Origin of the sequence: Xanthomonas fragariae, from assembly GCF_017603965.1 — a bacterium.
Lineage (GTDB): Bacteria > Pseudomonadota > Gammaproteobacteria > Xanthomonadales > Xanthomonadaceae > Xanthomonas > Xanthomonas fragariae_A.
The window spans coordinates 2,241,128-2,355,912 of the sequence record NZ_CP071955.1; the positions used below are offsets into that span (position 1 = coordinate 2,241,128).

Annotated in this window: 99 protein-coding genes, 3 tRNA genes, 2 other RNA genes, 12 pseudogenes and 3 other annotated features (2 of these 119 running past the window's edge); of the genes and pseudogenes, 35 read left to right on the plus strand and 81 right to left on the minus strand. The window is 60.5% G+C overall.

Annotated elements, in window-relative coordinates; all coding sequences use genetic code 11:
• Positions 1-36, plus strand: the final stretch of a protein-coding gene (gene recN, locus J5I97_RS10535; RefSeq protein WP_208586431.1) for a DNA repair protein RecN. 1,629 nt of this gene lie to the left of the window's left edge; 36 of the gene's 1,665 nt are visible here — the last part of the coding sequence; its start codon lies beyond the left edge, outside the window; the stop codon is at positions 34-36.
• Between the two features lie 330 nt (positions 37-366).
• Here the strand turns inward: recN and fur are convergent, their stop codons facing one another.
• Positions 367-777, minus strand: a complete 411-nt coding sequence (fur, locus tag J5I97_RS10540) for a ferric iron uptake transcriptional regulator (RefSeq protein WP_002804358.1) — start codon at positions 775-777, stop codon at positions 367-369.
• 104 nt (positions 778-881) lie between these two features.
• Here fur and J5I97_RS10545 point away from each other — a divergent pair, with 104 nt between their 5' ends.
• Entirely contained in the window at positions 882-1,277 is a 396-nt protein-coding gene (locus J5I97_RS10545; protein WP_002804351.1) for an outer membrane protein assembly factor BamE, read from the plus strand.
• Positions 1,278-1,617: 340 nt separating this feature from the next.
• On the opposite strand, the gene J5I97_RS10550 is transcribed toward J5I97_RS10545, so the two are convergent.
• A complete protein-coding gene (locus tag J5I97_RS10550; RefSeq protein ID WP_208586432.1) occupies positions 1,618-1,899 on the minus strand; it encodes an RnfH family protein in 282 nt (93 codons plus the stop codon).
• Positions 1,900-1,913: 14 nt separating this feature from the next.
• Positions 1,914-2,345: a type II toxin-antitoxin system RatA family toxin gene (locus tag J5I97_RS10555; RefSeq protein ID WP_208586433.1), complete on the minus strand. Its 432-nt coding sequence runs from the start codon at positions 2,343-2,345 to the stop codon at positions 1,914-1,916.
• 60 nt (positions 2,346-2,405) lie between these two features.
• Here J5I97_RS10555 and smpB point away from each other — a divergent pair, with 60 nt between their 5' ends.
• The gene (gene smpB / locus J5I97_RS10560) at positions 2,406-2,909 is read left to right on the plus strand and encodes an SsrA-binding protein SmpB (protein ID WP_208586435.1); all 504 of its coding nucleotides are present in this window, start codon (positions 2,406-2,408) and stop codon (positions 2,907-2,909) included.
• Between the two features lie 129 nt (positions 2,910-3,038).
• Here smpB and J5I97_RS10565 read toward each other — a convergent pair whose 3' ends face one another.
• Complete coding sequence (locus J5I97_RS10565; protein ID WP_208586438.1) at positions 3,039-5,486, minus strand: S8 family serine peptidase; 2,448 nt, start codon at positions 5,484-5,486, stop codon at positions 3,039-3,041.
• Between the two features lie 135 nt (positions 5,487-5,621).
• On the opposite strand from J5I97_RS10565, the gene ssrA reads away from it, so the two are divergent.
• Positions 5,622-6,018: a transfer-messenger RNA gene (ssrA, locus tag J5I97_RS10570) on the plus strand.
• Positions 6,019-6,125: 107 nt separating this feature from the next.
• Positions 6,126-6,320: pseudogene (locus tag J5I97_RS20555) on the plus strand (integrase); the annotation flags it as partial.
• 38 nt (positions 6,321-6,358) lie between these two features.
• Here J5I97_RS20555 and J5I97_RS10575 read toward each other — a convergent pair.
• The 38 genes and pseudogenes from J5I97_RS10575 to uvrB all read right to left on the minus strand — a co-directional run bounded on the left by J5I97_RS10575 (position 6,359) and on the right by uvrB (position 47,494).
• Positions 6,359-8,235, minus strand: a pseudogene (locus J5I97_RS10575) (hypothetical protein).
• 117 nt (positions 8,236-8,352) lie between these two features.
• On the minus strand, positions 8,353-9,696 hold the full coding sequence (locus J5I97_RS20375) for a peptidoglycan-binding domain-containing protein (RefSeq protein WP_345776677.1): 1,344 nt from the start codon (positions 9,694-9,696) through the stop codon (positions 8,353-8,355).
• A 31-nt stretch (positions 9,697-9,727) separates the two neighbouring features.
• Positions 9,728-10,306, minus strand: coding sequence for a lysozyme inhibitor LprI family protein (locus tag J5I97_RS10585; RefSeq protein WP_208586440.1), 579 nt, complete (start codon positions 10,304-10,306; stop codon positions 9,728-9,730).
• A 78-nt stretch (positions 10,307-10,384) separates the two neighbouring features.
• Positions 10,385-10,870, minus strand: coding sequence for a DUF4189 domain-containing protein (locus J5I97_RS10590; RefSeq protein ID WP_345776701.1), 486 nt, complete (start codon positions 10,868-10,870; stop codon positions 10,385-10,387).
• Between the two features lie 10 nt (positions 10,871-10,880).
• Entirely contained in the window at positions 10,881-11,948 is a 1,068-nt protein-coding gene (locus tag J5I97_RS10595) for a type IV secretion system protein (protein ID WP_208586441.1), read from the minus strand.
• 103 nt (positions 11,949-12,051) lie between these two features.
• Positions 12,052-12,777 (minus strand): hypothetical protein, encoded by a 726-nt coding sequence (locus tag J5I97_RS10600; protein WP_371885918.1) that lies wholly within the window; start codon positions 12,775-12,777, stop codon positions 12,052-12,054.
• 67 nt (positions 12,778-12,844) lie between these two features.
• Positions 12,845-15,100: pseudogene (locus J5I97_RS10605) on the minus strand (VirB4 family type IV secretion/conjugal transfer ATPase); the annotation flags it as partial.
• Positions 15,101-15,140: 40 nt separating this feature from the next.
• A protein-coding gene (locus J5I97_RS10610) for an IS3 family transposase (protein WP_208586298.1) occupies positions 15,141-16,354 on the minus strand; the annotation gives its coding sequence in 2 pieces (ribosomal slippage) (positions 15,141-16,072 and positions 16,072-16,354; 1,215 coding nt in all).
• Positions 15,963-16,079: a sequence feature (AL1L pseudoknot), on the minus strand. Its footprint overlaps the gene before it by 117 nt.
• 313 nt (positions 16,355-16,667) lie before the next feature.
• On the minus strand, positions 16,668-17,933 hold the full coding sequence (locus tag J5I97_RS20380; RefSeq protein ID WP_345776678.1) for a peptidoglycan-binding protein: 1,266 nt from the start codon (positions 17,931-17,933) through the stop codon (positions 16,668-16,670).
• A 112-nt stretch (positions 17,934-18,045) separates the two neighbouring features.
• Positions 18,046-18,834, minus strand: a complete 789-nt coding sequence (locus tag J5I97_RS10620) for an FG-GAP repeat protein (protein ID WP_238135509.1) — start codon at positions 18,832-18,834, stop codon at positions 18,046-18,048.
• 125 nt (positions 18,835-18,959) lie between these two features.
• Positions 18,960-20,173, minus strand: a protein-coding gene (locus J5I97_RS10625; RefSeq protein ID WP_208586298.1) for an IS3 family transposase whose coding sequence is annotated in 2 segments (ribosomal slippage) — positions 18,960-19,891 and positions 19,891-20,173 — 1,215 coding nt in all. Because the reading frame shifts where the segments join, the coding sequence is not laid out codon by codon here.
• Positions 19,782-19,898 (minus strand) — a sequence feature (AL1L pseudoknot). (Overlaps the previous gene by 117 nt.)
• Before the next feature lie 84 nt (positions 20,174-20,257).
• Positions 20,258-20,755, minus strand: a complete 498-nt coding sequence (locus tag J5I97_RS10630) for a DUF4189 domain-containing protein (RefSeq protein WP_208586445.1) — start codon at positions 20,753-20,755, stop codon at positions 20,258-20,260.
• 22 nt (positions 20,756-20,777) lie between these two features.
• On the minus strand, positions 20,778-21,869 hold the full coding sequence (locus tag J5I97_RS10635; protein WP_208586447.1) for a type IV secretion system protein: 1,092 nt from the start codon (positions 21,867-21,869) through the stop codon (positions 20,778-20,780).
• 103 nt (positions 21,870-21,972) lie between these two features.
• The gene (locus J5I97_RS10640; RefSeq protein ID WP_371885918.1) at positions 21,973-22,698 is read right to left on the minus strand and encodes a hypothetical protein; all 726 of its coding nucleotides are present in this window, start codon (positions 22,696-22,698) and stop codon (positions 21,973-21,975) included.
• A 67-nt stretch (positions 22,699-22,765) separates the two neighbouring features.
• Positions 22,766-23,749 (minus strand): annotated as a pseudogene (locus J5I97_RS10645) (VirB4 family type IV secretion/conjugal transfer ATPase); the annotation flags it as partial.
• Positions 23,750-23,825: 76 nt separating this feature from the next.
• On the minus strand, positions 23,826-25,187 hold the full coding sequence (locus tag J5I97_RS19970) for an XVIPCD domain-containing protein (RefSeq protein WP_238135510.1): 1,362 nt from the start codon (positions 25,185-25,187) through the stop codon (positions 23,826-23,828).
• The gene (locus J5I97_RS10655; RefSeq protein WP_208586449.1) at positions 25,188-25,784 is read right to left on the minus strand and encodes a hypothetical protein; all 597 of its coding nucleotides are present in this window, start codon (positions 25,782-25,784) and stop codon (positions 25,188-25,190) included.
• 52 nt (positions 25,785-25,836) lie between these two features.
• Positions 25,837-26,328: a DUF4189 domain-containing protein gene (locus J5I97_RS10660; RefSeq protein ID WP_208586451.1), complete on the minus strand. Its 492-nt coding sequence runs from the start codon at positions 26,326-26,328 to the stop codon at positions 25,837-25,839.
• 21 nt (positions 26,329-26,349) lie between these two features.
• Positions 26,350-27,420 carry a type IV secretion system protein gene (locus tag J5I97_RS10665; protein WP_208586453.1) on the minus strand — a complete coding sequence of 357 codons (1,071 nt, stop codon included), beginning with the start codon at positions 27,418-27,420 and terminating at the stop codon, positions 26,350-26,352.
• 103 nt (positions 27,421-27,523) lie between these two features.
• Positions 27,524-28,249, minus strand: a complete 726-nt coding sequence (locus tag J5I97_RS10670; RefSeq protein WP_371885918.1) for a hypothetical protein — start codon at positions 28,247-28,249, stop codon at positions 27,524-27,526.
• A 67-nt stretch (positions 28,250-28,316) separates the two neighbouring features.
• Positions 28,317-30,716 (minus strand): VirB4 family type IV secretion/conjugal transfer ATPase, encoded by a 2,400-nt coding sequence (locus J5I97_RS10675; RefSeq protein WP_208591689.1) that lies wholly within the window; start codon positions 30,714-30,716, stop codon positions 28,317-28,319.
• 117 nt (positions 30,717-30,833) lie between these two features.
• The gene (locus tag J5I97_RS20385) at positions 30,834-32,138 is read right to left on the minus strand and encodes an XVIPCD domain-containing protein (protein ID WP_208586455.1); all 1,305 of its coding nucleotides are present in this window, start codon (positions 32,136-32,138) and stop codon (positions 30,834-30,836) included.
• Between the two features lie 110 nt (positions 32,139-32,248).
• Complete coding sequence (locus tag J5I97_RS10685; protein WP_208591691.1) at positions 32,249-32,875, minus strand: XAC2610-related protein; 627 nt, start codon at positions 32,873-32,875, stop codon at positions 32,249-32,251.
• Positions 32,876-33,278: 403 nt separating this feature from the next.
• Positions 33,279-33,767 carry a DUF4189 domain-containing protein gene (locus tag J5I97_RS10690; protein WP_208586457.1) on the minus strand — a complete coding sequence of 163 codons (489 nt, stop codon included), beginning with the start codon at positions 33,765-33,767 and terminating at the stop codon, positions 33,279-33,281.
• Between the two features lie 31 nt (positions 33,768-33,798).
• Positions 33,799-34,866 (minus strand): type IV secretion system protein, encoded by a 1,068-nt coding sequence (locus J5I97_RS10695; RefSeq protein ID WP_208586459.1) that lies wholly within the window; start codon positions 34,864-34,866, stop codon positions 33,799-33,801.
• 103 nt (positions 34,867-34,969) lie between these two features.
• Complete coding sequence (locus J5I97_RS10700; RefSeq protein ID WP_371885918.1) at positions 34,970-35,695, minus strand: hypothetical protein; 726 nt, start codon at positions 35,693-35,695, stop codon at positions 34,970-34,972.
• Between the two features lie 67 nt (positions 35,696-35,762).
• Positions 35,763-38,216, minus strand: a complete 2,454-nt coding sequence (locus J5I97_RS10705) for a VirB4 family type IV secretion/conjugal transfer ATPase (protein ID WP_208586461.1) — start codon at positions 38,214-38,216, stop codon at positions 35,763-35,765.
• Between the two features lie 100 nt (positions 38,217-38,316).
• Positions 38,317-38,628: a type IV secretion system protein VirB3 gene (locus J5I97_RS10710; protein WP_208586463.1), complete on the minus strand. Its 312-nt coding sequence runs from the start codon at positions 38,626-38,628 to the stop codon at positions 38,317-38,319.
• Positions 38,621-39,025: a TrbC/VirB2 family protein gene (locus tag J5I97_RS10715; protein ID WP_208586464.1), complete on the minus strand. Its 405-nt coding sequence runs from the start codon at positions 39,023-39,025 to the stop codon at positions 38,621-38,623. The genes J5I97_RS10710 and J5I97_RS10715 overlap by 8 nt, the downstream gene beginning before the upstream one ends.
• Before the next feature lie 268 nt (positions 39,026-39,293).
• Positions 39,294-39,902: pseudogene (locus tag J5I97_RS10720) on the minus strand (lytic transglycosylase domain-containing protein); the annotation flags it as partial.
• 57 nt (positions 39,903-39,959) lie between these two features.
• Positions 39,960-41,000: a P-type DNA transfer ATPase VirB11 gene (virB11, locus tag J5I97_RS10725; RefSeq protein ID WP_208591695.1), complete on the minus strand. Its 1,041-nt coding sequence runs from the start codon at positions 40,998-41,000 to the stop codon at positions 39,960-39,962.
• 14 nt (positions 41,001-41,014) lie between these two features.
• On the minus strand, positions 41,015-42,196 hold the full coding sequence (locus J5I97_RS10730) for a TrbI/VirB10 family protein (protein WP_345776679.1): 1,182 nt from the start codon (positions 42,194-42,196) through the stop codon (positions 41,015-41,017).
• Positions 42,193-42,960 carry a TrbG/VirB9 family P-type conjugative transfer protein gene (locus tag J5I97_RS10735; protein WP_208586466.1) on the minus strand — a complete coding sequence of 256 codons (768 nt, stop codon included), beginning with the start codon at positions 42,958-42,960 and terminating at the stop codon, positions 42,193-42,195. The genes J5I97_RS10730 and J5I97_RS10735 overlap by 4 nt, the downstream gene beginning before the upstream one ends.
• Positions 42,957-43,967 carry a virB8 family protein gene (locus J5I97_RS10740; protein WP_208586467.1) on the minus strand — a complete coding sequence of 337 codons (1,011 nt, stop codon included), beginning with the start codon at positions 43,965-43,967 and terminating at the stop codon, positions 42,957-42,959. The genes J5I97_RS10735 and J5I97_RS10740 overlap by 4 nt, the downstream gene beginning before the upstream one ends.
• Before the next feature lie 126 nt (positions 43,968-44,093).
• Positions 44,094-44,504 carry a TcpQ domain-containing protein gene (locus tag J5I97_RS10745; RefSeq protein ID WP_208591699.1) on the minus strand — a complete coding sequence of 137 codons (411 nt, stop codon included), beginning with the start codon at positions 44,502-44,504 and terminating at the stop codon, positions 44,094-44,096.
• Between the two features lie 322 nt (positions 44,505-44,826).
• Positions 44,827-45,181 (minus strand): annotated as a pseudogene (locus J5I97_RS10750) (type IV secretory system conjugative DNA transfer family protein); the annotation flags it as partial.
• A 121-nt stretch (positions 45,182-45,302) separates the two neighbouring features.
• A tRNA-Val gene (locus tag J5I97_RS10755) sits at positions 45,303-45,377 on the minus strand.
• Between the two features lie 95 nt (positions 45,378-45,472).
• Positions 45,473-47,494: an excinuclease ABC subunit UvrB gene (gene uvrB / locus J5I97_RS10760; protein ID WP_208586469.1), complete on the minus strand. Its 2,022-nt coding sequence runs from the start codon at positions 47,492-47,494 to the stop codon at positions 45,473-45,475.
• A 153-nt stretch (positions 47,495-47,647) separates the two neighbouring features.
• On the opposite strand from uvrB, the gene J5I97_RS10765 reads away from it, so the two are divergent.
• The gene (locus tag J5I97_RS10765) at positions 47,648-48,181 is read left to right on the plus strand and encodes a GspH/FimT family protein (protein WP_208586471.1); all 534 of its coding nucleotides are present in this window, start codon (positions 47,648-47,650) and stop codon (positions 48,179-48,181) included.
• A 58-nt stretch (positions 48,182-48,239) separates the two neighbouring features.
• Positions 48,240-48,316 (plus strand) — tRNA-Asn (locus J5I97_RS10770).
• Positions 48,317-48,580: 264 nt separating this feature from the next.
• Here J5I97_RS10770 and J5I97_RS10775 read toward each other — a convergent pair.
• Positions 48,581-48,656, minus strand: a non-coding RNA gene (locus J5I97_RS10775) — sX9 sRNA.
• A gap of 118 nt (positions 48,657-48,774) precedes the next feature.
• Here J5I97_RS10775 and J5I97_RS10780 point away from each other — a divergent pair.
• Positions 48,775-48,933: pseudogene (locus tag J5I97_RS10780) on the plus strand (cytochrome ubiquinol oxidase subunit I); the annotation flags it as partial.
• 38 nt (positions 48,934-48,971) lie between these two features.
• Here the strand turns inward: J5I97_RS10780 and J5I97_RS10785 are convergent.
• Positions 48,972-50,185 (minus strand): IS3 family transposase gene (locus tag J5I97_RS10785; RefSeq protein WP_208586473.1). Its coding sequence is split into 2 segments (ribosomal slippage): positions 48,972-49,903 and positions 49,903-50,185, totalling 1,215 coding nucleotides; the frame shifts between segments, so codons are not numbered across the junction.
• Positions 49,794-49,910, minus strand: a sequence feature (AL1L pseudoknot). It overlaps the preceding gene by 117 nt.
• Before the next feature lie 205 nt (positions 50,186-50,390).
• Here J5I97_RS10785 and J5I97_RS10790 point away from each other — a divergent pair.
• The 4 genes and pseudogenes from J5I97_RS10790 to J5I97_RS10800 all read left to right on the plus strand — a co-directional run bounded on the left by J5I97_RS10790 (position 50,391) and on the right by J5I97_RS10800 (position 51,853).
• Positions 50,391-51,196, plus strand: a protein-coding gene (locus tag J5I97_RS10790; protein WP_208586475.1) for an IS5 family transposase whose coding sequence is annotated in 2 segments (ribosomal slippage) — positions 50,391-50,721 and positions 50,721-51,196 — 807 coding nt in all. Because the reading frame shifts where the segments join, the coding sequence is not laid out codon by codon here.
• A gap of 9 nt (positions 51,197-51,205) precedes the next feature.
• Positions 51,206-51,352 (plus strand): annotated as a pseudogene (locus J5I97_RS20560) (cytochrome ubiquinol oxidase subunit I); the annotation flags it as partial.
• 84 nt (positions 51,353-51,436) lie between these two features.
• Positions 51,437-51,601, plus strand: coding sequence for a hypothetical protein (locus tag J5I97_RS10795; RefSeq protein WP_208586477.1), 165 nt, complete (start codon positions 51,437-51,439; stop codon positions 51,599-51,601).
• Positions 51,602-51,776: 175 nt separating this feature from the next.
• A tRNA-Pro gene (locus tag J5I97_RS10800) sits at positions 51,777-51,853 on the plus strand.
• A 1,087-nt stretch (positions 51,854-52,940) separates the two neighbouring features.
• Here the strand turns inward: J5I97_RS10800 and J5I97_RS10805 are convergent.
• The 14 genes and pseudogenes from J5I97_RS10805 to J5I97_RS10870 form a co-directional block, all read right to left on the minus strand.
• A pseudogene (locus tag J5I97_RS10805) lies at positions 52,941-53,254 on the minus strand (hypothetical protein); the annotation flags it as partial.
• 7 nt (positions 53,255-53,261) lie between these two features.
• Positions 53,262-53,477 (minus strand): annotated as a pseudogene (locus tag J5I97_RS10810) (transposase); the annotation flags it as partial.
• 107 nt (positions 53,478-53,584) lie between these two features.
• The gene (locus J5I97_RS10815; protein ID WP_208586479.1) at positions 53,585-54,829 is read right to left on the minus strand and encodes a glutamate-5-semialdehyde dehydrogenase; all 1,245 of its coding nucleotides are present in this window, start codon (positions 54,827-54,829) and stop codon (positions 53,585-53,587) included.
• Between the two features lie 162 nt (positions 54,830-54,991).
• Complete coding sequence (gene proB / locus J5I97_RS10820; protein WP_208586481.1) at positions 54,992-56,146, minus strand: glutamate 5-kinase; 1,155 nt, start codon at positions 56,144-56,146, stop codon at positions 54,992-54,994.
• A gap of 13 nt (positions 56,147-56,159) precedes the next feature.
• A complete protein-coding gene (locus J5I97_RS10825) occupies positions 56,160-56,420 on the minus strand; it encodes a YciI family protein (RefSeq protein ID WP_208586483.1) in 261 nt (86 codons plus the stop codon).
• Complete coding sequence (locus J5I97_RS10830) at positions 56,420-56,785, minus strand: cupin domain-containing protein (protein ID WP_208586484.1); 366 nt, start codon at positions 56,783-56,785, stop codon at positions 56,420-56,422. The genes J5I97_RS10825 and J5I97_RS10830 overlap by 1 nt, the downstream gene beginning before the upstream one ends.
• Positions 56,785-58,080 carry an argininosuccinate lyase gene (locus J5I97_RS10835; protein ID WP_208586485.1) on the minus strand — a complete coding sequence of 432 codons (1,296 nt, stop codon included), beginning with the start codon at positions 58,078-58,080 and terminating at the stop codon, positions 56,785-56,787. The genes J5I97_RS10830 and J5I97_RS10835 overlap by 1 nt, the downstream gene beginning before the upstream one ends.
• An 81-nt stretch (positions 58,081-58,161) precedes the next feature.
• A complete protein-coding gene (gene argC, locus J5I97_RS10840) occupies positions 58,162-59,112 on the minus strand; it encodes an N-acetyl-gamma-glutamyl-phosphate reductase (RefSeq protein WP_208586486.1) in 951 nt (316 codons plus the stop codon).
• Positions 59,109-59,720, minus strand: coding sequence for a GNAT family N-acetyltransferase (locus J5I97_RS10845; RefSeq protein WP_208586487.1), 612 nt, complete (start codon positions 59,718-59,720; stop codon positions 59,109-59,111). Before J5I97_RS10845 ends, argC begins: the two co-directional genes overlap by 4 nt.
• On the minus strand, positions 59,717-61,069 hold the full coding sequence (locus J5I97_RS10850; RefSeq protein WP_208586488.1) for an acetylglutamate kinase: 1,353 nt from the start codon (positions 61,067-61,069) through the stop codon (positions 59,717-59,719). The genes J5I97_RS10845 and J5I97_RS10850 overlap by 4 nt, the downstream gene beginning before the upstream one ends.
• A gap of 48 nt (positions 61,070-61,117) precedes the next feature.
• Positions 61,118-62,233, minus strand: coding sequence for an acetylornithine deacetylase (locus J5I97_RS10855; protein WP_208586489.1), 1,116 nt, complete (start codon positions 62,231-62,233; stop codon positions 61,118-61,120).
• Positions 62,234-62,342: 109 nt separating this feature from the next.
• Complete coding sequence (locus tag J5I97_RS10860; RefSeq protein ID WP_208586490.1) at positions 62,343-63,584, minus strand: argininosuccinate synthase; 1,242 nt, start codon at positions 63,582-63,584, stop codon at positions 62,343-62,345.
• Between the two features lie 63 nt (positions 63,585-63,647).
• The gene (locus J5I97_RS10865; protein WP_208586492.1) at positions 63,648-64,673 is read right to left on the minus strand and encodes an N-acetylornithine carbamoyltransferase; all 1,026 of its coding nucleotides are present in this window, start codon (positions 64,671-64,673) and stop codon (positions 63,648-63,650) included.
• Positions 64,674-64,984: 311 nt separating this feature from the next.
• On the minus strand, positions 64,985-65,479 hold the full coding sequence (locus J5I97_RS10870) for a hypothetical protein (RefSeq protein WP_208591701.1): 495 nt from the start codon (positions 65,477-65,479) through the stop codon (positions 64,985-64,987).
• A gap of 177 nt (positions 65,480-65,656) precedes the next feature.
• Here J5I97_RS10870 and cysS point away from each other — a divergent pair, with 177 nt between their 5' ends.
• The 4 genes and pseudogenes from cysS (at position 65,657) to J5I97_RS10890 (ending at position 70,318) form a co-directional block, all read left to right on the plus strand.
• The gene (gene cysS / locus J5I97_RS10875) at positions 65,657-67,072 is read left to right on the plus strand and encodes a cysteine--tRNA ligase (RefSeq protein WP_208586493.1); all 1,416 of its coding nucleotides are present in this window, start codon (positions 65,657-65,659) and stop codon (positions 67,070-67,072) included.
• A gap of 251 nt (positions 67,073-67,323) precedes the next feature.
• Positions 67,324-67,761 (plus strand): SufE family protein, encoded by a 438-nt coding sequence (locus tag J5I97_RS10880; protein ID WP_208586494.1) that lies wholly within the window; start codon positions 67,324-67,326, stop codon positions 67,759-67,761.
• Between the two features lie 8 nt (positions 67,762-67,769).
• A complete protein-coding gene (locus J5I97_RS10885) occupies positions 67,770-69,005 on the plus strand; it encodes an MFS transporter (RefSeq protein WP_208586495.1) in 1,236 nt (411 codons plus the stop codon).
• Between the two features lie 132 nt (positions 69,006-69,137).
• Positions 69,138-70,318, plus strand: a pseudogene (locus J5I97_RS10890) (IS4 family transposase).
• 62 nt (positions 70,319-70,380) lie between these two features.
• Here the strand turns inward: J5I97_RS10890 and dksA are convergent.
• Positions 70,381-71,424, minus strand: a complete 1,044-nt coding sequence (gene dksA, locus J5I97_RS10895; protein ID WP_208591703.1) for an RNA polymerase-binding protein DksA — start codon at positions 71,422-71,424, stop codon at positions 70,381-70,383.
• Positions 71,425-71,515: 91 nt separating this feature from the next.
• On the opposite strand from dksA, the pseudogene yidD reads away from it, so the two are divergent.
• The 3 genes and pseudogenes from yidD (at position 71,516) to J5I97_RS10910 (ending at position 73,995) form a co-directional block, all read left to right on the plus strand.
• Positions 71,516-71,810, plus strand: a pseudogene (gene yidD / locus J5I97_RS10900) (membrane protein insertion efficiency factor YidD).
• Positions 71,807-73,156, plus strand: a complete 1,350-nt coding sequence (locus J5I97_RS10905; protein WP_208586496.1) for a dihydroorotase — start codon at positions 71,807-71,809, stop codon at positions 73,154-73,156. The pseudogene yidD and the gene J5I97_RS10905 overlap by 4 nt, the downstream one beginning before the upstream one ends.
• A complete protein-coding gene (locus J5I97_RS10910; protein WP_208586497.1) occupies positions 73,156-73,995 on the plus strand; it encodes a M23 family metallopeptidase in 840 nt (279 codons plus the stop codon). Before J5I97_RS10905 ends, J5I97_RS10910 begins: the two co-directional genes overlap by 1 nt.
• Before the next feature lie 344 nt (positions 73,996-74,339).
• On the opposite strand, the gene J5I97_RS10915 is transcribed toward J5I97_RS10910, so the two are convergent.
• Positions 74,340-74,843 (minus strand): pyridoxamine 5'-phosphate oxidase family protein, encoded by a 504-nt coding sequence (locus tag J5I97_RS10915; protein ID WP_208586498.1) that lies wholly within the window; start codon positions 74,841-74,843, stop codon positions 74,340-74,342.
• A gap of 169 nt (positions 74,844-75,012) precedes the next feature.
• Between J5I97_RS10915 and J5I97_RS10920 the strand changes: the two genes are divergently transcribed.
• The gene (locus J5I97_RS10920) at positions 75,013-75,387 is read left to right on the plus strand and encodes a hypothetical protein (protein WP_208586500.1); all 375 of its coding nucleotides are present in this window, start codon (positions 75,013-75,015) and stop codon (positions 75,385-75,387) included.
• A 183-nt stretch (positions 75,388-75,570) separates the two neighbouring features.
• Complete coding sequence (locus tag J5I97_RS10925; protein ID WP_208586502.1) at positions 75,571-77,241, plus strand: glycoside hydrolase family 28 protein; 1,671 nt, start codon at positions 75,571-75,573, stop codon at positions 77,239-77,241.
• 200 nt (positions 77,242-77,441) lie between these two features.
• Here J5I97_RS10925 and J5I97_RS10930 read toward each other — a convergent pair whose 3' ends face one another.
• From J5I97_RS10930 to efp, 6 genes are all read right to left on the minus strand, one after another.
• Positions 77,442-78,131 (minus strand): phytoene/squalene synthase family protein, encoded by a 690-nt coding sequence (locus J5I97_RS10930; protein WP_208586504.1) that lies wholly within the window; start codon positions 78,129-78,131, stop codon positions 77,442-77,444.
• 27 nt (positions 78,132-78,158) lie between these two features.
• Positions 78,159-78,884, minus strand: coding sequence for a phosphoglycolate phosphatase (locus tag J5I97_RS10935; protein WP_208586506.1), 726 nt, complete (start codon positions 78,882-78,884; stop codon positions 78,159-78,161).
• A 55-nt stretch (positions 78,885-78,939) separates the two neighbouring features.
• Positions 78,940-79,659, minus strand: coding sequence for a bifunctional 2-polyprenyl-6-hydroxyphenol methylase/3-demethylubiquinol 3-O-methyltransferase UbiG (ubiG, locus tag J5I97_RS10940; RefSeq protein ID WP_208586507.1), 720 nt, complete (start codon positions 79,657-79,659; stop codon positions 78,940-78,942).
• 29 nt (positions 79,660-79,688) lie between these two features.
• Positions 79,689-81,026, minus strand: a complete 1,338-nt coding sequence (locus tag J5I97_RS10945) for a TRZ/ATZ family hydrolase (RefSeq protein WP_208586508.1) — start codon at positions 81,024-81,026, stop codon at positions 79,689-79,691.
• A 70-nt stretch (positions 81,027-81,096) separates the two neighbouring features.
• Positions 81,097-81,441: a hypothetical protein gene (locus J5I97_RS10950; RefSeq protein ID WP_208586509.1), complete on the minus strand. Its 345-nt coding sequence runs from the start codon at positions 81,439-81,441 to the stop codon at positions 81,097-81,099.
• A gap of 160 nt (positions 81,442-81,601) precedes the next feature.
• Entirely contained in the window at positions 81,602-82,168 is a 567-nt protein-coding gene (efp, locus tag J5I97_RS10955; RefSeq protein WP_208586510.1) for an elongation factor P, read from the minus strand.
• Positions 82,169-82,271: 103 nt separating this feature from the next.
• Here efp and epmB point away from each other — a divergent pair, with 103 nt between their 5' ends.
• Positions 82,272-83,300, plus strand: a complete 1,029-nt coding sequence (gene epmB / locus J5I97_RS10960) for an EF-P beta-lysylation protein EpmB (protein ID WP_208586511.1) — start codon at positions 82,272-82,274, stop codon at positions 83,298-83,300.
• Between the two features lie 200 nt (positions 83,301-83,500).
• On the opposite strand, the gene J5I97_RS10965 is transcribed toward epmB, so the two are convergent.
• Entirely contained in the window at positions 83,501-84,268 is a 768-nt protein-coding gene (locus tag J5I97_RS10965) for an RNA methyltransferase (RefSeq protein ID WP_208586512.1), read from the minus strand.
• Between the two features lie 117 nt (positions 84,269-84,385).
• Between J5I97_RS10965 and J5I97_RS10970 the strand changes: the two genes are divergently transcribed.
• Positions 84,386-85,219 carry an inositol monophosphatase family protein gene (locus J5I97_RS10970; protein WP_208586513.1) on the plus strand — a complete coding sequence of 278 codons (834 nt, stop codon included), beginning with the start codon at positions 84,386-84,388 and terminating at the stop codon, positions 85,217-85,219.
• A gap of 279 nt (positions 85,220-85,498) precedes the next feature.
• Here J5I97_RS10970 and J5I97_RS10975 read toward each other — a convergent pair whose 3' ends face one another.
• Positions 85,499-86,110, minus strand: a complete 612-nt coding sequence (locus J5I97_RS10975; RefSeq protein ID WP_208586515.1) for a superoxide dismutase — start codon at positions 86,108-86,110, stop codon at positions 85,499-85,501.
• Between the two features lie 257 nt (positions 86,111-86,367).
• Between J5I97_RS10975 and J5I97_RS10980 the strand changes: the two genes are divergently transcribed.
• Together J5I97_RS10980 and J5I97_RS10985 are read left to right on the plus strand one after the other, a co-directional pair.
• On the plus strand, positions 86,368-86,808 hold the full coding sequence (locus J5I97_RS10980) for a ribonuclease domain-containing protein (protein ID WP_208586517.1): 441 nt from the start codon (positions 86,368-86,370) through the stop codon (positions 86,806-86,808).
• Positions 86,805-87,230, plus strand: coding sequence for a barstar family protein (locus J5I97_RS10985; protein WP_208586519.1), 426 nt, complete (start codon positions 86,805-86,807; stop codon positions 87,228-87,230). Before J5I97_RS10980 ends, J5I97_RS10985 begins: the two co-directional genes overlap by 4 nt.
• Positions 87,231-87,425: 195 nt before the next feature.
• Here the strand turns inward: J5I97_RS10985 and J5I97_RS10990 are convergent, their stop codons facing one another.
• Positions 87,426-89,318, minus strand: a complete 1,893-nt coding sequence (locus tag J5I97_RS10990; RefSeq protein ID WP_208586521.1) for an ATP-binding cassette domain-containing protein — start codon at positions 89,316-89,318, stop codon at positions 87,426-87,428.
• 115 nt (positions 89,319-89,433) lie between these two features.
• On the opposite strand from J5I97_RS10990, the gene dbpA reads away from it, so the two are divergent.
• Entirely contained in the window at positions 89,434-90,810 is a 1,377-nt protein-coding gene (gene dbpA, locus J5I97_RS10995) for an ATP-dependent RNA helicase DbpA (protein ID WP_208586522.1), read from the plus strand.
• 105 nt (positions 90,811-90,915) lie between these two features.
• Here the strand turns inward: dbpA and J5I97_RS11000 are convergent, their stop codons facing one another.
• A complete protein-coding gene (locus tag J5I97_RS11000; RefSeq protein ID WP_208586523.1) occupies positions 90,916-91,476 on the minus strand; it encodes an adenine phosphoribosyltransferase in 561 nt (186 codons plus the stop codon).
• Positions 91,477-91,570: 94 nt separating this feature from the next.
• Positions 91,571-93,127: a protein adenylyltransferase SelO gene (locus J5I97_RS11005; RefSeq protein WP_208586524.1), complete on the minus strand. Its 1,557-nt coding sequence runs from the start codon at positions 93,125-93,127 to the stop codon at positions 91,571-91,573.
• A gap of 300 nt (positions 93,128-93,427) precedes the next feature.
• On the opposite strand from J5I97_RS11005, the gene J5I97_RS11010 reads away from it, so the two are divergent.
• Positions 93,428-94,294, plus strand: a complete 867-nt coding sequence (locus J5I97_RS11010) for an alpha/beta hydrolase (protein WP_208586525.1) — start codon at positions 93,428-93,430, stop codon at positions 94,292-94,294.
• Between the two features lie 74 nt (positions 94,295-94,368).
• Here the strand turns inward: J5I97_RS11010 and J5I97_RS11015 are convergent, their stop codons facing one another.
• A complete protein-coding gene (locus tag J5I97_RS11015) occupies positions 94,369-95,067 on the minus strand; it encodes a glutathione S-transferase (RefSeq protein ID WP_208586526.1) in 699 nt (232 codons plus the stop codon).
• 201 nt (positions 95,068-95,268) lie between these two features.
• Positions 95,269-95,490 carry a cold-shock protein gene (locus tag J5I97_RS11020; RefSeq protein ID WP_208591705.1) on the minus strand — a complete coding sequence of 74 codons (222 nt, stop codon included), beginning with the start codon at positions 95,488-95,490 and terminating at the stop codon, positions 95,269-95,271.
• A gap of 450 nt (positions 95,491-95,940) precedes the next feature.
• Here J5I97_RS11020 and J5I97_RS11025 point away from each other — a divergent pair, with 450 nt between their 5' ends.
• The 3 genes from J5I97_RS11025 (at position 95,941) to J5I97_RS11035 (ending at position 99,852) form a co-directional block, all read left to right on the plus strand.
• On the plus strand, positions 95,941-96,489 hold the full coding sequence (locus J5I97_RS11025) for a YaeQ family protein (RefSeq protein WP_208586527.1): 549 nt from the start codon (positions 95,941-95,943) through the stop codon (positions 96,487-96,489).
• Positions 96,486-97,667, plus strand: coding sequence for an NAD(P)/FAD-dependent oxidoreductase (locus tag J5I97_RS11030; RefSeq protein ID WP_208586528.1), 1,182 nt, complete (start codon positions 96,486-96,488; stop codon positions 97,665-97,667). The genes J5I97_RS11025 and J5I97_RS11030 overlap by 4 nt, the downstream gene beginning before the upstream one ends.
• Positions 97,668-97,782: 115 nt before the next feature.
• Positions 97,783-99,852, plus strand: coding sequence for an EAL domain-containing protein (locus J5I97_RS11035; RefSeq protein WP_208586530.1), 2,070 nt, complete (start codon positions 97,783-97,785; stop codon positions 99,850-99,852).
• Positions 99,853-99,956: 104 nt separating this feature from the next.
• On the opposite strand, the gene htpX is transcribed toward J5I97_RS11035, so the two are convergent.
• The gene (gene htpX / locus J5I97_RS11040) at positions 99,957-100,835 is read right to left on the minus strand and encodes a protease HtpX (protein ID WP_208586532.1); all 879 of its coding nucleotides are present in this window, start codon (positions 100,833-100,835) and stop codon (positions 99,957-99,959) included.
• 97 nt (positions 100,836-100,932) lie between these two features.
• Between htpX and gluQRS the strand changes: the two genes are divergently transcribed.
• The 3 genes from gluQRS to phaR all read left to right on the plus strand — a co-directional run bounded on the left by gluQRS (position 100,933) and on the right by phaR (position 103,398).
• Positions 100,933-101,832: a tRNA glutamyl-Q(34) synthetase GluQRS gene (gene gluQRS / locus J5I97_RS11045; protein ID WP_208586534.1), complete on the plus strand. Its 900-nt coding sequence runs from the start codon at positions 100,933-100,935 to the stop codon at positions 101,830-101,832.
• 87 nt (positions 101,833-101,919) lie between these two features.
• On the plus strand, positions 101,920-102,660 hold the full coding sequence (locus J5I97_RS11050; RefSeq protein ID WP_208586535.1) for a beta-ketoacyl-ACP reductase: 741 nt from the start codon (positions 101,920-101,922) through the stop codon (positions 102,658-102,660).
• Positions 102,661-102,819: 159 nt separating this feature from the next.
• Positions 102,820-103,398: a polyhydroxyalkanoate synthesis repressor PhaR gene (gene phaR / locus J5I97_RS11055; RefSeq protein WP_208586537.1), complete on the plus strand. Its 579-nt coding sequence runs from the start codon at positions 102,820-102,822 to the stop codon at positions 103,396-103,398.
• A 50-nt stretch (positions 103,399-103,448) separates the two neighbouring features.
• On the opposite strand, the gene J5I97_RS11060 is transcribed toward phaR, so the two are convergent.
• From J5I97_RS11060 to J5I97_RS11085, 6 genes are all read right to left on the minus strand, one after another.
• Entirely contained in the window at positions 103,449-104,414 is a 966-nt protein-coding gene (locus tag J5I97_RS11060) for a TraB/GumN family protein (RefSeq protein WP_208591707.1), read from the minus strand.
• Positions 104,415-104,442: 28 nt separating this feature from the next.
• Positions 104,443-105,378 (minus strand): DUF1684 domain-containing protein, encoded by a 936-nt coding sequence (locus tag J5I97_RS11065; RefSeq protein WP_208586539.1) that lies wholly within the window; start codon positions 105,376-105,378, stop codon positions 104,443-104,445.
• Positions 105,378-107,240, minus strand: a complete 1,863-nt coding sequence (gene mutL, locus J5I97_RS11070; RefSeq protein WP_208586541.1) for a DNA mismatch repair endonuclease MutL — start codon at positions 107,238-107,240, stop codon at positions 105,378-105,380. The genes J5I97_RS11065 and mutL overlap by 1 nt, the downstream gene beginning before the upstream one ends.
• Positions 107,241-107,378: 138 nt before the next feature.
• Positions 107,379-109,079: an N-acetylmuramoyl-L-alanine amidase gene (locus J5I97_RS11075; protein WP_208586543.1), complete on the minus strand. Its 1,701-nt coding sequence runs from the start codon at positions 109,077-109,079 to the stop codon at positions 107,379-107,381.
• 70 nt (positions 109,080-109,149) lie between these two features.
• A complete protein-coding gene (gene tsaE / locus J5I97_RS11080; RefSeq protein ID WP_208586545.1) occupies positions 109,150-109,650 on the minus strand; it encodes a tRNA (adenosine(37)-N6)-threonylcarbamoyltransferase complex ATPase subunit type 1 TsaE in 501 nt (166 codons plus the stop codon).
• A complete protein-coding gene (locus tag J5I97_RS11085; RefSeq protein WP_208586547.1) occupies positions 109,647-111,134 on the minus strand; it encodes an NAD(P)H-hydrate dehydratase in 1,488 nt (495 codons plus the stop codon). The genes tsaE and J5I97_RS11085 overlap by 4 nt, the downstream gene beginning before the upstream one ends.
• Before the next feature lie 24 nt (positions 111,135-111,158).
• Here J5I97_RS11085 and queG point away from each other — a divergent pair, with 24 nt between their 5' ends.
• Both queG and xseA read left to right on the plus strand, forming a co-directional pair.
• Positions 111,159-112,226 carry a tRNA epoxyqueuosine(34) reductase QueG gene (gene queG / locus J5I97_RS11090; RefSeq protein WP_208586549.1) on the plus strand — a complete coding sequence of 356 codons (1,068 nt, stop codon included), beginning with the start codon at positions 111,159-111,161 and terminating at the stop codon, positions 112,224-112,226.
• Positions 112,227-112,284: 58 nt separating this feature from the next.
• Complete coding sequence (xseA, locus tag J5I97_RS11095; protein ID WP_208586551.1) at positions 112,285-113,622, plus strand: exodeoxyribonuclease VII large subunit; 1,338 nt, start codon at positions 112,285-112,287, stop codon at positions 113,620-113,622.
• A gap of 279 nt (positions 113,623-113,901) precedes the next feature.
• Here the strand turns inward: xseA and J5I97_RS11100 are convergent, their stop codons facing one another.
• On the minus strand, positions 113,902-114,785 hold the end of the coding sequence (locus J5I97_RS11100; RefSeq protein ID WP_371885847.1) for a formylglycine-generating enzyme family protein. The gene runs 928 nt beyond the window's last position; only the last 884 of its 1,812 coding nucleotides appear in the window; its start codon lies beyond the right edge, outside the window; it ends in the stop codon at positions 113,902-113,904.

A 114,785-nucleotide genomic window follows, 5' to 3' on the forward strand; every position in this document is an offset into this window, starting at 1 on the left:
CGCGCCGCAGCACGCAAGCTATTGCAGAGCATTTGATCGGCAAGATTTGTCGGCCAGGGTCGGTGTTCCGGCGCCCGGCTGGCCTTGCTGGCTCAGGTGGCCGGATGGCCTGACCAGATACTGAGCCGTGGCCTGATTTGCGCGTGAGGCGGCTTGCAAATTGCGGCACCAAAGGCGCGGTATCGTGGGCGACGCTAGGACAACTCGTTAGTGGAACGCGCTAACTGCTAACGGCCAATTGCCAAGCCGATGACAGCAGTGCAACAACGGCACGGGCGCTGCCGCCGGCGTAGATACAAGCGACTTCTCAAACGCACAAGGCAACCGAAGCCGCCTTGTCGTCGTCGCAGTCGCTGCGAGTTGCCTTTAGCGTGGACGCTTCTTGCGCACGTACAGCACCAGCGAATGCTCTTCCAGCTCATAGCCGTGCTTGGCCGCGATCTGACGCTGCAGCGCCTCGATCTCTTCACTCTCGAACTCGATGACGTGACCAGTATCCACATCGACCATATGGTCGTGATGGCCGCCGCGATCCAGCTCGTATACAGCCTGGCCGCCTTCGAAATTGTGCTTCAGCACCAGGCCGGCGGCCTCGAACTGAGTCAGCACCCGGTAGACCGTGGCCAGACCGATCTCGTCGCCGTGATCGAGTAGCTGGCGATAGATGTCTTCTGCGCTGAGGTGGTGGTGATTGCTCTTTTGCTCGAGCAGTTCCAGGATCCGCATACGCGGATGAGTGACCTTGAGCCCGACTTTGCGCAGGTCGTGGGTTTCCATACGTTCTCCGTTCATTGGCGATTTAGCGCCAGCTGCCTTCAAACGGGTCGCGGCGACCGGCGGGAGTGTATCATCGACGTGATTTCCTCAGCACTTACTCCCCGATGCGCAATCTCCTGCTGGTCGCCGCCGTTGCTCTCTCCACCGCTGGCTGCGGCATCATCTACAAGCAGCCGATCTACCAGGGTAATCTGATCAAACAGAACGCCGTGGAGCAACTGCAGGTAGGCCAGAGCAAGCAGCAGGTCAGCGCGTTGCTGGGTACCCCCTCGATCCCCGATCCGTTCCATGCGCAGCGTTGGGACTATACCTCGACCCAGCGCGTGGACCGTCTGGCGCACACCGAGGTCAAGAACTTCACCGTGTTCTTCGAGAACGAGCAGGTGGCGCGCTGGGAAGGCGATTATTTCCCTTCCCAGGACGAGCAGTTGGCCAAATCGGCGCCCAAGCAGTTCGGCCGCAATCTGACACGCGACAAAAAGAAGCAGCGCGGCCGTTGATGCATGAGGGTTGATGCATGAGGTCAGTCGCCTGCGATCACCTGACTGTTGCTGAGGCCTGATCTATAGACCAGTGCTTTTGCTTACGCCAAGTGTGCTGGTGGGTCAGGCTTTCACGTTGATAATATTGTTGAGCAAATGCGCGTGCGATTGTCTCCGCTCCGCGACAGCTTGGATGTGCATGATCCGTCCGTGCACGACCTGCGCAAGACTGCACTTGCTCTCCGCGAACAGCGCCTTGCTTGTTGCTTGAGCCCGCTAGAAAACGGAAGTTTTTTAGAGCCGCTGCTGAAAGAGTCCGCTCATTGACGTGCACCAATGCTGCAACTACCCAAGATCGCTAAACGTCGCGGCGGGCTTTCTTACCGGGCCCGGGCCCAGCACGTCGGCGACGGGCCTCTTTTGGATCCAGCAATAGCGGCCTGAGCAACTCGACCCGGTCTCCTTCGCGTAACACCTGCTCTGGTCCAGCGACCAAGCCGTAGATGGCGTGCGCTGCAGGCGCCTGCTCAATCGCCAAGCCAGACGCTGCAACGGCCTCGGCAACCGTGGCGCCTTTGGGCAGATCGAGCAGCATCGAATGACAACGATCCGGCCAGGCCAGCACAACTTCAACGCGCATGACTCAGGCGCGCCCTAGACGTCGCCGCGATCGGCGACCCGCACAAAATCGTTGACCATGCGATCCGCCAAACCTTGGAAACCCAGTGCGAGCGCCGGTCCCAACAGCCGCGAGCTGGTCTCCACCTCCATCGTCAGACTGACCTTGCAGGCATTCTCGCCCAACGACTGAAATTCCCACAGCCCTTCGAGGCGCTTGAACGGGCCGTCGCGCAGATGCATGACGATGCGCCCGGGGCGCTCCAAGATGTTCTCGGTGGTGAACCAAGTGCGGAACGACCCCAGCCCAAGATCCAGGCGCGCCACGATATGCGCCTGGTCCTGTTCGAGCACATGGGCAGCGTCGCACCAGCCGAAGCGGCGCGGATAGGCGGCGACATCATTGACCAGATCGAACATGCGGGAGGTACTGTGTTCGACCAGGGCGCTGCGACGGATGGTAGGCATTCTCTAACTTGTGAAAGACAGAAGATCGTTTGACGACACCGAATCGGCGACAATAGCGCTATGAGCAAGAAACCATCCAAGGATAAAGCAAACGGCGCGACCGCCACCAAAACGATCGCGCTGAACAAGCGTGCGCGTCACGAATACCACCTAGAAGAGCGCTATGAAGCCGGCCTGGCCCTGCAGGGCTGGGAAGTCAAGGCGATCCGCGCTGGCCGCGCTAATATCGTCGACGGCTACGCGTACGTGCGGTCTGGCGAGATTTTCCTGATCGGTGCGCAGATCACCCCGCTGATCCAGGCCTCCTCGCACACGATTCCCGAAGAGCGACGCACCCGCAAACTGCTGCTGCACCGTAGGGAAATCGACAAGGTGCTGAGCAGCGTCGCACGCGACGGCTACACCCTAGTGCCCACCGCGCTGTACTGGAGCAACAATAAGGTCAAGCTGGAAATCGCCCTGGCCAAGGGCAAGCAGAATCACGACAAGCGCGACGCCGCCAAAGACCGCGACTGGCAGCGCGACAAGCAGCGCGTGATGCGCCGGCATAATCGCGATGCATGAATCGGGAATGGGGAATCGCAAGAAGCGGGCTCGTTGCCTCGTGCTTAGCTTATGTTGGTGCCGGAGCACGAACTGGCTCCGCGCATGGCACCGTGCTTTTACGATTCCCGATCCCCTACTGCCGATTCCTCACGTCTTTTCAAGCATCCGCATCAAATTCGGCAGCCCCCTGCCCTGCACATAGCGATCGCGCTCCAGGTCGATACTGGTTTCCAGAAGCAGTTGCTTGACCCGATCCGGGAAACCAATGAACTCGCGGCGTGCCGACAAAAAGCCGGCCAGTACGCCGGAGACGTGCGGCGCGGCCATGCTGGTGCCACTCATCTCCACCATCAGGCTGGCCGGATCTTTTGGGTCGAAGCCGTAATAGGCCGACAGGATCTTCTCGCCTGGCGCGACCACATCAGGCTTGCCACGGCCATCGGCTGTCGGCCCGCGCGACGAAAAATACGACACGCCGTAGTTGTGCGGACTGCTCTTGTGCACAGAGCCGACCACGATGGCATCTTCCAGATTGCCCGGGTCGCTGATCGAGAGGTCCATATTCACCGGATACGCATCGCCATCGTTGCGCATCAACCAGGCAAGGCCTTCGTTGCCTGCGGCGACGACCACCAACACGCCCTGCCGCCACAGCCGCCGCAATTCGTTGCATAACGGCGTAAAGCCGCAGCCATAACTCTCCGGGTCGAAGTAGCCGCCCAGGCTAAGATTCACGCCATGGATGATCAACTCGCTGGCGCGCTCGTTGATCGCGGCCACTTGCTGCACCGCCTTGATCATCCACGAATCGCGGCCGTTTCCTGCATCGTTGAGCACTTTAAAGCCGTACAACTGGGTATCTGGCGCCATGCCGGCAAACTCCAGCGGGCTGCCGGGATTGCCCTGTGCATCAGGAATCACGGCACGACATTGGCCGGCAATGATTCCGGCGATATGCGTGCCATGCCCATGTCGATCGAGCTTGGCAAACGCATCGCCATCCGCACGCGTAAGCCGCTTGGCCGCGCCACGCCGCGTGCAATCCCATTGCGCCACCACGTTGTCGCGCTCGCCCTTGACGAAAAAGTGCGGATGGTCGGCCGCGATGCCGGTATCCAGCACCGCCCAACCGATCTGCTGCCCGCGCGCGTGATACGCGGTGCGTGCGGCATCGGCATGCAACACGTTGCCGGAGGCGTGGATCAGCGCGCGTTTGCCAGCATCGCGCCACACGCGCCGGAACCCCAATGCGCGATAGCGATCCTGCAGCGATTCAATCTCGAAGCGCGTCAGCCGCACCGACACGAAGCGCTGCAAGCTGTCTTCCAGTTCGATCGCTTCATCCAACGCATCGCCACTCAGGCCGGTGCTACGTGCTGCGGTATCGCGTAACTCCGACAACAGCAGCACGCGAACGCCGGCCGGGTCGTTGCCCGGCAACTGCCGATCCAGCTCGATCAACACCTCATGCCGATACTCTGGACCGTGCGCTTCGAGCTGCTCGCTGAGATCCTTGATCAACACCACATTGGAGACTGGCTGATCGAAGCCGACACCAACCGCCTCGCGCACTGCGGCACGCACCTGCGGAATCGTTAGATAACCCGAACCCGAATGCGCGTTGTACGGCCAATCCGGATTCAGACGTGCGCCGGGCAGATTCTCGAAGCGCCCCCTGGCATTGGCAATGTCGTCTGTGAGATCCGAATCCAGCGCGATTGGGTCGCGCGTTTCGGCCACATTGAACCAGCGCTGCACACAGTCGGGAAACGGCAGTTTGCGCGTACCGGTCCAGCGCTTGAACATGCTGCGCATCTGCGGCAAGCCCAGTGGCGAGCCCAGGGTAACGAACAAGGCGACCTCGCAGTCCGCGGCCTGTAGTTGGCGCAGCACGTCGTAGGCGATCATCGAACCCTGGCTGTGTGCGACCACCACGAATGGCCCGCCGCCCGAGCGCAACCGTTGTGCCAGGCTTTCGCGCATCAGCGCCGCGCGCTCCGGCACGAAGAACAGGTCGTGCACGTCTTGCAGCAACGCAGCGGAAATCAGCCGCAGCAGCACCCGGTTGATCGCATCGATGGATCCTTTGGCCTGCACGCTGCGGAGGGCAAGCGCGCCATCCAATTCATCCAGCAGCCGATGCAGATCCGCACGTTCCTGTTCGTTCTGCGCCAACGCATCGGCCAGCAGATGCAGATCCTGCTCGCCCGGCACTAACCCAAGCGTACTCAAGGTTCGTTGCACGCTTTGGTTGAGCGCAGGCCCGACGTCGCGCGCATCGCAGTTGCCGGGCTCGGCGACCGGATAACGCTCGCGATTGACCCAATACGCCAGCCGCGTACGCTCGCCCATCGGCCGCCCGAACAGCGCTTGGTCCCATTGGCAGCGCAGAACCTCAGCTGGCGGCTTGTTGCCGATGCCGTGGATGTAGATCACAGTGCGCGCCCGGCCCTGCACGCGGGTCAACGCGGGCGCCTGCGCACCCGGCTGCGGCAGATGCTTCGCACGCTGACGCACCGGTTTTTCAGCGCTTGCTGCTGACTTGCGCGGCGCAGCGCGCGCAGGCCGTGGACGGGGGGGCTTGCCTATCGCCATCGCTTCGCTCCTTCATTTATAGATTGTGCCGCCCGGCACGGCACTGAAGCCACTGTAAGCGCTGCGTATCTCGCCACTTGTGACAGGGCGCGCCGTTCCCTACACTGGCAATGTCAGCGTTTTGATGCTTTCCCCGGGGGTGCACTGGTCTCGACGGGGGTCGCGAAGTCGCTTGGCGCATGCCGAGGGGGCAGCTTTCCTCGTTAATCCAGCAGCAAACTTTTAGTTGCCAACGATGACAACTACGGTTCGGACTTCGCTATCGCTGCTTAATCAGCTTTAGTTGTAGTTCTACAGCCGCCTAAGGCGAACCCCCGAACCTACTTGTGCCCGTGCTCGTAGGTGTAGGGTCATTATCACGGAACCATCGGTAGTGGCTGCCTGTCAGCTACCGGTTAGATAAAGCAGGCTGGTCTCCGGGTGCGCTTTGCCAGCCGTGCTGCTTGGAGATGAGATCTAACGGAGGGCTAAGCATGTAGTGCTGGGGATGGAGTGCTTCCGGACGGCGGTTCGATTCCGCCCACCTCCACCATCTGATCGCGGAAAAGAGCAGTAAGTGCTTGATTCTGCGAAGGTTAGGCCCGGGGTTTGATGTTCAGTTTGAGCCTGCGTTAGGTATCAAACGAGGTATCAAACCCCGTGCCGAAGCCTTATTTTCTGCGCCGCCCTGCTGGGCTGTATGTGCGCTTCTTCGTCCCGACCGACCTGCAAGCCCTCATCGGCTCGCGCTACCTTGTCCGTCCGGTGCACTTGTCCCTTGGTGATGCTGCCCGTCTGGCCGTGGCACGAACTGCTGTGGCACTCTCGGAAGCATTCGATCGAATGCGGCGGGGGCAAGCAGCATGAAGGACGATTGTCGATCGATGCGGGCATTACGCATCTTCCACCTCCTTGTCCTTGGCCGAGGCGCGCTTGCCCGAGCCCTTGCGGTTGGCATAGAACGCCTCCAGCCACTGCTCCGGGGTCAGCTGCTCCACGCTCACCCCCAGCTGACCAGCCTGGCGCGCCAGCACCTGATGCAGAATCTCGATGTTGTCGGTCGACGACGAAATCACCGACAGCGCATCGTCCATGCCGCGCAGGTTGAGCTGGCACACCGCCGAGGCGTGGCCCTGCTTGACCAGAAAGCAGCGCGAGCGCTCGTCCAGCGACGCCACCACCCGATACTCGGCATCGGTCAGCTTGAGCCCTTCCATATAGTCGCTGCGGCTGGCGCTGGGATTGGGCAGCAGGATCATCGTGGCCGTCTGCTCGATCAGCGCCGCGGCGATGTCGCTGGCAAGCGCATCCTCCGGGCTTTGCGTGGCGAAGATGCCCAGACCGTTTTGCTTACGGATGGTCTTCTGCTTGTTCTTGGCAAAGTCCTTCAAGCCGCCCTTGCCGTCCAGGATCTTCCAGAATTCGTCCATCACATAGATCAGCGGACGCCCGTCGATCAGCGCTTCCAGCCGGTGCAGCAGATAATTGATCACCGGCACCCGCACTTCGGCGTTGTCGATCACATCGGTGTAGTCGAAACCGATGATCGAGGCGTTGTGCAGATCGATCGTGTCCACCGGGTTGTCGAACACCCAGCCCAGCGAGTTGCCGGCGGTCCAGCGACGCAGCCGCGCATACAGCCCGTCGTCGCCCATGTTGGGCAGGCTCTTGCGGAAGTTGCTCATGCTGCGCAAGTGCATCGGCGTGTCCAGCATGCCCTCCACTGCGCGGTAGATGTCTTCTTCTTCGCGAGCGCTGTACTCGGCCTTGCCGCCCAGCACCTTGATCAGCTCAGCCAGGAACTGCGCATTGGCATCGTTGCGCTCGCACTGGAACGGGTTGAAGCCGGTCGGCGCGCCATTTTCCAGCGCCAGATAATTGCCGCCGCAGGCGCGTACGAAGATCTCCGCGCCACGGTCCTTGTCGAAAAAGAAGATCGTCGGAACCGGGTCGAACTTCTGCACCTGGCTCAACAGAAAGTTGATCAGCGCGGTCTTGCCGGTACCGGACTTGCCGATCACCATCGTGTTGCCGATCGCCTTCTCGCCCAACGAATTCTCCGCCGGGTGCGTGGCGTGGAAGTTGAAGTAATACGGTTGACCATTGGTGGTCTGCAGCGTGGTGACGCACTCCCCCCACGGATTGTTGTGCTGCTTGCCCTGCGCGAAATTGTGCAGCGGCGACAGCCCCAAAAAGTTGAGCGAACTGAGGTTGGCGATGCGCGTCCGGAAGCGCCAGTTGCCCGGCAGCTGCGCATAGAACGAGGAGGCGATCGCCAGGTCTTCCTTGGAGGACACGAAACCGGCGTTGGACAGCTCCGCACGCGTGGTCGCGATCTGCCGGGCCAGTTTGTCCTGGCTGTCGGCATACACCGCCAGCGTGAAGTGATACTCGCCCAGCACGAAGTTGCCCGACGCCACATCGTCCATTGCCAGGTCCAGGTCGCGGATCTGGCTGGAGGACTTGTCGCCCGAGGAAATCATCATGCCTTTGGTGCGCTCCAGCACCTTCAGCGCGTCGTGGCGACCGACCGGGCTGAAGGAATGGGTGACCACATACTCGAAGTCCAGGTATTTCAGACCATTGAGAATGCCTGGATCACCTCAAACGCCACGTTGGCGAAATCCGGCGCTCGCAGGGTCTGCAACAGTCGGTTGAACGTGTTATGCCGCTGCTCAAGTTCGAGCTCATCGCGTCCGACGAAGGGCAGGCCCGCCAGATGCCAGATCAGCAGATAGTCGCCATCAGTCGTTTTGAGGACGGACGGCAGAAGTGGAGCGAATTCGAATCCACTCTATTACTGCCAGGAACAAAGCGCCAAAAGCACGATGGCCCTGGCAGATGCCAAGGCCATCGGTTGGGCGTTACGACTTGGCGTAACGACGTTCTACAACGTTCGGCCGCGCGTACCGGGGTCTGGCGTCTGCGGCTGTGTCTGCGCTTGCTGCCCCTGCCGCTGATTTTCCTCGACCACTTGTCGGCTGCTGTGCTCTAACGACTGAGTCTGCGCTTGATCGCGATCTACGAACACACGGCGCATCATCAGGTCGGTCATTTCGCCCTGCACTGCAAAAAACCTATCGCCGTTCTTGCCGAGCACCACGTGGTCGATGCGCTCTAGACCAACCACCTTGGCTTCACACACCAGCTGTCCAGCCGTTTGCTGGAGCTCTTGCCGGTTGGAGAAACCGCAACGTTCGCCCAGTGCTTCCAACTTGCTGACCGCGTCGTTGTACATCGCAGTGTCTGGATGACGCGGATCGGACAGCAAAAGCATGCCGGCCGGTGCAGGCACAGTTGGAGCGGCGGTCTGCTCGACGTGTTTGGCCGTGTGCTGCGACAGCGCTTGGCCTAAAGCAGCCTGCGTCTGTCGTCCCACTACACCATCCACATGCAGACCGTGCTCGCGCTGGAATTGCTCCACGGCGTGCTTGGTGTTGGCACCGAAGTCGCCATCGGCTTGCAACGGCCTACCGTCGCGGCCTGTGGCACCGAGTTGGGCTAGCTGGCTTTGCAGTTGCTTGATTGACTGGCTGCGCTCGCTGTGGTCCAGCTTGTGGTCGTGCGACGAGAGACTGGACCGGTGTCGAGATGCTGCGGACTGAATCGGCAGTCGCCCCTCAGCAAGCTCCATCAGGTCATGCTTTTCATTTAGAGCACGATCACGTAGATGCTGCCATGAGCCAGGAGACTTCTTAAAAAGCGCCTCTGTGTGCGAATACTTGTAATCTTGAACAGCCTCGACTATCTGCTTGTCAGACAGATCAGACAGCCGGTAATTTTCACCAAATTTTTCCAACAATCCTTTTTGAAATATCCCTGGTGTCAAATTCCGAAACTGGACAGAAGTACTCCAAAGCGCGTCCTGTACCGCAGGCCCTCGATCACTCAAATCCATCCCAACTGCAGCAAGACGTGTGACCTGCTTTTCGTAATGAGTCTCGCGGATAAATTCATGCTGATCTTGCGCGAATGCGGGATCGTTATGGGCAAGCGACTTCCACTTTTCATCAAATGCTTCAGTCTTGGGGACTAAGCCAAAAAACTGAGGTCCATAGCGAGACTGATCCAAATATTCCTGCAATGTTCCCTGCGAAGTGGACAATTGATAGGTCCCATAGGAAACACCTCCATGGTCATTTTTTCCCGTTGAGATAGTACCGGCACCTCGACCACTGCTTTCGTAGCGAGATGAAGTCATTCCAATACACCAACCTGTCACCTCTGCCATTGATCAAATCCTTCCTTTAAATAATATCCACTTAGAAATCTGACTGGCGCTCCAACTCATCGGCGCGTCTGGCTGTGGCATTAAGCTTGCAACTACTTTCTTCGATGTCCTCGGCTTGCCCGCCACCAAGCTCACCGTTCAAATTACAAAAAGTAGTTCGTTTCTTAATCCAATCACGCTCTTTTTTCCGCAGATCTTCTTTTTCTTGAGCACTAAGACGTGTTAAAAGAACACGATACACGTGATTTAAACGAGTATCCTGATACTCATATTCTTCCTCATTACAGTCAAGGATATTTGGCGTAGCGCCCCCAGATCGCTTTATGCACGACCCATAAGATTCACGCAACTTGGTAGGGCTACCGAAATCTGCTCGCTCAGAATCATCAGGGCCATTTAAAGCACGATTCAATTCATTGTCGTATTGCTGCGCAAGCTGCTTTTTTCTAGAATCTTCTACAGAATCCGCACTTTCTAGTGACTCTTTGACGTTCTTAGACGACTGTAAAGCTGATTTTGGCAAAGAACTAAAATAACTACCTTTTTCAACAGATACGTTCGGCGGCGACTGTACCTCTGCTTGGCAACCAACATTTCCAAGAATAGCCATTATAGTCGGAATAAAAATGCAGAATCGCATACTATCAAGTCCCTCCCTAACCACACAACGAAATATTTCAAAAATAATTCAAAAATTCTCGAATATTGGATTTGAGCATTCGGTAAATAAGACACTACAGCTAGAACCAGAAGCCTCCTCACATTCTCTAACAGCGAGAACTGGTGCATTTTCTTTGGGACCAGTCACAGTCGCGGAATTACCTGAACTTGCTCTAGCAACAGAAATGCATTGATTGTAAAAAAAATGTTTTGCCACACATTTCCCAGCATCATACTCTTCGCACCTTAAAACCGACTCAGCGGCAGCGTCTTGCTTGGATATTTTACCGGACGCAAGCCCTATATCTCCCGCGCTATTTGCTGCGAGCGCACCCCATGTCTTGATCCACTTACCTATAGGTCGCGGGGGAGCCGCATCGCCCCTGGAAGTGCCAGAATCTGGTCCACATTGAGGGCTGCCAGGAGCCACCCCTACAGGACAAGCGGTTTGCGCCTGAATATTAAAACACCACGAGACTCCAATAAGCATTATAAATAAAGGGAATTTCCCCATTAATTTAAATTTAAACACTTGCCTTCCCCATGCGCCCCGAGCTCTCAGCAGAATCTTGTGCGCCGCTATTAAAACGTCCGGTCAAATTATTATTTTTTTCCACTGATTTTGTTTCCGCATTCTGAGCCGGCACCGGCACCGCCTGCGACCGCCCACCACTACCATCCTGGCTCGCTCGATCCAACTGCCCCAGTGCCGAGTACGCCGTGAACTGGCCCAGCGTGCCCTGGAAGAAAGATGCCGCCATCGGCGGTGCGGTGATGATCAACGTCGTCAGTACCAAGCCTAATCCTCCTTGTTGCAGCGCCATGCTGCTGATGCCTTCGCCGGTAAAACCATTCAGTGCCCACTTCGCTACGAACGCCGCCCCCACCGCACCGACCACCTTCGTCGCCAGGCCCACCGTGAAGGTCAGCACCGACAACGAGAACATCGTGCCGATTCCATACAACAACCACTTGCTGAACAGCGACCGCGTGGCCTGGAATAGCAGACACAGGATGAATAATGGCCCAAACCCCACCACCAGCGCCATCGCTATCTTGTTCAGCAGCAGCATCGAGCCCGCCACCACGCCAGGCCCCGCCATGCCGATGCCGGTAAACCAGCGCGCACGCTCCTTGGCGCTATCGCTTTCGGCATCGCCGCCGGTCTTGATCTGGTCAAGACCCGACATCGCCACCTGCATCAGCATCAGGTTCTTGTCGATCGCCTCGTACGGGCTGTCGGAGTCGCCGGTCACCGTCTGGGTGATCGCCTCGCTGATGCCATCGGTCAGGGTCCAGTACAGCTGCGGTGAACCCTGGGCCATGCTGGTCGACAAACCAATGATCAGCGACGCCCGCAGCGCCGTCACCACCAGCCCCATCGCCGCTTCGCGCGACTGGCCCGTCACGATCCGATACCCCTGGATCAGAATCCACAGCGTCAGCAGCGTCAGCGCCATCACCCCCACCCATGCGGTCGTGCGCTGCAACAATTCCCACTGGAAAATCGCGATCTCGTCGCGCAGGTAATCGTTGATCAGGCGGAAAAACTGGTAATTGCCGATATTCGTCAGGAAATCACTGAGATTCATAAGTCACTACATCCACTAACTAAAGACGGCTGCGCCGTGGGCAGTCGCTGCCCCGGAATTGATTGCATGACATGCGCGGTGCAGTCAGCGCCCACGCGGCTGTTCAGTCTTTATCGATCTTCAACTTCCGCATGTCGGAAGGCGCGTCCGTCTTGATCGCCTCCAGCGCACGGCCCATCACTGCACCGGCAGCGAGCGTCTTGCCAAGACTCAACAAATCGTCAGGAATCCACGAGAACCACGAGGAGTCGTCCTCGGCTTTCGGCGGATCTTTCCCGCTCATCGCCGCAAGCGCCGCACCGGTCTGCTTGTCGGTCAGATACGCCAGCCGCCTGTCGTAGGCGAACATCGCCGACTCCATCTGCTGCCGGTCGATATCCATCATCGCTTTCAGTGCCAGCAACTTGTTGGTGTTGCTCTCAAGCAAACCGATCTGCTCGTCCTTGATCTCGGTGCGATTCTTCTCGATCTTGCGCAGGCGCTTCAACCGCTCGGTGGTGATCTCGTTCATCGCCACCATGTAGTTGAACTGCGCGTTACGGGTGCGCTGGGTCAGCTCGCATACCTGCTTTTGCACATCGGACACCGGCGTGCCCGATGTGGACGAGGCGCAACCAGCCACACCAAAGTCGTCGGCGACTTTCTTGAGAGCTTCCTTGGGCTTTTCGACTTCCTTGCCGCTGGATTCCTCACCGTCGCCCTTGCCGACCGATTGCGTCTTGATCAAACCCTTATCAACTACCTCCCACTGCGCACTGGCCGTTCCCGCCATGCAGAGCAGCACCAGTCCCGTGACTACGCGAGAGAAATGTCTGAACCGGGTTGTCATGGTGTTCTTCGCCTCCTGGGACACTAGCGGATGGATTGCCGGGTGCATCTGTTGATGGATGTTGGGATTACGCATCTTCCACCTCCTTGTCCTTGGCCGAGGCGCGCTTGCCCGAGCCCTTGCGGTTGGCATAGAACGCCTCCAGCCACTGCTCCGGGGTCAGCTGCTCCACGCTCACCCCCAGCTGACCAGCCTGGCGCGCCAGCACCTGATGCAGAATCTCGATGTTGTCGGTCGACGACGAAATCACCGACAGCGCATCGTCCATGCCGCGCAGGTTGAGCTGGCACACCGCCGAGGCGTGGCCCTGCTTGACCAGAAAGCAGCGCGAGCGCTCGTCCAGCGACGCCACCACCCGATACTCCGCATCGGTCAGCTTGAGCCCTTCCATATAGTCGCTGCGGCTGGCGCTCGGATTGGGCAGCAGGATCATCGTGGCCGTCTGCTCGATCAGCGCCGCGGCGATGTCGCTGGCAAGCGCATCCTCCGGGCTTTGCGTGGCGAAGATGCCCAGACCGTTTTGCTTACGGATGGTCTTCTGCTTGTTCTTGGCAAAGTCCTTCAAGCCGCCCTTGCCGTCCAGGATCTTCCAGAATTCGTCCATCACATAGATCAGCGGACGCCCGTCGATCAGCGCTTCCAGCCGGTGCAGCAGATAATTGATCACCGGCACCCGCACTTCGGCGTTGTCGATCACATCGGTGTAGTCGAAACCGATGATCGAGGCGTTGTGCAGATCGATCGTGTCCACCGGGTTGTCGAACACCCAGCCCAGCGAGTTGCCGGCGGTCCAGCGACGCAGGCGTGCATATAGCCCGTCGTCGCCCATGTTGGGCAGGCTCTTGCGGAAGTTGCTCATGCTGCGCAAGTGCATCGGCGTGTCCAGCATGCCTTCCACCGCGCGGTAGATGTCTTCTTCTTCGCGAGCGCTGTAATCGGCCTTGCCGCCCAGCACCTTGATCAGCTCGGCCAGGAACTGCGCATTGGCATCGTTGCGCTCGCACTGGAACGGGTTGAAGCCGGTCGGCGCGCCATTTTCCAGCGCCAGATAATTGCCGCCGCAGGCGCGTACGAAGATCTCCGCGCCACGGTCCTTGTCGAAAAAGAAGATCGTCGGAACCGGGTCGAACTTCTGCACCTGGCTCAACAGAAAGTTGATCAGCGCGGTCTTGCCGGTACCGGACTTGCCGATCACCATCGTGTTGCCGATCGCCTTCTCGCCCAACGAATTCTCCGCCGGGTGCGTGGCGTGGAAGTTGAAGTAATACGGTTGACCATTGGTGGTCTGCAGCGTGGTGACGCACTCCCCCCACGGATTGTTGTGCTGCTTGCCCTGCGCGAAATTGTGCAGCGGCGACAGCCCCAAAAAGTTGAGCGAACTGAGGTTGGCGATGCGCGTCCGGAAGCGCCAGTTGCCCGGCAGCTGCGCATAGAACGAGGAGGCGATCGCCAGGTCTTCCTTGGAGGACACGAAACCGGCGTTGGACAGCTCCGCACGCGTGGTCGCGATCTGCCGGGCCAGTTTGTCCTGGCTGTCGGCATACACCGCCAGCGTGAAGTGATACTCGCCCAGCACGAAGTTGCCCGACGCCACATCGTCCATTGCCAGGTCCAGGTCGCGGATCTGGCTGGAGGACTTGTCGCCCGAGGAAATCATCATGCCTTTGGTGCGCTCCAGCACCTTCAGCGCGTCGTGGCGACCGACCGGGCTGAAGGAATGGGTGACCACATACTCGAAGTCCAGGTATTTCAGGCCATTGAGAATGCCTGGATACGTCCCATCGGCGTATTCCTTGACGTTGAGGATCGCGCCGAAATGATTGATCCCATCCGGCGTGCGGATCACGAAGTCGCCGGTCTTGTTGGCAAACATATGCTTGCTGACAGGCAAATACGCCGGAACCGGCGCCTGCAGCACCGGCACCGGCTCGTCGATACGGTTGAGTAGATAACCGAGAAACTCAAGCGTCTCCGAAAACACAATGCCATTCTTGGCTTCGTACATGCCAAGTCGATAGGGGGAATAATCCTTCAGCACGGCCTCCACATTGGTGGCCAACTCGATCACCTTGGCGATCGCCTGCTCTTCTTCGACCCGAATCTTGTCTGGATCGCCGGACTTTTCCATCAATCGGCGTCCGGTGACCACCGGGCGATAAATCATGCTGAAATACAGCTCGTTCTGCATGATCTTCTGCGACGACAACGACGCGTAATACGCATCGGACAGCGTCTGGTTGAACGACTGATTGAAACGGCTGGAGTTGCCGATCCTGCGACGACGACGGACATCGTGCACCCAAAACGCCACGTTGGCGAAATCCTGAACCGCCCCGGGATTTCGGGAGGCTGTTTGGTTTGAGTCACGCCGCTTTGGCGTAACCGGCCTGTTGTCGATAGTAAGCCTCTTCGGCTTCCGCTGGCGGAATGTTCCCGATCGACCCCAGCAAGCGTTTGTGGTTGTACCAGTCCACCCAATCCAGCGTGGCCAGTTCCACATCCTGGCGGTTGCGCCACGCGCGCCGGTGGATCACCTCGGCCTTGTACAACCCGTTGATCGTCTCGGCCAACGCGTTGTCATAGCTATCGCCCACGCTGCCCACCGACGGCTCGATCCCGGCGTCGGCCAGCCGCTCGGTGTAGCGGATCGACACATACTGCACGCCGCGGTCGGAGTGGTGGATCAGGCCGCCTTCGGTTGGACGACGCGCATGCAGCGCCTGCTCCAGCGCGTCCAGCACGAAGTCCGTGTGCGCCGTCTGCGACACCTTCCAGCCCACGATCCGCCGTGCGTACACGTCGATCACGAAGGCCACGTACACGAACCCGGCCCAGGTCGAGACATACGTGAAGTCGCTGACCCACAGTCGGTTCGGCGACGGCGCATGGAACTGTCGGTTCACCTTGTCCAGCGGGCACGGCCGCTTGTCGCTGATCGTGGTCTTGACCACCTTCCCGCGTACCACGCCGCGCAGGCCAAGTGCGCCCATCAGTCGCTCCACCGTGCAGCGGGCCACCGCATAGCCCTCGCGCTTGAGCTGCCGCCAGACCTTGCGCACGCCGTACACCTGTCGGTTCTGCTCCCATACCCGCCGGATCTGCGGGCGCAGCGCCTGGTCCTTCCACCAGCGGTTCGGGCGCAAGTTCGCGTCCGCTTCCCGCTGCGCGTGGCGGTAATACGTCGACGGGGCAACCTGCAGCACCTTGCAGATTGGCTCGACCCCGTGAACATCGCAATGTTCGGTCACGAACGTGGTCAGGGCTTGAAGCGGCGGTCGAGCTCCGCCTGGGCAAAATACGCGCTGGCCTTGCGCAGGATCTCGTTGGCTTGCCTCAGCTCGCGCACTTCGCGTTCCAGCGCTTTCATCCGCGTCCGCTCGTCCGTCGTCAGCCCCTGACGCTTGCCGGCATCACGCTCGGCCTGACGCACCCAGTTGCACAGCGTCTGCGACGAACAGCCAATCTTCCCGGCAATCGATTCGATCGCCGCCCACTGCGAGCCGTACTCGCCCTGATGCTCCCGCACCAGCCGAACCGCGCGCTCTCGCACTTCCGGTGAATATTTCGTCTTGCTCATCGCCCCATCTTCTCAAGAGTTGGAGCCTCCCGAAATCCCGGGGCGGTTCATCCGGCGCTCGCAGGGTCTGCAACAGTCGGTTGAACGTGTTATGCCGCTGCTCAAGTTCGAGCTCATCGCGTCCGACGAAGGGCAGGCCCGCCAGATGCCAGATCAGCAGATAGTCGCCATCAGTCGTTTTGAGAACGGAATGCAGAAGTGGAGCGAATTCGAATCCACTCTATTACTGCCAGGAACAAAGCGCCAAAAACACGATGGCCCTGGCAAATGCCAAGGCCATCGGTTGAGCGTTACGACTTGGCGTAACGACGTTCTACAACGTTCGGCCGCGCGTACCGGGGTCTGGCGTCTGCGGCTGTGTCTGCGCTTGCTGCCCCTGCCGCTGATTTTCCTCGGCCACTTGTCGGCTGCTGTGCTCTAACGACTGAGTCTGCGCTTGATCGCGATCTACGAACACACGGCGCATCATCAGGTCGGTCATTTCGCCCTGCACTGCAAAAAACCTATCGCCGTTCTTGCCGAGCACCACGTGGTCGATGCGCTCTAGACCAACCACCTTGGCTTCACACACCAGCTGTCCAGCCGTTTGCTGGAGCTCTTGCCGGTTGGAGAAACCGCAACGTTCGCCCAGTGCTTCCAACTTGCTGACCGCGTCGTTGTACATCGCAGTGTCTGGATGACGCGGATCGGATAGCAGAGGGATACCGGCCGGTGCAGGCACAGTTGGAGCGGCGGTCTGCTCGACGTGTTTGGCCGTGTGCTGCCACAGCGCTTGGCCTAAAGCAGCATGCGTCTGTCGTCCCACCACACCATCCACATGCAGCCCGTGCTCGCGCTGGAATTGCTCCACGGCGTGCTTGGTGTTGGCACCGAAGTCGCCATCGGCTTGCAACGGCCTACCGTCGCGGCCTGCGGCGCAGAGTTGGGCCAGCTGGCTTTGCAGTTGCTTGATTGACTGGCCACTCTCGCCGTGGTCCAGCTTGTGGTCGTGCGATTTCGCAGCTTGATGGGAGGTCGAGCTGGGTGCCACACTGGCCTTGAGATTAACACCATCCCGTTTGACGCTCTCGATCAAATCAGGAACGCGACGCTCCCAAGTTTCTGCAAGCTCTTGGCACTGTTTGGCCGCCTTGATGCTCCAAGGACTGCTAGGCGTGACACCGTTCACCACACGTCGAGCGTTATAGACGTCGTGGCTATCGCTATCGATGTAGCGGTCAAGAGGCTTGCCAGTAAACAAGCCGTCGCGCATACCAACAACTAAAACCTTGGCGGCGATTTCCGGGTCTTTTGCCAAGTTTGGATTGCGTACCATCTCACCGTTGAGGCCTAACAAGCGATCAAACTGCTCGTAATTGTCATCGTGCGTGAGATGCACATAGCCACGACCATAAAACTCTTCGCCGCCGCGATATTTTAGCTTGCGCGCCTGGCTACGTCCAAAATCCTCTTCGGGCGCCTGAAAGTCACGTGTCTCATGCTGAGCAGTTGCCAGTATGTATGATATTTTCGCTGGGTCCGAAACACCGTTCTCAAGAGCGGTCTTGACGATCAATCTGACGGAAGACTCACGGTCCATGCCGAAGCCCTCCGTGCTACGTCCATATCCGTTACTCATTTTCTTCTCCGTACGTGCACGTCATTAGAATTTTTTGTTGCATGTACTCGCTACCGGATGACTAGCCCGCTGTTCAATTGACTACTTCCTTCATCTCACCGTTTTGAAGCCGCTCGGTCTTCTTCTTTGTGTCAGCTGGATTGTTGGCATCCTCGGTTACACGCTCAACCAGCACTGCCTCGTCCTTATTGAGCTCGTAAGTATCAAACACATGAAAGCAGCACCCATCGCCAGAAGTGGACTTCAGAATTTTTCCTTTCACGGAGAACAGGCCGTTTGCCATCACCGTAATATCGGATAGCGACTGGTTGAAAACCAGACGCTGCTGGGCAGCATCAAATAGATAGACACTGTAAGAAGATCCGCCATAGTTGCCTTCCTTACCAGACCACACCACGAGATCTTCGTGCCCATCGCCATTGATATCAGTCAAAATGATTGAGTGACCATTCTTCTTGTAGCTATTGTCCAAAGGACCGTGATAGAGCGTTGCATTGCTGTCTAGATATATTGCCTCAGGCTCCACCTTGATCGGATTACCACCTGGAAATGTGACTTCGACAATTACAGACCGATTACAAAGAGCAATACCAGGACTTCTTTCGGTGCAACCAGCCGCCTTGATTAAAACAGCAATGCCGCTGATGTTGGCACTCACTTCACCTTGGCCATTCAAATTAGCGTTAACAGTGGATGAAATCTTAAAATCTCTTTTAGGAGAAGACTCAGTCTTGGCAGCTGCTCGTAATGATTCAGCTTTTGTAGGAGGCGCACTTGCAGGAGTACATGCTGCAAGTGAAATGACGCATAAAATATAGAGATAAATCAACCTAATTCTTACTGAAACACTCAAGTTACTCATGAAAAATCTTCCATTCAATTAAAATCAATACTTTTCCTGATTAGCCCTGAACTTCAACCGGAAAAATTGCGATTTTCTCGCAGAACTGAACCGCCCCGGGATTTCGGGAGGCTGTTTGGTTTGAGTCACGCCGCTTTGGCGTAACCGGCCTGTTGTCGATAGTAAGCCTCTTCGGCTTCCGCTGGCGGAATGTTCCCGATCGACCCCAGCAAGCGTTTGTGGTTGTACCAGTCCACCCAATCCAGCGTGGCCAGTTCCACATCCTGGCGGTTGCGCCACGCGCGCCGGTGGATCACCTCGGCCTTGTACAACCCGTTGATCGTCTCGGCCAACGCGTTGTCATAGCTATCGCCCACGCTGCCCACCGACGGCTCGATCCCGGCGTCGGCCAGCCGCTCGGTGTAGCGGATCGACACATACTGCACGCCGCGGTCGGAGTGGTGGATCAGGCCGCCTTCGGTTGGACGACGCGCATGCAGCGCCTGCTCCAGCGCGTCCAGCACGAAGTCCGTGTGCGCCGTCTGCGACACCTTCCAGCCCACGATCCGCCGTGCGTACACGTCGATCACGAAGGCCACGTACACGAACCCGGCCCAGGTCGAGACATACGTGAAGTCGCTGACCCACAGTCGGTTCGGCGACGGCGCATGGAACTGTCGGTTCACCTTGTCCAGCGGGCACGGCCGCTTGTCGCTGATCGTGGTCTTGACCACCTTCCCGCGTACCACGCCGCGCAGGCCAAGTGCGCCCATCAGTCGCTCCACCGTGCAGCGGGCCACCGCATAGCCCTCGCGCTTGAGCTGCCGCCAGACCTTGCGCACGCCGTACACCTGTCGGTTCTGCTCCCATACCCGCCGGATCTGCGGGCGCAGCGCCTGGTCCTTCCACCAGCGGTTCGGGCGCAAGTTCGCGTCCGCTTCCCGCTGCGCGTGGCGGTAATACGTCGACGGGGCAACCTGCAGCACCTTGCAGATTGGCTCGACCCCGTGAACATCGCAATGTTCGGTCACGAACGTGGTCAGGGCTTGAAGCGGCGGTCGAGCTCCGCCTGGGCAAAATACGCGCTGGCCTTGCGCAGGATCTCGTTGGCTTGCCTCAGCTCGCGCACTTCGCGTTCCAGCGCTTTCATCCGCGTCCGCTCGTCCGTCGTCAGCCCCTGACGCTTGCCGGCATCACGCTCGGCCTGACGCACCCAGTTGCACAGCGTCTGCGACGAACAGCCAATCTTCCCGGCAATCGATTCGATCGCCGCCCACTGCGAGCCGTACTCGCCCTGATGCTCCCGCACCAGCCGAACCGCGCGCTCTCGCACTTCCGGTGAATATTTCGTCTTGCTCATCGCCCCATCTTCTCAAGAGTTGGAGCCTCCCGAAATCCCGGGGCGGTTCAAAATGCCTGAAAGCTGCCTAAGACTCAGGGCTAATCAAAATTTATTGAATACCGGCTCAGTACAGTCCGTATAAATTACATGACAACCAACCCCTCCCCTTTCTGAACATAATTGCACTGCGTCTTTTTCTGTAAAAGACAGATCCGGCCCAGAAGATATTCCACTTTTAACAGGACCTGATTTTGAAGTGGCTACAGCTGCACATTGGTTTCGATATGTAAATGTCACCTCACAACCTTTAAAACCCGCCGTTACACACTTATCAAGTGCATCTTCCTCAGCAGCTTTTTTGGACATCATCCTCGTAGATGCCCATGCTTGAGCTGTGTCGTCAGCGCTCACAATTGCCCCCCAAGTTTTTAGCCATTCGCCGGTAGGTCTGGGTGGCGAAGAATGAAGATCACCTCTTGAAGTACCGGAATCAGGTCCACACTGAGGGCTACCTGGAGCCACGCCTACCGGACAAGCTGTCTGTGCATTTGCTTGCCCGAAAAAAAATAGCAAAAAAATAAAATATTTATATACGCTCATATTTTAAAACTCCACAAAAGAATCAACTATCTTTATTTTGTGCTAGTCCGCGAGCACCAGTACTAATTACAGATGAATTATTGCTTTCTGTGCTAGCATTTATCGCGTTAATACTATGCGCCCCGGTCGCCGAATTATCTCTAACTTGATGGTTATCTCTAGCCGGCTCTGCCACCATCTGCGACCTACCACCACTACCATCCTGACTCGCCCGATCCAACTGCCCCAGTGCCGAGTACGCCGTGAACTGGCCCAGCGTGCCCTGGAAGAAAGATGCCGCCATCGGCGGTGCGGTGATGATCAACGTCGTCAGTACCAAGCCTAATCCTCCTTGTTGCAGCGCCATGCTGCTGATGCCTTCGCCGGTAAAACCATTCAGTGCCCACTTCGCTACGAACGCCGCCCCCACCGCACCGACCACCTTCGTCGCCAGGCCCACCGTGAAGGTCAACACCGACAACGAGAACATCGTGCCGATTCCATACAACAACCACTTGCTGAACAGCGACCGCGTGGCCTGGAATAGCAGGCACAGGATGAATAATGGACCAAACCCCACCACCAGCGCCATCGCTATCTTGTTCAGCAGCAGCATCGAGCCCGCCACCACGCCAGGCCCCGCCATGCCGATGCCGGTAAACCAACGGGCACGGGTCTTTTGGTCTTCACCGTTCTTATCGCCTGCCGTCTGAATCTGGTCCAGGCCGGTCATCGCCACCTGCATCAGCATCAGGTTCTTGTCGATCGCCTCGTACGGGCTGGCGGAGTCGCCGGTCACTGTCTTGGTGATCGCCTCGCTGATGCCATCGGTCAGGGTCCAGTACAGCTGCGGTGAACCCTGGGCCATGCTGGTCGACAAACCAATGATCAGCGACGCCCGCAGCGCCGTCACCACCAGCCCCATCGCCGCTTCGCGCGACTGGCCCGTCACGATCCGATACCCCTGGATCAGAATCCACAGCGTCAGCAGCGTCAGCGCCATCACCCCCACCCATGCGGTCGTGCGCTGCAACAATTCCCACTGGAAAATCGCGATCTCGTCGCGCAGGTAATCGTTGATCAGGCGGAAAAACTGGTAATTGCCGATATTCGTCAGGAAATCACTGAGATTCATAAGTCACTACATCCACTAACTAAAGACGGCTGCGCCGTGGGCAGTCGCTGCCCCGGAATTGATTGCATGACATGCGCGGTGCAGTCAGCGCCCACGCGGCTGTTCAGTCTTTATCGATCTTCAACTTCCGCATGTCGGAAGGCGCGTCCGTCTTGATCGCCTCCAGCGCACGGCCCATCACTGCACCGGCAGCGAGCGTCTTGCCAAGACTCAACAAATCGTCAGGAATCCACGAGAACCACGAGGAGTCGTCCTCGGCTTTCGGCGGATCTTTCCCGCTCATCGCCGCAAGCGCCGCACCGGTCTGCTTGTCGGTCAGATACGCCAGCCGCCTGTCGTAGGCGAACATCGCCGACTCCATCTGCTGCCGGTCGATATCCATCATCGCTTTCAGTGCCAGCAACTTGTTGGTGTTGCTCTCAAGCAAACCGATCTGCTCGTCCTTGATCTCGGTGCGATTCTTCTCGATCTTGCGCAGGCGCTTCAACCGCTCGGTGGTGATCTCGTTCATCGCCACCATGTAGTTGAACTGCGCGTTACGGGTGCGCTGGGTCAGCTCGCATACCTGCTTTTGCACATCGGACACCGGCGTGCCCGATGTGGACGAGGCGCAACCAGCCACACCAAAGTCGTCGGCGACTTTCTTGAGAGCTTCCTTGGGCTTTTCGACTTCCTTGCCGCTGGATTCCTCACCGTCGCCCTTGCCGACCGATTGCGTCTTGATCAAACCCTTATCAACTACCTCCCACTGCGCACTGGCCGTTCCCGCCATGCAGAGCAGCACCAGTCCCGTGACTACGCGAGAGAAATGTCTGAACCGGGTTGTCATGGTGTTCTTCGCCTCCTGGGACACTAGCGGATGGATTGCCGGGTGCATCTGTTGATGGATGTTGGGATTACGCATCTTCCACCTCCTTGTCCTTGGCCGAGGCGCGCTTGCCCGAGCCCTTGCGGTTGGCATAGAACGCCTCCAGCCACTGCTCCGGGGTCAGCTGCTCCACGCTCACCCCCAGCTGACCAGCCTGGCGCGCCAGCACCTGATGCAGAATCTCGATGTTGTCGGTCGACGACGAAATCACCGACAGCGCATCGTCCATGCCGCGCAGGTTGAGCTGGCACACCGCCGAGGCGTGGCCCTGCTTGACCAGAAAGCAGCGCGAGCGCTCGTCCAGCGACGCCACCACCCGATACTCCGCATCGGTCAGCTTGAGCCCTTCCATATAGTCGCTGCGGCTGGCGCTCGGATTGGGCAGCAGGATCATCGTGGCCGTCTGCTCGATCAGCGCCGCGGCGATGTCGCTGGCAAGCGCATCCTCCGGGCTTTGCGTGGCGAAGATGCCCAGACCGTTTTGCTTACGGATGGTCTTCTGCTTGTTCTTGGCAAAGTCCTTCAAGCCGCCCTTGCCGTCCAGGATCTTCCAGAATTCGTCCATCACATAGATCAGCGGACGCCCGTCGATCAGCGCTTCCAGCCGGTGCAGCAGATAATTGATCACCGGCACCCGCACTTCGGCGTTGTCGATCACATCGGTGTAGTCGAAACCGATGATCGAGGCGTTGTGCAGATCGATCGTGTCCACCGGGTTGTCGAACACCCAGCCCAGCGAGTTGCCGGCGGTCCAGCGACGCAGCCGCGCATACAGCCCGTCGTCGCCCATGTTGGGCAGGCTCTTGCGGAAGTTGCTCATGCTGCGCAAGTGCATCGGCGTGTCCAGCATGCCTTCCACCGCGCGGTAGATGTCTTCTTCTTCGCGAGCGCTGTACTCGGCCTTGCCGCCCAGCACCTTGATCAGCTCAGCCAGGAACTGCGCATTGGCATCGTTGCGCTCGCACTGGAACGGGTTGAAGCCGGTCGGCGCGCCATTTTCCAGCGCCAGATAAAAGCGCCAAAAGCACGATGGCCCTGGCAGATGCCAAGGCCATCGGTTGAGCGTTACGACTTGGCGTAACGACGTTCTACAACGTTCGGCCGCGCGTACCGGGGTCTGGCGTCTGCGGCTGTGTCTGCGCTTGCTGCCCCTGCCGCTGATTTTCCTCGGCCACTTGTCGGCTGCTGTGCTCTAACGACTGAGTCTGCGCTTGATCGCGATCTACGAACACACGGCGCATCATCAGGTCGGTCATTTCGCCCTGCACTGCAAAAAACCTATCGCCGTTCTTGCCGAGCACCACGTGGTCGATGCGCTCTAGACCAACCACCTTGGCTTCACACACCAGCTGTCCAGCCGTTTGCTGGAGTTCTTGCCGGTTGGAGAAACCGCAACGTTCGCCCAGTGCTTCCAACTTGCTGACCGCGTCGTTGTACATCGCAGTGTCTGGATGACGCGGATCGGATAGCAGAGGGATACCGGCCGGTGCAGGCACAGTTGGAGCGGCGGTCTGCTCGACGTGTTTGGCCGTGTGCTGCCACAGCGCTTGGCCTAAAGCAGCATGCGTCTGTCGTCCCACCACACCATCCACATGCAGCCCGTGCTCGCGCTGGAATTGCTCCACGGCGTGCTTGGTGTTGGCACCGAAGTCGCCATCGGCTTGCAACGGCCTACCGTCGCGGCCTGCGGCGCCGAGTTGGGCTAGCTGGCTTTGCAGTTGCTTGATTGACTGGCTGCGCTCGCTGTGGTCCAGCTGTCCAGAGTGCGACGCATCGCGTCTTGGCTGCTGAGGTCCAGCAAGCTGCTGGGAAGGCTGGGAATTGATTAGCTTCCAAGCCTGCTCAGGTGACGCACCGCTTTCAATTGCTTCGCGGTATGACTGGCGCATAGTGTTCAAAGCTTGCGCTGTCTCTGCGCTGGTGATCGATGCATGATTCGAGCCACCGGGCTTGTCGTAGTAGCTTTTTCCAGTATCTGGATCGGCAATACTCGCCCACTCTTGCGCAAGAGCATTTTGTGCATCATGCAGCGATGAACCCGGCTCACCGGTAATGTACTTGCGAACGTCAGACTTCTTATACGTTATCAGGTAGTCAGAAAATATCTGATCTTGCACCTCTGGCGTAAAAGCATGAGACCGATCAAGACCCAGTTTATCTACAGCAGCGCTCATGGTAGAAGGTATGACCTGATAGCGCCCTACCGCAAAAAGCCGCTCTTGATCACCTCTAGGTAAAGCCTGACTATCCATGACATCGCCAACGGTCATCGATGAAAAATCCAAGGGGCCTGTTCTTTCGCTGATATGCTCCCGCCCATCAGCTCCAACATAAGTGCCCCGGTTATAAGCATTGTAGTTGCTACGCCCAGATTCACCGCGCTGAATCAAATCTGCTAAGGGACTGCTCATATCTCGCACCTCCTGCGAAGTTGAAAAAACTGAATTCAATCAGTTGCCACTGGATGAAACATTCCACCAGGAAACAAAAAGCCGGGACTTTTCACCTTCCACCAAACCGTCTTGGATCTGACCATAGGTGGATACTTTCAGGACTTTACGGCCATCGTTGCTGGAAAATTCTGTTATGCAGTGACCATCACCGCTACAAACATTCAGTTCCGGCAATTCGTCACAGACAATACATTGCTGGGGGTCCTTTGAGCATATACTTTCAAAGTCGTCACCAACCACATTTTTTTTACATTGCCGATGAGCTTTTGGTTTCCAGTTGCCGGAAATCACCCTTTTGCGTAGATCACCGTACGGCATACCTTCCTTAAACCCAACTACGAGCTTCTGAATGTCAACTGATTCAGGACTCGGCATTATAGTTGCGTTTTCCTTAGAAGCAGCTCCCTCACCCGTCATCTCACTTTTTTTCGAATTTTCGACCTGAGAAACAGAATTACTCATTATTTTCTGCGAAATTTTCGATTGACTAGCGAAAGTTGTCTCCTGTAAATTAATCTCTTGCTTGCAAGCAGCAAGAGACAACAGTCCTACGACCACCAAAGCAAGAAATATATTCCGTAAAAATTCAATCACGTCACACTCCGTCTCGACATTTAGATTATTAAGGCCGAAATCAAATTAAAAACTAATAATTTCTAAAAATCGGCTCCGAACATTCGGAATAGACGGTTTTACACACGCCCGTATCACTTTTTTCGCAAACTCTAGTCGCTATTTCAATGGAATTTTCTTTGCTGGCCGATGCTTGGAAAAAGCTTTGAGTGCGTGAAGAAACCAATGCAGCGCATTGATTTCTATACACTAACTTTACCTGACAGTCACTAGCACCACCCATAGCACATTGGCGAGTGGCTTTATCTTTTGCATCACTTTCAGACAACTTACCTACAGCACTTCCAGCCTCACCGGTCAAGCTAGAATGAGCAATTGCCCCCCAGGTTTTAATCCATTCACCCGTAGGTCTAGGAGGAGGGGCTGGAATATCGCCCCGAGAAGTACCGGAATCAGGTCCACATTGTGGGCTTCCAGGCGCCACACCATTTGGACAAGCTGTTTGTGCAATTGAAATATCAATAAAAACAAAGCTCAAAAAAATAATTGATCGCACACTAGCCATAAATTCCTCAAAATTTATTGATTATTTTTGCGCGAGACCCCGGCTACCGCTACTGGGCTCATGAGGGAGGGAAGAGTCATTACGCATCACAGTGGCATTCCCAGTAGTAATCTGAGTAGGGCCAGCGGTAGAGTCTTTAGCCAGCGCAGCCGGCGTCTGCGACCTTCCACCACTACCATCCTGACTCGCCCGATCCAACTGCCCCAGTGCCGAGTACGCCGTGAACTGGCCCAGCGTGCCCTGGAAGAAAGATGCCGCCATCGGCGGTGCGGTGATGATCAACGTCGTCAGTACCAAACCCAATCCTCCTTGTTGCAGCGCCATGCTGCTGATGCCTTCGCCGGTAAAACCATTCAGTGCCCACTTCGCTACGAACGCCGCCCCCACCGCACCGACCACCTTCGTCGCCAGGCCCACCGTGAAGGTCAACACCGACAACGAGAACATCGTGCCGATTCCATACAACAACCACTTGCTAAACAGCGACCGCGTGGCCTGGAATAGCAGGCACAGGATGAATAATGGACCAAACCCCACCACCAGCGCCATCGCTATCTTGTTCAGCAGCAGCATCGAGCCCGCCACCACGCCAGGCCCCGCCATGCCGATGCCGGTAAACCAACGGGCACGGGTCTTTTGGTCTTCACCGTTCTTATCGCCTGCCGTCTGAATCTGGTCCAGGCCGGTCATTGCCACCTGCATCAGCATCAGGTTCTTGTCGATCGCCTCGTACGGGCTGGCGGAGTCGCCGGTCACTGTCTTGGTGATCGCCTCGCTGATGCCATCGGTCAGGGTCCAGTACAGCTGCGGTGAACCCTGGGCCATGCTGGTCGACAAACCAATGATCAGCGACGCCCGCAGCGCCGTCACCACCAGCCCCATCGCCGCTTCGCGCGACTGGCCCGTCACGATCCGATACCCCTGGATCAGAATCCACAGCGTCAGCAGCGTCAGCGCCATCACCCCCACCCATGCGGTCGTGCGCTGCAACAATTCCCACTGGAAAATCGCGATCTCGTCGCGCAGGTAATCGTTGATCAGGCGGAAAAACTGGTAATTGCCGATATTCGTCAGGAAATCACTGAGATTCATAAGTCACTACATCCACTAACTAAAGACGGCTGCGCCGTGGGCAGTCGCTGCCCCGGAATTGATTGCATGACATGCGCGGTGCAGTCAGCGCCCACGCGGCTGTTCAGTCTTTATCGATCTTCAACTTCCGCATGTCGGAAGGCGCGTCCGTCTTGATCGCCTCCAGCGCACGGCCCATCACTGCACCGGCAGCGAGCGTCTTGCCAAGACTCAACAAATCGTCAGGAATCCACGAGAACCACGAGGAGTCGTCCTCGGCTTTCGGCGGATCTTTCCCGCTCATCGCCGCAAGCGCCGCACCGGTCTGCTTGTCGGTCAGATACGCCAGCCGCCTGTCGTAGGCGAACATCGCCGACTCCATCTGCTGCCGGTCGATATCCATCATCGCTTTCAGTGCCAGCAACTTGTTGGTGTTGCTCTCAAGCAAACCGATCTGCTCGTCCTTGATCTCGGTGCGATTCTTCTCGATCTTGCGCAGGCGCTTCAACCGCTCGGTGGTGATCTCGTTCATCGCCACCATGTAGTTGAACTGCGCGTTACGGGTGCGCTGGGTCAGCTCGCATACCTGCTTTTGCACATCGGACACCGGCGTGCCCGATGTGGACGAGGCGCAACCAGCCACACCAAAGTCGTCGGCGACTTTCTTGAGAGCTTCCTTGGGCTTTTCGACTTCCTTGCCGCTGGATTCCTCACCGTCGCCCTTGCCGACCGATTGCGTCTTGATCAAACCCTTATCAACTACCTCCCACTGCGCACTGGCCGTTCCCGCCATGCAGAGCAGCACCAGTCCCGTGACTACGCGAGAGAAATGTCTGAACCGGGTTGTCATGGTGTTCTTCGCCTCCTGGGACACTAGCGGATGGATTGCCGGGTGCATCTGTTGATGGATGTTGGGATTACGCATCTTCCACCTCCTTGTCCTTGGCCGAGGCGCGCTTGCCCGAGCCCTTGCGGTTGGCATAGAACGCCTCCAGCCACTGCTCCGGGGTCAGCTGCTCCACGCTCACCCCCAGCTGACCAGCCTGGCGCGCCAGCACCTGATGCAGAATCTCGATGTTGTCGGTCGACGACGAAATCACCGACAGCGCATCGTCCATGCCGCGCAGGTTGAGCTGGCACACCGCCGAGGCGTGGCCCTGCTTGACCAGAAAGCAGCGCGAGCGCTCGTCCAGCGACGCCACCACCCGATACTCCGCATCGGTCAGCTTGAGCCCTTCCATATAGTCGCTGCGGCTGGCGCTCGGATTGGGCAGCAGGATCATCGTGGCCGTCTGCTCGATCAGCGCCGCGGCGATGTCGCTGGCAAGCGCATCCTCCGGGCTTTGCGTGGCGAAGATGCCCAGACCGTTTTGCTTACGGATGGTCTTCTGCTTGTTCTTGGCAAAGTCCTTCAAGCCGCCCTTGCCGTCCAGGATCTTCCAGAATTCGTCCATCACATAGATCAGCGGACGCCCGTCGATCAGCGCTTCCAGCCGGTGCAGCAGATAATTGATCACCGGCACCCGCACTTCGGCGTTGTCGATCACATCGGTGTAGTCGAAACCGATGATCGAGGCGTTGTGCAGATCGATCGTGTCCACCGGGTTGTCGAACACCCAGCCCAGCGAGTTGCCGGCGGTCCAGCGACGCAGGCGTGCATATAGCCCGTCGTCGCCCATGTTGGGCAGGCTCTTGCGGAAGTTGCTCATGCTGCGCAAGTGCATCGGCGTGTCCAGCATGCCTTCCACCGCGCGGTAGATGTCTTCTTCTTCGCGAGCGCTGTAATCGGCCTTGCCGCCCAGCACCTTGATCAGCTCGGCCAGGAACTGCGCATTGGCATCGTTGCGCTCGCACTGGAACGGGTTGAAGCCGGTCGGCGCGCCATTTTCCAGCGCCAGATAATTGCCGCCGCAGGCGCGTACGAAGATCTCCGCGCCACGGTCCTTGTCGAAAAAGAAGATCGTCGGAACCGGGTCGAACTTCTGCACCTGGCTCAACAGAAAGTTGATCAGCGCGGTCTTGCCGGTACCGGACTTGCCGATCACCATCGTGTTGCCGATCGCCTTCTCGCCCAACGAATTCTCCGCCGGGTGCGTGGCGTGGAAGTTGAAGTAATACGGTTGACCATTGGTGGTCTGCAGCGTGGTGACGCACTCCCCCCACGGATTGTTGTGCTGCTTGCCCTGCGCGAAATTGTGCAGCGGCGACAGCCCCAAAAAGTTGAGCGAACTGAGGTTGGCGATGCGCGTCCGGAAGCGCCAGTTGCCCGGCAGCTGCGCATAGAACGAGGAGGCGATCGCCAGGTCTTCCTTGGAGGACACGAAACCGGCGTTGGACAGCTCCGCACGCGTGGTCGCGATCTGCCGGGCCAGTTTGTCCTGGCTGTCGGCATACACCGCCAGCGTGAAGTGATACTCGCCCAGCACGAAGTTGCCCGACGCCACATCGTCCATTGCCAGGTCCAGGTCGCGGATCTGGCTGGAGGACTTGTCGCCCGAGGAAATCATCATGCCTTTGGTGCGCTCCAGCACCTTCAGCGCGTCGTGGCGACCGACCGGGCTGAAGGAATGGGTGACCACATACTCGAAGTCCAGGTATTTCAGGCCATTGAGAATGCCTGGATACGTCCCATCGGCGTATTCCTTGACGTTGAGGATCGCGCCGAAATGATTGATCCCATCCGGCGTGCGGATCACGAAGTCGCCGGTCTTGTTGGCAAACATATGCTTGCTGACAGGCAAATACGCCGGAACCGGCGCCTGCAGCACCGGCACCGGCTCGTCGATACGGTTGAGTAGATAACCGAGAAACTCAAGCGTCTCCGAAAACACAATGCCATTCTTGGCTTCGTACATGCCAAGTCGATAGGGGGAATAATCCTTCAGCACGGCCTCCACATTGGTGGCCAACTCGATCACCTTGGCGATCGCCTGCTCTTCTTCGACCCGAATCTTGTCTGGATCGCCGGACTTTTCCATCAATCGGCGTCCGGTGACCACCGGGCGATAAATCATGCTGAAATACAGCTCGTTCTGCATGATCTTCTGCGACGACAACGACGCGTAATACGCATCGGACAACGTCTGGTTGAACGACTGATTGAAACGGCTGGAGTTGCCGATCCTGCGACGACGACGGACATCGTGCACCCAAAACGCCACGTTGGCGAAATCCGGCGCTCGCAGGGTCTGCAACAGTCGGTTGAACGTGTTATGCCGCTGCTCAAGTTCGAGCTCATCGCGTCCGACGAAGGGCAGGCCCGCCAGATGCCAGATCAGCAGATAGTCGCCATCAGTCGTTTTGAGAACGGACGGCAGAAGTGGAGCGAATTCGAATCCACTCTATTACTGCCAGGAACAAAGCGCCAAAAGCACGATGGCCCTGGCAGATGCCAAGGCCATCGGTTGGGCGTTACGACTTGGCGTAACGACGTTCTACAACGTTCGGCCGCGCGTACCGGGGTCTGGCGTCTGCGGCTGTGTCTGCGCTTGCTGCCCCTGCCGCTGATTTTCCTCGGCCACTTGTCGGCTGCTGTGCTCTAACGACTGAGTCTGCGCTTGATCGCGATCTACGAACACACGGCGCATCATCAGGTCGGTCATTTCGCCCTGCACTGCAAAAAACCTATCGCCGTTCTTGCCGAGCACCACGTGGTCGATGCGCTCTAGACCAACCACCTTGGCTTCACACACCAGCTGTCCAGCCGTTTGCTGGAGTTCTTGCCGGTTGGAGAAACCGCAACGTTCGCCCAGTGCTTCCAACTTGCTGACCGCGTCGTTGTACATCGCAGTGTCTGGATGACGCGGATCGGACAGCAAAAGCATGCCGGCCGATGCAGGCACAGTTGGAGCGGCGGTCTGCTCGAGGTGTTTAGCGGTGTGCTGCCAGAGCGCTTGGCCTAAAGCAGCATGCGTCTGTCGTCCCACTACACCATCCACATGCAGACCGTGCTCGCGCTGGAATTGCTCCACGGCGTGCTTGGTGTTGGCACCGAAGTCGCCATCGGCTTGCAACGGCCTGCCGTCGCGGCCTGTGGCACCGAGTTGGGCGAGCTGGCTTTGCAGTTGCTTGATTGACTGGCTGCGCTCGCCGTTGCCCAGCTTTTCGTCGTGCGATTTCGCAGCATGATGAGAGGTCGAGACAGGTGCCACGCTGGCTCTGAGATCAACGCCATCGCGCTTGACGCTCTCAATTAAATCAGGAACTCGGCGCTCCCAGCTTTCAGCATGCTTTTGGCAGTCTTTGGCCGCTTCAATGCTCCAAGACTTACTGGGCGTAACACCATTAACTACACGCCTTGCGTTGTAGACATCGTGACTGTCGCCATCAATGTATCGATCAAGAGGCTTGCCAGTAAACAAACCGTCGCGCATACCCACAACAAGCACTTTAGCAGCGATCTCGGGGTCTCTCGCCATATCCGGATTACGGACCAGTTCGCCATTAAGACCCAGCAACTTATCGAACTTCGCATAGTTGTAATCGTGCGTGAGATGCACGTAGCCACGGCCATAGAACTCTTCGCCGCCGCTATATTCAAGCTTGCGTGCTTGGCTGCGCCCGAAATCTTCTTCGGGTGCCTGAAAGTTACGTGTCTCATGCTGGGCCGTCGCCAGCATGTACGATATTTGCTTTGGGTCCGTCACACCGTTCTCAAGGGCGGTTTTAACGATTAACCTGACAGAAGATTCGCGATCCACACCGAAGCCTTCGGTGCTACGACCATGTCCATCACTCATAGTATTCTCCGTACGTGCATGTCATTAGAATTTTTTGTTGCATCGTCGGCAGCTGGAACTCCCCCGAAGATGCGTTGCATGTACTCGCTACCGGATGACCAGTCCGCTATTCAGTTAGCCACCTCCTTCATCTCACCGTTTTGAAGCCGCTCGGTCCGCGTCTTAGGGTTAGCGGGATCGTTCGTATCTTCGGTTATGCGCTCAACCAGCACTGCCTCATTCTTCTTGAGCTCATAGGTATCGACCACATGGATGCAACACCCATCGCCAGAGGTGGACATCAGCGCATTCCCCTTCACAGAGAATAAGCCATTGGCCATCACCGTAATATCGGATAGCGACTGATTGAAAACAAGGCGCTGCTTAACGGCATCGAAAAGGTAGACGCTGTACGAAGGACCGCCATAGTTACCTTCCTTACCAGACCACATCAATAAATCTTCGTGCCCGTCGTCATTGACGTCGGTTAAGATAATGGAATGACGATTCCCCTTGTAGCTTTCGTCCAAGGGGCCATGATAAAGAGTTGCATTACTATCCAGATACAGCGCTTCTGGCTCTACCGCAATCGACTTAACACCCTGGAAAGTCACCTCTACAACCGGTGAGCGATTACAAAGCATGATCCCTGGACTATCCTCGTTGCAGGCTTGCGCTTTGATGGTTACAGCAATACCACCAATGCTTGCGCTGATTTCACCTTGACCATTCAACTTAACATTGATGATTGATGGCATTTTCAAATCCTTTTGGGGAACAGGCTCAGTCTTATCGGCAGCTTTTTCTGATTCAGACCCTACAGGAGGCGCATTTACAGGAGCACATGCTGTGATGGAAATAACACACATCAGAAACAATGCAATTTTCTCTAGTGCGCGCAAATTAATCATCAAAAATATCCCTGTCAATTTAATATTTTTTAAAAATTTAATTTAGTCATGCGTGATATTAAATTTGCAAGGGGCAAAAAATTAAAATAAGAATGCAAATACCTCAAATTAAAATAATAGCAAAATTAATCTTGCGCCGCCCCTGCAAACTAACTCAACCTTCGCGGATTAATAGCTAAAATTTTTTATAGTGTGGGAAGATTGATTTGACAAAAATCAATAAAAATTGCAATGGTTTAAATAAGAATTTTTAATAATTTCTAAAAATAGGCTTGGTACATTCCGAATATGTCACCTTACAAGCACCGCCATGGCTTTCTTTGCAAGATTGCAATACTAGTTTAGCAGCACGCTGTTCAGTAGGAGAAGCCTGAAAAAAGGTCTCTGCCTGCGAGCTTGCTAAAGCAGCACACTGATTGTAATAAGCAAGATGCACTTGACAGTCATCCGCACCACCCAAAGAACATTCATGAAGGGCAGTTTGTCTTGCTTCATCTTCAGAAAATTTGTTAGCGGCGGTTCCCGCCTCTCCCATAGATTTAGAAGTGGCGATTGCACCCCACGTTTTAATCCATTCGCCAGTAGGTCTAGGTGGCGCAGAGTCCCCTCTGGAGGTACCGGAATCAGGACCACACTGTGGACTTCCAGGAGCAACTCCCACCGGGCATGCTGTTTGAGCCAACACTGGAGGAGCTGCGCTGGCTAGAAGAATAACTAAAACCCATGGAATACGCTTCATATTTTCACCACATTATGCAGATGGCAATAGCTCACTTTTGAGCAAGACCACGACTGCCAGATTCTTGAGTAGGGACAGAGTTAGAGCGAATTGTATTGTTCGATGTCACACCACTGGTTAGGGTTTTCGTGTCACCAGCATTAGTACTAGGTTCCGACGCTGTCTGCGACCTTCCACCACTACCATCCTGACTCGCTCGATCCAGCTGCCCCAGTGCCGAGTACGCCGTGAACTGGCCCAGCGTGCCCTGGAAGAAAGATGCCGCCATCGGCGGTGCGGTGATGATCAACGTCGTCAGTACCAAACCCAATCCTCCTTGTTGCAGCGCCATGCTGCTGATGCCTTCGCCGGTAAAACCATTCAGTGCCCACTTCGCTACGAACGCCGCCCCCACCGCACCGACCACCTTCGTCGCCAGGCCCACCGTGAAGGTCAACACCGACAACGAGAACATCGTGCCGATTCCATACAACAACCACTTGCTAAACAGCGACCGCGTGGCCTGGAATAGCAGGCACAGGATGAATAATGGACCAAACCCCACCACCAGCGCCATCGCTATCTTGTTCAGCAGCAGCATCGAGCCCGCCACCACGCCAGGCCCCGCCATGCCGATGCCGGTAAACCAACGGGCACGGGTCTTTTGGTCTTCACCGTTCTTATCGCCTGCCGTCTGAATCTGGTCCAGGCCGGTCATTGCCACCTGCATCAGCATCAGGTTCTTGTCGATCGCCTCGTACGGGCTGGCGGAGTCGCCGGTCACTGTCTTGGTGATCGCCTCGCTGATGCCATCGGTCAGGGTCCAGTACAGCTGCGGTGAACCCTGGGCCATGCTGGTCGACAAACCAATGATCAGCGACGCCCGCAGCGCCGTCACCACCAGCCCCATCGCCGCTTCGCGCGACTGGCCCGTCACGATCCGATACCCCTGGATCAGAATCCACAGCGTCAGCAGCGTCAGCGCCATCACCCCCACCCATGCGGTCGTGCGCTGCAACAATTCCCACTGGAAAATCGCGATCTCGTCGCGCAGGTAATCGTTGATCAGGCGGAAAAACTGGTAATTGCCGATATTCGTCAGGAAATCACTGAGATTCATAAGTCACTACATCCACTAACTAAAGACGGCTGCGCCGTGGGCAGTCGCTGCCCCGGAATTGATTGCATGACATGCGCGGTGCAGTCAGCGCCCACGCGGCTGTTCAGTCTTTATCGATCTTCAACTTCCGCATGTCGGAAGGCGCGTCCGTCTTGATCGCCTCCAGCGCACGGCCCATCACTGCACCGGCAGCGAGCGTCTTGCCAAGACTCAACAAATCGTCAGGAATCCACGAGAACCACGAGGAGTCGTCCTCGGCTTTCGGCGGATCTTTCCCGCTCATCGCCGCAAGCGCCGCACCGGTCTGCTTGTCGGTCAGATACGCCAGCCGCCTGTCGTAGGCGAACATCGCCGACTCCATCTGCTGCCGGTCGATATCCATCATCGCTTTCAGTGCCAGCAACTTGTTGGTGTTGCTCTCAAGCAAACCGATCTGCTCGTCCTTGATCTCGGTGCGATTCTTCTCGATCTTGCGCAGGCGCTTCAACCGCTCGGTGGTGATCTCGTTCATCGCCACCATGTAGTTGAACTGCGCGTTACGGGTGCGCTGGGTCAGCTCGCATACCTGCTTTTGCACATCGGACACCGGCGTGCCCGATGTGGACGAGGCGCAACCAGCCACACCAAAGTCGTCGGCGACTTTCTTGAGAGCTTCCTTGGGCTTTTCGACTTCCTTGCCGCTGGATTCCTCACCGTCGCCCTTGCCGACCGATTGCGTCTTGATCAAACCCTTATCAACTACCTCCCACTGCGCACTGGCCGTTCCCGCCATGCAGAGCAGCACCAGTCCCGTGACTACGCGAGAGAAATGTCTGAACCGGGTTGTCATGGTGTTCTTCGCCTCCTGGGACACTAGCGGATGGATTGCCGGGTGCATCTGTTGATGGATGTTGGGATTACGCATCTTCCACCTCCTTGTCCTTGGCCGAGGCGCGCTTGCCCGAGCCCTTGCGGTTGGCATAGAACGCCTCCAGCCACTGCTCCGGGGTCAGCTGCTCCACGCTCACCCCCAGCTGACCAGCCTGGCGCGCCAGCACCTGATGCAGAATCTCGATGTTGTCGGTCGACGACGAAATCACCGACAGCGCATCGTCCATGCCGCGCAGGTTGAGCTGGCACACCGCCGAGGCGTGGCCCTGCTTGACCAGAAAGCAGCGCGAGCGCTCGTCCAGCGACGCCACCACCCGATACTCCGCATCGGTCAGCTTGAGCCCTTCCATATAGTCGCTGCGGCTGGCGCTCGGATTGGGCAGCAGGATCATCGTGGCCGTCTGCTCGATCAGCGCCGCGGCGATGTCGCTGGCAAGCGCATCCTCCGGGCTTTGCGTGGCGAAGATGCCCAGACCGTTTTGCTTACGGATGGTCTTCTGCTTGTTCTTGGCAAAGTCCTTCAAGCCGCCCTTGCCGTCCAGGATCTTCCAGAATTCGTCCATCACATAGATCAGCGGACGCCCGTCGATCAGCGCTTCCAGCCGGTGCAGCAGATAATTGATCACCGGCACCCGCACTTCGGCGTTGTCGATCACATCGGTGTAGTCGAAACCGATGATCGAGGCGTTGTGCAGATCGATCGTGTCCACCGGGTTGTCGAACACCCAGCCCAGCGAGTTGCCGGCGGTCCAGCGACGCAGGCGTGCATATAGCCCGTCGTCGCCCATGTTGGGCAGGCTCTTGCGGAAGTTGCTCATGCTGCGCAAGTGCATCGGCGTGTCCAGCATGCCTTCCACCGCGCGGTAGATGTCTTCTTCTTCGCGAGCGCTGTAATCGGCCTTGCCGCCCAGCACCTTGATCAGCTCGGCCAGGAACTGCGCATTGGCATCGTTGCGCTCGCACTGGAACGGGTTGAAGCCGGTCGGCGCGCCATTTTCCAGCGCCAGATAATTGCCGCCGCAGGCGCGTACGAAGATCTCCGCGCCACGGTCCTTGTCGAAAAAGAAGATCGTCGGAACCGGGTCGAACTTCTGCACCTGGCTCAACAGAAAGTTGATCAGCGCGGTCTTGCCGGTACCGGACTTGCCGATCACCATCGTGTTGCCGATCGCCTTCTCGCCCAACGAATTCTCCGCCGGGTGCGTGGCGTGGAAGTTGAAGTAATACGGTTGACCATTGGTGGTCTGCAGCGTGGTGACGCACTCCCCCCACGGATTGTTGTGCTGCTTGCCCTGCGCGAAATTGTGCAGCGGCGACAGCCCCAAAAAGTTGAGCGAACTGAGGTTGGCGATGCGCGTCCGGAAGCGCCAGTTGCCCGGCAGCTGCGCATAGAACGAGGAGGCGATCGCCAGGTCTTCCTTGGAGGACACGAAACCGGCGTTGGACAGCTCCGCACGCGTGGTCGCGATCTGCCGGGCCAGTTTGTCCTGGCTGTCGGCATACACCGCCAGCGTGAAGTGATACTCGCCCAGCACGAAGTTGCCCGACGCCACATCGTCCATTGCCAGGTCCAGGTCGCGGATCTGGCTGGAGGACTTGTCGCCCGAGGAAATCATCATGCCTTTGGTGCGCTCCAGCACCTTCAGCGCGTCGTGGCGACCGACCGGGCTGAAGGAATGGGTGACCACATACTCGAAGTCCAGGTATTTCAGGCCATTGAGAATGCCTGGATACGTCCCATCGGCGTATTCCTTGACGTTGAGGATCGCGCCGAAATGATTGATCCCATCCGGCGTGCGGATCACGAAGTCGCCGGTCTTGTTGGCAAACATATGCTTGCTGACAGGCAAATACGCCGGAACCGGCGCCTGCAGCACCGGCACCGGCTCGTCGATACGGTTGAGTAGATAACCGAGAAACTCAAGCGTCTCCGAAAACACAATGCCATTCTTGGCTTCGTACATGCCAAGTCGATAGGGGGAATAATCCTTCAGCACGGCCTCCACATTGGTGGCCAACTCGATCACCTTGGCGATCGCCTGCTCTTCTTCGACCCGAATCTTGTCTGGATCGCCGGACTTTTCCATCAATCGGCGTCCGGTGACCACCGGGCGATAAATCATGCTGAAATACAGCTCGTTCTGCATGATCTTCTGCGACGACAACGACGCGTAATACGCATCGGACAACGTCTGGTTGAACGACTGATTGAAACGGCTGGAGTTGCCGATCCTGCGACGACGACGGACATCGTGCACCCAAAACGCCACGTTGGCGAAATCCGGCGCTCGCAGGGTCTGCAACAGTCGGTTGAACGTGTTATGCCGCTGCTCAAGTTCGAGCTCATCGCGTCCGACGAAGGGCAGGCCCGCCAGATGCCAGATCAGCAGATAGTCGCCATCAGTCGTTTTGAGAACGGACGGCGCGACATGGGTCGAAACGGAGATGAATTCGCTGATCGGACTATCTGGGCTGAACATGGTATTACCATTTTAAGAAGGAAGCATCACACCAATATCGTCGTGCCAAACACCAGCCCCACGCGGTTTGCGCGCGTGGGGTTGGTAAACTTTCACTTGCTCACCGACGCTTTTTCGGGGGATTCTTTCGATATTCGTTGGGACTGAACACCCACATTCCCGAATAACGCTGGGCATTCCGAACACGCATACGGAACAACCAGCGCAACCCCAGTAATCTGAAAATCATCTCGTCCCGCTTGGCCATCTGCTGCATGACGAAGATGGTGACGGGAATCGTCAGTAGATACCAAAGATCGATGTACATCCCCAACAGCAGGCCACCGCCCGCGCCGATGAAAAATGGGATGTAGGGCACTCCCAGAAACATCGCCGGACGGGTGCACCCGCGGAAGAGGACATCTTTATGCATAATACTGAGCAAACTGCAGCAGCGTCATGGAAACCTCGGGGCAAGATTTCTCGCTGTTACTGCCGATCACCATGTTTGCAATCTGACTAGCTGCACCGATCAGGACACCGCCGATAAGGATTGGGGAAACCTCGGAAATACGCTTGTGCGCGAAGGCGATCTGGTAGCCGGCAACGATCACTGCGATTGTCACCACCACGGCTGATCCAATATTCAGCAGCTTCTCCACGCCTTTCAAGAAGCCGCACATTTTGTCTTGGGTCTCTGTAACACCGTCGCCAGCCGCACCCGCAGCACCTGCAACCAACAGCAACGATGTGAAGAGCAATGCCTTCATCGCTTGAGTCCCGATCATCTTGGCATCGGCAGCCATTTTCTTGTCGATTTCAAATTTCATGTCTAACTCCTTGAGAACAGAGGGGATCTAGCAGCCATATCCTTGGCGGTTTTGCATCCTAAAAAACAAAAGCGGTGTCTGTTGGCTGAGCGACAGGCGCTGGCCGTGGCGTCTGCACAACGCCTGCTGCCTGATGACCGGCATCCGGAGCCTTTTGCCCTGCAGCAGGAACGGCGACCCCGCGTCCTTGCCCTATTGCCTTGACGACATACAGCTCGTCGTCGGATGAAGGGGCCGGGGATGCCAGGGGCGGCAACGGTGCTGGCAAAGGGGACGCAAGCATAGAACCTTGCTGTGAAGCCTCTGTGCGCCCCGGGCTCGCCAGGTCCCGAATCCGACGCGCCACGATCGCATCGGCTAGCTCGGCGGCTGCCTGCCGCATGGGATTTTCGACACGTACCTTGATTGGGCGATTCGGAACCAAGGCGATGGGCTCAGCCCCCGAAGATGCCACCGACTGACGAATGGAGGCATAAATTTTCTGGACATAACCGTGCTTGAAGCCGGTCTCGAAATTACCCGAGTAATAGCAGCTAAAAGTCTTGCCCCAGTTGGCGCCGGACCGCGAGTGACACTCGGCCAGAATTCTGGATGCAGCCACCAGGTTGGGACACCTGGCGAATGCCATCTCGTAACTGGTCAGACCGTATTTCTGCAGGTTGTAGCGATTGACCTGACCAAGTCCCAGCGAGAAGTTGTAGCCCTTCTGCTCCAACATCTTGGCCGTGGCAACCGCTTCTTCCAGCCCGCGCGGCTCACGCACCAGCCGACCGCCGACGACACCGATGGCGTACGGATTACGCGATGATTCCACGCGAACGACGTGCTGCATGACCTCGCCGGGAACGGCAAGTCCAGTGCATCCCATCAATTCCATGCCAGGCAGCATAACGGTCTCCTTGAAACTAGAACGAGGTCAATCATTGGCGGCTGGTCAGCCGCCTCGCAGGGTTCTTGCCGGATCAAAATCGATCCCGGTGATAAAGCGGCGCCCGGCATGTGCCTTGATATGCACCACGATATCGATGGTCATGCGCAATAGCCGCTTGATCACCTCAAACTCCAAGCCGGAACCTTCATTGGAAGCCTTTACCATCAGCGCCAGTTGATCCCAGGTTTGATCAACGCTGCCGGCGTGGCAGCTGGTGATCGAACCAGGATGGCCAGACGCGCAGTTGCGAATAAAGTAGAACGATTCATCGCCACGCAACTCGGCAAGGATGATCCGATCAGGCTTCATGCGCAGGCAAGCTTCCATACAACTCTTGGCAGTCACATTACTCGCACTCTGGCCGCCCTTCGAGTAAAGCAGGTGCACCGAATTGGGCTGGCTGATGAATAGCTCTCGGGCATCTTCGATGGTGACCAGGCGTTCCTCGTTCGGAATATGGTTGACAAGGGCCTTCATGAAGGTGGTCTTGCCACTACCGGTGGCCCCAGCCACCACCACATTCTTCTTGTAAAGCACCGATTTTTTGAAGAACTCCGAGTAATCCTTATTGCGACGCAACTCAAGCAGTTCGCGATCGTGGTCGCTGACATCGGCAGCCTGCTCAAGCACTTGGTCGAAAAACCCGTCGCGGGTGTATTGCTCAAGCGTCTTGGTGTGCTTGGACGGCAGGCGAATCGTGATCGAGATCTTACCGGGGTCGCACGCAGGCGGAATGACGAACTGCGCGCGTTGGCCGGTGGGAAAGGTCAGCGAGACCACCGGATCGGCATCGGTGATGCGCTGCCCGGTATTACTTTCATTGACGACCGCGGTGCAGAATTGCCTGGCCCGGTCAAAGGTCAGCGACGGCACCTCCATGCGCTGCCAACCGGTGATCGTTTCCAGATAGAGCTCGCCAGGACGATTGATACAGATTTCTGTGACTTCGGGAGAATTCAGATAGTCCAGGATTCCCAGCACAGAGTACTGATAATCCAGGAAATCATTCGAGATTCGCGCAGTCGGGGAATCGTCGATTGTCATGGCGGCCGTCGCGCTCACTTGGGTAGCACCGCCGAGAAATCGACATCTTTTGCGACGTAAACGTTCAAGACCGTCCCTTGATTGATCGTCAGCGTTGCAGGGCGACGCCCGGATTTTTCCACAGCCTGCTGGGCGAGCTGCTGCATGCTCTGTGCGGTGTTGCTCTCGAATGGTTGCTGCGTGATGGTCCCGGAGCCTACGCCAATCGTGGTCGTTTCAGGACCATACTCTGCAGCCGCGTATTTGAAAGCATCGCTCAAGAGGCTAATGAACAACGCCGAAGCGATCTTGTTTCCCCAGTGGGCATTGTATTGGCCCGGATGACCAGCGCTGCCGAGCGTATCAATGCCTGGGCCGACCAGAGTGACATCGAGCCCTGTGGGCGTGGTCACTCGATCCCAGACAACTTGCAGACGCCGGGTCGTTGGCTCACCGGCACCATACTGACCCAGCATTTTGGAGCCCTTCGGCAATAGAAGGTTGTGCCCGTTGATCGAGTAAACCGGTTCGGTAACGATGCAGGACGTGTAGCCACCGAAATCGGAAATGATCCGCGTCTCCAGAATACAACGGATGTAGGTGCCACGCACGAGCAAACCGTCAGGATTGCTGATTGGCTTGGCCAACGTCACCTGCTCCTGTTCTTGAGCAGCAGGCTGTGCACCAAGCTGGCCCGGCATGCCGGGAACACCAGAACCGCCAGCCTCAGCGGACTGCTCGGCCAGAATGCGGCGTTCCAACAAGGTCGGGCCACGCGGACGCTCCGGGGCGGAAGCCGTGCTGTCGCTGTCATCGGTAGGCATGGGCGGCAACGGCGGCAAATTCGGCTGCTGCGCCAGAGGCACCGGAGCCGGCTCCACGGGATCAGCCATATTCTGCGGAAGCGCCGGTGCGACGACCGTCTCGGCACGCGGCTTGACCGGTGCTGAGTCGCCAGAGCGCTGATTTGCCAACCAAAAAATAGCCAAAAGCAACACACCGGCGATCAGCGCGAGAAAAACCAGCGCCTTCCGGTTCAATCGCTTGATATCGCTGGATCGCAGTACAGGCTCGTTCGCATCGAGATCCGGCTCCGCAGCCGCCTGCTGACGTGCGAAGTAGGGATTACTGCGCTCGTCGTACTCGTTAGTCGAGCGTTCGTCTCCTCGGTTGTCGTGGGAGCGCTCATCAGGGCTGTTTGGAATGTTCGAGTTCACTTTTGCTTGTTCCTTCGCAGACCGACGACATTATCGCCATGACGAACTACCAGGAAAGGGTAAGTTCCATGCACGATCAAGGTATTACCCTCAACGGTCGTATTTACGAGAAAATCCTCGCTATGCTCTTTCTCCCGAGCAAAAACCGCCGGGAAGTTGCCCGTGGGGAATCGCGTTAAATCCATATTGATATAAGTGAACTTACCGTCATCATAGACCCGACTCGGAATCAACCAGGACTTCTCGGTACGCGTCGCGTAATCATAGTCGTAGTAGTAGCGCCGATCCTTGAGAATCTTGGCGTTCAACAGGGGACCATTCTTGGCAGCAGCCGCATCCTCGACGTTATTGAAACTCGTATCCTTCGGATAACTAAATACGACTTTGTACTGCACGCCCGCTTGCTTCGCCTGCTCCAGGCGTTGCCAGTCGGTCGCAACGACCTTGAGCTCAAGGATATAGGAGTGCGTAGCCGTACGAATCATCATATTCGTATCGACGTCGACATTCTTCGGCTTCAAATAAAATACATTCTCACGACGCGTGAGCTCCCAACCTCCGGTGAAACCCGTACTGTAATCGAGAATTTTTTCATTCGGACTGAGCTCAATCTGGGTTGTGATACCCAGGCCGGTACGCACCTGATAGATACGATCAGGCGCGTATTCATATTCCTGTACGACCTGAGCGGAGACCGAGAATGCACACAATACGAATGGCAATGCTGCAGCCAATGCCGCCCTGTAGGGGTTAGAGGGTTTCATCGACCGCTTGCTCCATTGACATTGTTCGGCATCCCTTGGGGTTGGATCGTGGACTGAGCTTTAGTTCGGCCGGCAGGCTGCGCCTGGCCAGAATATCCAGACTGCTGCTGTTGCACCGGCGCACTACCTGGAGCCACCGGCATGCCTTGTTGTACCGGGACACCGGCCTGCGTTGCAGCGCCAGCTACATTGGGATCGACCATGCCTGGAGTCATCTGCTGCTGGTATGCGGCGGCCTGCGGCGGCGTGCTGATGGAGGAAGGCGCTGCAGGCAAGACCGAATAGTCATTATCGACGCGATAATCGGTCACCCGGAAACCCAGGGGATTTTCCACCCTGAGACTGTCGCTCATCTGAAGGTTGTCCTGGTAGGTAAACCCCATCGTCGCAATTTTATTGTCCAGCAGCGTGGTTACAGTGGAGCTCTTGTCGTAGACATTCCGCTGAAAACGTACCGTCGCACCGGTATACGCCTTACCCCCGCCACCGATAAGGGTGATACTGAGGATATTGATACGGATCGCACGCAACGTTCCATACGTGTTGAAAGGTCTCATTGGATTATTGCCGGCGTACAGCGAGCGATACTCGGCAAGCACATTCGTGGCCGCCATCGCGGCAACAGTGTTCCAATCACGATCACGGATCGTGGACGCATCAAATGATTCGCGCGCCAGGATGAAACGCGCGATATTGCTGCGCGCCAATGCCTCGCTGGTACTGATGGTGCGTCCGCCATAATTCGCTTCGAGCTTGGCGATGGTGCTGGTGCCGGAATATGCATCGGCCATCACCAGATACGGAACCTTCTCCTTCAGCGGCAACATGTAGTAGTAGCCACCCGCCGTCATGACGGTGATGAGCATGGAAACGGTCGCCACGCTCCATGCGCGCTTTTCGCTGCGGCGTGCGAGGTCGGCAATGCTGACCTCGTAGTTCACCGCTTTCTGGACGACCGCGCCCACATGGGCAGAACCGTCCTTTTCACTGACCTTCTTACGCAACATGTCTAGATCCGTCACCGTGGGGCCTTGTCAGGCCTGAAACTATTGCCGCGACGAGCGCGGACACATGGGAGGCTTGAGCTGATTCGCCGACCGAATGCTTGAGAGCATCGAATCAGCAGTCAGCCCTTAGAGCTTGGCTCCGGACGACACAGGCACCGGCTGTACCAACAGCTTGTTAGCAGAGACGGACACCGAAATACCTTGAGCTGCATATACCGCGCTCAGCTCGGTGGCAGCTTGCTGCACGCTGGTAGTACTGATGTTGGAGACCGGGGCGATCAAGGTGTAATCCGACGACAGGTTGTAGGACAACTGCATGTTTGAATCCGCGGCCCAACGTTCCAGCATGGTCTTCAGCGTGCCGTCCATCGGCGTGGCCTGATACGTGTAGGAGGTGTAGAGCGGAATTTCGGTGGGGGCTTCGTCAAAGTGATTGACGTGCTTCCAACGTCCACCAAAGTCGGGAGCAGGCTTGGTCGCGCAGGCGCCAACCAACACAGCGACTACCAAGACCAGCGACAGCTTGGACAGATACATCGGATTCACTCTGGACTTCTCCAACTCATGAAATTTCGGGCTTAAGACGGACAGCACTACAGCCCCGATCACTTGCAGGTGACGGAGGGAATATGCTTTTGGCAAACAATTCGAGTGAGCGTGCAGGCCCGAACTAACCAAAACAGGCAAGTCAGCACCGCACCGACGCGCAACGGATAAAAATGAACACGCTGAACAACCATCCATAGCCTTACTCCTGTACGACCCCGTTCGGCGCCGCTCCCTTAACGAAAAATCAACACTGCGCGAATTCTGGGTAACTTTGCCTTTAACGGACACATCAGTCAAGAATTGCCAGCGCCTATCCGCACCATTTTTGTGATGGTAATCGCAAATTGATGAAAAGCGTATTCACATCGGTCTTGGATAGCAGCCGTGCGGTGCAATACCGACCTTCGTAAGTGCGGATCTTGTTGCATTTCACCGAATGCAGGCTGCCCTCGTACAAAGAGACTTTCTTCTCGCTGCCCATCGCCTTGCGATCTTGCGGAAGCATCAGGGCACGCCGCTCTTCGGAGACACTTTAGTGTGACCTCCTTGGCCCGGGTGATGTTCTTCTTTTTGATCGTCGTCTAACCCAGCATTTCCGAGTAGTCGCTGGCGTTCTGCTGCTCTCATGGCGCGTATAGGATCTGCAGCGCATGATTGGTGATGAGACGACTTTCCGCCGATCGGAGATCTTGATCTTGCATGTAGCTTGATGCCACGCTGGGTCAGCTGCAAGAAAAAACGATTCTGTTAAAACCACTCAAGTCACTGTGCTATCTGGACTTGGAGTGGTGGGCGGTACAGGGTTCGAACCTGTGACCCCTACCATGTCAAGGTAGTGCTCTACCGCTGAGCTAACCGCCCGTTTCTTGCGCCAGCGTTGCGCTACGCAGGGCGCGGATTATAGCGCAGGGTTTCGTTGGCCACAAGCCTTCCCTGCACCAGCAGGGTGACGTGCCCTACCCCAAGCTCGCTGCCTTCAACTTCTGGATATGGTCGCGGATCTGCGCCGCCGCCTCGAACTCCAGATCCTTGGCGTGCTGGTACATCTTCTGCTCCAGGCTCTTCAGCTTGCCAGCAATCTCTGCCGGTTTCATGGCGTGGTAGTCGGGAGCATCTTCGGCCACCTGGCGCGACTTCGAACGTCCCTTGCCGGCCTTCTTCTCCGCCGCATCCTCGCGCGCGCCTTCCATGATGTCGGAGATCGAGCGCACCACCGATTTCGGTGTGATGCCATGTTCCAGGTTGTACTCGACCTGCTTCTCACGGCGGCGATCGGTTTCATCGATTGCAGCTTGCATCGAACGCGTCATCTTGTCGGCATACAAAATGGCCTTGCCGCGCAGGTTGCGCGCGGCACGACCGATGGTCTGGATCAGCGAGCCGGTCGAACGGAGAAATCCTTCCTTGTCCGCATCGAGGATCGCTACCAGCGACACTTCCGGCATATCCAGACCTTCACGCAATAGGTTGATGCCGACCAGCACATCGAACTTGCCAAGGCGCAGGTCGCGGATGATTTCCACGCGCTCGACGGTGTCGATATCGGAGTGCAAGTAGCGCACGCGAATACCGTGCTCGCCCAGGTACTCGGTGAGATTCTCGGACATGCGTTTAGTCAGCGTAGTCACCAACACACGATCGCCGAGCTTGATGCGCTCGTGGATCTCTGACATCAAGTCGTCGACCTGCGTGCCTACTGGACGGATCTCTACTACCGGATCGATCAATCCGGTCGGGCGCACCACCAGTTCCGTAATCTCGCCGGCAGATTCGCGCAACTCGTAGGGCCCAGGCGTCGCCGACACATAAATGCTGCGCGGCGAACGCGCCTCCCACTCCTCAAAACGCAACGGGCGATTGTCCAATGCCGAAGGTAGACGAAAGCCGAACTCTACCAGCGTTTCCTTGCGCGAGCGGTCGCCCTTGTACATGGCGCCGATCTGCGGAATGGTCACGTGCGACTCGTCGATGACCAGCAATGCATCCGGCGGCAAGTAATCGAACAACGTCGGCGGCGGCTCGCCAGGCGCCTTGCCGGTGAGGTGACGCGAGTAGTTTTCGATGCCGTTGCAGAAGCCGACTTCGGCCATCATTTCCAGATCGAATTGAGTGCGCTGCGCCAAGCGCTGCGCCTCGACCAGCTTGTTCTGCGAATACAACTGCTCCAGCCGCTCCTTCAGCTCTTCCTTGATCGTGTCCACCGCGCTTAGCGTGCGCTCGCGCGTAGTGGCGTAGTGCGTCTTCGGGTACACGGTGTAGCGCTGCAGCTTACGCAACGTCTCGCCAGTGAGCGGATCAAACAGGGTTAGCCGCTCAATGTCGCCATCGAACAACTCGATACGTAACGCCTCGGTATCCGACTCGGCCGGAAACACATCCATCACTTCGCCACGCACGCGGAACGCGCCACGCGTCAGTTCGAATTCGTTGCGCGTGTACTGCAGATCGGTCAAATGGCGGATCAGTCGACGCTGATCGATGTGCTCGCCGACCGAAAGGATCAAACGCAGCGACAGATAGTCCTCAGGCGCACCCAAGCCATAGATCGCCGATACCGTGGCCACGACCAGCGAATCGCGCCGCGACAGCAAGGTCTTGGTCGCCGACAGCCGCATCTGCTCGATGTGCTCGTTGATCGAACTGTCCTTCTCGATGAAGGTGTCCGACGAAGGCACATAGGCTTCGGGTTGGTAGTAGTCGTAATAGCTGACGAAATACTCCACCGCATTGTGCGGAAAGAAAGACTTGAACTCGCCGTACAGCTGCGCCGCCAGCGTCTTGTTTGGCGCCATCACCAGCGTCGGCTTCTGCACCTGCTGAACCACATTGGCGATGGTGTAGGTCTTGCCCGAACCGGTCACGCCCAACAAGGTCTGCTTCGCCAAGCCGGCCTCGAAGTTGGCCACCAGCTTGTCGATGGCCGCCGGCTGATCACCGGCTGGAGCGTATGGGGAGACGAGCTGAAAACGGTCGGTCATGGAGTCGCTACCTAAAGGCGACTTATCAGTATAGCGACGCTGGATGATGGCTATGTTCGTGGTTCCCCTACCCCATTGCTGGCAACGAACTGATCGTCGAGCCTGCGGACTTACGTGAAGCTTCAACTTCACAGAAACGGAGCACCGAACAGCATGGACGGGACGTATCGTCACTCGGGGATCAGCTTGATAGAGATCCTGGTGACCGCAGCTTTGCTTGCGCTACTCACTGCCATTGCTTGGCCGTCCTTTGCTGAGCTTCGCCAAACGAATCACGTGCGAGCGATCATGTTCGAGCTTACGTCCGCCCTTGCAATCGCGCGCTCAGCATCCATCACGCGAGGGGCTCCCGTCGCGGTGTGTCCAAGCTCTTCAACTTTGGACTGCATCACTGGAAGCAACTGGACTGACGGCTGGCTTGTCTATTCAGACACAGACGGCAATAGAAGACCGGACAAGAGCAACGATGTCATCTCGACAAGCTCCCAAAGGACCTCGTCAGAACTCAAGATCCATACAACCGCAGGACGCGCGCAGGTACGCTATGGCTCACTTGGCAGAGTATTAGGCAGCAACCTGACCTTCCATATCTGCAGTCGCGGTGACCTCAGGGGTCAAGTGATCGTTAGCGCATCGGGCCGACCTAGGTCCCGGCTGCTGACAACGCCCCAGCCGTGTCCGGTTTGAAAATTGGTCAGGTAGGGGTTGCAGAGCAGCGAACCACTCCCTATAATTTGGCTCCTTCGCCCGAATAGCTCAGCCGGTTAGAGCACTTGACTGTTAATCAGGGGGTCGTTGGTTCGAGTCCAACTTCGGGCGCCAAAAACATCAAGGGCTTGCTAACTTCGCGAGCCCTTTTTTTGTTGCCAGTGGGAAACTTCGTGGGAAAAATAGCGAGCCGCGCGGTGTTCCACGGCTCGCTCACAAGTCAGCGGCGACTCTTCCGCATCGGGCAGCTGCGGCGGCCGCACTACACGCAACTCGTGGTCGTATCGGTTTGGTTGTCGCTGGCGTGACATCTCCGGCAGCTTGCTGTTTGTGTGCGGGCGTCCCGCGCGTGTCGGTGATGCCGCGATGCTTAAGAGCGGCTAACGAAACCTAGCTAGCAGTCGTCAGGTGGGTGCGGACGGCGCGCAGGAACCGGAGTGTATGCGTGGTACACGCCAATTCCCAGCACCGGCCGCGCCCGCCTGGCGGCGGCGCAGTCGTTTTGTTAGCACCTCTTAAGAGGTGCTCTCGACAGTCGTTAACTGTCGCGGCTGCAGTTCGCAGTCGTCGCGATGTACCACTTCATCTTTACGCCGCTCACCATGGACTTGTCGTTCCTGCTCGGCATCATGAAAAACGTCTACGTAATGTCCGGAAAGCAGATCTGGCGGCGCATGACCATGTTCTGGGGCGTGCTGTTTGGAATCAACTTTGCCATGGGTGTCAGCACTGAACCGCCCCGGGATTTCGGGAGGCTGTTTGGTTTGAGTCACGCCGCTTTGGCGTAACCGGCCTGTTGTCGATAGTAAGCCTCTTCGGCTTCCGCTGGCGGAATGTTCCCGATCGACCCCAGCAAGCGTTTGTGGTTGTACCAGTCCACCCAATCCAGCGTGGCCAGTTCCACATCCTGGCGGTTGCGCCACGCGCGCCGGTGGATCACCTCGGCCTTGTACAACCCGTTGATCGTCTCGGCCAACGCGTTGTCATAGCTATCGCCCACGCTGCCCACCGACGGCTCGATCCCGGCGTCGGCCAGCCGCTCGGTGTAGCGGATCGACACATACTGCACGCCGCGGTCGCAGTGGTGGATCAGGCCGCCTTCGGTTGGACGACGCGCATGCAGCGCCTGCTCCAGCGCGTCCAGCACGAAGTCCGTGTGCGCCGTCTGCGACACCTTCCAGCCCACGATCCGCCGTGCGTACACGTCGATCACGAAGGCCACGTACACGAACCCGGCCCAGGTCGAGACATACGTGAAGTCGCTGACCCACAGTCGGTTCGGCGACGGCGCATGGAACTGTCGGTTCACTTTGTCCAGCGGGCACGGTCGCTTGTCGCTGATCGTGGTCTTGACCACCTTCCCCCGCACCACCCCGTGCAGGCCGAGTTCGCCCATCAGCCGCTCCACCGTGCAGCGGGCCACCGCATAGCCCTCGCGCTTGAGCTGCCGCCAGACCTTGCGCACGCCGTACACCTGTCGGTTCTGCTCCCATACCCGCCGGATCTGCGGGCGCAGCGCCTGGTCCTTCCACCAGCGGTTCGGGCGCAAGTTCGCGTCCGCTTCCCGCTGCGCGTGGCGGTAATACGTCGACGGGGCAACCTGCAGCACCTTGCAGATTGGCTCGACCCCGTGAACATCGCAATGTTCGGTCACGAACGTGGTCAGGGCTTGAAGCGGCGGTCGAGCTCCGCCTGGGCAAAATACGCGCTGGCCTTGCGCAGGATCTCGTTGGCTTGCCTCAGCTCGCGCACTTCGCATTCCAGCGCTTTCATCCGCGTCCGCTCGTCCGTCGTCAGCCCCTGACGCTTGCCGGCATCACGCTCGGCCTGACGCACCCAGTTGCACAGCGTCTGCGACGAACAGCCAATCTTCCCGGCAATCGATTCGATCGCCGCCCACTGCGAGCCGTACTCGCCCTGATGCTCCCGCACCAGCCGAACCGCGCGCTCTCGCACTTCCGGTGAATATTTCGTCTTGCTCATCGCCCCATCTTCTCAAGAGTTGGAGCCTCCCGAAATCCCGGGGCGGTTCAGCACCGGCATCGTCACGGACTTCGAGTTCGGCATGCACTGGTCGTACTACTAGAGACTACGTCGGCGATATCGTCGGCACAACGCTGGCGCCGGCGACTAAGAGCGTCTAACAAAACCCCTTGAATCTTGTCTCGCCGGTGGCAAAATTGCGGACATGACACGTCGCAAAGAGATCCCCATTGCGCTGTGGAAGCGCATCGAGCCGCTGATTCCCCAAGTGAAGCGTTCGCCCAAAGGTGGACGGCCGCGCATCAGTGATCAGCAAGCCCTCAACGGCATCGTCTATGTCTTGCGCACGGGCATGCCATGGGAAGACCTGCCTGTGGAACTGGGCTATGGCAGCGGCATGACCTGCTGGCGCCGGTTGCGTGATTGGCAAGCCGCCGGTGTGTGGCATCGTCTGCATCAGGTGTTGCTGACCGAGCTGCGTCGCGCCCAGAGGCTGGATCTGAGCCGAGCCAGTCTGGACGCCGCCAGTGTGGCCTCCCCCCGGGGGGCGCCTACACCGGGCCAAACCCGACCGATCGCGGCAAACTCGGCAGCAAACGGCATCTGATCGTGGACCGCAACGGCGTGCCCTTGGCAGTGTGCGTCACCGGCGCCAATCGGCACGACTCGGTCGTGTTCGAGGAGTTGATCGACGCCTTGCCGCCAATTGGTGGCAAACCAGGGCGCCCGCGACGTTGGCCAGACAAATTGCACGCCGACAAGGCTTACGACATCGACCGCTGTCGCGCCTTCCTCAAGCAGCGCGGCATCATTGCGCGGATCGCACGCAAGGGAATCGAGCGCAACGACCGGTTGGGCCGTCATCGCTGGGTCGTCGAGCGCACGCATGCCTGGTTCGCAGGCATGGGCAAACTGCGCATCCGCTTTGAACGCCGCATCGATCTCCACTTGGCGTTGCTCTCGCTTGCATGCTCCATCATCTGCTTACGGCTTCTTCCTGGGTTTTGTTAGCCGCTCTAAGGCGTAATGGCGTTCTTTCTGGAAGCCACCTTACCTGAGCCTGTTCTTCCTGAGCTGGAACCGCCTGACCAAGTCCCCGCATCTGGTCACCACCTGGCTCGTGCACTGGGCAGCATCTAGGCGCTGTGGATCATGATCGCCACTGGCTTGATCGCTACGCATTCGCTGGATGAGCTGATTCCGGCATTCTGGAACTGGACGGGCGTACCAAGCACCTCATAATAGTGGACGATGCTTGGCTTCACCGCGCTCTACACCACGCCGCTGGTCATCGCGATCAAGTTGTCATTGAAGACGATCCGCAAGGGCCTGGATGCGCTATTCCCACCGACGCACCCCAGCGCGTCGCACTCCGCGCCCTCAAGCACGGGCGCGCGGGCCGGCAGCGCACCGTAAGCCAGGAGATAGCGTTATGGATTTCATCTTGTTCGGCGACACAACATTGCGCGGCAGTGCTCAACGGCATTTAGTTCGAAGCACGTGAACCCGAGCGTGGCCAACTGTGTCAGTAAAATAAATTCGCAAGATGCTTGCCGATTCCTCATTCAGCATGTAGGATACTCTGCTCCTTCGGGGTGTAGCTCAGTCTGGTAGAGCGCTACGTTCGGGACGTAGAGGTCGCAGGTTCGAATCCTGTCTCCCCGACCACTGGTAAAACGGCTAGAAGGCTCTGAAAGCCGCAGTAATGCGGGACTTCAGGGCCTTTTTTCTGTCCCGATACTCCGCATTGCTCCGAATCCTTATTCATGGTTCAAACGAGCAATGTCTCCATCTAAATGGCCCAACCTCGACCCAAGGTGGCCGGTTCGGCCGAATTTCTCTAACTCATTCTAATCGTTAGATTTTTTTACGTTGTGGATTTCTAACTGACAACGTTTTGACGGCCTACCGTATGATACGGTGCAGGGTTGCGTAGATACTCAAGGACCCTACGTTGCGCGTAAGAGTCGGCGCCTCCAGGAATCCCGGAGCGGTTCACCTTCATCTAACTTCGGCTCCTTCCTGGAATTTTGTTAGATGCTCTTATGATGCACTGGCGATTTGCTTCCATTTCTTGGACGACGTCATGCCCTACATGCCGATGCTGGGCGGTGCACTAACGCTTGGCAAGATCTTCGGCCTGGGGTCGGCCGGCTTGGCGCTTGGCTGATGAATTTTTGAGGAACGTCGCGAGATTACCGATGCGGCTAGCCAGCGCGATGATCCGTCTCGCACAGGTCTTCGCCTTTTGTCTGGGGGCGGAGTGTTGACTCGCTCCCTCCTGATTGGATTTGGAAGAAGGCTCTTGGGGCGTGCTAGTCAGGCTCGGCTGCACATTGTAGTGCTCGGGGCTGAGTTCCCTGACGAATCCCGTTCGCTGAACCAGCTCGGCGAACTCGTCGAATCTGTCAGGGTATCTTTGGCCGACAAGCTGCAACATCCTCTGGATGTCTGAATACGCTGACTGCACAACCGGCTGGCGGCGGCTGCCGGGGGAGCCTGGTGCTGGGGACGGCGGCCCGGATATGGAGGCCTCGGGTGCGAGAGACGAGGGTTGGGCACTGGTGTCTGGAGCGCTTTCTGCATTCAAACTAGCAGCATACTGCGGCGTATTTGAGTGTCTGTTGATGTACACGGCGACATCCTTGGCTAAAGTGTCGGCTTATGATGAGATGAGCGTACTGCGGTGAATGCGCACGTTGCGAATGCAATGCGCGGTCGACGAAATCAACTGCGCAAGCGTGCGCTGATCTCGCTAATGCGATGCCCCTGAGAAACACCTTTCAAACACCGATCGCCAGCGGTGCACGATGCTCAACGATAGCCATCCCGTCGCCCGGACCCAGGTGCGCAACAACGCGATCCAGCGCATCAGCCAACGCAAGTTGTAGCCGGTAGCGCAGCCGAGCACGTGCAGCGCAGCGCCTCCTTGGGCGCCTTTGCGCCTGCAACGACGCAACCGGCAGTCAGATGTCCGATCGCCGGTTCCACTGCCTGACGTCGTTTGATCCAGCGCCATTGCCGTCGCGTCAGGGCCTTGCCACGATGCAACACCTGCACGCCATCGACCTAGGGTATCGCCAATCGTGCCGGACCGCAGGCACTGCCACTTGCACGCCAGATCCGCGTCGACTGCGTCCAAGATCCGCCCGGCAACAGCAAGACTATGCGTCTCCAGCAAGCGGCGGCCGTTGAGAATCGTGGTCGCGTCGGGAACCGTGTCCAGGCCACCGAGCTGAACAAAACGGCGCAAGGTCGGAATCTCGTGCAGGGGCTCTTCCATCGACGGATCGCATGGTGGCAGGCATATGTCGCGACAACAGCAAAGACGAAGCGATCGCCTTGTAGGCCAATCGTGTTCGTCTGCGTCGAATCAGTCTTGGCACGCAGGACGGCATGTCAGTGCCGCACCTGGCCCTCGCCACGCACTACAAAACGCTCCACGGTGAGTGCTTCTAGCCCCATCGGGCCGTAGGAATGCAGGCGTGTAGTCGAGATGCCGATCTCCGCACCCAGGCCGAGCTCGCCACCATCGGAAAAACGCGAAGACGCGTTGACCATCACCACTGCCGAACGCAGCGAGTTCACAAATTGCTCGGCGTTGGCAGCGTCCTCGGTGGCGATCACTTCGGTATGGTCCGAGCCGTATTGGCGGATATGCGTCAGCGCGGTATCCAGGTCCGGCACGATGCGGACTGCCAGGATCAGGTCGAGGAATTCTGCGGCGTAATCGTCATCGCTGGCGGCTGCCACATCGGGAAGCAATGCACGCGTTGCCGCATCGCCACGCAGCTCGACGTTGCGTTCGCGTAGTGCTTGCGCGGCGACCGGCAGAAAGCGCTCGGCGATGTGCGCATGCACCAGCAAGGTCTCCAGCGAATTGCACGCCGACGGCCGCGTCGCCTTGCCGTCGACCAGCAAGCGTACTGCCAGCTCCACATCGGCCGATGCATCCACAAACAGATGGCACACGCCCTTGTAGTGTTTGATCACCGGCACGCGTGCGTGCTCGGCGACAAAACGGATCAGCCCTTCACCACCGCGCGGAATCGCCAGATCGACGATGTCGCTGAGCTGCAGCAACTCCAACATGGTCTCGCGGCGCAGATCTTCGACCAGCGTCAACGCAGCTTCCGGCACATCTGCCTCGCGCAGCGCACGCTGCAATGCGCGTGCGATCGCCGTATTGGAACCAATTGCCTCCGATCCCCCACGCAGGATCACCCCGTTGCCGGCCTTGATGCACAGCGCTGCCGCATCGGCAGTGACGTTGGGGCGCGCCTCGTAAATCATCGCGATCACGCCCAACGGCACACGCATCTTTTGCACGCGGATGCCGTTGGGGCGGATGTCCTCGTGCGTGATCTGCCCCACCGGATCCGGCAACAGTGCCACCTCGCGCAGTGCAGCGGCGATACCGGCCAGGCGCTTGGGATCGAGCGCCAAGCGATCGAGCATCGCACTGCCCACACCCTTCTCACGCGCCGCATCCAGATCGCGGGCGTTCGCATCCAGGATCAGCGCGGCATCGTGTTCCAACGCAGCCGCCATGGCATCGAGTAACGCCTGCTTGGCAGAGGACGACAGTTGCGACAGTACCTGAGCGGCATCGCGGCATTGCAGGGCGAGAGTTTTGATGGTCATTTTAGGGTCGGAATTCGGAAGGTGGGGGTGGGCATTGGCAAAATGGATACGGTACCGTTTTGCTGCCACAAAGCAATCAGGGAGTTGGGAAACGGAAGCAGCGCCTGGGAAACACAGTGCACATGCTCTTGCGAATCCCGAATCCCGAATCCCGAATCCCCGCTACAAAAGCACCAAATCATCGCGATGCACGACATTTTCGCCGTAACTGTAACCGAGTACGGTTTCGATCTCGCGCGAGTGACGGCGTGCGATGCGGCGGATGTCCAGGGCCGAGTACTGGCTCACGCCACGTGCCAGACAGCGCTCACCATCGCAATCGCGTAGACGAATCTCCACCATATCGCCGCGCCGGAAGTCGCCTTCCGCACCAGCAACACCGCCGGGCAACAGCGATGCGCCTTTGTCGATCAGCGCCGCGGCCGCGCCGCCATCGACCAGGATCGCGCCCTGTTCCACCGGTGCGTGGCGCAGCCAGTACTTGCGTGCAGCGATGCGCGTGCGTGCGGCGTGGATGCGTGTGCCGTGCAGACGGTCCTGCGCAAGGGCGCGTACCACTGCGCCACTGCGCCCGTTGAACAGATAGGTTTCGATGCCGGCCGCACCTGCTTTTGCGGCAGCTTCCAGCTTGGTGCGCATGCCGCCGGTGCCCACGTTGCTGCCGCTGCCGCCAGCCATCGCCAGCACCTCGGCGGTGAGTTCGGGCACTTCGTCGAGCGGGCGCGCCAGCGGGTTGCTACGTGGATCGGCGCTATACAGCCCGTCGATATCGGTGGCAATGAACAACGCATCGGCACCAACCAACGCGGCCACGATCGCGGCGAGATTGTCGTTGTCGCCCAGCTTGAGCTCATCCACTGAAACGGTATCGTTCTCGTTGATGACTGGCAGCGCGCCCAGCCGCAACAACTCGCCTAAGGTGGCGCGTGCATTGAGATAGCGCCGACGGTTGCGCAGGTCGTCGTGGGTGAGCAACACCTGCGCGACCGGGCGCTCGAAAAAGCGCTGCCACAACGCGATCAACTGCGCCTGACCCAACGCGGCCAGTGCTTGGCGTGCGGCGATCGGCGCGCCGACCTCGGCGGCTTTCGGCACGATCGCGCGGCCTGCAGCCACCGCGCCTGACGACACGATCATCAGCTCACGCCCCGCCGCCAGATTGGCCGAAACGAACTGCGCCAACCCCAACGCAAACCGCGGCGACAATCCACCGCCATCTGCGGCTAACAGACTGCTGCCGACCTTGAGCACCCCGCGTCGCCACGGCGGCAGCGGTTGCTCGGTGAATGGCGACAGTGTGGTGGCAGGTGTGCTCATGTCGGCAACGTGCTCAATGCGTGTTCCACTCGTAGACCGTCAGCGCCGAGGCGTCGCGCAGCACCAGCGGATCACGCGCAACGATTTGCTGCGCCTCTTCCAAACTGGCGACATTGTTCAATACGTACGCGCCGCCGCTGCGATCGCTGAAACCGCCGGTGAGTTCGAGCTGCCCGGCTGCATGTAGTTGGCCTAGAAAATCGACATGCGGCTGCACCACATCGGCCGGAAAGTTCGGCTTGCGCATCGCCAGCACCAGATAACGCGTTGCCATCAGCTTGCATCCTTTGCGCGCGCAGCAGTGGGTATGCGTTCGCCACGACCATGCGGTGCGGAGATCACCAAAAAGCGCGCCTCCACGTCCGACAGATTGTGCATCTGGTGGGTGGTGCCGGGCGGTACGTGCAGGCCCTGCCCGACGCGCAGCACATGTTTTGCGCCGTCCAATCGCAGCATCACTTCACCGGCCAGCACGTAGAAAAAATGCCGCGCGCGACTATGCCGATGACGCAGCTCCGCAGCGCCCGGCGGCATGCGCTCTTCGAGTACGCTCAGCGTCGGGTCGCGTAACAGGTGCCAACCTTCGCAGGCTTCGCCCCAAAGATAGTGTTCTGCGGTGTCGGTGCTGATCACGGCCATCAGCGCAGGGCCTGCCAACGTGCATGCAAGACGTCCAGCTGCAGGTCTGCAGCCGCGCCTGGCGAGACGCGGGCCGCCAAACTGCCTTCCGGCGTGCGCCCCTGCCCTGCGGTGTCGTAGGCTTGTGCTGCAGCCTTGTAAGCCTCGCGGAACGGCACGCCGGCCACGGCCGCTTCCACCGCCACATCGGTGGCATACATGCCCGAATCGATCGCCGCACGCAATTTGTCCGGGCGCCACTCCAGATTGGCCAGCAGCGCAGGCAGCAATTCAAGAGCTGCCAGGCCACGTCCGAATCCGTGCACGATTGCGCCCTTGCTGCTCTGCAGATCGCGGTGATAACCCGAGGGCAGCGATAGCAGTTGTTCGATCTCGGTACGCGCTGCTGCCACGCTGGCGTGGGTCGCACGCATCAGCTCGATCACGTCGGGGTTGCGCTTGTTCGGCATGATCGAACTGCCGGTGGTGTATTGCGCCGGCAAGGCAACAAACGCGAATTCGCCGCTGGTGAACAACGACAGATCCCAGGCGATGCGGCGCAAATCCAGCGTGGCGCTGCCCAGTGCTTCGAGCGCAGCCAGTTCGTATTTACCGCGCGAGAGCTGCGCATAGATCGGCGATACCTGCAGCCGTGCAAAGCCCAGCTCGGCGGTGGTATGCGCGCGATCCAGCGGCAGATTCACGCCATAGCCGGCTGCAGTGCCGAGCGGGTTGCTGTCCACCAGCTGCAAGGTGTCGGTGGCACGCACGGCGTTGTCGACAAACGCCTCTGCCCAGCCCGCCCACCACATCCCAGCCGATGACACCACCGCACGCTGGATGTGCGTATAGCCCGGCACTGGCAACTCGGCTTCCGCTTGCGCGCGATCCAACGCTACTTTGGCGATCTCGCTGCTGAGATCGGCGACGCGTTGCAGTTTGTCCTTCAACCACAAGCGCGTGGCAACCAGGATTTGATCGTTACGGCTGCGTCCGGTGTGAATCTTGCGGCCGGCATCGCCTAGCCGCTCGGTCAAGCGCGCTTCGATCGCCGAATGGCAATCTTCGTACTGCTCATCGAGCACGAACGCGCCGCTGCGAAAATCATCGGCCAGCAGATCGAGCTGTTCGCTCAGCTCGCCCAGTTCCTGCAGCGACAGAATGCCGATGTGCTGCAGCCCCTGCGCATGCGCCTTGCTGGCAGCGATGTCGTGCAGGAAGAACTCGCGGTCCAGGATTACGTCGTCGCCAGCCAGGAAGCTCTGGATCTTGACGTCCACCGCCACGCCGGGTTTTTGCCACAGTAAATTGGTCATCAGGGGTCCTGTTGCGGGACCGGGGATCCGGGAAAAGCAGGAGCGTGCGCACTCGCTTTCCCGGGTCTCCGGTCCCAGGTATTACAACGGAATCGCGGTCCATTCGTCCCAGCCAAACGCCAGGTTGAGGTTCTGCATCGCCTGCGTCGCGGCGCCCTTGAGCAGGTTGTCCAGCGTCGCCACCACCACCACACGCTTGTTGCCCGGCGCCAGCGTCACGCCACCGATCTGCACGCCGTGCTTGCCGGCAATATGGCTGACCCATGGCGCCTCGTCGACGATCTCGATCAGCGGCTCGTCTGCATACCGCTGTGCGTAGCGCGACTGGATCTGTTCGCGCGTCAACGGTTGCTGCAGCCACATGTTGACGGTCATGGTGATACCACGGAAATGCGACGCCACATGCGGCATGAACTCCACCGGCAAACCGAGCTGGGCGGATACTTCGCGCTCGTGGATGTGATTGGTCAGCGCATACGGCATCAGATTATTGGCAAGCAACTCGGGGTTGTTCTTGTCAGACGGCGTGGTGCCCGCGCCGGAATAACCAGACACGCCAAAGCACTGCGGCGGGCCGGCCAGTTGATCGAGCAGCGGCGCGATCGTCAGCTGCAACGCGGTGGCATAGCAGCCCGGGTTGCTGATGCGCTTGTGCCCGCCATACTTGCCACGCGTAAGCTCCGGCAGCCCGTAATACCAAGCCGGATCGAAGCGGTAATCGGCAGATAGATCGATCAACAACGTTTGCGGCCTGGCCACATCGATTGTGGCAACGAAGGGTTCTGCCTTTCCGTTGGGTAACGCAAGAATCACCGCATCGGCGGCCTTGGCGGCAATCGCTTCGGCATCCAGGCTTTCGTAGCGCAACTGGCCATGGTAGGCGTCGTTGTGGTCGGCCACACGTTGTCCGGCCAATTCGCGCGAGGACACGAAGATCAACTGCAGGTGCGGATGCGCCGCCACCAGTTTGATCAATTCCGAACCGGTGTGCCCGCGGGCACCGACGATGCCGATGCTCGTTTGAACAGTCATGCGTTTGCTTCCAGGCGGAACTGCAGGTGGCGTTTGACCCCAACCCATTCCGTATCGATGATGGAGAACACCACGGTATCGCGTGGCGTACCGTCCGCGTGGCGGGTGTAGTTGCGCAGCACACCGTCCTGCTTTGCCCCGAGGCGCGCAATCGCCGCACGCGAGGTGTGATTGAACCAACTGGTATGGAGCACCACGCTCAGGCAACCCAGCGTTTCGAACGCGTGCTGCAGCAGCATCAGCTTGCTTTCGGTATTGACGCCGGTGCGCTGCACGCGCAGCGCGTACCAGGTGTAGCCGATCGACAGCCTGGGCACCGTTGCGTCCAGCGCGTAGTAGCGTGTGCAACCGACGATCTCACCGGCCGCATCGCGCACCACGAACGGCAACATCTCGCCATCCGCCTGCGCTGCCAATGCCGCAGCGACGTAGCTATCCACCTGCGCCGGTGCTGGCACACCGGTGTACCACAGCCGCGACAATGCACCGTCGCCCAGCGCATCGCGCAGGCCATCGGCATGCTCAGCCTGCAATGGCTCCAACGTGGCGTGCTGTCCGCGCAATATCGGCAACTCGCGCCAGATCGGTGGCAATGCGAGGGGCGTCATTGCGCTCCGCCCAGCAGCGTCGGCTGACGCGTCGCGCAGTGCGCAACGCAATGCCGAATCTGTTCGAAGTTTTCCAGCCCGTACCAGAACACCTTCCACTTCTCCTGCTTGATGCAGCCGTCAGACTCGGCGTAGTAGAAGATGTTGACCTGGTTGTTGTGGCGCGAGCGCCAGAACAGTTGCGGCGTTTCTTCGCGCATCACGTTCCACACCGCGCGCCCCAGACCTTCGCCCTGGGCATCGTCGAGCACCGCGAACTTGTCCAGATAGGTGAGCCTGCCAGCGTCGAGGGCGCCTTCATCGGTGAGAATCACCGCCGCGCGATAATTTTCGCTGACGTAGGCGCGCAGCAGCTTGGTGTTGCTGAAGTAGTCGGGCACCAGCGTGCGGCCGAAGCTGGATTGGATCAGCGAGGTCAGTCGCGGCAGATCCAATTGGTCCCACGAACTCGCATGCAACACGCGTTCACCACGCCGTACCAGCGTGCCGGAGCCTTTGTGCGTGAACAGTTCTTTGGCCAGGTCTGCCGGTCGAGTGATCGACACCGACGATTCCAGCGGCAAACGATCCAGCAAGTCCTTGATCTGCTCGATCTTGACCCGCATGCCGCCATTGATCCACGGCTGCTTCATCAGATGCTCGAACTCGGTGGATAGATTGATCGAATCGATCAACTTGCCATCGGCATCCAGCAACCCACCGGTACCGGTGAGGAAGATGATTTTGTACGGCTGCAGCTCCTGCACCAACTCATTGGCGGCAAAATCCGCATTGACGTTGAGTATCTGCCCGCTTGGCGTCTCGCCCAAGCTGGTGATCACAGGGATCGAGCCGGCCTGCAGGCTGGCTTCGATCGGTGCCAGATTCACCGCCTTGACCTCACCGACCAAGCCATAGATACCGCGGTCCAGATACTCGGCCTCGAACACGCCGCCGGTGATCGAAGTCGCGCGCGCGCCGTTCTGCTGCAGCGCCTCGACCAGTTTGAGGTTGGAGGCCTGGAATACCTTGCGAACGATCGCCAAGGCTTCAGGCGAGGTCACTCGCAGCCCGTTGACGATGTGCTTCTCGATACCGGCTGCCGACAACTCGGCATCCAGCTGCGGGCCGGCGCCATGCAGGACGATCGGGGTCAGCCCCACTTCCTGCAAAAACGACAACGACGAAGTCAGCGCTTCCAGATCGTCGCGCAGCACCGCGCCGCCAACCTTGACCACCGCAAAGCGCTTGGCATCGAGCTGCGAAAAACGCTTGAGGTACTGGCTGATTTCCTTGGCGCTGGCCATGCTAGAAAGCAGGCGCACGATGGTCTGGCGGATCTGTGTGTGGGGCTGTGCGGAAAGGGACATTGCCGTGATCGAAGAGAGAAATGGCCGCGCCAGGCGCGGAACGAGACGTTAGTGAGAGCCGTTGATGATGCGATTCACCGATTCTGCATAACGCTGCAATTGCGCAAGCGTTACGAACTCATCGGCAGTGTGTGCCTGGGCGATATCGCCAGGGCCATACACCAATGCGGTATAGCCGCTGGCCGAGAACAGCGAGGCCTCCGTCCAGAAGTCCACCGCGTTGCCGATCGGCAGATCCAGCGCATCGGCCACATCGCGTGCAGCCAGACGACGTTGCTCGGCACGGGCGATGTCTCCCGACGGCAAGCTGGGCCCACGAAAGGTTTCTTCAAAGTGCGCTGCAGCCGGCTCGGCAAACCCGGCTAAAGTTGCCAGCAATGCGTCCACGTCCATCGATGGCAGCGGTCGAAAACCGAAACGCACCTCGGCCGCCGGCGCGATCATGTTGGCCTTGATGCCCCCATCGACCCGACCGATGTTGAAACGCAATCCGGTCAAGCCACCGAAGCGCGCATACGCCAGCGACTCGACGTGATCCAGCGCCTTGCCGCCCCAACGCATCGCCTGATGCAAGGCACTGGCAGAAGAGTCCTGCTTGCCCGACGCATGCCCGGCACACCCGGCGAACTGCATCAGCACCGAACTGATCCCGCGATGCGCAAGCACCGCTTCGCTCATCGTCGGCTCGGCCACCAGCACGGCCTCATAGGGCAATCCACGCGCCAGAAACGCCGCAATACAGCGCGGATCGTTGGCTTCTTCGTCGGACGAAAACAGCAACGCCGCATCGCCATCGCCGGCATTGGCCGCAGCCACCAGCGCCGCCGCCGCGCCTTTGATATCGCAGACACCCAGACCGATCACCCGATCGTCGGTGCGCCGCATCACATGCGGATCGGCGCTCCAATGCGGCGAATCCGGAACAGTGTCCAGATGCACGTTGAACAGGTAGTTCGGCTTTCCACGTACCGCATAGAAGCTCACCGCCCCGGCACCGTGGTCGATCACCTCGACCTGAAACTCGGGCAACTGCGCACGCAGATAATCGAAGATGCCACCCTGGGCGGCAATCGAACGCGGCGGATTGCGGGTATCGAAGGACACCAGCGCCTGCAGATGCGCAAGCGTGGCTCCAAGCAGCGGAGAATCGGTCGAAGTCGTCATCGGCATCACATCAGCGGCTGCACCAGCAGCCAGGAAAAACGTTATCGTTGCGATACAGGATCGGACAAGGGAATAACGTCAGCTATTTCCCAATCCAGACTCCCGGCTCTCAGCGATTTACCTGCGCATATAGCGTGGAACTCATCCCGAACAGCTTGATGAAGCCTTCGGCTTCTTCCACGCCCCAGTCGGCCGACTGCGCGTAAGTCGCGCCCTTGGCGTTGAGCAGGTGCGGCGAACGCACGGCCACCGCATCGACGCGGCCACCGCGGGTTTCCAGCGTGACTTCGCCGTTGACCTTGGACTGCGAGGACTTCAAAAACGCCTCGATATCGGTCTTGAGCGGGTCGTGATAGAAGCCTTCGTACACCAGCTCCACCCACTTTCGCGCCACGTCCGGCTTGAAGCGGTTCTGCTGTTTGGTCAGCACCGCATCTTCCAGCGCGCGGTGTGCGGTCAACAGCGAGATCAGGCCCGGCGCTTCGAACACGATGCGGCCCTTCAAGCCGACCACGGTATCGCCGGTGTACACGCCACGGCCCACACCGTACTGCGCGAACAAGGTGTTGAGTTTGGCCAAGATCTTCGCGCCCGGCAGGGGCTTGCCATCCAGTTCGACCGCCTCGCCTTCGACGAATTTCAGCGTCACCGTCAGCGCCTCGGTCGGCCACGCGCTACGCGGCGCGCACCAGCCACGTGCCCCCTCCCCCGGTGCTTCCCAACGATCGATCTCGCCACCGGACATGGTCAGACCGAGCAGGTTCTCGTTGATGGTATAGGCCTGCTGCTTGGCACGCACACCGAAGCCGCGCGCTTCCAGATACTTCTGCTCGTAGGCGCGGGTTTGGGTGTGCTCTTTCTGGATCTCGCGGATCGGCGCAACGATCTGGTAATCGCCCAATGCCTTGACTGCCAGATCGAAACGCACCTGGTCGTTCCCCATGCCGGTGCAACCGTGCGCGATGATGCGCGTGCCCAGTTCTTCGGCGCGCTTGAGCGCGGCATCGACGATCAGATAACGGTCCGACACCAGCAACGGATACTGGCCCTGGTACCCCTCGCCCGCCCACACGAACGGCTTGACGAAGCCTTCCCAGATCGCCGGACCGCCATCGACGGTGACATGGCTGACCGCACCGAGCTCGGCGGCGCGCTTCTCGATGAACTCACGCTCCTCGGCATTCACGCCGCCGGTATCGGCGAAGACGGTATGCACGGCATAACCACGCTCCTGCAGATACGGAATGCAGAAGCTGGTGTCCAGGCCACCGGAGAAAGCCAGGACGATGTCCTTGCTGCCGGCAGTGGAGAGTAGGGAGTCGGGATTGGTTGAAGCGGTCTGCTGCGACATGGGGGTCTCTCTGAAATTGACTAAGTTGGGTCGGGAGCCGGGTTCGCCGTTGCGAATCCCCAATCACGAATCCCGGCTGTCCTGGCCCACCAGGGCAGCCATGATCGCTTTCTGCACATGCAGACGATTCTCGGCTTCATCGATGGCAATGCAGTTGGGCGAATCCATCACCGCATCGGTGGCCTTGACGTTGCGACGCAGCGGCAGGCAGTGCGAGAACACGCCATTGTTGGTCAGCGCCATCTTGCGTTCGTCGACGATGAAGTGCTGGTACTGGTCGCGGATCGGCTTTTCCGGTTCCCAGTTGCCGAAGAACGCCAGCGCGCCCCAGCTCTTGGCGTAGACGACATCGGCGCCGGCATAGGCGCTGTCGATGTCGTGGCTGACCTGCAGCGAGCCGCCGTTTTCGGCCACGTTCTGCGCTGCCCAGTCCATATAGCGCCGATCCAGAATGTAGTCCGGCGTCGGGCACAGCAAGGTCACGTCCATGCCCATGCGAGTAGCGATCGTCAACGCGGAGTTGGCCACCGCGGTGTTCAACGGTTTGGGGTGATAGGTCCAGGTCAGCAGATACTTCTTGCCGCGTAGATCCGGAGTGCCGAAGTGCTGCTGCAGCGCGAGCGCGTGCGCCAACTCCTGGCATGGGTGGGTGATCGTCTCCATGTTGATCACCGGCACCGGCGAATACTCGGCGAAACTCTTGAGCACCTGGTCTTCGCGGTCCTTGGACCAATCGACGAACTTGGGAAACGCGCGCACGCCGATCAGATCGACATAACGGCCCAGTACGCGCGCCACTTCGGCGATGTGCTCCTCGGTGTCGCCATCCATGACCGTGCCCAGATTGAACTCGATCGGCCACGCATCCTTGCCCGGCTGCAGCACGACGGCATGCCCGCCCAACTGGAACGCGCCCAGCTCGAAGCTGGTGCGGGTACGCATGGACGGATTGAAAAACACCAGTGCGATCGACTTGCCCTTCAGCTCGCTTCCCAGCTTGTTGCGTTTGAACAATGCGGCCTGGGTCAACAGCGCGTCCAGTTCGGCGCGGCTCCAGTCCTGCGTGTTCAAGAAGTGCTTCAGTGACATCGATCGATCCTTTGCTGCGTGCTTCTGCTGCGTGGTCCGCCAGGAGCGACGGGATGCGCGACATGCGCGTTTCTTGCGGTTGAAACTTTTGTGACGCCAAAACGAAAAAACCCAGCCTTGAGGCTGGGTTTTCAACAACGGAACGGCTAAACGACCCGGTTACCCAGCGAAGATGTGGGATTCCGGCCGGCGGGCACGCGAGGTAGTGCCGGAGGCCATCGGAGCGGCGCTGGTGTCGTGCTGAAAAGCGTTCGATTGCATAGGGCGCGAATCCTCGCACGCATGCGGGCACGGCGCAACCGCTGCGCATGTCATCGCGGCGGCGCGACGATGGCATCGGGAATGTACGGGGTCACCGAAACCCGGATGCGCAACCGGTTACCCGGATCTTCCGGCAACCGCGAGCGGTATTTGGTGCCCTTGTAAACGTAGTCCACGTCAAAAGCGATCGGGCGCCGGAACTCGCGTGGCACTTCCACTACCCGGCAGTTGCGGCGGGTGCTGGTCGGCGGCACCGCCACTACGGCGGCAGGCTCAGGGCGCCGCGAGAACACCTCCTTGACCGAATCCACCATGCGGTTGATGCGGCCTTCGTCTTCGGCTGAAGCGGCGGCTACCGACGCAACCTGCTCGGCCTGGCACTGTTCTTCGATACGCGTCGCGCGCAAGGTCTGGTAGACCGGCTCCACGTTAAGCACCTGCGCGTAGTCCAGCTTCACGTTCTCGATCACCACGACCCGATTCTTGGGGTCCGGCTCTGCCGCGTGCACCGAGACTGCTTGCCAGGCAAACACACACAGCAGCATGAAGAACGGAGAAGGTCGCATCAGTAGCAGGAGGGCGCAGCAAGGCAGTACGTGAGTGTATGGAGCTTGCGATCACCTGGGCTGAACGCAACCCATCCGGTTGCCTTGCCTGGCTGCGGGTTCGCCATCCTGCCGCAACGGGCTAGAATCGCACGGTTACCTTTTTTCCAGATGCCGATGAGCCTGCGCCTGCACAACACCCTGACGCGGCGGGTCGAGCCGTTCGCGCCGCTCGATCCGTCCGGTCCCACGCTGTATGTGTGCGGCCCCACCGTCTACAACTATGCGCACATCGGCAACGCACGCGGCCCGGTGGTGTTCGACGTGCTGGCCGCGCTGCTGCGGCGCCGTTACGGCACGCTGCGCTACGCGCGCAACATCACCGACGTGGACGACAAGATCAACGCCGCCGCGCAGGCGCAGGGCGTGCCGATCTCGACCATCACCGATCGCTTCGCCGCGATCTATCGGCAGGACATGGCCGCGCTCGGCGTGGTGCCGCCGGACATCGAACCGGAAGCCACTGCGCATATCCCGCAGATCGTGGCGATGATCGAGCAATTGATCGCCAATGGGCATGCCTACGCCGCTGAAGGCCATGTGCTGTTTGCGGTGGCAAGCTTCGACGGTTACGGCAAGCTGTCGCGCCGCGATCCGGACGAAATGCTTGCCGGCGCGCGCGTCGATGTAGCGCCATACAAGCGCGAACCCGGCGACTTCGTGCTGTGGAAGCCCTCCAGCGACGACCTGCCCGGCTGGGACTCGCCATGGGCGCGCGGCCGCCCAGGCTGGCATATCGAATGCTCTGCAATGGCCGCGGCGCATCTGGGTCCGACCATCGACATCCATGCCGGCGGCGTGGACCTGCAGTTCCCGCACCACGAGAACGAGATCGCGCAGAGCGAGTGTGCGCATGGCGGCGCCACCTTTGCGCGGTTCTGGCTGCACAACGGCATGCTCAATTTCAGCGGCGCCAAGATGAGCAAGTCGCTGGGCAACATCGAAACCGTGCACGACCTGATCGCCAAGCATCCGCCAGAGGCGCTGCGCTACGCTTTGTTGAGCGCGCATTACCGGCAGCCGCTAGATTGGTCGGATGGATTGATCGAGCAAGCCAAGAACACGCTGGACCGATTGTATGGCACGTTGCGCGATCTGCAGGACGTGCCGGCCACCGCGACGATTCCGGCGGCAGTCGAGGCCGCACTGGACGATGACCTCAACACACCGCAGGCGCTGGCCGAAGTGGCGCGCATCGCCACTGAGGCGCGCAAGGCCACGGAAATTCTCGATAGGGCGCGATTGAAATCGGAGCTGCTTGGAGCCGGGTTGACGCTTGGGCTACTGCGGCAGGAACCTTCAGCATGGTTCCAGCGAGGCCCTGGTGTTTCTGGTGCTGTCACAGTGGGCTTGGCGCCCACGGGGGGGAAGCTACAGTCGTTGGATGACTACGTTGCGGAAAAAATTTCCGAACGAACAGCCGCGAAAAAAGCCAAAGATTTCGCCCGCGCCGACGCCATCCGCGAACAACTCGCCGACGAAGGCATCGTGCTCGAAGACACCGCGCAAGGCGTGCGCTGGAAGCGCGCATGACCCTGTGTTTTCCCATCGGGAGAAAAGTGGCGCGTAGCGCCGGATGAGCGTGCGCCTCGGAGATAGTCGATCGTCGGCCATGGCAAACGCGTCGCCACGCGCCAGCCAAGTCAAACCACCAGTAGCCTCCACCCTTCATCACACGTGCGCGTGGCGACGCGTTCATTTAACTGCGAGCGCCTCAGGTCGATCGCGGCGCCCCCCTTTCCCGCAGGGTGAAGGGCTATCACCGAATGATTCTGGATTTTTTAATGACCAACTCCCCTTTCCCGCTCGAAGCCACCGCCGTCGAAGCGCAGGCCACCATTGCCGAAGAATTCTCTTTCTTTGGCGACTGGTCCGAGCGCTATCAGTATCTGATCGATCTGGGCCGCAAGCTGCCCGAGTTCCCCGAACAGTGGAAGACCGAAGAACATCGTTTGTATGGTTGCCAGTCGATGGTGTGGATCGTGCCGGAAGGCAATGCCGAGCGCCTGGACTTCCATGCAGTCAGCGATTCGACAATCGTCTCCGGGCTGATCTATCTCGCATTGCGTGTGTATTCCGGGCGTAGCGCGCAGGAGATCCTGGCCACCGAGCCGGACTACATCGCCGGGATTGGATTGGCCAAGCATCTGTCGCCGACCCGCAGCAATGGCCTGGCCGCGATGCTGGCCTTCATTCGCGACACCGCGCGCGCGCAGCAGTGAGCCCGCCGATGAAGCCCGCCGCCTCGCTGCGCACGCTGTTCGCCTATCCGGGCTTCGGCCTGGTGCTGCTGTATCGCGTGGCGGCAATGCTGTCGTATCAGATCGTCGCGGTGACGGTCGGTTGGCATATCTACGAGATCACCCGCAACACGCTCTCGCTCGGGCTGATCGGGCTGGCGGAGATACTGCCGTTCTTCTGCATCGCGCCGTTTGCGGGCTACCTGGTCGATCACCTGCCACGCAGACGTCTGGGCACGATCGCGGTGCTGGGATTGGTCGCCACCGCGCTACTGCTATTGGCGATTACGTTCGGCTGGCTATCCATGCAAGGCGTGTGGCCGATCTACGCGGCCATCGCACTGACCGGTGCAGCACGCTCGTTTCTGTCGCCGGTTTACAACGCATTGTTTGCGCGTACGCTGCCGCGCGAGGCATTCGCACGCGGCGCCAGCATCGGCAGCGTCACCTTCCAGGCCGGCATGGTGATCGGCCCGGCGCTGGGCGGTGTGCTGGTCGGCTGGGGAGGTAAGGGCCTGGCCTACGGCGTTGCCGCAAGCGTGGGGTCAGTAGCGATTCTGGCCTTGGCGGCGTTGCGCGTCAGCGAGCCGGTCAACAAAGGCCCGCGCGCGCCGATCTTCAGCAGCATCGCCGAAGGTGCACAGTTCGTGCTGTCCAACCAGATCATGTTGGGCGCCATGGCGCTGGACATGTTTTCAGTGTTGTTGGGCGGCGCGGTGTCGATGCTCCCCGCCTTCATCCACGACATCCTGCACTACGGCCCGGAAGGCCTGGGCATCCTGCGCGGCGCACCGGCGCTGGGCTCGATCGTGGTGGGCGTGTGGCTGGCGCGGCACCCGCTGCAGCGCAATGCCGGGCGCATCCTGATGTTGTCGGTGGCCGGCTTTGGACTGTGTACGATCGCGTTCGGGCTGTCGCGGCACTTCTGGTTGTCGGGGGCAATTTTGCTGATCTACGGCATGTGCGACGGTGTGTCGGTCGTGGTGCGTCAGACCATCCTGCAGCTCGCTACGCCGGACGCGATGCGTGGCCGGGTCTCATCGATCAACGGCATTTTCATCGGCTCCTCCAACGAGCTGGGCGCTTTCTATGACGGCGTGATGGCGCGCTTGGTCGGCTTGGTACCAGCGGTGGTGATCGGCGGCTGCGTTACCCTGGGCGTGGTGGCAACCACTGCATGGAGGGCACCGCGCTTGCGCAAGCTGGATCTGCGCGACTTGCAGTGAGTGGTAGCCAACAGACCACACTCCAACACAATGAATGACCCATAAAAAACCTCGCACAAAACGGTAATTCTGTTCACTTAAGCAAATAGTCACCGAAAATCCGATATCAGACTTCTGGTATCGGATTTTTTTGTGTCCCTTCAACAGCAGCTGTTCGACCTTGGCGACCTGTTCAACTTCTCCGACCTGAGCACTTTTACGCAAAATATTCCGGTGGAGTGGGTGGCCAGCGCGCTGGAACTGTCTTCTCAGGCCAGTATCCGACGTCGGCGCCTTCCCAGTGATCAGGTGTTGTGGCTTGTTCTGGGCATGGCGTTGTTCCGTGACGAACCGGTGCACGAGTTCGCACGTCGTTTGAACATCTGTGCACAAGGGCTGGCCTCAGAAGATCTGTTGGCGCGCAGCGGCGTCAGTCAGGCGCGCGCGCGACTGGGTGCCGATCCGGTCCACCACCTGTTTGCAACGACTGGGGCGCAATAGGGCGGCGAACGCTACCAAGGCGATGGATGGCAGGGATTGCAGGTCTTTACCGTGGATGGCGCGCTGCTGCGTACGCCAGACACCGAAGCACTGCGCGAACATTTTGGTTCCGGCAATCCCAGCACGGACCGTCAGACGCCATTTCCCATGCTGCGATTGGTTGCACTGATGAACGTACGCTCGCATGTCTTGCTCAATGCTCAGCTCGGTCTCTACCGCCGCAGCGAAATTCGCTTGAGCGAGCCGTTTTTACACTTCATTCCCGACCATTCGGTCACCTGGTTCGACAAAGGGTTCTGGAGCGCTGATCTGTTGCTGTCGCTCGCCAATACTGGCACTGCACGCCACTGGCTGACACCAGCACGCAAGGACTTGGTGGCGGTACTGACCTCGCTGCCTGCCACCACTTACAGCGCCAAGTCTGTCGCAACGCTTTACCAGCAGCGATGGGAAATCGAACTGGGTTTGCGCGACATCAAAAGCTCGATGCAGCACAACGCAACGACCTTACGCAGCAAGAAGATCGACTTGGTGTACCAGGAGGTCTGGGGGTTGCTGCTGGCCTACAACATCATTGGACGTGAAGCCGGTCAGGCAGCTGTGGCGTTTGGCACAACGCCTGCGGACATCCGATTCACACCGGTCTGCCAGTACATCGCAGTGCAACTCATCGTGATGGCCGCAGCCAATCCGGCTTCCGCCACAGGAAGACGCCTATCCCAACTTCGCTCAGGCATCGCGAGCCTGTTCCTCGAATGCCTACGCGGCCAAGGACGGTGAAGATCTCGAAGACCCGCTATCCGGTAGATCGAAAGGCTGCTCCGCTTAAGTGAACAGCATTACGCACAAAGCGGGGCTTTTATTCGACAACTGCGGTTAGGCAGCTGCTGAAAGATCAATCGCCCTGCTGCTTCTGCAGGTGCTCCCAACGCTCTTGCGCGTCGATAGTGCGCTCGGCGGTCAGACGCGCTTCCAGCCGGTCCAGACCGATCTCTTCGCCGGTATCCACGCAATAGCCGTAATCGCCGTCTTCCAGACGCTTGAGCGTGCTATCGATCTTGGAGATCAGCTTGCGTGCACGGTCGCGGGCGCGCAGTTCCAGCGAGTTCTCGGTCTCGCGGGTGGCACGCTCTGCTTCGTCGCCAATGTCACGCACTTCTTCGCGCAGGTTCTCGATGGTCTGCTTAGACTCCTCGACCATTTCGTTGCGCCAACGCTGCAGGCGCTGCCGGAAATACTCCTGCTGCAACTTGCTCATGTACTCCTCATCCGCAGCAGGCTTGTAGCCCTGCGGCAAGATCGGGCGACCGGTTGCTTCGTCGGTCTTGTACTCGACCACCCTGTACTTGGTTTTGGGGGTCGGGCCGGACGGTTTAGAGGTCACAGCCACAGCCACCTTGCCGACCGGACGGGGCGCGGCAGGCTTGGCGGGGGCTTCGGTTTTGGTTGGTGTTTTAGCTGAAGATTTCGAAACGGGCACGGGATTCTTAAGTGACGGGGTCGCAGGCTTTGCCGGCTTCGCAGGGACGGCCTTCGGGGCCGGTGCGGGCGCGGGCTTTTCAGCCTTGACTGGGACTGACTTGGCCGGGGTCGGCCTGGCGGCCGGCTTCGGTACGGACTTGGGCGCCGCCGGCGTTTCGACCGGTTGGGCGGCAGCCGGAGCTGTCTTGTTCGCCGCCGGCTTGGCAGCACTCTTGGCGACGGGTTTCTTCACTGGCTTGGGGGGTGCGGGCTTAGACGCGGTGCTGTTGGAGTCCGGCGCCGGCTTGGCGGCGGTCTTCGTCGCAGGTGCCTTCTTTGCAGCCGGTTGCTTGGCGGCCGCCGTCGCCTGCTTGGCAGCCGGTGTTGCAGCGGCGCGCTCCGCAGCTTTCTTCGCAACGGGTTTGGCGGACTTCTTGGCGGCCTCTAAGGCCTTTTTTGCAGGTTTTTTAGCAGCCACGAAACGCTCATCCTTGGTTCTCCCGGGGCCCGGGAAAGCGTGGCCTTTATAGCGTACCCCACAGACCCCCGGCAACCACCTATTAGTTCAAGTGGAATATCATTGGCAAGTGATCGGCCGTCTACTCATCGCGCTGCTGCGCTTCTACAAGCTGTTCATCAGCCCCCTGCTCGGGCCGCGCTGCCGTTTTGCGCCCAGCTGCTCGGAGTATGCGATGACCGCGATCGGCCGCTTCGGCCCGCTATGCGGCGGCTGGCTCGCCGCACGCAGGCTCGGGCGTTGCCACCCCTTCCATCCGGGCGGGTTCGATCCAGTGCCCGACGCGCGCCCGTCCGCTTCCTCGCCACCGTCTTCATTCCTGTCGCTGCAAAGGACCCCATCCATGAGCCGTACCGTCATCGTCAACGCCCGCCTGGTCAATGAAGGCAAGGAGTTCGACGCCGATCTCCTGATCGAGGGTGGCCGCATCGCCAAGATCGATGGCAGGATCCCCCCGGCTCCAGGCGATACCGTCGTAGACGCGGCCGGGCGCTGGGTGCTGCCGGGCATGATCGACGACCAGGTGCACTTCCGCGAGCCGGGCCTGACCCACAAGGGCGACATCGCGACCGAATCCGGCGCTGCCGTGGCCGGCGGCCTGACCAGCTTCATGGACATGCCCAACACCAATCCGCCGACCCTGGATGCGGCCGCGCTGCAGGCCAAGTACGCCGCAGCGGCCGGGCGCGCCTGGGCCAACTACGGCTTCTACATGGGCGCCAGCAACGACAATCTGGCCGCGATCCAGACACTGGATCCGAAGACCGCGCCGGGCATCAAGGTGTTCATGGGCGCCTCCACCGGCAACATGCTGGTAGACAACCCCGAGACGCTGGACGCGATCTTCCGCGACGCGCCCACGCCGATCATCACCCACTGCGAAGATACTCCGACCATCGACGCGACGTTGGCCGAATACAAGAAAAAGTACGGGGATGCGCTGACCCCGCAGATGCATCCGGACATCCGCTCGCGTCAAGCGTGCCTGAAGTCCTCACAACTGGCGGTGTCGCTGGCGCGCAAGCACAACACCCGCCTGCACGTGCTGCACATCTCCACTGCCGACGAACTGGCGCTATTCGAATCCGGCCCGCTGGTCGATGCCGATGGCAAGGTGCGCAAGCGCATCACCGCCGAAACCTGCATCCACTTCCTGCGCTTTGACCGCAGCGATTACGCGCAACTGGGCAACCTGATCAAGTGCAATCCCTCGATCAAGGACGCCGGCGACCGTCTGGCGCTGATCGAGGCGTTGGCCGAAGACGTGATCGACGTGCTCGCCACCGACCACGCCCCGCATACGTGGGAAGAAAAGCACAAGCCCTACGCGCAGGCGCCATCCGGCTTGCCGTTGGTGCAATACGCACTGGTTGCCGCGCTGGAGCTTGTGCACGAGGGCAAGCTGCCGATCACACGCATCGTGCAGAAGTTCGCGCATGCGCCGGGGCAGCTGTTCGATGTGGAAGAGCGCGGTTTTCTGCGCGAAGGCTACTTCGCGGACCTGGTAATGATCGACAACACCCCGTTCACCGTGAAGCGCGAGCAGGTGCTGTCCAAGTGCGGCTGGTCGCCGTTCGAAGGCACGACCTTCCGCTCGCGCATCGCCGCAACCTGGGTCAATGGTCAGCAGGTATGGGACGGCGAGCAGTTGGTCGGCAGCGCTGCCGGCCAGCGCCTGACCTTCAACCGCTGATGCGCGCAGCCCTGTTTGGCGCTTGGCTTGTGCTGGGACCGGTCTCGTTCACTATTGGAAGCGCCGCTGCGCAGCCTGCCATCGACGCTGAGGTGGCGTTTCCGCAAAGCGCGTCGCAAGGCGCGCTGGTGATCGGCAAGGTGCCAGCCGGTAGCCGTGTGCAATACGCCGGCCACACCTTGCGTGTGAGCGGCTATGGCAGCGTGGTGTTCGGCATCGGCCGCGACGCCACCGGCCCGCTGCAGGTGCAGATCACCCGGCCCGACGGCGGCAAGGAAACCGCCAGCATTGCGGTGACACCACGCGATTGGCCAGTGGAACGCGTCAACGGCGTGCCACCCAAGACAGTCAACCCGCCTGCTGCGATCGCCGAGCGGATCAAACGCGAGCAGGCGCAGGTCACTGCCGCGCGCGACCGCGACGATGCGCGCACCGATTTCGCCCAGACGTTCATCTGGCCGGTGCAGGGCCGTATCAGCGGTCGCTTCGGCAATGCGCGCGTGTACAACGGCCAGCCCGGCGCCGGCCATTCGGGCATGGACATCGCAGTGCCGACCGGCACGCCGGTGAAGGCACCGGCAGCCGGTGTCGTCACCTTTGCAGCGCCGGATCTGTATCTGACCGGCGGCACTGTGTTGCTGGATCATGGCTTCGGCGTCAGTTCCAACTTCCTGCACCTGTCGCGCATCGACGTGAAGGTGGGCGAGCGGGTCGAGCAAGGCCAGATTATTGCCGTTGTGGGGGCGACCGGACGCGCGACCGGGCCGCATCTGCATTGGGGAATGAGCTGGTTCGATGTGCGGATCGATCCGTTGTTGGTGCTTGAGCGCGGTAAGTAGTCGGTTCGCCGGATAGCTGGCGTGTGGTAGCGCGATTCAACGTCGCGGCTACATGTTCACTGGGGCGCGGTCTCGTTGACAAATCATGCGAATAGAACACCTCGACCTCTCCAGCATGCTACTGCCGCAACTTACGCAACTGTTGCTGATGACCTAGAACGCGCGGCGCGGTCTTTCTCCAGCATCCACTGATAAAAGCGAAATCCAGGCATGCAGTACGGCGCGACCGCATCCATTTCGCGATCAAAGAATTGACCATTGGCAACGCGTAGACCACTGCTGCGGATGGCGCTGGTCGACGCAGCACGCACACGCGACCTTGACGGTCACGCGTGCGAAAGGCGTCAGCGCAGCGGGACGTTCGCCACTTTGTCTTGATAATCCTTCTTCGGGTCCACGCCGAACAACACCTTGATCCCGGCCAGTAGGCTGGATCCATTGCGCCAGATCTGCGCGTGGTCGGCATCCAGACGCAGCAGCGCCAGCTTGGGGTCGTCCTTGCCGCCTTCGTACCAGGCAGCGACATGCGGGTTCCATAACCGTTCGACTACCGCCGGGTCGGTGTCCTCGCACAGCGAACCGCTAATGCTTGCGAACAGATCATGGCCCTTGCTGCTGAAGGCGCCGATGACGCGGCGGCCCTTCCCCAGCATCGCGATCAATGCGTTGTCTTTGGAAGTGAAGAACCAGATCGGGCCACCGCTGTCGCCTTCGATCTGCGCGGTCATCGGACGCGCATGGCCGTCTTCGACGCCATCCAGGCCCAGCATCACGGTGCGATCGGACTTCAACGCTTTCCAGAATTTGTCTTGCAGCTCTTTGGAATCTGCCATCTCGGTTCCTAACATGCGCGTGTCTACGCGGGTAATGCAGTCTGTAAGGCGGCACGCCCACGGGATGTGACGATGCGCAACCACAGCGTGGGTAGTTACGATTGTGCAGTGCAGTGCATGCTTTCCTGCCCTGCCCTGCGCGGCGCGGCGCGGCGCAGCTTGCGAGGCGAGCGCAGTGCAACGCATGGCCCCACCCGGCAGATTTTGCACATCGACTCGCAACGGCTTTCTCGCGATCAACAGCAACGTTGCGAGCGTCTTCAGTTCACCGGACAACGACACGCATCTTGGGCGTGCCTTGGATGAGGGAACCGCACGCGTGGTGCTCGACGGCGGTGCGCCGAGCTTCGCAAAAGCGCCGCACAACGCTGGGCCGCCAACCAATCCTGCCAACACCAAGATTGTCTTTAACGGCGGGCCGGTGAGCCTTGCGTCGCTGCTCGGCGCATCCGATTCCAATCAGGTACACAGCTCCGGTCATCCGGGCACCGACAGCCCGCTGGACTGCAGCGGCGCTTTCGCTTCCTTCGGCGCTGCGGTGCTGAATTCGCCCTTCTGACGTCGGCGATCGGCACAACGCGCCACGCTCGTGTCTCGCTATTGGCTGATTAACGCAGCAATGCCGAGACAGCGGGCGGGCGTGCAGCAGGTATTGGTTGCATCGCGCATTGCGACCCCGCTGTGTTGAGGCCGCTTGCTGATCTGGCGCGTTCGCCGTATTCCACCTGAGCACTTCCCCCCTATGCAGTCCCATTCGTTTATTTCAACAGTTGCACCGCTGACCCTGGCGTTGCTTAGCCTGACCACGTTTCAAGCCAGCGCTGCGCGGCCGCACGGGCAGGATGTCCCAGACACCGCGCACAGCATCTCCACTAGCTGGGGCGTTATCCAGCAGCCTGCGTTGCCGACACAGGTCTGCGCCACGCTCAAGGCCGCGCTGGTGCCGGTTGGAGGCTCGCTGGATGCGCTCGATCAGGATCCAAGCCAGTCCAAGCGCGACACTGCGCGTCTGCAGGCCGCGATCGACGACTGCCCCACCGGCAATGCAGTGCGTCTAGTCACCGGCGATGCCGGTCAATCCGGTTTGCTGAGCGGCCCGCTGACGCTCAAGAGCGGCGTCACACTGTGGATCGACCGCGACGTCACCTTGTTCGGTTCGCGCAATCCGCAGGATTACGACAATGGCCTGGGAACTTGCGGCACTGCCACAAGCGACAAAGCCAAATCGTGCAATCCACTGATCCATGTGGCCGACACCGCAAACAGTGCCATTGTCGGCGCAGGCAAGATCGATGGCCGCGGCGGTAGCACGCTTACCACCGGGCCGAATGCCGGCACCGCCAGCTGGTGGGATCTGGCCTATCTCAACGTCACCAAAGGCCTCAGCCAGCACGTGCCGCGACTGTTGCAGATCGACGACAGCACCAACTTCACCCTGTACGACATCACCCTGGAAAACTCGCCAAACTTCCATGTCATCAGCGACAACGTCGTCGGTCTGACTGCGTGGCGCATCAAGATTCTTGCACCCAGCCTGGTATATTCGCGCCCCGGCTATCGTTGCCCGGCAGGCAGCACACCCGACGTCAATCCACACGCGACCTGCTTTACTCCTGAGACGGCAAAAAACACCGATGGTTTCGATCCGGGCCAGTCGAAGAATGTGGTGTTGGCGTACTCGTACATCGGCACCGGCGATGACGCCGTGGCGGTTAAGGCGCATGCAAACAGCAAGCGCAGCATCGCCTCGGAAAACATGCTATTCGCCTACAACCAGTTTTATTACACGCATGGCTTTTCGCTTGGCAGCGAAACCGATTCAGGCATGCGCCACATCAGGGTGCGCGATTTGAGCATCGACGGCTTCAATGCTAGCGATGCCCACTCCGACCCCTATTCGGCCAACGGCCTGCGCATCAAATCCGATGGCACACGCGGCGGTGAGGTCTACGACATCAGCTTCGAAAACATCTGCATGCGTGGCGTTGCCAGGCCGCTGGTGTTCGATGCCAACTACGCCAATGCTGCAGTGCGCAGCAAACTTCCGAAGTTCAGCGCGATTGCGCTGACCAATGTGCACTCGCTCGGTTCCAAGGCATTTGGCGGAGGCGAGCTGAGCTTCTATGGTTACCGCGGTGCGAACTCCACATTGCCGATCACCATCTCGCTGGACAACGTGGTGCTGGAAGGTGGCCCGGTCTCGTTCGCGCAGCCGCATTTTGGCGGGCCGGCCAGCAATCCAGGCGCCACGCACTTTACCTTCAAAGGCGGCCCGGTGAGCTTTTACGACCACCTGACAGAGTCGGTAGGCAACGATGTGCAACTGCAGGGCAAACCCGGGCCGGGCGCGCCGTTGCAATGCAATGACGCCTTCATTTCCTACCACTCGGTGCTGACCGATTCGCCGATCTGAGATTGCGCAATGCAATGAGGCGATACGTCGATTGCTGTGATCAAGCGGTCGCAGCAATCGGCATGTTGAAGGATCGACAACAGGTAGTGGGAGCGCTCAGCTGCGCGCATGACGCAGAGAAGTCGTTGCTCGCAAGGCACACGCGCCCCCAAAACCGGCCGAACGCGCCGGGAGGCGACGCGCTCGTTTGACGATAGCGCCTAGTCCGCGCCGCTGGCCGCACGCCAGCTATGCCACAGCTGTTGCACCGGCGGTGGATACGTTGCTTTACCGCTGAGTTCGCGCTGCAAGCGCAGCCGCGCCAACCGCGACCACATCCGGTGCGGCCGCGCCAACGCAGGTTTGCGCGGCCAGGCGCGCAGCAACTGCATGCGCCATGCGACCGTCGTGACGCTACCGGGCGCGGCGCTCTCGCCGGCCACGCGCTGGCGGGCGTCCAGCCACTGCACCGCAACCGCCGTGGCGTCGCCGGGCTGCATGCGCGCAAACATCACCGCTTCCACTGCAACCACAGCGTCGGTAAACGCGCTCAATGCATCAAAGGCATGCTGCAGCGATTCCGGCTGCATGCGTGCGGCCTGCATTGCCGGCAAGGTGTCGGCTAATTGCGCCCACGACGCACGCACTGGTTCAAGCACGCGCCCCAACGGATGGCGCGAGCGCTGACTCGACCAATCGCGCAATTCCTGCTGCCACCACGCCAGCTTGGCATCGGCCGGCAACGAGTCGCCGGCGATGTTCATTATGTCCTCCCATTCCTGCAGCAATGCGAACCAGGCGGCGGCCGGGCGTCGCTGCGATTCGGGAACGAAAGGCTCGGCAATCGACCATTCCGGCCAGCGGGTTCGCCACTTGTCGAGAAAACTGTCGAGGGCGCTGGATTGGCTCATGGCGGGTCCAGAAAAATACGAAATAAATCAGCTGCGCGACCATGCTGCGGGGTCCCACAGTGCCTGCGGTTGTTCGACCAGCACGTCGGCGTGCCAGCGTGACGGCTCATCGTCGTACAGGCGGTAACCCCACAACACCGCCACCGATGGCATCGCCGCCGCGCGTGCTGCAAGAATGTCGCGCTCGTCATCGCCAACGTAGACGCAGTGCCCGGGCGCAACACCGATGCGTTGGGCAGCCGCCAGTAACGGCAGTGGATGCGGCTTACACTCGGGCAAGGTGTCGCCGCCGATCAACACCGTGCAACGCTGTTCCCAGCCTAGCTGCCGCAGGATCAGCCGCGCCAGATATTCTGGCTTGTTGGTGACAATGCCCCACACACAACCGGCACGCTCCAAACGTAGCAGCAGTTCCTCGACACCATCGAACAAGGACGACTGCGTGCCGATCAAGGCTTCATAACAACGCAGAAATTCCGGCACCAACGCGTCACGTGCGTCCGCATCGAGTTCGGCAAACGCCACCGCCAGCATCGCGCGCGCGCCCTTCGATACCACCGAGCGCAACTGCGCCAATGCAAGCAACGCACGCCCACGCACATCCAGCATCGCGTTGACGGTGGCGAGCATATCCGGCGCACTGTCCAGCAAGGTGCCGTCCAGATCGAACAGCACCGCCCGCGGGAAATTCACAGCCGCCCCGCCACTCGACGCTTGCGTGCCGCCATGCGGAAGTCGGGGTTCGGTGCACATCAAGCACGCGCTCGCTGTTGCCAATCTCGCATCCCCACTGCCCGATCCCTACTCGTCACGGCTTGACCGCACAGGCCAAATAATTCACCTCAGTCCGCGACGACAGGCGCGCGCGGTTGCGCCACGGCTCGTACAGCATGCCGCTGACGTCTTCGAGCCGCAGCTCGGCCCTGCGCAACCACGCCGCAAGCTCTGCCGGTTTGATGAAATCCTTGTAGTGATGCGTGCCCTTGGGCAGCAAGCGCGCGATGTATTCGGCGCCGACCACGGCCAGCGCGAATGCAGCCGGGGTGCGATTGAGCGTGGACAGGAACAGCTTCCCGCCCGGCTTGAGCAGGCTGGCACAGGCACCGATGATCGCAATCGGGTCCGGCACGTGCTCGAGCATCTCCATACAGGTCACCGCATCGAAACTGCCCGGCTGTTCGATGGCCAGGTCTTCCACCGACTGCACGCGATAGTCCACCTGCACACCCGATTCCAGGCAGTGCAGGCGTGCGACCTTGACCAGTTCCGGTGCCAGATCGATCGCGGTGACCTGCGCGCCTACACGCGCCATCGACTCGCTGAGTAAACCCCCGCCGCAGCCGACGTCAAGCACCCGCGCACCAGCCAATTGCAACCGCGCGGACACGTAGTCCAGACGCACCGGATTGAGCGCATGCAGCGGTTTCTGCGGGCCGTCGGCATCCCACCAGCGATTGGCCAGCGCGGCAAATTTGTCCAGCTCGCTCTGGCGGAAGTTACTGGAAGTCGATTGGGTAGGCGGATTCATATAGGGCTCCGTAGTTCGATGACGCGCGATCAGGCGCGGACGGCGCGGATACGCTCGCGCCACTGCCGCGCATTGGCGACCAGGGCAGCGGTGTCCATGTCGACCAGCTTGCGTTGCACCAGCTTGGGCTTGCCGGCAATCCAGACATCGGTGACCTGATGGCGACCGGCCGAATAGATCAGTTGCGACAACACATGATGCAGCGGCTGGGTCTCCAATGCGGACAGATCCACGCAAACCAGATCGGCCTGCTTGCCGATTTCGATCGACCCGATCTTGTCGCCGAAGCCCAACGCGCGCGCACCGCCCAACGTGGCCGCACGCAAGGTGGTGGCCGCATCTAGCGCGGTCGCATCGTTGGCCACAGCCTTGGCCAGAATCGCAGCAGTGCGGTTCTCGCTGAACATGTCCAGGTCGTTGTTGCTGGCGCAGCCGTCGGTGCCGATCGCCAGATTCACGCCGGCACGTTGAAGCGCGCAAGCCGGGCAAAAACCGGACGCCAGCTTGAGGTTGGATTCGGGGCAATGCACCACGCTGACGCCGCGCTCGGCGCACAGATGGATTTCTGCATCGGTAAGCTGGGTCATGTGCACCGCGATCAGGCGGTCGTTGACCAGACCCAGCCGATCCAGTCGCGCCAGTGGGCGCTGCCCGTATTGCTTGACCGAATCGGCCACTTCCTGCGCTGTCTCGTGCGTGTGCAAATGCACCGGGATGTCGAGCTGGTCGGCCAGGATGCGCACACGTTCGAAGTTGGCATCGTTCACGGTGTAAGGCGCATGCGGCGCGAACGCGGTGCTGATCAGCGGATCGTCGCGCCATTGATCATGCAGCTCGCCGGCACGTGCGAAGTATTCGTCGTCCGACGATGCCCACGCGGTGGGGAAATCGATGATCACCGCACCAACCAGCGCACGGAAACCATGCTGCTTGTAAACGGCCGCCTGCACATCGGCGAAGAAGTAGTTTTCGTTGACGCAGGTGGTACCGCCGCGCAGCATTTCAGCGATCGCAAGCGTAGTGCCGTCGGCCACGAACTCAGGCCCGATCACCGCCGCTTCCACCGGCCAGATGTGCTGCTGCAACCACACCATCAGCGGCAAATCGTCGGCAATGCCGCGCAACAGCGTCATCGGGTTGTGCGTATGCGCATTGACCAGACCAGGCATCAAGGCGGCATCCGGACGCGAGACCGTCTGCTTCGGCGCAAACCGTACGCGCGCTTGGGCAATTGGCAGGATCGCGACGATGACGCCCTTGCTGACCGCAACGGCGTGGTCTTCGAGCACCACTGCATGCGGCTCGATCGGCACCACGTAGCCGGCCTCGATCAACAGGTCGCACGTTTCGGTTGGGACATTGGTCATGAGCGATTCCATTGGGGATTAATTGCCGAACGACCACGAGCCGTCGGAGCCTGCAACAGGCGCGTAGCGTTTACCGTTGCATGCACCACCTGCCGCGCGCGGCGTGTTTGCTCGGCCGTAGAATCCGCTCCTGGGTCCATGGGCGATCGTGACGCTGTTCGCGCTCAGCACGATGGACAGCGCCGGCGCCAGCATAATCTGCGGCGGACAGGCTCCACTTGGCGTGCTCGCTGACCACCCTGCCTGTTGCAGTGCTGCACACGTCGTTTTTCAGCAGCTGCCACTGGCTGAGGTTGCGCTGGAGCAACGGACGCAAGTTGCGGCCCTCGCGCACCAACAGCGTCAACGCATCGTTACTGTCGTCTTCCGGACAACTGGACCCACGCGCCACGCCATCCACCGGCGCAACATTCACGCCGCCACCGAATACATCGGCAGCCGCGACCGCTGCGATGCTTGGTGCATCGCACGCAGCGGTGGTTGATCGTGCAAACGTCGGCAGCGCACTGCACAGCACCAACAGGACACTGGCACTGCGTAACGCTTTCTGCTGCCGGTGTCCCGAGTGCATCGTCTTACTTGACGCGTGCCGAGTATTCGCCCGAGCGGGTGTCGACCTTGATAATTTCGTCCTGGTTGACGAACAGCGGCACACGCACCACCGCGCCGGTTTCCAGCGTGGCCGGCTTGCCGCCGCCGCCGGACGTATCGCCGCGCACGCCCGGATCGGTCTCGGTGATCTTCAGTTCGACGAAATTCGGCGGCTGCACCCAGATTGGCGCGCCATTCCATAGCGTCACGATGCAGTCTTCTTCGCCCTTCAGCCACTTGTCCGCGCCGCCCATACCGGCCTTGTCGGTCTGCACCTGCTCGAAGGTTTCCGGGTCCATGAAGTGCCAGTACTCGCCATCGCTGTACAGGTAGCGCATGTCGGTGTCGACCACGTCGGCCACTTCCACGTCGTCGGTCGCCTTCATGGTCATTTCGACCACCCGACCGGACTTGATGAAGCGGTACTTGATGCGGGTGAAGGCCTGGCCCTTGCCCGGCTTGACGTATTCGGTCTCGGTGATGACCGCCGGCTCGTTATTGACCAGGATCTTCATGCCGTTCTTGACGTCGTTCATGCCAACAGTGGCCATGGTGCAGCTCCTCGATAAGACCACGACCTGCCACAGACCTGGCAGGTCGGATTAGAATGGGGGCGCCTGCCGCAACCGGCGGGCATTGGTTTTGTGACCGCACATGATAACCGCAGCCCCCCTCGCCTTACAGCCATCCCCGCCCCCCGCCCTGCAGCAGCCACGCTGGCAGCAGCAGTGGCGCGATGCCGTGCGCGACCCGCGCGAGCTGCTGGAGCTGCTCGGCCTGGACGCACTGGCGGCCGGCATTAGCGACGCCGCCGCTGCCCAGTTCCCGCTGCGGGTGCCGCGTGCGTTTGTAGCGCGCATGCGCCGCGGCGACCGCAACGACCCACTGCTGCGCCAGGTGCTGCCGCTGGACGATGAAATGCGGCCGGTGCCCGGCTTCGGCCTGGATGCGGTAGGCGATAGCGCCGCCAAAACCGCCGCCGGCGTCATCCAGAAATACCGCGGACGCGCCCTGCTGATCGCCACCGGCAGCTGCGCGGTGCACTGCCGCTACTGCTTCCGCCGCCATTTTCCCTATGCCGAGGAAACCGCCGCGCGCGACGGCTGGCACGAGGCGGTCGCTATGATCGCCGCCGACCCTGGCATCGACGAAGTCCTGTTGTCAGGTGGCGACCCGCTATCGCTGGCTACGCCCAAGCTGGCCGAACTCACCGATGCGCTGGCCGCCATCCCCCACCTAAAGCGCCTGCGCATCCATAGCCGGGTGCCGATCGTACTGCCCGAGCGCGTCGATGCGCGGCTGCTGGCCTGGTTACGCGCCCTGCCATGGCCGGTAGCCTTCGTGGTCCACGCCAACCACGCCAACGAATTCGATGCCGAGGTGGACGCCGCCATGCACGCCCTGCGCCAGGCCGGCGCGCAGTTGCTCAATCAGGCCGTGCTGCTGCGCGGCGTCAACGACAACGTAGATGCGCTGGCAGCACTGAGCGAACGCAGCTTCGCTGCCGGGGTGCTGCCCTACTACCTGCATCAACTCGACCGAGTCGCTGGGGTGGCGCATTTCGAAGTGGGCGATGCGCATGCGCGTGCCTTGCACACCGAACTGTCCACACGCCTGTCCGGTTATCTGGTGCCGCGCCTGGTACGCGAAATCCCTGGCGACACGGGCAAGCGGTCGCTGTAACGCCGCCTGTCACACGCGCTGTCGGCACGCGCCTGCATGCCGCCCCACCAATCTGGACACGCGTTCGATATAGGCAAGCGCGCATGCCGTCCAGGGAGCGCGCTTTGGTGCAATCTCGCATTAGTCGTGGCCCCTGTACGAGGCCCAAGAACGTTTTAGAGCCGCAGACAGCCTGGCCGAATTCTTGGATGTGACAGACGTCAGTTTCCGCTTCGCTTGGCGAGCATGGCCATGCGCTGCGCATCGGACAGGATGCCGCGAATCAGACGCACCTCCTGCTCGGTCATTTCGGCACGTAGCAACAGCCGGCGCAACTTGCGCATCGCAGACTCCGGCGCACGGCCTTTGTGGAAATCGATATCGTCCAGGGTCTCGCCCCACTGGCCGAACATGCCTTCCAGTTGCGCATGACTGGCAGGACCGTCGCGCAGGCCAGCGCTGGTCGCTGCTGGCGCAGACTCGGCCTCGCCTGCAGCCAATTGCGCCAGCCGCACTTCGTATGCCAACACCTGCACCGCCGCCGCCAGATTAAGCGAACTGAACTTTGGGTCGGAAGGGATATGCACTGCCGCATGGCACAGCTGCAGCTCGTCATTGGTCAGTCCGGTGCGCTCGCGACCGAATACCAATGCCACTTCGGCCGGCTCGCCCGCTTTCGCCAAGGCGCGCTGCGCACCTTCGTCCGGCAGCAACTCTTCCAATGCCACCCGGCGCGCGCGCGCAGTGCAACCGATCACCAACGTGCAATCTGCCACCGCTTCGGCCAAGGTGGCGAAGATCGGCGCATCGCCAAGTACGTCTTCGGCGCCAGCGGAGCGTCGGAAGGCGTCTTCGTCGAGTGCGCGCTCGGGCGCGACCAACACCAATCGCGAAACACCCATCGTTTTCATCGCGCGCGCGGCAGCGCCGATGTTGCCTGGATGCTGGGTACCGACAAGAACAAAACGGATGCGCTGACTAACGGACATGAATGAAGAGTGGGAAGCTGTGCGGTCGTAGATGGTAAACTGCGTGACTGGCTTTCGCGCCGTGCCGCTCTTTCACCTTCGCCATTGTCCAACTCTGCCTTCACGGGAGCTTTAACCATGCAGAAACCCGCCGTCACCGTCATGGTCAAAGCAGCCCGCCTCGCCGGCAATGTGCTGTTACGCGGTATCAACAAGCTCGACGCACTCAATGTGGTGGAGAAAGGCCGCATGGACTACGCCAGCGATGTCGATGCCGATGCCGAGAAGGTCATCATCAAGGAACTCAAGCGCGGTTACCCCGAGTACGCCGTGTTCGGCGAAGAAGGCGGCGTGCAGGGCGGCAAGAGTGGTCGCTACACCTGGGTTATCGATCCGTTGGACGGCACCAGCAATTATCTGCGTGGCTTCCCGCATTACTGCGTGTCGATCGCGCTGGTGGAAAACGGGGAGCCCACCGACGCGGTGATCTTCGACCCGCTGCGCAACGAGCTGTTCACTGCTAGTCGCGGCGCCGGCGCAGTGCTCAACGACCGCCGCATCCGCATCGCCGAGCGCAAAGATCTGGAAGGCGCAATGGTCCACACCGGCTTCCCGCCGCGCGAGCGCGCACGTGCCAGCGCGCAGTTGAAGTGTGTCGATGCGCTGCTGGTGCAGGCTGAAGACGTGCGTCGCACCGGTTCGGCTGCGCTGGACCTGGCCTATGTGGCATGTGGCCGCGCCGATGCCTATTTCGAAGCCGGCGTCAAAGCCTGGGATATCGCTGCCGGTGTCTTGCTGGTGCGCGAGGCCGGTGGCCGCGTCTGCGACTACAAGGGCGCCACCCCACCGCGCATGGACAACATGGGGCCGGAAACGCAGCAGATCGTGGCCGGCAACATCAAGATCACCGACGCGCTGCAAAAGGTCATCGCCAACACCGGCTACGCCCGCGAGTTCGACGCCAAGTTCTGATCGCGCCCTGCGTGAGCATAGCTACTGTCTCCCTCTCAGTAAGCAAGCGCTCTTTGTGGGTCAAACGCAGTGCTCGATTTGAGCGCGCCGTCGGTCAGGTGAAAAGGCCATCACCGCGCCGACATCGGCAACGCGTTCCGCCTGGCCTCATTCGGCGGGCAGCACAGCAGCGCTGGTATTGCCTCGCGACCGAGGCCGCTCTTGCACAGCAGACCAAACAAATAAAGAAGGCCGAGATCGCGCTCCCGGCCTTCTTGCGTTACAGCGTCACTACAAAACTCAAGCGATTGCAGCGTGATAGCGGCGCTCGACCTCGTCCCAATTGACAACGTTGTAGAACGCGCCGATGTACTCCGGACGACGGTTCTGATACTGCAGGTAGTAGGCATGTTCCCACACGTCCAGGCCCAGGATCGGGGTGTTGCCTTCGAACAGCGGGCTGTCCTGATTGGCGGTGCTTTCCACCACCAGCTTCTTGTCCGGAGTCACGCTCAACCAGGCCCAGCCCGAGCCGAAACGCGTGAGGGCAGCCTTGGTAAAGGTCTCCTTGAACTTCTCGAAACCACCGATGTCCTTGTCGATCGCCTTGGCGACTTCACCCTTGGGCTCGCCACCACCGTTGGGCGCAAGCACGGTCCAGAACAGCGAGTGATTGGCGTGACCGCCGCCGTTGTTGCGCACCGGACCCTGCAGGTTTTCCGGCAGGCTCTTCAGCTTGGATACCAGCTCTTCGATCGGCAGGTCCGCGTACTCGGTCCCTTCCAGCGCCGCGTTGACGTTGGTGATGTAAGTCTGGTGATGCTTGGTGTGATGGATTTCCATCGTCTGCGCATCGATGTTCGGCTCCAACGCGTCATAGGCGTAGGGCAACTGCGGAAGGGTGTAGGCCATGCGTGTCTCCTGGACTTTGCCGCCCGGCAAAGACCGGGCGTTGCGGGGGTAGATGGTAAGGACGGCGGCGGCGCTTACCAAGGGTATTGGCAGGGAAATTTCATTCCATCGCATGCCGTGACGTGTTCGCTGCACACCTTGCGCTATGCCCCAGTTACTTGAGCGTGAACCGTGACTGCGTCCTGCCGCGTTCAAAGTCCACACAGTCGCGCATCGGCATACTTGCTCTGCCGCACACATTCTTTCGGATCGTCTTCATGCGCAAGCCCCCTCTGCTGATCATTGCGATCGTGCTGCTCGTCGCCGGCTTAGGCGGCATGCGCGCGATGCAAACGCCCAAGCCACAGTTCGCGCCACAACTCGACGCGCCGATCGCTGCGATAACGCCGGCACATCAGGTTCCGCGTTTGCCGGCGTTTTTGCCCATCGAAGCGATGGCCACGATCGTGTTGATCCAGCGCGGCGGTCCGTTTCCGCATCCGCAGGACGGCAGCTTATTCGGCAATCGCGAGCATCGCCTACCCGAGCGCCCGCGCGGCTATTACCGCGAATACACCGTCGACACGCCTGGCAGCCTCGATCGCGGCGCACGCCGTATCGTCACCGGCGGCGCCCCACCCGCCGCCTGGTACTACAGCGACGATCACTACGCGAGCTTTAAATCCTTCGAAGGCCCGACCCCGGATCAAGCACCATGAACATGGGCGACTTCGCGTTGGATCTGTCCGATCCGCAGCAATCCGGGCTGTATCAGGCCGACACACATGATCTGAACATCATGGCGGCGCTGGCCCGCGATGCCGGCTTGCGCATCTTGCGTGTGGATCTTGCCACCTGCAGTGACAAACGCATGTTGCTGATGCGTCTGGCGACGCAACTGGATTTTCCCGCCAGCTTCGGTCGCAACTGGGATGCACTGAGCGATGCCCTGCGCGACCTGGCGTGGCTGCCATCACCGCACGGCTATGCGCTATTGATCGACGGTGCCCAAGAGTTGGCAAGCAATGCGCCGAACGACTGCAACACCTTGCTGGATATTCTCGATGAGGTAGCCAATGCCTGGGCGGCGCGCGGACTGATCTTCGCTGCGTTCGTGGCGCCGGCCAGCGCCTGCAATTGATGGCGGCTACTGAAAGAAATCGTCGGATCAACCGGTAGGCGCCGCGCTGCGGAACGTCGGCGCCTACCAGCGCGTATCGGGCGCTTCTTCCCATCAGCCGCACATCTGTCAGTGGCAGCCGCATCGCAATCGCGTTGCGTGTGGGCCATCCCACATACCGAAGCACCGGCACGCAATCGCGCGCCGGCCAACCCATCAACTATCCAATGCGCTCCAGCGCGCGTATGCCGCATCCAGCTGCTTTTGCGCATCGCCCAACGCTGCAGCGTGGGCGGCCATCGCCGTACTGTCGCGCTGATAAAACGCCGGATCGTTCATGGCCTCAGTCAACGCGGCGACCTGCTGCTCAAGGGTTTCGATCAATGCCGGCAACTGCTCCAGCTCGCGCGCGTCCTTGTAGCTGAGTTTGCGCTTCGGCGCGGTCTCCACAGCTGCTGCGCCCGCAACAGGTGGGGGCGAAACTGCAGTGGCCGACGCCTTGGCGACCGCCATCGCATTGCTCGCTGGCGTACGCCGCTGACGCAGCGAATCGCTATAACCGCCAATGTAGTCGCCGACCAGGCCCTCGCCTTCCATCACCAGCGTGGAGGTCACCACGTTGTCGAGGAAGTCACGATCATGGCTGACCAACAACAAAGTGCCGGTGTATTCGCCGAGCAATTCTTCCAGCAGCTCCAGCGTCTCAACGTCCAGATCGTTGGTCGGTTCGTCCATCACCAGCAGGTTGGACGGCTGTGCGAACAAACGCGCCAACAGCAGGCGATTGCGCTCGCCGCCGGACAGGCGCGTGATCGGCGCGCGTGCGCGCTCCGGGGTGAACAGAAAGTCCTGCAGATACGCATGCACATGCTTGCGCTTGCCGTTGATCTCGATGAAATCGCGGCCTTCGGCCACGTTCTCGATCGCACTCCAATCCTCGCGTAACGTGGAACGATACTGGTCGAAGTACGCGATCTGCAGATTGGTGCCGATGCGGATCTCGCCCTGCTGCGCCTGCAGATCGCCCAGCAACAGCTTGAGCAAGGTGGTCTTGCCGCTGCCGTTTGGGCCAATCAAGCCGATGCGATCGCCGCGCTGGATGATGGTCGAGAAATCCTTGACCATCGTGCGCGCTCCGAACGCGAAGCCGACTTCCTTGGCCTCGATCACCTTCTTGCCGGACGACTCGCCCTGCGAGACTTCCATGTGCACGTTGCCGGTCAGATCGCGGCGCTGCACACGTTCGTTGCGCATCGATTCCAGACGCCGCACCCGCCCCTCGTCGCGGGTACGCCGCGCCTTGATGCCTTGGCGGATCCAGATTTCTTCCTGCGCCAGCAGCTTGTCCAAGCGCGCATTTTCCTGTGCCTGCGCGTTGAGCCGCTCTTCGCGGCGACGCTCGTAATTGGCCCAGTCGCCCGGCCAGCTGGTGACCTGACCGCGATCGATTTCGACGATGCGGGTGGCCAACGCGCGCAGGAAGCGCCGGTCATGGGTAACGAACAAGACGCTGCCGTTCCAGCTCTTCAGGAACGATTCCAACCAGTCGATCGCTTCGATATCCAGATGGTTGGTCGGCTCGTCCAGCAATAGCACATCCGGAGAGGACACCAGCGAGCGCGCCAGCAGCACGCGACGCTTCATGCCGCCCGATAGCCGCGCGAAGTCCGCATCGCCATCGAGTTCCAGCTTGGTCAGCGTCTCGCTGACGCGTTGATCCAGCGCCCAGCCTTCTGCCGCATCGATCTTGGCCTGTACCTTGCCGAATGCATCGGCATCGAACACCTCGGCATGGCTGAGTTGATGAAACTCGGCCAGCCAATGACCAAGCTCGCCCAGGCCATCGGCTACCACGTCGAACACGCTGCCAGCGGTGCCCTGCGGCACCTCCTGCTCCAGCCGTGCGATGCGCACGCCCTGTTGCACGCGCACTTCACCGTCGTCGGGCTTGAGCTGGCCAGCGATCAGCTTCATCAAGGTCGATTTGCCGGCACCGTTGCGGCCGATGAGGGCGATACGCTCGCCCGGCTCGATCGCGAGATCGGTTTTTTCCAGCAACAAGGGGCCGCCGACGCTGTAGTCGACGCTTTGCAGAGTGATTAAAGGCATTGCCCGATTGTACGGGAATTGGGCAATCGTGAATCGGGAATGGAAACGGCCGCCCCCTTGGTCTTTAGCTTTCGCGGTTCCCGATTCCCTACTTGCGATTCCGCTAAAATGCGCCATGAACGAATTCTCCGCGCTGCCGCTGTCGCCGGCCCTGGGCCCCGGCATCGACGCCCTTGGCTACACCGTCCTTACTCCTATCCAGGCGCAGAGCCTGCCGCCGATCCTGCAAGGGCTAGACGTCATCGCCCAGGCGCCCACCGGCAGCGGCAAGACCGCCGCCTTCGGGCTGGGCCTGCTGCAAAGGCTCGATCCAGCGCTAACCCGCGCGCAGGCACTGGTGCTGTGCCCTACCCGCGAATTGGCCGATCAGGTCGGCAAGCAGTTGCGCAAGCTGGCCACCGGCATTCCCAACATGAAGTTGGTGGTGCTCACAGGCGGCATGCCGCTGGGCCCGCAACTGGCATCGCTGGAAGCGCACGACCCGCAAGTAGTGGTCGGCACGCCCGGGCGCATCCAGGAGCTAGCCCGCAAGCGCGCGCTGCATCTGGGCGGCGTGCGTACCCTGGTGCTGGACGAAGCCGACCGCATGCTCGACATGGGCTTCGAAGAGCCGATCCGCGAGATCGCCAGCCGCTGCGACAAACATCGCCAGAGCCTGCTGTTTTCGGCCACATTCCCGGACATCATCCGCACGCTCGCGCGCGAGATATTGAAGGATCCGATCGAAATCACCGTCGAAGGCGCCGACAACGCGCCGGAAATCGATCAGCAATTCTTCGAGGTCGACCCAACCTATCGGCAGAAAGCCGTTGCCGGCCTGCTGCTGCGCTTCAATCCCGAATCCAGCGTGGTGTTCTGCAATACCCGCAAGGAAGTGGACGAAGTGGCTGGTTCGCTGCAGGAGTTCGGCTTCTCCGCGCTCGCCCTGCATGGCGATATGGAACAGCGCGATCGCGACGAAGTGCTGGTGCGCTTCGTCAACCGCAGCTGCAACGTGCTGGTGGCCAGCGATGTGGCCGCACGCGGGCTGGACGTGGAAGACCTCTCGGCGGTGGTCAATTACGAATTGCCCACCGACACCGAAACCTACCGTCATCGCATTGGCCGCACCGCGCGCGCCGGCAAGCGCGGGTTGGCGCTCAGTCTGGTGGCCTCGCGCGAGACTGGGCGCGCGCAGGCACTGGAGGCCGAACAAGGCCTGCCGTTGAACTGGTCGCGTGCTCCATTGGCAACTGCCCGCCCTGCACAACTACCGCAGGCAGCGATGACCACCTTGCGCATCGACGGCGGCAAGACCGACAAGCTGCGCGCCGGCGACATCCTAGGCGCATTGACCGGCGAAGCCGGACTCTCGGGTGCGGCGATCGGCAAGATCGCGATCTACCCCACTCGTTCCTACGTCGCTATCGCGCGCGTGCATGTGGACAAGGCGCTGGGGCATCTGCATACAGGCAAGATCAAGGGACGCCGGTTCCGGGTCAACAAACTCTAGATAGCGACGCGGCCGGTGCAATGCCGGCTGCCGGTTATTCGCTGATGCTCATCACGCGATGGATGCGCTCACTGGGCGCATCGAAGTGTCGGCAAGATGTCCGGATCAGCAAGACAGCGTCGCCAGCAGCGGCACGTCGTTGGCCCACTTCTCACGGCCCTGCAGCGCCTGCAACTCGACCAGTACCGCGGCGCCAACGATTTCCAGCTCCAGCTGTGCAGCCAGGCCCAAGGCCGCGCGCAAGGTACCGCCGGTCGCCAGCACGTCGTCGACGATCAGCACGCGGGCACCGTGCGGTAGCGCGTCTTCGTGCATTTCGATGCGGTCGGTGCCGTATTCCAACTCATACTCCTGGATCAACGTCCGCCCGGGCAGCTTGCCCGGCTTACGCACCGGCACAAAACCGGTGCGCAGTTCGCGCGCCAGGGCCGCACCCAGAATGAAACCACGTGCTTCGATGCCCAGCACAGCATCCAGCGGCGTGGTGCGCCAGGGCTGGGCCATTTCGTCCAGCGCCGAGGCGAAGTCCGGGCCGTCGGAAAGCAGCGGGGTGATGTCCTTGAAGACGATGCCCGGCTTGGGAAAATCGGCGATGTCGCGGATCCGGTCCGACCAATGGTTGGTTCCGGAAGAGTTGGTGCCGGCACAGCGGCTGCAGTCAGTCATGGTGGCGGTGGCATCAGGGCCGGCGGGGACCGCCCTATTCTAGGCTGCGCGGACTGGCGAGGCCGCGTTTACGACATACGTGCATCTGAGCGCGTCAGGAACTGCAAGACAGCATTGAGCAGCCGGCACGATCGCGCGCCCAGTCAGGCCGACGTGCAGCAAACGCCTCGCAGCCTGGCTGGTCGTCGTATGGGTATTGCATGACCTCGAGCAACTCCTGCACCCCCGACGGATCGCCCTGTTCGGCACGATCGATCGCCTGCTGCGCCAGATAATTGCGCAGCACGTAGCGCGGGTTGGCCAGGCGCATGCGCGAGCGCCGCTGGTCTGGCGACAAAGTATCTTGCAGCAGCCGCGCAGCGTAGCGATGCAGCCATTGCTGCAACTGCGGCGCATCTGCAATGCGCTTGTTTTCGTCATAGAACGCATCGCGCAGTTGCGTAGGGTCCGGATGTTCGGGCGACAGGTCGATCAGGCCACGGAATGTCAGCGTCATGTCCATCTCGGCCTCGCGCATCAGCGCGCGCAACGCATCGATCAACTTCAGATCCTCATCGCGGCATTCGGCCAGACCCAGCTTAGCGGCGGTATTGCGTCGGTCACAGGCCAGGTAGGTATCGCCAAACCGATCCAGCGCCTGCCGCAGCGGCGCCTGGTCGGAAAACAGCGGCGCCAGCGCCTGCGCCAGCCGGCCAAGGTTCCAGTACGCCACTTGTGGCTGGGTGCCGAAGCGATAGCGGCGGCCTTGCGCATCGGTGGTGTTCGGAGTCCAGTCGGGATCGTAATCATCGAGCCAGCCGTAGGGGCCGTAATCGATGGTCAATCCCAGGATCGACATGTTGTCGGTATTCATCACACCATGTACGAACCCCACCCGCATCCAGTGCGCCACCATCACCGCAGTGCGCTCGCAGACCTGCGCAAACCATGCCGCGTAGAGCGCCTGGCCGGCGCCTTGCAGTTCGGGGAAATCGCGCGCGATGGTGAAATCCACCCATTGCCGTAGCAGTGCGATATCGCCGCGCGCACTGGGCAATTCGAAATTGCCGAAGCGGATGAACGACGGCGCCACCCGGCACACGATCGCGCCGCGCTCGTGCTGCGGCCGGCCGTCATAGAACATATCGCGCACCACTGCATCACCAGTCGTCACCAGACTCAACGCACGCGTGGTCGGCACGCCTAGATGATGCATGGCCTCGCTGCACAGGAATTCGCGGATCGATGAGCGCAACACGGCACGACCATCGGCACCGCGCGAGTACGGCGTAGGGCCGGCGCCCTTGAGCTGCAATTCGTAGCGGCCACCGTCGACGCCTAGCACTTCGCCCAACGAGATCGCCCGCCCGTCGCCGAGCTGCCCCGCCCAATGCCCGAATTGGTGCCCGCCGTAGTTGACCGCCCAGGGCTGCATGCCCGGATACAGCGCATTGCCACCGAATACCTCGGCAAACTGGACGCTGGCAATCTCGGTTTCGTCCAGCCCAAGTCGCTGGGTCACTTCAGCCGAATATGCGATCACACGCGGCGCGGCCACCGGCGTCGGCAACACTGCCGACCAGGCAGCGCTCACTTCGCGACGGCGTGCGCCTCGTTCCGGATCGCCAGGTAGTTGCTGGCGCAGGCGATTGTCGAATTGCATCTTTATCATAGCTACAAGCCTAGGATGTGTGCTGTATTTCAAGGTGATTACGAAGACGACGGCCAGGTCCCTACGCAATCGCCCAATGCATCAACAGCGCAGACGCCGCGGATAATGGCCGACGAATCACACAGCGCACATGACGCACGCCGCAAAGGCCATCCGCCCAGCCCGCTTACGCCTCACGGCAGGTGAATTCAATGCTTCGTGTCTCTATCGCAATCGTCGCTATCTCAAGAGTCCGCCCTTATTTTCATGTCAGAAAATTGAGGAGAACTCGATATTGCCGCCACCCTAACGATCCCGTATATGCCTCTCTGCCCTTCCGACTGGTTCCGCTTCACACTGTTGTTGATGGGCTCGCTTACCATGACTGCCTGCAGCAGCGCATTCTTTAACGGCATCAACGCCGCGTCTAGCCGCGCCGGAGTCATCGAACGCCCAAACCAGGTTTTCGACTCTTCTCACGGTCTTTCATTGGATGTGTACCAACCGCGGGGGGCCAGCGATGCGCCAATAGTGGTCTTCTTCTATGGCGGCACATGGAAACGTGGCAAGCGCAGCAATTATCGCTGGGTAGGACGTTCGCTGGCGCGCCAGGGCATCGTCGCGATCGTTGCCGACTACCGCAAATATCCACAGGTCGGCCTACAAGGCTTCATGTCCGATGTCGCTGGCGCTACCGCATGGGCATACCGCCATGGATACGACTATGGCGGAGATCCGAAGCAACTTGCGGTGATGGGTCACTCGGCAGGCGCGCATCTTGCTGTGTTGCTGGGCACCGATAGCCATTGGCTAAACGAACAAGGGATGACACCACGCGAGCTTTGCGGCGTCGTGGGCCTGGCTGGTCCGTATACATTCCTACCATTGACCGACCCAGAGCTTATGGAGATATTCAGCGACACAGCCGCCGCTGCCGATCCCATCAGCCATGTAGACGGCGACGAGCCTCCGATGCTGCTGCTCCACGGTGCAGACGACAAGGTCGTGGCGCCCCAGAACAGTATTGCGCTGCAAGCAGCCCTACAGCGCGCGGACGGCACAGGGCTACTCAAACTTTATCCCCACGTGGGCCACATACGACTTGTTCTTTCGCTGCGAAAGCCGATGGCCCATTCGCCGGTTTTGCACGATACCGTGCAGTTCCTTCGGCAATGTCGCGCGCACTGACTAGCTGTGCAAGCCTGACGGGACGCCCTCGACAGTGACATGGTCGGCCTCCGGGCTGATGCGGCAGTTGATCGTCAGTCAGCAAGCCTGCTTCCCATCAGCTCGAACGGACCACCCTTCTTCAGCGCAGCCCGGTAGGCGGGACGCGCTTGGATTCGCTCAAGAAACACCTGCAAACGCGGATATTTCTCCAGCCGACCGCCACGCGCCGCGGCAGCCTGCACCGGAAAGCTCATCTGAATGTCGGCGGCGGTAAAGCGTTCGCCGGCGAACCATTCGCGCGCCTGCAGCGACTGCTCCATCCACTCCAGATGCAGTTTGAGCTGGGGGTCAACAAAGCCCGACATCGCCTTGTCGACGATCGCACGCGCGATGGGTTTGGCGAAGAACGGCATCGGCGCACTGCGAATGCTCCCCAAGATCAACGTCATCAGCAACGGCAACATTGCCGAGCCTTCGGCGTAGTGCATCCAGTAGCGAAACTGCAAACGCTCAGGCGACTCCAGCGGACGCGGCGATGGCGACAGCGCGCATTCGGTGTCGTAGCGTTCGGTCAGGTATTCCAGGATCGCGCCGGATTCGGCCACGGTCAGATCGCCATCGACAATCACCGGCGATTTTCCGAGCGGATGAATCGCGCGCAGCGCCGGCGGCGCTAGCATGGTCTTTGGGTCGCGTACATGACGTACGATCTGGTATGGCAGCGCTAGTTCCTCCAGCAGCCATAGCACGCGCTGGGAACGGGAGTTGTTGAGATGGTGGACAGTGATCATGAGAAAGCTGCACGCAGAAAACGAACATCCTACCCATCCACGCGTCGTTACCGCGCTCACTTCGCCCGGATGCCGCGACGTGTGTGACGCGGATCGAATCTGGCATTTCATCCCATGTCTCTCGCCCCGAACTACGCCCAATAAAAAACGCCGGTCACTTGCGCGACCGGCGTTTTAGGCAACCTGACGGTTGCAGACGGATTAAGCTACCACCTGCACCTGATCAGCCTGCATGCCCTTCTGGCCCTGCACGGCGATGAAGGTGACCTTCTGGCCTTCCTGCAGCGACTTGAAGCCGGTGCCCTGGATGGCACGGAAATGCACGAACAGATCCGGGCTTTGATCATTCGGGGTAATAAAACCGAAGCCCTTGGCATCATTGAACCACTTCACGACACCGCTCTGACGACTTTCATCTGACATTTTTACTAACTCCTGAACTATTGATTGATAAATCGCAGCGTCCGAAAAGCCGGAGCTGAGACTGAGTTGCAGGCGTTGGTAAAGCGGAACGATGAAGCGAGATCTGTAACGATCCGGCTGCATCAGGCCACGATTCACGGTGACCCTTGCAAACACAGTGCATGTACTGTACTCGTGTTTGCAGCAAAAAGCGACACTTGGCGTCAAATTTTTACTGTCATGCCAAATCCGATGACTTGTCAGGCTCCTTCCCAGTCACAACTCATCGGTGAATACGCCATAGAGCAAACACGATCACAGGTCTGGAGCGACGCCGATGCTTGTCCTTTAGTGCTCCGCGACATTGCTGTTCCGCGCAGCTGCGCGCACCGACATCGCGGTGACCCTGGTCGCCAACCACTATCATGGAGCGGGCGCGTATCATGAGCGCCCTTTGCAATCGGCATACTGATGGCTCTTACCGCCACCGTCCGCAGGGCGGAACTTCAGATCAGCGACATGGACCGCGGCTACTACGCCAACCATTCGCTAACCCTGGCCCAACACCCTTCCGAAACCGACGAGCGCCTGATGGTGCGGCTGCTGGCGTTTGCGCTGTTTGCCGACGACCGCCTGGAATTCGGCCGTGGCCTCAGCAACGACGACGAGCCAGACCTGTGGCGGCGCGACTACACCGGCGATCCGGATCTGTGGATCGACCTCGGCCAGCCAGATGAAAGCCGCGTGCGCAAGGCCTGTAACCGTTCACGCGAGGCAGTGGTCATCGGCTACGGCGGCCAAGCCACCGAAACTTGGTGGAAGAAACACGCCAATGCATTCGGCAGGCATCGTAATCTGCGCGTCATCGAGCTCGAATCGCAGGCCACCGAAGCATTGGGCGCATTAATCCAGCGCGGCATGCGCTTGGACGTGATCATCCAGGATGGCGAAGTTCAGATGCTGGCCGACCACGGCAGCGTCACCCTGACCCCGATGGTGCGGCAAGCGCCTGCTGAATGAGCACGCGTTGCGACGTGCTGGTCATCGGTGCCGGCGCTGCGGGCCTGATGAGCGCCTTCACTGCCGGCCGGCGCGGTCGTCAGGTGTTGGCGATCGACCACGCCAACAGGGTCGGCAAGAAGATCCTGATGTCCGGTGGCGGACGCTGCAACTTCACCAATACCGGCACCACGCCGGGCAATTTCATTTCGGCCAATCGCCACTTCTGCAAATCCGCTCTGGCGCGCTACAGCCCGGCGGATTTCGTGCAGATGGTCGAGCGCCACGGCATTGCCTATCACGAGAAAGAACTGGGCCAGCTGTTTTGCGATGTCTCGTCCAAGCAGATCGTGCGCATGCTGCTGGATGAGTGCGAGACGGCCGGCGTGGAGATTCGCACCCAATGCGAGGTGCAGTCGGTGCGGCGCGACAGCGACGGCTTCAACGTCGAGACCAGCCAGGGTCGCGTGCAGACGCAGTCGCTGATCGTTGCCACCGGTGGGCTTTCGATTCCCAGCATGGGCGCCAGCGACTTCGGTTACACGCTGGCCAAGCAATTGGGCCATGACCTGCTGCCGACGCGTGCCGGGCTGGTGCCGCTCACCCTGAGCGGCAAGCATCAGGAACGCTTCCGTGAGCTGGCCGGACTGGCGTTGCCCGTCGAGGCGCAGTGCAACGGAGTCAGCTTCCGAAACTTCATGCTACTTACCCACCGTGGCGTCAGTGGCCCGGCGATCCTGCAGATCTCGTCCTATTGGCAGCCGGGCGATGACCTGCGCCTGGACCTGCTGCCGGGGCACGATGCCGGGGCCTGGTTGCGCGAGCAAAAGCAGCAACGTGGCGCTACCGAGCTGCGCAATGTACTGGCCGAAGTGTTGCCGCGGCGGTTTGCACAGCGGCTGTGCGATGTATGGCTGCCGGATAAGCCAGTGCGTCAGCTGGATCCACCGCAATTGCAAAGCGCTGCCGACCTGCTCGGCGGCTTCCCGCTGATCGCCAGCGGAACCGAGGGCTACCGTACCGCTGAAGTAACGCTGGGCGGGATCGATGCCCATCAGGTCTCAAGTGCGACCATGGAGTCGCGCCTGGTAGCCGGTCTGTATTTCGTCGGCGAAGTGCTGGATGTCACCGGGTGGCTGGGGGGTTACAACTTTCAGTGGGCATGGGCATCCGGTCACGCGGCCGGGAGCGTAGCCTAAGGGGAGCCCGTCCCTAAAGCGTGGGCTGAGTCTCACACTGGATGCCGCCTTTTCCAGGCACATGGACGCGCCCGATTACCTTCGTGTATTAAAGCCCGTCGCTAGGGAGCTGCGCATGCAAAGAGGTAAAGATCTCACCCTCCGCCTGATGATCGTCGACGATAGTGTCGAAGGAGCCGAGGCGATCGTGACGGCGTTGCGCAACGGCGGCATTGCGGTGCGTCCGTCTCGGCCGCAGACGCCGGAGGAGCTCGCCAGCATGTTGTCGGGGCAGATCGATCTGGCACTGCATGGGCAGGCGCTGCAGATTCCGATAAATGCATTGCAGCAGCAGATCGCAGGCAGCGGCAAGGATATTCCGATCATCCTACTTGCCGAGAGCATCGAAGAAAATGCGCTGGTCGAGGCCGCTTCGCACGGTATCCGCGCGATTGCGCTGCGCTATCGTCCGGAGCATCTGTTGGCGCTAGTGCGTTCGGAATGGGCCGACCTGCAGGCACGACGCGGATTGCGTCGCATCGAAGCACAGATGCGCGAGATCGAGCGCCGCTGCGACGCGCTGATCGCCTCCTCGCGCGACCCGATCGCCTACGTACACGAAGGCATGCATATCCGCGCCAACGAGGCGTATCTGGAAATGTTCGGCTTCGAGTCGTTCGACGATGTCGAAGGCGTGTCGCTGCTGGACATGATCGCCGCGCAATACGTCGACGATTTCAAGAAATTGCTCAAAGCGCTGTCCAAGGGCGAGCCGCCGCCGGCCCAGTACAAGCTCGATGCACGCCGGCTGGAAGGCGACACCTTTCCGGCGACGATGGAATTTGCCACTGCCACCTACGAAGGCGAGCCCTGCATCCAGGTAGTGTTCCGGCGTCGCGAAGAGTTCGATCCGGAACTGGCGCGCGAAGTAGAAGGTCTACGTCAGCGCGATCAGGTCACCGGCCTGCTCAACCGCCCTACCTTCATGGTGGCGCTGGAACAGGCGGTCGCGCAGGCTGGCCGTAGCGAGAGCCAGTCCGGCTTCCTGTTGATCGAGCCGGACCACTACGTGCGCATCCTGCCGGAAATCGGCCTGGATTCGGCAGATGCCTTGATCGCGGCGCTCGCCGCACATGTGGCCAGCGTGCTGGATGAGAGCGTAGTGGCTGCACGTTTCGGCGAGCATAGTTTCGCGCTGCTTATGAACGGCACTTACGCGCGCACGCATGCGCTGGCTGAAATGGTGCGCGATGCATTTGCGCAGCATGTCTTCAGTGTCGGCGTGCGCTCGGCTACGGTCACGGTAAGCATCGGCGGTGTGCAAATCGGCGAAAAGATCGCCAGCGTGGGTCAGGTGCTCAATCGCGGCACCGAGGCGCTGCGCACCACTGCCGAGCTCGGCGGCAACGCTGTCAGCATCTACGACCCAGCCGCCTCCGATCGCGCCGAAGAAGAACGCATCGAACGCTGGGTACAGCAACTGCGCGAAGCGCTGGTCGGCCAAGGCTTCCTGCTGCATTACCAGCCGGTACTCAATCTGCAAGGCGAGCCGCTGGAGTTGTATCAGGCTTTCCTGCGCCTGGAACGCAATGGCGAGATGATGTCGCCGAACGCGTTTATTGCGATCGCCGAAGAGCACGACCTGATCACCGAGATCGATCGCTGGGTGGTCGCCCGTGCGATCCGCCAACTCGGCGAGCGGCAACGTGCGGGGCACAAGACCCACCTGCTGGTACGGGTCGGTCCGAATTCGTTCTCAGACCCGCAGATGATCGACACCATCCGCGAGCAACTGGCGGTGTACGGCGTGCCCGGCGAGCGGCTATGGCTGCAGACGCCGGAATCAAAGGTGTTTACGCATCTGCGCAATGCCCAGCAGTTTCTGGCTGCGGTGTCGGGAATGGGTTGCAAGGTTGGACTGGAGCAGTTCGGCTCGGGCTTGGATTCGTTCCAGCTCCTCGCGCATTTCCAGCCGGCCTTCCTCAAACTGGATCGCGGCATCACTGGCGAGGCTGGCTCGGCTCGCGAAAGCCAGGAGAAGATCGGCGAGATCACCTCGCGCGCGCAGCCAGCGGGCATTTTGACCATGGCCGAATTCGTGGCCGATGCGCAGTCCATGAGCAGCTTATTCATTGCCGGCTTGGACTACGTGCAGGGCGACTTCGTCGCACCGACCGGGCCATTGATGAACTACGAGTTCGGCTGAGGCCACGACCCGGGCTCTGTTGATCGTCGAAACCGCGTCACAACAAAAAACCCGCATCACGCGGGTTTTTTGTTTGCCATCGGCCAGCAACTGTCGCCGGCAACTTACATCGCAGTGCCATTGGCAGCACGCAGCGCGGCGATACGCTCGGTCAGCGGCGGATGACTCAGAAACAGCCGGCGCAAACCGGCGCCTACGCCGCCGGAAATACCGAACGCCTGCACCTGCGAGGGCAAGGTGCTCTGGCCGTGGTTGAGCGACAGCCGCTCCAGCGCGGCAATCATCTTGCTGCGACCTGCCAGCTGCGCACCACCGGCATCGGCGCGGAATTCGCGGCGGCGCGAGAACCACATCGCGATCATGGTCGCGAACAGACCGAACACCATCTCCAGCACGAACACGCTGATGTAGTACGCAAAACCACGGCCACCTTCGCGGTTGCCCGCCAGCGTGCTGTCGACGATGCCGCCGACCACCCGCGCCAGCACGATTACAAACGTATTGAGTACGCCCTGCAGCAGCGCCATGGTCACCATGTCGCCATTGGCAACATGGGCGATTTCGTGGCCCAGCACCGCCTCGGCTTCGTCCTGTGCCATGTTCTGGAGCAAGCCGGTAGACACCGCCACCAACGCGTTGTTGCGATTGGCGCCAGTGGCGAACGCGTTGATCTCCGGGCCTTCATAGACCGCCACTTCCGGCATGCCGATGCCGGCGGCCTGGGATTGACGGCGCACGGTCTCCAGCAACCAACGCTCGGTCGGCGTGCGTGGCTCAGTGATCACCTGCGCGCCGGTGCTGCGCTTGGCCATGAACTTGGACAGCAGCAACGAAATGGACGAGCCGCCGAAACCGAAGATGGCGGCCATCACCAACAAACCACTCATTTGCTCAGGATTGACGCCCAGCACCGACATGACGATGCCGGCAAGCATCAATACCGCAAAGTTAGTCAACAGGAACAGGAAAATGCGGTTGAACATGGCGTCGTGGCTCCACTCATGCGGGTTGAACTGCAGCGGATTTGCGGCCGTTAGCGCTTGAAATCAAGCGACCACATGACCGACGATTCAGCCGTCCATGCCATCGCCCCTCTACCGCGGCCGCTTCGCGCCCTCCCCGACCGGCCCCCTGCACTTCGGCTCCTTGCTGGCGGCATTCGGCAGTTGGCTACTTGCTCGCCACAGCGGCGGTCAGTGGTGCGTGCGCATCGAGGACATCGACCCACCGCGCGCCGAGCCTGGCGCCTCCGAACGTCAACTGCGCACCTTGGCCGCCTTCGGGCTGACCTCGGACCTGCCGGTGATCCGACAGTCCGATCGCGACACGCACTACACTGCAGCGATCACCAGGCTACTGGACGTAGGTCTGGCTTTCGAATGCAGTTGCAGCCGCGCCGACCTGTCAGGTATGGGCGGCATCCACCACGCCTGTGTGGCGCCGCTGAGCGCGCGCCGGGCGGTACGCCTGCGGGTGACGCCACAAGCGCCGGTCTGCTTCGACGACGCGCTGCAGGGACGTGTGGTGCAGGACGTGTATGCCGACGTGGGCGATATGGTGCTGCGCCGCGCCGACGCTTATTGGGCCTATCAGTTAGCGGTGGTGGTGGACGATGCTGCGCAAGGCATTACCGATGTCGTGCGCGGCGCCGACCTTCTGGATTCCACCCCGCGTCAATTGCTGCTGCAGCGTGCGCTGGACTTGCCGCAGCCACGCTACCTGCATCTTCCGCTGATCCTGGATGACCACGGCCGCAAGCTGTCCAAATCGCACCACGCACCTGCACTTGACGATGGCGATCCACTACCGGCCCTGCATGCTGCCTGGAACGCATTGGGCCAGCTGCCGACGGCGCTGCCGCGACATGCGCAGGTCCACACGCTGCTGCAGCATGCCGTGCAGCATTTTTCGCCGCAGTTGCTGCCACGCTGCCTCAATCTGGAGCTCAACGGACGCGCATCACAGCGCAAGCGTGACTAGAATTGCGACCCAGCACAGGCATCTGGGTGCCGCGCTCGCACCGGTACCGGATCGCCCTGAAGTCTTATCTTGTCGATTGGAGTCGTCATGACATCTCGCGTCGCATTGGTCACCGGCGGCACCGGCGGTATCGGTACTGCCATTTGCAAACGCCTGGCCGACCAAGGGCACCGGGTCGCCAGCAACTTCCGCAACCAAGAAAAGGCACAGGCCTGGCAGCAACGCATGCAGGCGCAGGGTTACGAATTCGCCTCTTTTCGCGGCGATGTGGCTTCGTCCAAGCATGCGCGCACGCTGGTCGACGAGGTCGAAGCATCGCTGGGGCCGATTGAAGTGTTGGTCAATAACGCCGGCATCACCCGCGACACTACCTTCCACCGCATGACTGCCGAGCAGTGGCACGAGGTCATCAACACCAACCTCAATTCGGTCTTCAATGTGACCCGCCCGGTGATCGAAGGCATGCGCAAGCGCGGCTGGGGCCGGGTGATCCAGATCAGCTCTATCAATGGGCTGAAGGGACAGTACGGGCAGGCCAACTACGCCGCGGCCAAGGCCGGCATGCATGGCTTCACCATCTCGTTGGCGCGCGAGAATGCGGCATTCGGGATCACCGTCAACACGGTTTCGCCTGGCTATGTGGCGACCGACATGGTGATGGCGGTGCCCGAAGAAGTGCGCGCCAAGATCGTCGCCGACATTCCCACCGGCCGGCTGGGTCGTCCGGAAGAGATCGCCTATGCGGTGGCGTTTCTTGTCGCGGAAGAGGCTGCCTGGATCACCGGCTCGAATCTCGACATCAACGGTGGCCACCACATGGGCTGGTAGCGTTTGCTGCGACTTTGCCGTGCAACATGGTTTCCCGTTGAAAGTCATGCTGCGCAACATTTTTTTAGTGTCCGATTAAGAAAATAAGGCGTTGCGACTGTTGCAAGCACTGCTGCGGTGCGCCATCCTGCGCGCACTATCGTTGTGAGTGAACGTTCCATGGCCGGACTTCGCATCATCAAGAAGTATCCCAATCGCCGTCTCTACGACACGGAAATCTCCAGCTACATCACCATCGAAGATGTGCGCCAACTGATCATCGATGGCGAAGAATTCGAGGTGCGCGACGCCAAAAGCGGCGAAGACCTCAGCCGCGCGGTGCTGCTGCAGATCATTGCCGACCGCGAACAGGACGGCGAGCCGATGCTCTCCACCCAATTGCTGAGCCAGATCATCCGTTTCTACGGCGACTCGCTGCAGGGCTTCATGGGCAACTATCTGGAACGCAGCATGCAGGTGTTTCTCGATCAGCAGCAGCAGTTCCGCCAACAAATGGGAAACCTGCTTGGGCAGACCCCGTGGGCGATGATGAATCAGCTGACCGAGCGCAACCTGGAGTTGTGGCAGGAATTCCAGCGCAATTTCGGTGCTGGCTTCGGTCGTCCGGGTAGCCCTGGCACGCCGCCGACACCGCCGGCCTCGACCGGCATGGCCAGTGGCCCGATGGGCACCGGCAGGCATGGCACCGCCGGCAACACTACCAGCGGCGCCACCGGCAAGGTCCGCAACCGCGGGTGAGGCAAGCGCTACGCCTTCTTAGAGCGTGAAACGCTCCAAAGCGTATCCATTCAGCGGCCGGCCTGCTCCGCGCAAACCGAGCAGATCCGCTCCACGTGGAAGCCACGTGCACGCAGACGCTCCACCACGCCGTCGTTTCCCAGCAGATGCAACGCACCGACCACCGCCAATGTGGTTCCTCCGCCTTTGCCGAGCCGTTGCTCAAGACGCGGCACCCAGCGCGCATTACGCTCGAGGTTGATGTCCTGATACAGCGCCGGATAGTGCCGGCGCATGTCTTCGGCCAGCTGCGTGGACAGCGTGCGAACATCGCCGCTGCGCCAGGCCGCATGCAACGTGCGAACCTGATCGGTGGCACCGGCCTCGTCCAGGGATTCTTCCAGCAGCTGATGCTGCTCGGTGAGCGACATGCCATCGAACAAGGCGATCTGTTCGTCGGCGCGTTCCAGCCCATCGGCTGGCTTGCCCCTGGCCTGCGCCTGATCCATCAGGTAATGGTCCAGCCCGGCATGGGCATCCATGCCCTGCCTGGTCATTTCGCCAACACTGATCGTCAGGGCCACGAACCACGGCTCCAGCGGCTGCAACGCATCGATCCCCATCCCGTACTTGTGCGCGTAGGCGGTCAAGGCCTGCCAGGTCTTCGCATCCAGCACGTCCTGCAACTTGCGCCCGTCGGTACGCCGCGCCGCCTGCAGCATGCGGATACCCAGTTCCGGTGATTGCGCATCGGAGGGCGGCAGCTCGAAGACCAGGCGGTCGGCCTTGGCGAAGGCCTGCATGACGTCCGCCGATAACGGGTAATCGCTGGCCTTGAGCACATGGAACGAGCCGAGCAGATACAGCGTGCCGCCCTTGCCATCGACCTTCCACAACAACGGTACCGGCGGGCCGACCGGCGTGTCGTTGGCGCCGCGCGCCCAGACCAGTGAGACCGCCCCACTCCACAATCCCAGGCCGATTAGTGCGCCGCCGCACCATGCTGCAATTCGTGTTCGCACGCCTGCTGTCACCATCTCGATGTCCGCCTCAGCCCGCAACACGTCAATGCGGCGCCTTGTAAGCCTTCTCGCCCGCCGCAACAGCCAGATCGATCCGGTTTTCCGGCGGCGGCAATGGGCAGGTCGCGAATGGGGTAAACGCGCACGGCGGGTTGTAGGCACGATTGAAATCGACCACCACATGCCCGGCGGCGTCGGGCACATCAAGGTCAAGGAAACGCCCAGCCGGATAACTGCCGTGCCCACTGGTGCGGTCGGCAAACACCACGAAGATCGGCCGACCGGGTTCGCCGATCGTCTCCAATCGGTACGACTTGCCATCGCGCTCGAATTCGATTGCCCCAGCGTTCGGTTGCTCACTGCTGATGCCGACGATGTCCACGATCGGAATGCTCTTGCCGACAGCATTGGGTACGTAGCGCGCGATGATGCGCCAGGACGGATCCACCGGCCAATAGTCCAGGCCGGCAAAATGCGTGCGCGATGGCGCGCCGGCATGTTTGACCCGCAACGCGTAGCGGTCGCCGCGATGGATCAGGCTCAACACGCCTTTGCCTTCATCGAAGTGGATCAAGGTCGGCTGCGGGTCGCGGTCGGATTGGAAGCGGATCTTGCCGGTCAGCGGCTTGCCGTCGAGCGTGAGTGACGCGCCGCGTTCGGGCACAAACCAGACCGTCTTGCCCTCGGTGGATACCATGCCCATCTTCGGTGGCCCCACCGTCAACTTGATGCCGCTGTCGGCACTGCTGCCGATGTAATGCGCTTGCAGCGATAGCCAATGCAAGCCGACCAGGCTGGTCCAGCCGTCAGGCGCAAGTAGCTCGTTCAGACGACTTTCGCGCCATGCGGCGTTATCGGCCAGAAATGTTTTGTCGAGCGCAACCGGTGCGGCTGGCGGCGGCGCATCGCGCCCGCATCCGAACAGCGTCGTTGCCACCAGCATGCCCAGCAGCCAGCCCCTCCCCCTGTGCACTGCCATCAACGCCCCCTGAGAAACCAACGATCGATATCGCTCAGCGTAAACCGGGCCCAGGTCGGTCGACCATGGTTGCATTGGCCCGAGCGTTCGGTGGCTTCCATATCGCGCAGCAGTGCGTTCATTTCAGGCACGGTAAGGCGGCGATTCGCGCGCACCGCGCCGTGGCAGGCCATGGTCGAGAGCAGTTCATCGCGTGCCGTGGCGATGCGTCGGCTCTGGCCATGCTCGCGCAGGTCGCCGAGTACATCGCGCAGCAGCGCTTCCGGCTCGGCATTAGCCAACAACGCAGGAATGCTGCGCACATGTAGCGACTGGGGACCAGCGCGGGTGATTTCGAAGCCCAGGCTGGCCAGCGTGTCGGCTTCGCGCTCGGCGGTATCGGCCTCGCGCTCGCCGACCGCAAGTGTCATCGGCACCAGCAGCGGCTGCGCATGCAGACCGATGCTGTCATGTGCGTTCTTGAGCCGCTCGTAGCCGATGCGTTCGTGCGCGGCGTGCATGTCCACCACGATCAACCCCTCGGCGTTTTCGGCCAGGATGTAGATGCCGTGCAACTGCGCAACTGCATAACCGAGCGGCGGCACACCGCTGTCTTCCGAGGTTGCCGGAAGGCAGGTGCCAGAGACGTTCGGCATGCCTGCGGGCGGCGGCGGCGCGCTGCTGGGCGGCGGTGCATACAAAGCGCTGTAGGCGGCACGCGCTTCATCCACGCGCAGGCCCAACGGTGTCTGTGAGGGTGTCCAGTTTCCGTAGCCGGTGCCGCTGACGCTGCCGGTTCTGCCGCCGTAGTTTGGCGGGTTGCTCATGCCAGTCGGCGCAGCACCTGCGTAACCAATGTTTTCAGTGCCGATACTGTTCGGCGTCGCGCCCGCACGTGTTTGCGCCAGCGCATCCTGCAAGGTGCGATAGACGAAGTCGTGGATCAGCCGCGCCTCACGAAAACGCACCTCGTGCTTGGCCGGATGCACGTTGACGTCCACGCGCGCCGGGTCCAATTCAAGAAACAGCACGTACGCGGGCTGGCGGCCATGGAACAGCACATCGCCATAGGCCATCTTCACCGCATGCGCCACGCTGCGATCGCGCACCGAGCGGCCGTTGACGTAAAGATATTGCTGGTCGGTACTGGCACGCGAGTAATGCGGCTGCGCGATCCAGCCATGCAGGCGCAAGCCGGCGCCGCTGTGATCGACGCGCAAGGCTTGCCGCGCAAAATCCTCGCCCAGGGTTTCGCCCAACCGCGCATCCGAATACAGATCGCCGGGCTTGTAGCGACGCGAAGGTTTGCCGTTATGCGAGACGCGCAATTCCACATCCGGTCGCGCCAGCGCCAACGAGCGCAGCCACTCTTCGATGTGTCCGAGCTCGGTGCGCTCGGCACGCAAAAACTTGCGTCGCGCCGGCACATTGAAGAACAACTCACGCACTTCGACGGTGGTGCCCGGCGCATGTGCTCGCGGCACGACCTCGCCCAGGCGCCCGCCTTCGATCTCCAATGCGGAGCCATGCTCGGCATCGTGGCGGCGTGAGATCAAGGTAAAGCGGCTGACCGAAGCAATCGATGGCAAGGCTTCACCGCGAAAACCGAGCGTGGCGACGGTTTCCAGATCGTCCAGCGAGGCGATCTTGCTGGTGGCATGCCGCGACACCGCCAGCGGCAATTCGTCCGGGGCGATGCCCCCGCCATTGTCGCGGATGCGGATAAGCCGCACACCGCCTTCTTCCAATTCGATATCCACGCGAGTGGCGCCGGCATCGAGCGCGTTCTCGACCAGCTCCTTGACCACCGAGGCGGGCCGCTCGACGACTTCGCCGGCGGCGATCTGGTTGATCAGAATATCGGGCAACTGACGGATCGCCATCAGCGCGCACTCCCGTGCTGGAAGCGCAAAACTCGGTGCATCGGAGGTGTCACAGGCAAGACGGACGTCGGCACGGCAATCCGGCGGCGCGCAGACGCCGTCATCTAAGGAATCAGTAAGCAATGATAGCCGAGCGGTTCAGCGGCTGCCGCCGGCCACGGTGCCAGCCGCGGCATCGGCTTCGGCCTGCGCACGCGCGGCGAACAAGGTGCCCGGTGGCGGCTGGCGGGTGAAGAAGGTATCGATACCGTCCAGCACCGCCGAGGCAAGCTTGCGCTGGTAAGCCGGATCGATCAAGCGACGCTCTTCGTCCGGATTGGAGATAAACGCGGTTTCCACCAGCATTGCAGGCATGTCCGAGGTGCGCAGCACCGCGAAGTTGGCACGTTCCAGCAACGGCTTATGGTTATTGCCGATGCGCTTGAGGCCACCCAGCACATGCCCGGCAGCATCTTCGGATGCCTTCATATGACCGCTTTGGGCCAGATCCAGCAGCACACTGGCCAGTGTGCTTTCGGTTTGCTGCAGACGTACGCCACCGACCAGATCAGCGGCATTTTCCTTGTCGGCCAGCCAACGTGCGCGCTGTGAGGACGCACCCTTGGTCGACAACACATACACAGACGAGCCGATCGCGCTACGGTTTTCTGCGGCGTCGGCATGAATCGAAATAAAGATATCGGCCTTGGCCGCGCGTGCCTTTTGCGCGCGCATCGGCAGCGGAATGAACACGTCGGTATCGCGGGTCAGGTAAGCCTTCATACCGGGCGTCGCATTGATCTGGCGTGCCAGTTCGCGCCCGACCGCCAGGGTGACGTCTTTTTCGCGCTTGCCGGTTGGACCCATCGCGCCCGGATCCTGGCCGCCGTGGCCGGGATCGATCGCCACGATCAACGGCCGCATACCAGGCGCCATCTTGACCCGCGATGCTTCGCTGGGCAGCACCGGACGTGGCGGGATGTCGTCGTCATCGTTCGCCGCAGCAACGGCGCCGGACGCGGCATTCGGCATGGTTGCGCTGTTATTAGCCGACACGGCAGCGACTGGAGCGCTGCCACCATTCAAGATTGCGGCCGCAGAAGCCCTGCTGCCCCTCATCGCCGCGCCAACCGGTGCGCCCGCAGTGGTGACGGTGACGCGGTCAGGAGTGTTGCCGGCAACGCCGGCCGGCGCTGCGGTGTTGGTTGTCACCGGAGTGGTACCTGGGCGTGGCGTCGGCACGCCGGTGGCGACGGCGATCGGTGCAGGTGCGACGGTAAGCATCGCCGATGCGGGCACGTACGGCGCAGGCAGCGGCGACGGCATGGATGAAGCACTCTGCGCAGAAGCGGCCAGGGCTGCGGTAGCGCGCGCGGCTTCGGCCTGCACGTTGACCGGCCGCGGTGTCGGCATGACCGCGGACGCGGTCGTCGTGGTGACCACCGTAGAGGCAGCCGGCACCGGATCACCCGGCCATTCGATCACCAACGTCGAGGTGCTGCCGAGCGTCTGCATCTGCGGCTTCAACGCTGTGACCGGGGTTGCCAGTTCGAATACCACGCGGAACGTGCCCGGCACCGGCTGACCCGTGCGTACAGAGCTCACCAGCCCAGTAGCGGGCGGAAGCTTCAGGCCGCGCATGCCAGACGAATCCGGAAAATCCACGACCAGGCGGTTCGGGTTGGCCAGCGACAAGGTCCTGAACCCGCCGCTGCCAGCCAGCTGAATTTCTGCACGCGTACCGGTCGCGCCAGTGCTCACACCAACGCCCTTGATTTCGCCCGCCCACGCAGCAAAAACCGCCAGGCTCAGGCTGGCGGTCAGAACGGAAACACAAAATTTGCGGATGCCCGGTGTCATAACGCTGGATTCAATCACCCAACAGTTCGAAACGCAAGGTGATTTCCCTTAATAATCCACAACCTGGCGTTCATTCTTCTTGTGCGCTGGCAAAAAGAGGCTGCAACTGCTGCTGCAGCGCCAATCGCTCCAACCAGCTGCGTCCGGTGTCGCTGCGGCCCAACAGCCGGACGCTTCTTCCCTCGCCTTCGACAGCCAGTTCCACGTCCAGATCGACCTGCGGCAACGCACCTGCGCCGCGCTCCGGCCATTCGATCAGCCACAGGCTGGCGCTGCCCTCGTCGAGCCCGAGAAAGTCCAGTTCGCCGGCATGGCCGATGCGATACAGGTCCAGGTGCCAAGCCTCATCGCCACTGCTGAGCGGATAGCGCTCGACCAAGGTGTAGGTGGGGCTGCGAATGGGTCCGCTGACGCCGAGTGCGCGTAACAGCGCGCGGGCGAGGGTGGATTTGCCAGCACCCAAATCGCCGTGCAGCTGCACCACCGCGCTGGCTGGACGCACCCAAGCCAAGGCCTGGCCCAGCGCTTCGGTGGCCTGCGTATCGACCAATTGTGCGTCGAGTTGGCTCATGCAATAGCTCCAGCGTTGGCAAGGCGGCGCAGTTCGGGCAGTAGATCGGTCGGCAGCAGCCCGCGTTCGCCGTCGCGCGCAGCCGCATCGCCAGCGCAGGCGTGCAGCAAGGCGCCAAGGCTGGCGGCATCGAACGGCGGCCAGCCCTGCCCCAGCAAGGCGGCGATCACGCCCGTCAACAGGTCGCCCATGCCGCCGACCGCCATGCCGGCGTTGCCCGCATCGATGATGCGCGGCACGGCGCGCGGTGCGGCGACCACGCTGCCGGCGCCCTTGAGCACCACTACCGCGTCGAAACGTTTGGCCAGCGCGTCGGCAGCGGCCAGGCGATCGCGCTGAACTTGCCTGGTCGAAAGACCCAGCAAACGACCAGCCTCGCCCGGATGGGGGGTCAATACGCGCAAGCCTCGCGTCGGTATTTCGTTGACGGCCAGCAGATTCAACCCATCGGCATCGATGACAACTGTGGTGTCCGACGCCAGAACTGCGCGCCACAAAGCCTGGGCCCAGGCGTCCTGCCCCAGCCCGGGGCCGAGTGCGACCACATCGGCGGCATCGGCCAAGGCGGTGATATCGTCGTCGGCCTGTACCGCGCGCGCCATCGCCTCGGGACAACGCGCCAGCAGCGGCGCCACGTGCTCGACCCGCGTGGCGACTTGCACCAGTCCTGCCCCGCTGCGCAATGCAGCCTCGGTGGTCAGCATGATCGCGCCGCCGCTGCCAAGGTTGCCGCCAACGCACAGCACGCGCCCGGATTCGCCCTTGTGCGTATTGCGTCGACGCGGGCGCAATTGCGCGGCCAAGGCGTCGATGTCCCAGCTGTGCGCGGCCGGCTTCAGCCCATCGAACGCAAAGTTCGGCACGTCCAGCGAGGCAGTTGCACGTTCGCCGGCATGCTCCAGCGCATCGCCGGTGTAGAGCCCGATATGCGGCACGATGAATTGCAGGGTGGCCTCCGCGCGCACCGCGGTACCCAAGGCCACGCCGTGATCGGCATCGATACCACTGGGAACATCCAGCGCCAATACCGGCATGCCGGCCGTGTTGATGGCCTCGATCAAGGCGGTTGTGTCTGCATCGGGCGCGCGGTTGAGACCGATGCCGAATAACGCGTCGACTATCACATCCGCTTGCGCCAGCGGATAGGGGAATAATTCGATCGCGCCACCCACGGCCAGATAGTCGGTGCAAGCGCGCTGCGCCAACTCCGACGCCGGACCATGCTCGGGCAGATGCACCACGCGTACCTGGCGCCCGGCCCGCTGGGCCAACCGCGCCAGTACGTAGCCGTCGCCACCGTTGTTGCCGATACCGCACACCACCACGATGCGGCGCGCCTGCGGCCAGCGTTCCAGCAACCATTGCCAGGCGGCCTGCCCGGCGCGTTGCATCAAAAGGTAGCCGTCGCCGCCGAGCAACGTGGTGGCCTGCGTATCGAACATGCGCGCGGCAGCAGTGTCGTAAAGATCGAGCGGTGCGTACATGCCGGAAATTCTATACTTGTCGCCATGTGTGCCGTCCTTGCCCGCCCCGATCCCGACGATTCCGCCGCGCGCATCCGTGCGCTTGCGCGCGAAGCGGGCTTTCAACGCTGCGGCATCACCGGCATCGAGCTAGGCGAAGACGAAGAGCATCTGCGCAGCTGGCTGGAACAAGGTCTGTACGGCACCATGCATTGGATGGCGCAGCATGGCGACAAGCGCTCGCGCCCGCAGGAGCTGGTGCCCGGCACCTTGCGCGTGTTGTCGGTGGGCATGGATTACGGCCGTAAGGACGACACCGAAGCCTGGAGCGCCTTGCACGACGGATGCCGTGCCTACGTGGCGCGCTATGCGCTGGGGCGCGATTACCACAAGCTGATGCGCAACCGGCTGCAGAAACTGGCCGAGCGCATCCAGTGCGAGATCGGCGCGTTCGGCTACCGCGTGTTCGTCGATTCCGCACCGGTGCTGGAGCGTGCATTGGCGCGCAATGCAGGGCTGGGCTGGATCGGCAAACACACCTGCCTGATCGATCGCAACGGCGGCTCATGGTTCTTTCTGGGAGAAATCTACCTTGACCTGCCGTTGCCCATCGATACCCCGGCCACTGCGCATTGCGGCACCTGTACGCGCTGCATCGACATCTGCCCGACCCAGGCCATCATTACCCCGTATCGGCTGGACGCGCGGCGCTGCATCGCCTACCTCACCATCGAGCACGATGGCGCGATTCCCGAAGACATGCGCAAGCCGATCGGCAACCGCATCTTCGGCTGCGATGATTGCCAGTTGATCTGCCCCTGGAACAAGTTTGCCCAGCGCACCGACGAGGCCGATTTCAGCGCCCGCAACGAGTTAGATGTAGCCACACTGCCGCAGCTGTTTGCGTGGGACCAGGACGAGTTCCTGCGCCGCACCGAGGGCAGCCCGATTCGTCGCAGCGGCCACGAGCGCTGGCTGCGCAATATCGCGGTGGGTCTTGGCAATGCGCCGCGCACGTCGGCGGTGCTAACGGCATTGGAAGCACGTCGCAGCGACGATTCGGCGCTGGTGCGCGAACACGTCGGCTGGGCGCTGGCGCAACACGGTCTGTGATATCCGGCTCGGCTGATTCGCTCACGCACGACCGTCGCCGCTACGGGATAATGCTGCGATGGTCACCCGCAACGAACAGATCCTCACCCCCAGCCAGCTCAACACGCTGGCGCGCGACCTGCTGGAAGGCAGCTTCCCGTTGGTCTGGGTGGAAGCAGAGCTGAGCAGTGTCACTCGCCCGTCCTCCGGCCATTTGTATTTCACGCTCAAGGACGCCCGTGCGCAGATCCGTTGCGCTATGTTCAAACCCAAGAGCACCTGGCTGACGTTCCAGCCGCGCGAAGGCGTGCACGTGCTCGCGCGCGGACGCCTGACCCTGTACGAAGCGCGCGGCGACTACCAGTTGGTGCTCGACCATATGGAAGAAGCCGGCGAAGGCGCCTTGCGCCGCGCCTTCGACGAACTGCGCGCGCGCCTGGCAGCCGAAGGTTTGTTCGATACCGGGCGCAAGCAGCCGCTGCCTGCGCATATGCGGCGCCTGGCGGTGATCACCTCGCCCAGCGGTGCGGCAGTGCGCGATGTGCTCAGCGTGCTGTCAAGACGCTTTCCGCTCCTGGAAGTGGATCTGTTGCCCTCGCTTGTGCAAGGCGACAGTGCCGCCGCGCAGATCACCTCGCTACTGCAGCGCGCCGATGCGTCCGGGCGCTACGAGGTCATCCTCATCACGCGCGGTGGCGGTTCGCTGGAAGATCTGTGGGCGTTCAACGACGAACGCCTGGTACGCGCGATTGCCGCCGCGCAGACGCCGGTGGTGTCGGCGGTGGGGCACGAGACCGACTTCAGCCTCAGTGATTTCGTCGCCGATATGCGTGCACCCACGCCGTCGGTCGCGGCTGAACTGCTGGTGCCCGATCAACGCGAGCTGGTTGCGCGCGTACGGCGTGCGCATGCACGCATTGCCCAATTGCAACAACACGTGCTGGGCAACGCGATGCAGCGCGCCGACCGGCTTGCCTTGCGGCTACGTGCGCACAGCCCGCAGGCGCGGCTGCAGCTGCTGCAACGCCGCCAGGAAGACGCCGGCCGCCAGCTGCGCGCGCGCATGAGCCAAGCGCTGGAGCGGTTGCAGGCACGCGTGCAGCGTGGGCATGCGCAACTGCAATCGCACAACCCGCAACGCAATCTGGTCCCCTTTCAACAGCGCCTTCGTGCACTGCATCCACAGGCGGCGATGCAACGCCGTTTGCAGCACGATCAACTGCATCTACGCGGGCTGGTGCGTTCGCTGGAAGCGGTCAGCCCGCTCGCCACGGTAGCGCGTGGCTATGCCATCGTGACCCGCCCCGGCGATGACAGCGTGGTGCGTAGCGCTGCCGAAGTGGTTGCCGGCGAGCGCCTGCGTGCGCGGCTGGCCGATGGCAACATCGAGGTGCGTGTCGAGCCCGCCGGAGACTGAGTGCGGCTGTCAAAACGACTACGCTCACCGTCAGGCGGGCACAGCCGGTGCTCGGTGCGGGATGGACTACGTGTACGCGGCGATTCCTTCAGACCGCCACGCCCAACGACGACTGCTCGCCAGGCCTTGCTGCCGCCCTAACCAGAGGCCAGGCGTCTGTGCTGCATGCGCTGCCATGTCCTGCATCAGCAGCCCGGCAAGCACCACCGGATCATGATCCAAGTGGTGTCCGCCTGGACACGCCAGCACCTCTTGATGGCAGCTACACATCGTAAGGCGCTAGATGCCGCGCGCCAGACGAAAGCCGATGCGTGCGCTGGTGGTATCCGAATCCTGCGACTGCCGCCAAGGCGTGCGCGTCTGCTGTGGGGAGTTGGCCCAGCTACCGCCACGGATCATGCGCTGCCGGCAGCCCGGGTTGAACCATGCCGCGCCGTCGGTTGGTGCGCGGCGGTAGCTGGCGTGCCAGCAATCGGCCACCCACTCACTCAAATTGCCGCCCATGTCGCGCAGGCCCCAGAGATTGGCGCGGAAACTGCCGGCCGGTGCCGGCCCCCAGAATCCATCGTCGTAACCGACGAATCCGTTATTCCAATGCCGGCCGCTGGGCGAGACATCATTGCCGCCGGTGAAGTTACCTGCATCGGCCGGGGGCGAACGCGCGTTTCCCCATGGATACCGCCCGGTGGTACCGGCGCGCACTGCGTATTCGAATTCGGCCTCGCTAGGCACGTGGTAATGGCGGCCGGTCTGTTCCGATAGCCACGCCGCATAGGCCTCCGCATCGCGAATGCTGACGTGCATCACCGGGCTGTTGGGCGCGGCCTGTGCGCCGTTGTAGTCGGAATGCCAATCCACACCGCTGCGACGGATGAAGTTGCCGCTACGTTCGTCATACACCACCGAATGCCCGCGCCGGGTGGCACGCGGCCGCGCGCCGGTGGCTTCGACGAACTGGCGGAACTCGGCCACCGTCACTTCGGTGATCGACAGCGCAAAGCCGCGCGCGAAGCGCACGTAATGCGCGGGGCGTTCGTTGTCGGACGCGCCCGGTTCGGCGTCGCCCGCGCCCATCTGAAATGCGCCGTGCGGAATCACGATCATCTGCGGCCCGCGTCCGCCGACTTTGAGCCCATCGGTGAATACCTGCCCTGGGCAGAGGC

What these genes read in the sequence shown, in the direction of transcription:
- smpB (WP_208586435.1), top strand. Translation starts at nt 2,406, where the DNA reads ATGAGCAAGAAACCATCCAAGGATAAAGCAAACGGCGCGACCGCCACC.
- J5I97_RS11005 (WP_208586524.1), bottom strand. Translation starts at nt 93,127, where the DNA reads ATGATAAAGATGCAATTCGACAATCGCCTGCGCCAGCAACTACCTGGC.
- J5I97_RS11060 (WP_208591707.1), bottom strand. Translation starts at nt 104,414, where the DNA reads ATGGTGACAGCAGGCGTGCGAACACGAATTGCAGCATGGTGCGGCGGC.
- J5I97_RS10830 (WP_208586484.1), bottom strand. Translation starts at nt 56,785, where the DNA reads ATGGCCGTGATCAGCACCGACACCGCAGAACACTATCTTTGGGGCGAA.
- J5I97_RS10660 (WP_208586451.1), bottom strand. Translation starts at nt 26,328, where the DNA reads ATGGCTAGTGTGCGATCAATTATTTTTTTGAGCTTTGTTTTTATTGAT.
- J5I97_RS10595 (WP_208586441.1), bottom strand. Translation starts at nt 11,948, where the DNA reads ATGAATCTCAGTGATTTCCTGACGAATATCGGCAATTACCAGTTTTTC.
- J5I97_RS11030 (WP_208586528.1), top strand. Translation starts at nt 96,486, where the DNA reads ATGAGCACGCGTTGCGACGTGCTGGTCATCGGTGCCGGCGCTGCGGGC.
- proB (WP_208586481.1), bottom strand. Translation starts at nt 56,146, where the DNA reads ATGAGCACACCTGCCACCACACTGTCGCCATTCACCGAGCAACCGCTG.
- J5I97_RS10870 (WP_208591701.1), bottom strand. Translation starts at nt 65,479, where the DNA reads ATGCTGCTGTGTGTGTTTGCCTGGCAAGCAGTCTCGGTGCACGCGGCA.
- J5I97_RS10550 (WP_208586432.1), bottom strand. Translation starts at nt 1,899, where the DNA reads ATGCGCGTTGAAGTTGTGCTGGCCTGGCCGGATCGTTGTCATTCGATG.
- J5I97_RS10920 (WP_208586500.1), top strand. Translation starts at nt 75,013, where the DNA reads ATGGCCCCACCCGGCAGATTTTGCACATCGACTCGCAACGGCTTTCTC.
- J5I97_RS10795 (WP_208586477.1), top strand. Translation starts at nt 51,437, where the DNA reads ATGCTTGGCTTCACCGCGCTCTACACCACGCCGCTGGTCATCGCGATC.
- gluQRS (WP_208586534.1), top strand. Translation starts at nt 100,933, where the DNA reads ATGCCATCGCCCCTCTACCGCGGCCGCTTCGCGCCCTCCCCGACCGGC.
- J5I97_RS11020 (WP_208591705.1), bottom strand. Translation starts at nt 95,490, where the DNA reads ATGTCAGATGAAAGTCGTCAGAGCGGTGTCGTGAAGTGGTTCAATGAT.
- J5I97_RS10665 (WP_208586453.1), bottom strand. Translation starts at nt 27,420, where the DNA reads ATGAATCTCAGTGATTTCCTGACGAATATCGGCAATTACCAGTTTTTC.
- phaR (WP_208586537.1), top strand. Translation starts at nt 102,820, where the DNA reads ATGGCCGGACTTCGCATCATCAAGAAGTATCCCAATCGCCGTCTCTAC.
- mutL (WP_208586541.1), bottom strand. Translation starts at nt 107,240, where the DNA reads ATGGCGATCCGTCAGTTGCCCGATATTCTGATCAACCAGATCGCCGCC.
- J5I97_RS10555 (WP_208586433.1), bottom strand. Translation starts at nt 2,345, where the DNA reads ATGCCTACCATCCGTCGCAGCGCCCTGGTCGAACACAGTACCTCCCGC.
- J5I97_RS10925 (WP_208586502.1), top strand. Translation starts at nt 75,571, where the DNA reads ATGCAGTCCCATTCGTTTATTTCAACAGTTGCACCGCTGACCCTGGCG.
- J5I97_RS10905 (WP_208586496.1), top strand. Translation starts at nt 71,807, where the DNA reads ATGAGCCGTACCGTCATCGTCAACGCCCGCCTGGTCAATGAAGGCAAG.
- J5I97_RS10855 (WP_208586489.1), bottom strand. Translation starts at nt 62,233, where the DNA reads ATGACGACTTCGACCGATTCTCCGCTGCTTGGAGCCACGCTTGCGCAT.
- epmB (WP_208586511.1), top strand. Translation starts at nt 82,272, where the DNA reads ATGATAACCGCAGCCCCCCTCGCCTTACAGCCATCCCCGCCCCCCGCC.
- J5I97_RS11050 (WP_208586535.1), top strand. Translation starts at nt 101,920, where the DNA reads ATGACATCTCGCGTCGCATTGGTCACCGGCGGCACCGGCGGTATCGGT.
- dbpA (WP_208586522.1), top strand. Translation starts at nt 89,434, where the DNA reads ATGAACGAATTCTCCGCGCTGCCGCTGTCGCCGGCCCTGGGCCCCGGC.
- J5I97_RS10930 (WP_208586504.1), bottom strand. Translation starts at nt 78,131, where the DNA reads ATGAGCCAATCCAGCGCCCTCGACAGTTTTCTCGACAAGTGGCGAACC.
- J5I97_RS10600 (WP_371885918.1), bottom strand. Translation starts at nt 12,777, where the DNA reads ATGACAACCCGGTTCAGACATTTCTCTCGCGTAGTCACGGGACTGGTG.
- J5I97_RS10910 (WP_208586497.1), top strand. Translation starts at nt 73,156, where the DNA reads ATGCGCGCAGCCCTGTTTGGCGCTTGGCTTGTGCTGGGACCGGTCTCG.
- J5I97_RS10835 (WP_208586485.1), bottom strand. Translation starts at nt 58,080, where the DNA reads ATGACCAATTTACTGTGGCAAAAACCCGGCGTGGCGGTGGACGTCAAG.
- J5I97_RS10735 (WP_208586466.1), bottom strand. Translation starts at nt 42,960, where the DNA reads ATGAAACCCTCTAACCCCTACAGGGCGGCATTGGCTGCAGCATTGCCA.
- J5I97_RS10935 (WP_208586506.1), bottom strand. Translation starts at nt 78,884, where the DNA reads ATGTGCACCGAACCCCGACTTCCGCATGGCGGCACGCAAGCGTCGAGT.
- J5I97_RS10885 (WP_208586495.1), top strand. Translation starts at nt 67,770, where the DNA reads ATGAAGCCCGCCGCCTCGCTGCGCACGCTGTTCGCCTATCCGGGCTTC.
- J5I97_RS10860 (WP_208586490.1), bottom strand. Translation starts at nt 63,584, where the DNA reads ATGTCGCAGCAGACCGCTTCAACCAATCCCGACTCCCTACTCTCCACT.
- argC (WP_208586486.1), bottom strand. Translation starts at nt 59,112, where the DNA reads ATGACTGTTCAAACGAGCATCGGCATCGTCGGTGCCCGCGGGCACACC.
- tsaE (WP_208586545.1), bottom strand. Translation starts at nt 109,650, where the DNA reads ATGAGCCAACTCGACGCACAATTGGTCGATACGCAGGCCACCGAAGCG.
- J5I97_RS10975 (WP_208586515.1), bottom strand. Translation starts at nt 86,110, where the DNA reads ATGGCCTACACCCTTCCGCAGTTGCCCTACGCCTATGACGCGTTGGAG.
- J5I97_RS11065 (WP_208586539.1), bottom strand. Translation starts at nt 105,378, where the DNA reads ATGGCAGTGCACAGGGGGAGGGGCTGGCTGCTGGGCATGCTGGTGGCA.
- J5I97_RS10745 (WP_208591699.1), bottom strand. Translation starts at nt 44,504, where the DNA reads ATGTATCTGTCCAAGCTGTCGCTGGTCTTGGTAGTCGCTGTGTTGGTT.
- xseA (WP_208586551.1), top strand. Translation starts at nt 112,285, where the DNA reads ATGGTCACCCGCAACGAACAGATCCTCACCCCCAGCCAGCTCAACACG.
- cysS (WP_208586493.1), top strand. Translation starts at nt 65,657, where the DNA reads ATGAGCCTGCGCCTGCACAACACCCTGACGCGGCGGGTCGAGCCGTTC.
- J5I97_RS20380 (WP_345776678.1), bottom strand. Translation starts at nt 17,933, where the DNA reads ATGGACCGTGAGTCTTCCGTCAGATTGATCGTCAAGACCGCTCTTGAG.
- J5I97_RS11010 (WP_208586525.1), top strand. Translation starts at nt 93,428, where the DNA reads ATGCCTCTCTGCCCTTCCGACTGGTTCCGCTTCACACTGTTGTTGATG.
- uvrB (WP_208586469.1), bottom strand. Translation starts at nt 47,494, where the DNA reads ATGACCGACCGTTTTCAGCTCGTCTCCCCATACGCTCCAGCCGGTGAT.
- J5I97_RS10970 (WP_208586513.1), top strand. Translation starts at nt 84,386, where the DNA reads ATGCAGAAACCCGCCGTCACCGTCATGGTCAAAGCAGCCCGCCTCGCC.
- J5I97_RS10880 (WP_208586494.1), top strand. Translation starts at nt 67,324, where the DNA reads ATGACCAACTCCCCTTTCCCGCTCGAAGCCACCGCCGTCGAAGCGCAG.
- J5I97_RS10695 (WP_208586459.1), bottom strand. Translation starts at nt 34,866, where the DNA reads ATGAATCTCAGTGATTTCCTGACGAATATCGGCAATTACCAGTTTTTC.
- J5I97_RS10850 (WP_208586488.1), bottom strand. Translation starts at nt 61,069, where the DNA reads ATGTCCCTTTCCGCACAGCCCCACACACAGATCCGCCAGACCATCGTG.
- J5I97_RS10710 (WP_208586463.1), bottom strand. Translation starts at nt 38,628, where the DNA reads ATGCATAAAGATGTCCTCTTCCGCGGGTGCACCCGTCCGGCGATGTTT.
- ubiG (WP_208586507.1), bottom strand. Translation starts at nt 79,659, where the DNA reads ATGAATCCGCCTACCCAATCGACTTCCAGTAACTTCCGCCAGAGCGAG.
- J5I97_RS11015 (WP_208586526.1), bottom strand. Translation starts at nt 95,067, where the DNA reads ATGATCACTGTCCACCATCTCAACAACTCCCGTTCCCAGCGCGTGCTA.
- J5I97_RS10565 (WP_208586438.1), bottom strand. Translation starts at nt 5,486, where the DNA reads ATGGCGATAGGCAAGCCCCCCCGTCCACGGCCTGCGCGCGCTGCGCCG.
- queG (WP_208586549.1), top strand. Translation starts at nt 111,159, where the DNA reads ATGTGTGCCGTCCTTGCCCGCCCCGATCCCGACGATTCCGCCGCGCGC.
- J5I97_RS11000 (WP_208586523.1), bottom strand. Translation starts at nt 91,476, where the DNA reads ATGACTGACTGCAGCCGCTGTGCCGGCACCAACTCTTCCGGAACCAAC.
- J5I97_RS10585 (WP_208586440.1), bottom strand. Translation starts at nt 10,306, where the DNA reads ATGGCTATTCTTGGAAATGTTGGTTGCCAAGCAGAGGTACAGTCGCCG.
- J5I97_RS10630 (WP_208586445.1), bottom strand. Translation starts at nt 20,755, where the DNA reads ATGAGCGTATATAAATATTTTATTTTTTTGCTATTTTTTTTCGGGCAA.
- J5I97_RS10845 (WP_208586487.1), bottom strand. Translation starts at nt 59,720, where the DNA reads ATGACGCCCCTCGCATTGCCACCGATCTGGCGCGAGTTGCCGATATTG.
- J5I97_RS10965 (WP_208586512.1), bottom strand. Translation starts at nt 84,268, where the DNA reads ATGTCCGTTAGTCAGCGCATCCGTTTTGTTCTTGTCGGTACCCAGCAT.
- fur (WP_002804358.1), bottom strand. Translation starts at nt 777, where the DNA reads ATGGAAACCCACGACCTGCGCAAAGTCGGGCTCAAGGTCACTCATCCG.
- J5I97_RS20375 (WP_345776677.1), bottom strand. Translation starts at nt 9,696, where the DNA reads ATGGCAGAGGTGACAGGTTGGTGTATTGGAATGACTTCATCTCGCTAC.
- J5I97_RS10715 (WP_208586464.1), bottom strand. Translation starts at nt 39,025, where the DNA reads ATGAAATTTGAAATCGACAAGAAAATGGCTGCCGATGCCAAGATGATC.
- J5I97_RS10705 (WP_208586461.1), bottom strand. Translation starts at nt 38,216, where the DNA reads ATGTTCAGCCCAGATAGTCCGATCAGCGAATTCATCTCCGTTTCGACC.
- J5I97_RS11075 (WP_208586543.1), bottom strand. Translation starts at nt 109,079, where the DNA reads ATGACACCGGGCATCCGCAAATTTTGTGTTTCCGTTCTGACCGCCAGC.
- J5I97_RS20385 (WP_208586455.1), bottom strand. Translation starts at nt 32,138, where the DNA reads ATGAGTGATGGACATGGTCGTAGCACCGAAGGCTTCGGTGTGGATCGC.
- J5I97_RS10700 (WP_371885918.1), bottom strand. Translation starts at nt 35,695, where the DNA reads ATGACAACCCGGTTCAGACATTTCTCTCGCGTAGTCACGGGACTGGTG.
- J5I97_RS10915 (WP_208586498.1), bottom strand. Translation starts at nt 74,843, where the DNA reads ATGTTAGGAACCGAGATGGCAGATTCCAAAGAGCTGCAAGACAAATTC.
- J5I97_RS10740 (WP_208586467.1), bottom strand. Translation starts at nt 43,967, where the DNA reads ATGTTGCGTAAGAAGGTCAGTGAAAAGGACGGTTCTGCCCATGTGGGC.
- J5I97_RS10635 (WP_208586447.1), bottom strand. Translation starts at nt 21,869, where the DNA reads ATGAATCTCAGTGATTTCCTGACGAATATCGGCAATTACCAGTTTTTC.
- J5I97_RS10865 (WP_208586492.1), bottom strand. Translation starts at nt 64,673, where the DNA reads ATGTCACTGAAGCACTTCTTGAACACGCAGGACTGGAGCCGCGCCGAA.
- J5I97_RS10640 (WP_371885918.1), bottom strand. Translation starts at nt 22,698, where the DNA reads ATGACAACCCGGTTCAGACATTTCTCTCGCGTAGTCACGGGACTGGTG.
- htpX (WP_208586532.1), bottom strand. Translation starts at nt 100,835, where the DNA reads ATGTTCAACCGCATTTTCCTGTTCCTGTTGACTAACTTTGCGGTATTG.
- J5I97_RS11025 (WP_208586527.1), top strand. Translation starts at nt 95,941, where the DNA reads ATGGCTCTTACCGCCACCGTCCGCAGGGCGGAACTTCAGATCAGCGAC.
- J5I97_RS10815 (WP_208586479.1), bottom strand. Translation starts at nt 54,829, where the DNA reads ATGACCATCAAAACTCTCGCCCTGCAATGCCGCGATGCCGCTCAGGTA.
- J5I97_RS10980 (WP_208586517.1), top strand. Translation starts at nt 86,368, where the DNA reads ATGCGCAAGCCCCCTCTGCTGATCATTGCGATCGTGCTGCTCGTCGCC.
- J5I97_RS10685 (WP_208591691.1), bottom strand. Translation starts at nt 32,875, where the DNA reads ATGCCATCAATCATCAATGTTAAGTTGAATGGTCAAGGTGAAATCAGC.
- J5I97_RS11035 (WP_208586530.1), top strand. Translation starts at nt 97,783, where the DNA reads ATGCAAAGAGGTAAAGATCTCACCCTCCGCCTGATGATCGTCGACGAT.
- J5I97_RS10690 (WP_208586457.1), bottom strand. Translation starts at nt 33,767, where the DNA reads ATGAAGCGTATTCCATGGGTTTTAGTTATTCTTCTAGCCAGCGCAGCT.
- J5I97_RS10670 (WP_371885918.1), bottom strand. Translation starts at nt 28,249, where the DNA reads ATGACAACCCGGTTCAGACATTTCTCTCGCGTAGTCACGGGACTGGTG.
- efp (WP_208586510.1), bottom strand. Translation starts at nt 82,168, where the DNA reads ATGGCCACTGTTGGCATGAACGACGTCAAGAACGGCATGAAGATCCTG.
- J5I97_RS10545 (WP_002804351.1), top strand. Translation starts at nt 882, where the DNA reads ATGCGCAATCTCCTGCTGGTCGCCGCCGTTGCTCTCTCCACCGCTGGC.
- J5I97_RS11085 (WP_208586547.1), bottom strand. Translation starts at nt 111,134, where the DNA reads ATGTACGCACCGCTCGATCTTTACGACACTGCTGCCGCGCGCATGTTC.
- J5I97_RS10590 (WP_345776701.1), bottom strand. Translation starts at nt 10,870, where the DNA reads ATGGGGAAATTCCCTTTATTTATAATGCTTATTGGAGTCTCGTGGTGT.
- J5I97_RS10825 (WP_208586483.1), bottom strand. Translation starts at nt 56,420, where the DNA reads ATGGCAACGCGTTATCTGGTGCTGGCGATGCGCAAGCCGAACTTTCCG.
- J5I97_RS10985 (WP_208586519.1), top strand. Translation starts at nt 86,805, where the DNA reads ATGAACATGGGCGACTTCGCGTTGGATCTGTCCGATCCGCAGCAATCC.
- J5I97_RS10945 (WP_208586508.1), bottom strand. Translation starts at nt 81,026, where the DNA reads ATGACCAATGTCCCAACCGAAACGTGCGACCTGTTGATCGAGGCCGGC.
- J5I97_RS10990 (WP_208586521.1), bottom strand. Translation starts at nt 89,318, where the DNA reads ATGCCTTTAATCACTCTGCAAAGCGTCGACTACAGCGTCGGCGGCCCC.
- virB11 (WP_208591695.1), bottom strand. Translation starts at nt 41,000, where the DNA reads ATGACAATCGACGATTCCCCGACTGCGCGAATCTCGAATGATTTCCTG.
- J5I97_RS10620 (WP_238135509.1), bottom strand. Translation starts at nt 18,834, where the DNA reads ATGAGTAACTTGAGTGTTTCAGTAAGAATTAGGTTGATTTATCTCTAT.
- J5I97_RS10765 (WP_208586471.1), top strand. Translation starts at nt 47,648, where the DNA reads ATGGACGGGACGTATCGTCACTCGGGGATCAGCTTGATAGAGATCCTG.